We start from the raw sequence: 115343 nt of genomic DNA, 5'->3' as shown, positions 1-115343 counted from the left end.
CCGATCAGACTGCTTAACTCCTGTAAATTTCCTGTTAACGTTCCTGTTACCCGGATGAATAGTAAGTAACCTAAAGCAATAAATGCACCTGCTTCGAAACCTAATATCATCGTTTGTACAACCGAATATTTTGTTTTTTTAACCCCATTTTCTACGGTGATCTCGATAATTTTGTCTGGTTTACTGTAGCCCATAAAGTGAACTCCTTAAAAAATAATTTCTCTTATATTATTTGTGAAATATGTAACATACTCTTATTTTATAATAATTTCACCCTTAAACCTGTGAATTTTTCTTTAACAATTTAATAGTGTTGTGGCGATGTATTAGTTAAATTACAAAAACAGCAGTGCATTTGCCAAACGAATGCACTGCTGTTTACTTAATTCTTATTCGTTTCAGGGCAGAGGTTAAACCCCTTTGTATGCTTGGAGATAAATTTCGGCCAATTCTGATACTAATGGCAGCTTAGGATTAGCGGTTGTACATTGGTCTTCAAACGCCTTTTCAGCGAGATAGTCGACCTTGCTTTCGAAAAGAGATTTCTCCACATGATTGGCTTCAAGGCTCATCGGGATTTCAAGCTCTTCTGCTAGCTTAATAATGGCTTGAACAAGACTTTCGACTCCTTCTTCCGTAGTATCAGCTTGAAGGCCAAGTATTCTTGCAATTTCCGCATAACGCTTGTCAGCAATGAAATGGTCATATTTCGGAAACGCTGTAAACTTCCTAGGCTTTGCTGCATTATAGCGAATCACATGTGGCAGCAATATTGTATTGGCCCGTCCGTGCGCAATATGGAATTCTGCCCCAAGTTTATGTGCAAGACTATGGTTGATGCCAAGGAATGCGTTGGCAAAGGCCATACCGGCAATTGTTGATGCATTATGCACTTTTTCTCGGGCTAATTCGTCACTTCCATTTTTATAGGCTCTTGGCAAATACTCAAATATAAGCTGGATTGCTTTCATGGCGAGGCCATCTGTATAATCATTGGCCATACAGGACACATAGGCCTCTATGGCGTGTGTCAAAACGTCCATTCCTGTATCTGCAGTAATATGTTTTGGCACCGTCATCACAAACTGTGGATCAATAATCGCTACGTCTGGTGTTAATTCATAATCAGCGAGCGGATATTTCATATTTGCTTCCTTATCAGTGATAACAGAGAATGATGTTACTTCAGATCCTGTACCAGAGGTCGTCGGAATCGCCACGAACTGTGCTCTCTCTCCTAAACGAGGATATTTCACAATTCGTTTTCTAATATCTAGGAATTTTTGTCTCAGTCCAAAGAATTCGGCATCTGGATGTTCATAGAACAGCCACATTCCTTTGGCTGCATCCATTGCTGAACCCCCGCCAAGGGCAATGATGACATCCGGCTGGAATCTTGCCATCATTTCTGCACCTTTCATAACCGTCTCGATGGATGGATCTGGTTCCACCTCTGAAAAAATTTCGCAATGGACGTAATCCGGACGCTTTCTTAAATAATAAAGCACCCGATCAACATAGCCTAATTTCACCATTCCTGGGTCGGTTACAATGAATGCTTTAGAGATTTTCGGCATTTTAGCTAAATACTGAGTGGAATTTTTCTCAAAATATATTTTGGATGGCACTTTAAACCATTGCATATTGACATTCCTTTTGGCCACTTTTTTAATATTGATTAAATGAATGGCGCCAACGTTGGTAGAAACAGAGTTTCCTCCATACGTACCGCAGCCTAGTGTCAAGGAAGGCATAAAGGCATTATAAATATCGCCGATTGCTCCTTGTGAGGAAGGTGCATTCACAATAATCCGCCCTGCTTTCATTCGTAAACCAAACTGCTTGATAGCGGATTGATCCGTGGAGTGAATAACGGCTGAATGCCCTAGACCGCCAAATTCCAACATTTCTTCCGCTCTTGTTAATCCCTCTTCTAAACTGCTAACCGTATAGCACGCTAATACCGGGCTCAATTTTTCTCTTGATAGCGGGTATCCTGGTCCGACTCCCTCTAGTTCAGCGACAAGAATTTTTGTCTCTTCAGGGATCGTTACGCCGGCCAATGCCGCAATTTTAGCGGCAGCCATCCCGACAATATCAGGATTAACCGCACATGAATGTTCATTAATGACTAATTTTTCTACTTTCTCCTTTTCTTCATCATTTAAAAAATAACAACTATTGGCAATGAGCTCCTTTTTGACAGTGGCGTAAATTTCTTTATCAATAATAACTGCTTGCTCGGATGCACAAATCATGCCATTATCAAATGTTTTTGATAAAATCAAGTCATTGACAGCTTGATAGAGATTGGCCGTTTTTTCAATATAACAAGGAACGTTACCAGGTCCTACACCGAGGGCCGGTTTTCCAGAGCTGTAGGCCGATTTAACCATCCCAGCACCGCCTGTTGCAAGAATCATCGATACTTTCGAATGGTTCATCAGGGCTTGAGTTGCTTCAAGGGATGGCGTTTCAATCCACTGAATACAGTTCATCGGCGCTCCAGCTTTGATTGCTGCGTCCCTCAAGACTCGCGCTGCTTCACTGCTGCATTTCTGTGCAGATGGATGGAATGCGAAAACGATGGGATTTCTCGTTTTTATTGAAATTAAGGCTTTAAACATGGTGGTCGAAGTCGGATTGGTTACAGGTGTTACCCCTGCGACCACACCAACTGGTTCAGCAATTTCGATGATCCCCTCATGTTCATTTTCGTTAATGATGCCAACTGTTTTATTATATTTGATATTATGATAGACATATTCAGTTGCAAACATGTTTTTGATGATTTTATCTTCATAGACGCCTCTTTTCGTTTCCTCAACTGCCAGTTTTGCAAGGGGCATATGCTGATCAAGACCAGCCAGGGCCATTTCTTTGACTATCTCGTCAATCATTTCTTGGTCAAAGGTGCGGAACTCTTCCAAAGCATGTAGCGCATTCTCTACAATAAGGTCAATCATTTTAGTTACACTTTGCTCTTCCTTAACTGCTTTCTCTGCCATTGCCATTGCAATCACTCCATTTGGTTAAAAATTAGCGAAACTTTTTGTACAGTTATACCTTGATAGTTCAATATTCTTTAAATATTTGTGAATGTTTTCACAAATATGTTTAAAAAAATAATAACCTGCTACTAACTGTTATTCTGAGTCTTGCTATTCGCAAACTGGATTTCGTGGAATCTTTTCAAAAGAAATATCTGTTAGTATTTTTGAAGACCGTTTAACAATGATCACATAGTTTATTGTCCAAATGTATGCGGGAATGTCTTCGTTTTCTTTAAACATCATTGCCTCAAATTCATCGCCCACTGCAGCTTCAAAAGCTTCCAAGGTATACGTTTCAGAATCTGTTGAAAAAGTCTTCCAGTCACAAACCATCATGTCATATCACTCCTTGTTATCTTATGAATCCATCATAACACCAAAAATCGATAAAAGTTTGTGAAATATTGAACAAACTTTGAAATCTTAAAAAAAGTGCCTGTCCCCCGCTGCTTTACAACAGGATGTTACTGGGGACAGGCACCTCTTTATATTTAAGTTTACTTAAAAATAGTTGTAATCATTTGATCGGTGGACATTTCACTATCAACTACATAGATACCGGGGCGCAAATTTTTATCTAGCCCTTTTTTCTCTACATCCATTGAGAAGTTAAATCCATTCGGAATCAAATTGGCTTTTTCAAGCATTTTTCCGACATCGATACTGGTCATACCATCGGATATGCCAACGACCACTCGTGTAACCTCTTTAGCAGGCTTTTTGTCATCAGCCGGGGCTTGTTTTTGGACGGTTGCCTTTGCAGCTTTCATATTCTTGTCATATTCAGCTTTCGATTGAACGACATAACTTTTCGTTTCAAGCTTTTGTTTCATCTCATTTTCAGATAATTGAACCTTAACTGTTTTTTGGTTAGTGGCTATTTTGGCAGCTGTTTTTGGCGCATCACCTGTACTAGAGAAATAAACAATTCCACTAATTGTTGTTGCGATAAGAATTCCCGCTGCAAAGCTGCTTAATAAGTTAATTCTCATTGGCAACTTTTCTCCCTTCATCCTTTATTTTCTGAAAAGGAGCCAGCCTCTGTTCAATTTCACTTTCAGGTACTTGTTTTTGTTTTGCGATACTTTCGATCGAGTAATTGCGTTTATATAAGTCTAGTACTTCACGCATGAAAAGCTTTTCCTCTGAAGAAAGTTGAATCCCTGCTTCCTTTATTACCACTTCTATATCAAGCTCAAGATTCCGAATTGATTCTTGAAGGGCATTGATTTCTTTCATCGTGGATATATGTATCACATCAATTTGATTATGTTCCATTTTTGCCACATGATTAGATTTTACTATAGAAATGATCAGTAATAAAACGGATAACACAAACAATCCGCCTATAGTCCATACCATCAAAATAAATTCCTCCTTCAATTAAATAACAAGTACTTATTATACATCCAAAACGAATTTTTTTCGCTTTTAATTATAAAAATGCGTAATAAGTCGGAGGAACTTTACAAATTTTGTGGATTGAGGAAATCATCTCATACATTAGTATTAGAGACTATTCTACTTTTTCCAATAATCCGAAATGAATGCTTGGAACATTTCGTTTAATGCTCCCTTTTTTTGACTTTTTAACCATTCAACCTGGTCGATTGGCAGTTTTAATTTTAAACTAATATCTTCAATTGGCATTTCCACTTTTCTTATTTCTTCTAATGTAATCCCGTTTTCTATATCCGGAAACCCTGAATCATTTTCGTTCACCATTTCGAAATCCTCATACTCTTGAATGTCATTAAGTTCACAAAATAAATTAAGCTGCGGCAATCCCCCTGACAGGATTTTTACATGCATAATCGAATTTATGATTCGGCCATCTGCTAATTCAATCTCAATAATCAGGTTTTCTATCTTTTTATATTTTTTCACTGCAAGCTCACTTACAATGATATCTAATTCCAAGGTATACCCCGAGCTTGATTCAAAAATATAGATGGCACTTTTAAAGACATGAATACTTTCACCATCAATTTTAATTGTTTTTATTTCAACCATAAACCGTTCCCCCATACAGCTGTGTGCTCCATATATAAACAAACACATTTTGGATTAATTATATCCCATTATAAGTTTTTTGCTACATCTTTCTAGGGTTTATACGAAATAGACCGAATATTATATCTGTTTGTTACTGTTATACAACATTTTCATTCTGTACTACATCACGTTGTAAATATTAAATATTCTAATAGATAAATTTTTGTAAAAAGAGTATGAAAAAAGGGTTTTAAGGCTATTGTTCGTTTTCCGTTTAATAATCTGTTGTAATTGATTTTCTATCCTGTTACAATAAAAATGGAGAGTTTATAGAAAATTTATAAAATTCCAATTGTTAGGTCGACTTAAACAGATAGGAGGAATACGTTTGTCAAAACTGCCGAAAACCAATGAATTAGGTTTTTTTGAAATTCGCCTTGAATCAATCGGCGGATTGGGAGCTAATTTGGCTGGAAAAATGCTTTCCGAAGATGGAGTTGTAGGAAACGGACTGAACGGAATCGGTTTTTCATCTTACGGATCAGAGAAAAAAGGCTCCCCTGTAAAAGCACATATTCGTTTTTGCGAACCTGAAACAACCATCAGAGACACGACACCCATTGAACGTCCACATGTAGTAGGGATCTTCCATGATGCCCTATTTAAAACCATCGATTGTACAAGCGGGGTTTACCCCGACAGCAACATCTTAGTGAATTCACAAAAATCCCCAGATGAACTTAAGACGTTAATGAAAATTACTGGCGGAACCATCGCCATTGTTGATGCAACCGGAATTGCTTTAGAAGAGCAAACAAAAGCCAACACGGCAATGTTGGGAGCGCTTTATCGAATCCTTGGCTTCTTAGACCCTGATTCAATGAAACAGACGATTCGCCGTACATTCGAGAAAAAGTATCCGCACATGGTTGAACCAAATATTCGGACGTTTGACCGAGGGTACAATGAAGTCGCATTCAAAACCTATTTGGTTGATGATGGGTACGAACCAGAACCTTTTAGGAGAGCTGAACCGCTCCTAGGCTACCAAACCCAAGCGATTGGCGGGACCATTACAAATCCAGGGAACAGCATGTTAAAGGATTTAAGCATTTCCCGTGCCGGGATGCTGCCCCATTTTCACGAAGAAAAATGTATTAATTGTGCAGCCTGTGATACGGCTTGCCCTGACTTTTGCTTTGTTTGGGAAGAAAAAGCAGACAAACGCGGCCGGCCGCAAATGTTCCTCCAAGGGATTGACTACCAATATTGCAAAGGCTGCTTGAAATGCGTCACAGCATGTCCTGTTGAAGCATTATCAGGCGAAAGAGAATATAATGACGGCTATGCAGACAAGAACCGTGTGCCGCATTTATATGATTTGGCTACCTCAAATTAAGGAAAGGGCGGGATCTTCATGTCCATTAATTTAGAACAAGAAAAGGGATCGATTAAACAAGGGTCCGTTGAGCAAACTGTTGTTTTTGAATCAGGCAATGAAATGGCTGCCTATGCTGCACACCAAATTAATTATCATGTAATGGGCTATTTTCCGATTTCCCCTTCTACAGAAGTTGCCCAGTTTCTCGATGGGATGAAAGCCAAAGGAGAGCATGATATCGTCTTGATTCCTGCCGATGGCGAACACGGATCCGCGGGTATTTGTTACGGAGCATCAACTGGCGGCGGGCGAGTTTTTAATGCAACAAGTGCCAATGGCTTTCTCTATATGTTAGAGCAGCTGCCTGTTCAATCCGGAACTAGATTTCCGATGGTATTGAATTTGGTCAACCGCTCCGTATCGGGACCGTTAAATATTCATGGAGATCATTCCGATTTATATTTCGCGTTAAATACGGGATGGCCCATCTTGATGGCCCGTGACCCGCAAATCGTCTATGATATGAACTTGATTGCTATTAAACTAGCAGAAGATCCTGAAGTCCGACTCCCAGTGATTGTATCATTCGACGGTTACTTCACCTCCCATCAAAAGCGACGGGTCCAGGTGTTGAAAAATAAACAAGATGTTCACACGTTTATCGGCGATCCTCCGAGGAACTTCCCTCATGCGTTAGATCGCGAGAACCCGGTCACGATTGGCCCTTATATGAATGAACCCGATTATATTAATAACTGCTATCAACAATCGGAAGCGATGTATCAAGCAGAGCATGTCTTCGAAAGAATTTCGAAGGAGTATACGGAATTAACGGGCCGGGAATATCCTGTTCTCGATTTATATCGGATGGATGACGCAGAAGTTGCCGTATTTATGTTAAACTCGGCCGCCGAAGTATGTAAAGACGTAGCCGACAGGCTCCGCCTACAAGGGATAAAAGCCGGGGTCATTTCACCGAATATGATTCGCCCTTTCCCGCAGGCAAAATTAGCGGAAGCGTTGAAAAATGTGAAAGCGGTTACGGTTGGTGACAGGGCCGACTCGTACGGAGCACATGGCGGAAACATGGCACTTGAATTAAGAGCGGCGCTGCAAACGGTTGGAAATGTCAGCACAAAGGTGATTAACCGCATCTACGGATTGGGCGGAAAGGATTTTTATGCCGACGACGCGGAACACTTTTTCCGGTTAGCAATTGATGCGGCTGAAACTAGCATTGTTGAAAAGGGATTTGACTACTTTGGACATAATCCCGGCAGGCCGGAATTCGCACCAAAGCGCATCTTAAATCCAATGAAAAAAGAGGATTTGAACACGGGATTAATCACCGTCACTCCTGATGAAAATACCGGTGAACTTAAGGTGAAAATACCGCCTTTAAGAAGTTTAACGAATAAACCGAAACGGCTAGCTTCTGGACACGGAGCCTGCCCAGGATGCGGTATTTTCTCAGGGCTCGAATTGTTTTTTAAAGGAATTGAAGGTGATATTGTCGCCTTATTCCATACCGGCTGTGCCATGGTCGTGACAACTGGCTATCCATACAGCGCCCATAAAGCGACTTACATTCACAATCTCTTCCAAAATGGCTCGGCAACGTTATCGGGTCTTGTGGAAATGTTCCATGAACGAAAACGGCGCGGTGAATTAGCTGAACTGGGCTTAAGTGATGATTTTACCTTTGTCATGGTTACGGGTGACGGCGGCATGGATATTGGCATGGGCCCTGCCATCGGAACCGCACTGCGCAACCATAAAATGATTATCCTTGAATACGATAACGAAGGTTACATGAATACAGGCAGTCAGCTTTCCTATTCGACACCGATGGGACATATGACAAGCACTTCAAATGTTGGCTCCTTCCAGAACGGGAAGCCGTTCCATCATAAGGATACAGCCCAAATCATGGCTGCGACTCATATTCCCTATGTATTTACGGGATCAGAAGCGTTTGACCGCGACCTTTTAAAGAAAGCGGCTAAGGCTCAGTGGTATGCCAATAATGAAGGGTTGGTTTACGGCAAAATATTAATTGCCTGTCCTTTAAACTGGAAATCGAAGGATGAATTAGGCCAAACGATTGTAGGGGCGGCTGTTAACTCCTGTTTCTTCCCGCTTTATGAGGTGGAACGCGGAATCACGTCGATTACCTATGACCCTGAGGCTAAAAATAAACGGGTAGCCGTAACTGAGTGGCTGAAGCTGATGGGTAAAACAAAACATATGCTGAAAGAAGACAGCCAAGACATGCTGCAAATGTTTGATGATGAGGTCGAGCGCCGTTGGAAGCGTCTCAAAGCGAAAGATGAGAGCCCTTACCTATAAATGAAACTTTAATCAGTATAAAAATGAGGTCAGTCCCCAACGTATGTACGTAACCATACATTAGAGGACTGACCTCTTAAGCTTCGGAAAAAATTTATGGAAGAGGCACTCCAAAATGAGTGCCAAAACAAAATACTAATTATCAGAAAAAGTTTTCTTAACGCCGGCAAAGAATAACACCCTTGCTGCTTTCTTACTCAGCCCCATCCAAATCCAACTATAAAATAGCGAGAATAGCAAAATGATAATGGCCACTTTTATATTAAATGTTTGGGAAATAGAAGGCCCTAAAACAGGAAAACGAAAAATATATAATAAGGACATAATTCCTGCTGTTAGGGCAATGCCGCCAAATAATGTGATTGACAGCCAATTCCTCCATAGCTTAAAGGCTGTGCCTATACTTATCCCTAATAGTCCGGTTGTAAAAGGAAAAACAATCAGCTCACTTGGCTGAACAACCATTAATAACAAAATGGTTATAAAATAGGACATAAACCCGATCCTTAAAGAGATGAAGCAAGATAGGACAATTGGAAGAGTAGCTAAGATACTTAATGCATAACCAATACCCGCAAAAATACCTGCTGACTGAAAAATGACTGCAAATGCAGAAAAAACAGCTCCTAACACTATTTTGGTTGTACGTGAATATTGTATGGTCAGATTAGACTGGGGTTTTGGGTGTTGCTGCCTGTGGCCCTCAAGCTCTTTCATCGAAAACACCCCCTGTTTAAGTTAATGCTTTCGTATCCTCTAATATGATGTTTAATTTTTATCAAGGGATTTACCAAGCCAGCTTTTATTAAACCGTTTGTTTATTTAGAATGGCATTCGACCTTAGCATTAATTATTGGCAGCGTTGGCAATACTATTGGTGGGCTTAGCGAAAGTGGACTTATATGAATAAATTTTTTAATAGACGAGGAGGTTCAAACAATATGGGGAAAGAATCTTCCATTAAACCCGACTATAAAATTTTGGCTTATTTGACGGCAAACGAGGAACGTAAGGTTTCAGGGGCACCGTTATTTATGACATTAAAGACTGAGGAAGAGCTCAAAGAAACAACTGTAGATATTGCAAAGGCATTAAAAGCGGATGTAGTGAAGTTAAAAAATAGCGATTATATGATTGTTCGAGTGTAAACGGTATCCTCCCTGAAATAAAAATCCAACATATTCTTATTCCCTCCCTCATAAAATGGGACAAGGAAGGGCTGTCCTAGGGAGGGATAAATTTGAATTTTTCTATAATCGACTTTAGGATCCATTTCCATTAAGATGAAGAAAAAGCTAATCATCTATGTTTGTTTACTCTTTGGGGCTAGCTTGCAGGGAATCGCCATGTCTTTGTTTTTATTTCCCCACTCCATCCCTTCAGGAGGGGCAGCAGGGATAGCCATCTTGATCAATCATTGGTTCCATTTATCCCTAGGTTTTTCATTATGGCTGGCCAATATCGTTTTTTTACTGTTTGCGTTAAAATATTTTGGTTTTACTTGGACCATTCGAACCATCATTTCGGTTGCAACTACCTCGACTATTGTAAGCATCCTCACCTCTCAAATAGTTCACCCGCATGTACATATATTAGTGGACCTTGCTGCCGGATCCCTTCTCTTTGGTATTGGAGTGGGCTTACTGATTCGCGCGGGGGCTTCGAGTGGTGGAATGGTCATACCGGCATTAATGATTGCTTCCTATAAGAAATGGAGCCCCGGAAAGGTTATGATGGGGATTAACATGTTTATTTTTTTGTTAACTGCATTTGTGATTGATTATAAAATTGTTGTCTTTGCCATCATTTGCCAATTTTTCTCAACCAATATTATTGACTTTATCTATACTTTAAAGTTTCAAAATATTAGTTTTTTAAGCGCGAATTGGCGAAAAAGATAAGAAGATCCCCTTTTAAAGGATTTCCTTATCTTTTAAATACCCTACTATTTTGCTAATCGATTGTTCTACCGATAGGTTATTGGTTTCAATAATAATTTCAGGATAAAATGGCCTTTCATATGGTGAAGAAATTCCTGTAAAATGAAGAATTTCTCCTTTTCGCGCTTTTTTATATAAACCTTTTGGGTCTCGGTCTTCACAAACTTGGATTGGACAATTTAAAAAGATTTCAATAAACTCTTCGTTTGCAAACATGTTGCGAACAAGGTCCCGGTCTTCGCGAAACGGAGAAATAAATGCCGAGGAAACGATTTGTCCGCTATCAACAAATAACTTCGCCACTTCCCCAATTCTCCGAATATTTTCTTTCCGATCCTCGTCCCGGAAGCTTAAATCGCTGTTTAAACCATGCCGTACATTATCCCCGTCTAAAACATAACTCTGGCTGCCTTGTTGAAATAACATGTGATCAACGGCATTAGCCAAGGTAGATTTACCAGACCCCGATAATCCAGTAAACCAAAGAACACAACTTTTGTGACCGTTCAATTGGTGGCGATCATGTTTGGTTACTGTTGATTCATGCCATGTGATGTGATTACTTTTCCCCATTACTTACACCCTTTAGTTTTTTGTAAGAACCGTTTTCATTCCTTGAATAAGAATTTCCACTACCTCAGGACGACTAAATTCCTTTGGCGGCTGTTCTCCATTTTTCAACATCCCTCTTACCTTTGTTCCCGATAAAATCACATGAAATTGCTGGTCATGAGGGCATGTTTTCTCAGACGCCATGTTTTCGCATTTTTTACAATAAAAGCTATGCTCAAAAAAGAGCGGTTTAATCCCTAGTTCTTCCTCATTAAAATGGCTAAATATTTTTTGTGCATCATAGGTTCCATAATAATTTCCAACCCCTGCATGGTCTCTTCCAACGATAAAATGGGTGCAGCCAAAATTCTTCCGGACTAGTGAATGAAAGATGGCCTCTCTTGGTCCGGCATAGCGCATGGCTGCCGGGAACACCGATAAGAAAACTCTATTCTTTGGATAATAATTTTCTAGCAGGACTTGATAGCTTTCCATTCGGATTTCACTGGGGATGTCATCAGACTTGGTCTCCCCTACAAGCGGATTTAAGAAAAGACCATCTACTATTTCTAATGCTGATTTTTGAATATATTCATGGGCTCGATGGACAGGATTTCTCGTTTGAAAACCAACCACCGTATTCCAGCCTAATGTTTGAAATCTTTCTCTTGTTTGAATGGGATCTAAATAATAGGAATGAAACTTATTTGGTTCCGCCCTTTTAATTAACGTGATTGGTCCAGCAAGATAAATTTCTGGCCGTTCAAATAACTTCTTTACACCAGGATGAGCCATGTCAGTTGTTTGATAAACATTCGCGGCTTCCCACGTTTTATCAGGTGAAAAAGTTTCCGTTACCTCCATTACCCCGTAAACCATGCCGTTATGAACAAGATTAATAGTTTCACCCCTTCTTAGTCCCTCGGCTTTATTCCTATCAATGGCTAAGGTAATCGGTAATGACCACGGCAGTCCGTTTGCGAGTCTCATATTGTTTACAACAGACTCATAATCAGCCTTTCCCATAAATCCTTCCAGTGGACTATACGCACCATTTGCGATTAACTCTAAATCACTTAATTCTACATTATCTAAGTCCACATAATTTAAGGAAAAATCACTAGCAACATTAAGGTTCATTCGATTAATTAATTTACCGCCATGCGGTACACTTTTACTCACTTTTTTCCCCTCCCATACTCCTAGATTTATCTAAAAAATCTATGTTTGATGAAGTCCGCACTCTGTTTTTGATGAATCGGCCCATCTGCCTGAACGAAGGTCCCCTGCTTCAGAGACAGGCTGCGTACAAGGGGCACAGCCAATACTAGGATACCGCTGATCATGCAACGGATTGTACGGGAGCTTATTTAAATGGATATAAGTCATAACCTCTTCCCATGTCCAATGGATGAGCGGGCAAATTTTAATTTTCTGAAATTTTCCATCTTTATTAATGTACTCAATTTTGCTCCTTGAGAGGGATTGTTCGCGTCTTAGACCGGAAATCCATGCCTTGACATCAACAAGAGCTTCCTTTAAGGGGACAATCTTCCTCATGTGGCAGCAAAGGTTCGGATTAACCTTCCATAGCTCTTCCCCATACCATTTTTCCTGTTCCACTAATGATATTTTAGGTTTAATTATTTTGATATCTAACGTAGGGTAGCGACTCTTTACTTCTTCAATCAATCCATATGTTTCCGGAAAATGAAGTCCTGTATCAAGGAAAATAATTTTTGCCGATTTGTTTACTTTATGAATCAAATCGATTAACACAATCCCCTCGGCTCCAAAGCTGCATGAATAAACAATTTCATCCCCGTATTCACTAAAAGCCCATTTTAGAATATCTACAAAGTCCTGGTGTTGTTCCATAAGGGCAGCGACCTTTTTTTCATCCCAATCGTCAAATGTTAATTGCTCAGACAACCTTCAGCCCTCCATTCTCTCCCTTAAGTTCCCTATTTCGTTGATAAGGTAATACACGCATTGTTTTCAACGACTATTTTATTCATCTGATTGATATGACCGTACTTATGGTACGAAATCATGGCTCTAATCCATGATCCATGGCCAAATACTAAAATATTGCGAAACCCCTGATATTTTTCTAAAAACAAAGCAATCCTGGCCTCTAAGTTACAAATGCTTTCTCCTAAAACCAATTCTTTTGGATGATTCATCCACTTTTCACCAAAATCCAGCATAAGTTTTTCCTTTGGCAGCCCTTCAAAATGGCCAAAATCTAATTCATCCAATAAGTATTCAGGTTCGCATTTGTAACCATAAAGACAGGCCGTTTGCTGGGTTCGTTTTAATGTACTAGCTAAAACAACGTCAAATGGTGACAATCCTTGTAAGACTTGTTGATTCGCATCCATTCCTTTTTGAAACTCTTCTGTTAAAAAGGAAATTTCAATATCCCTCCTCCCTTGGAGCTTCTGCTGTTTGTTCCATTCAGTCGGAAGATGCCTAATTAAAGTAAGTTGCATTCACTTGCCTCTAAAAAAAACGTTTCACTCCTAAGGCCACAGCGCTGTGCCTCTAAAACTAAAACGTCTTGAAGTTTCACATTTCCTAAATTAACATTTGGTCCTATTTCTTTAATAAAATACATTTGATGTTTGGGCGAAGGCGCTTCAAAAATGATCTTTTCAGCATCAGCCACTTCGAGTAATTCATGAATTAGGTTGGATTTAATCGTGCCATTTTTTTCATAAATCCCTGCTGTGCCTGAATCTCTGCCCTCAGTAATCACATATTCGCAGCCAGCTTCTAGTAAAAGCCTTACTTCTTCCTTCCATTCAGATACAGGCATATGATTATCTGCATCTTTTGAGCCAACCTCAGCAATCACGCGAAAATCCTTTTTTAACCAAGAGATGATTTGGAGGCGTTCTTGTAAAGGAATTTCTAAAGTGCCATTAGAAATCTCAATCCATTCAATGCCTAGATTGTGTAAATAGCTGACATATTCAGGGGTTTTATTTTGGTAATAACACTTTTCAAATAAGGTTCCGCCGCAATATGGCTTAATCTTAAATTCCTTATATAAGTCCACCTTTTTCTTTACATTTGGGGTCACATAGGCAGAGCCGATTCCAATTTTGGCAATGTCGATTATGTGGCCGTAATCGACTAAAATATTGTTTAATTCTCCCAGTGGTGTTCCGAAATCGACAACTGATGTCAAGCCGGAAGTCCTGTTTCCGGATGTCCTTTTCGGTATAGTTAAAAAATCCATAGGGAAAGCCTCCTCCATTTTTCTAGGATAGAGTATTCAAAATATGGGTGAGAGTGTAAATAATAGGCTCATTCCTCAGAAAATAGGCATTTGCCTTGTATAAACTGCTGAATCACCTCAAACAATAAAAAGGCGTGATTCTAATAGTGAGAGGTGTACATAATTGCCAAAGCAAAAACCTAAAGGCATGACTATTTTTGCAATCAGTTCAATTCCGCTAATACTTGTCTTGGGTAACTCGATGCTGATTCCGATTCTCCCAAAAATGAAAACAGAATTAGACGTTAGCCAATTTAAGATTAGCTTAATAATTTCGGTGTTTTCAATTGCTGCAGCGATTTCTATTCCGGTTTTAGGCTATCTGTCAGACCGCTTTTCACGAAAGGCGGTTATTATTCCTGCTCTTTTTCTATATGGGTGTGGAGGGCTTTTAGCAGGTGCTGCCGCGGCGTGGTTTTCCAATTCCTATACATGGATTATTGCGGGAAGGATTATGCAAGGGATTGGGGCTGCCGGAACTGCCCCAATTGCCATGGCCTTAACAGGAGATTTATTTACCGGTGGAGAACAAAGCAAGGTTTTAGGCTTGGTAGAAGCTTCAAATGGTTTTGGAAAAGTTATTAGTCCGATTATTGGTTCTCTTTTGGCCCTGCTTTTCTGGTACGCAGCCTTTTTTGCTTTTCCGATTTTTTGTCTTATTTCTATCCTATTAGCGATCTTTTTTATCAAAGAAAAGAAAGCAGAAAAAGAGCCGCCGCCTGTCGGGAAATATGTAAAAAGTCTTGTTTCCGTTTTTAAAACAGAAGGACGCTGGTTATTTGCTGCCTACTTAACAGGTGCTGTCTGTTTATTTACCCTATTTGGGATTTTATTCTATATTTCCGATATTCTCGAAAAGGATCATCATATTGATGGACTGATTAAAGGATGTATTTTAGCGATACCGCTTTTATTTATGACCATCACTTCCTACATCACGGGAAGTAAAATTGGGAAAAAAATGAAATTAATGAAAGCGTTAATTATTATAGGATTACTGTTAATGACCAGTTCATTTGCATCTCTGATTTTCTTTAAAAAGTTAATTCCTTTTTTTTCCGTACTCGTTATTAGCAGTATTGGAACAGGTCTTGCCCTGCCCTGTATCAATAGCTTTATTACTGGATCTGTTCCTTCAGACCGTAGGGGTTTCGTCACATCGTTATATGGATCCGTTCGTTTCTTAGGTGTTGCAATCGGTCCGCCTATTTTTAGTAAATTAATGGAATGGTCGCGTCCTGGGATGTTTTTAACAACCGCAGGATTAACTCTTGTTTCTGCTCTGCTTTGCTTAGTTCTTATCCAGGTAGCGAAAAAAGAACCTTCAAAAGAAAGTGACACCTTATTTGAAAAATTACAGTTCTCGTAGGCAGATGGGAATAGATAATGCTCATTCAGAAACTCATGCAAAGTTTGCATCAAAAGCTTACGCTACCTTAGCTTAACCTTGAAAGGAGTAAATTCAATTGCAAATATATTTTTCCCCTGAGGTTATTACACCGCAATTCCAAGTATTAAATGTGGTAGATTCCACCAGCAAAGCAGTTGGCAATGTAGCCTTTTTATTTGATGAAAAAAAGCTGTTCGTATATGGAATTTTGGAAGAGGAAGGGGTCGGTGCAGATTTCAAAGATTTAGTTACACCTTATCTAAAAGGCTTAACAAAAGCAAAACCTGGACTGGATATTTTCACCTGTTTGTATGTCGGATGTAAAAAAATTAAGCTGAACGATGAACAACAAAAATAGCAATAACATTAAATACGTAATCATTGGAGTGAAACCATGAAGGACAGCTTGATTTCCCATGAGCACCTCGTCATGATTGTAACCTCGGTAATCGTTGGTACGCTGGCAAGGCTGCTCACTATTAAAGAAGACTATCGGCAATATCCAAGTTATCCAAATGGTTACTTAATCCATTTACTAACAGGGTTTGTATCTGCTGCAATTGGAGCGGTTGCGATTCCTGCGTTAATGACCAAAAACTTTATCGCCGTTACATTCTTAACAGCCGCTGCCCAACAATTTCGAGATGTAAGAAAATCAGAAAGAGAAAGTCTAAAGGATTTAGAGCATACAGAATATGCTTATCGCGGGGATGCCTATATCGACGGCATTGCGAAAACCTTTGAATCACGAAATTATTTTGCCCTGATCGTTGCTTTAATAACTGCAATAACCATGCAGCTCATTGACTCTAAAACGACTTGGATCAATGTTTTGGCTGGAACGCTCGTAGGCTTGATTGTTTTTTATTTGTTAAAAAGATTTTCAAAAGGAAAAACGATTGGCGATATTGCGGAAGTTGAACAGGGAACTGTTGAAGTGAGAGAATCTGAGCTGTATGTAGACGGTATGTATGTATCGAATCTATTAGGATCTGATCATGCTTCCAAGCTGTTTGAAACCGAAGGCTTAGCTGTTATCATTAAACCCCATGAAAATCATTTACGAATAACCTTGGATAATTTCGGGCAAAGGCAAGCTGCCCTTTTTGAAGCAACAAGAGCATTAGGTTTAAAACGCTATCATTTTACAAGAAGAGATTTTGAAAATGGCAGAATTGTCATTACACTCGTGCCCATCATTAACGATATTGACCGGCTGATTGAAGCAGTGAAGAAAACGCCATTGCTAGAAAGTACCAAAAAAAGTAAGGCGGTTATGAACACAAATTTAGTGGGCAAAAAATAAGAGCAGCCGCAGCCTCGTTAGACCTTGCTGAATTGCTCTTTTTTTTCATATGAATTCCAGGTGCCCAACATGCAAAACGGGCGCTTCAACCAGTAACAAGGCATTTACCTACATCATAAATTATTTTGTAATGTAGTTTAGAGAAATTTGGAGTGTGTGCCTTGTGAGTATTGGAATCATCGTAATGGGGCTTTTAATTGGCTTTATGGTCGGATTAACTGGAGTGGGAGGTGCTGCCCTTTTAACACCAGTATTAATTTTATTAGGAATAAGTCCATCCATCGCTGTAGGAACGGATCTTGTTTACAATTCGATCACGAAGTTTTTTGGTTCTTTCCAGCATTGGCGGCAAAAGACGATTAATCTCAAGTTGGTTAAGTACCTGGCGATCGGAAGTATTCCAAGTGCTATTTGTGCAGTTGGGATTCTCCATTTATTTGATTCCTTTTTTCATAATGAGGAACAAGTGATTAAACATGCATTAGGATACGTATTAATATTAGTGGCATTGACTACATTAATTAAAACGTTTATGAAAAATAAATTGGAATGGAATCGTCTACAGTTAAAGTCAATCTATGAAAAACGGTCCCTTACGATTGCAATTGGCGCAATATTGGGCTTTATTGTTGGTTTAACCTCCATTGGATCTGGGTCATTGTTCGCCTTAGCAATGCTTTATTTATTTAGGATGAGTCCCTCAGAGTTAGTCGGAACGGATATTACTCATGCTTTCTTATTGGTTTCTGCCGCTGGGATGATGCATGCCGGGATTGGTAATGTAGATTACCTTTTAATGTTAAACCTTTTAGTAGGATCCATCCCGGGTGTCATATTAGGAAGTACCTTATCATCTAAATTACCAGCAAAACCATTAAGAACGATCATGGCTTTAATGATATTAGTGAGTGGATTTAAGCTAATTTAACCAAGACTCTAGACAATCGGGAGAGTCCCCTGGGCGCTTGAAAATTAGAAATTGATGGATTAGCCGTTACGGCCGCCAATAGCCCTATTGGCGACCGTTTTCTTTCTATTTGAAGGCTTTCGGTCGGTTAGAACCCCTCTACATATAAATCAATTTTTATGGTAAATACTTGAGTTTATTTTCAATCGGTGTTCGTGGTTTAGGATCTGGGATCATCTCCGGGTAACCAACAGCAAGAACACCAAGCAAATCATAATTATCAGGTACGTTTAGAAGCGCACGTTTTTGTTCTGTTATCCCTATGGAAGACCAAAATGTCCCCACTCCTTCGGACCATGCAGCTAAATTAAAATTTTGGATAAAACAGGCAGTTGCAGCGGCATTTTCTTCGGCTTCAACCTTGGTTGCCCCGTGTCTTGATAACACTGCCATTAAAGTAGGTGCGTTTCCAAAATTTGTTTTATGATTTAATTTCCCTCTTGTTTCTGGACCGATAAAATAAATTTCCCACGGCTCAGTCATACGGTGATTGGGTGCCATCGCAGCGGCCTCTAACCAGATTTTTATCAGGGTCTCATCGACCTGATCTGTCTTAAAATTTTTTATATTCCGGCGTGATTTAATTAAATCTATCATATTCATTCTTGTTTCCTCCCAATTGTTTAGAAAGGTTTGTTTCACACAGAACCCCTTTCTGATTTAATAATGTACAAATTTGTTCAAGTTGTGCAGAATTTCCTATCACAAGGAAATTCGAATGAAACAGATTCCTTTTCAGACGAATTGTTAATTTATAGGCGTTGTTTACCTTCTGATCGAGACCATATAAGTCATGCCATCGGACGATTTGCTCAGTCTCATAATTTTTAATTTGACTGTAGGTAAAATATTTTCCATTAAGAACGATTCCTTTTGGTAAAATAAATAAATTCCCGCGATGCCGAATTGAGCTAATGATCGCGAAAAACAAATAGGCCAAACTAAAATAGGAAGAGTCTATCCAATTGGTAGTAAGGACAATCACCAAAAGGGCAGTTAATAATACAAGGGCAGCAACCGTTCCCCATACTACATATCGATAGGACTTCGTGTTTTTTGTAAGGGGCTCCATCTGTTTCCATTCATGTGGGATAATGATGCCTGCAAACTCACTCTCAGTCAATGGATAAAGCGCATCTTTTGAGAGCTCAGCTGCTTTTTTCAAATTGAAAAGATTTCGGATTAAATAATAAATTCCACTTAAAAAAATGGCAGTAAATAAGATTGTAGTTAGTATCAATGTTATTCCTTCCTAATAAGTAATTTTTCGGAAATTATTTTTAAACGCAGTTATCTCAAATTTGCAGAAATAACTCCTTGCTTATCCAACTTTTCCTTTCCCTCCTACTTCTGAATGGCGGATTGATTAAACTTTTTTAATAGTTTTCCGAATACTTTGCTTTCTTCCTCAGACCAACTTTCCAAAACTTCCACAATTCTTGTCAATCGTGCATGTTTGTTTTCAGTGTATTCCTTTTTTCCCAATTCCGTAATTTGGAGAGAGTACGCTCTTCCATCTAGTGGATCAGGTATTCTGTATACATATCCTTTTTGCTCAAGAGCTGCAGTTTGCCTGCTTACTGTGGAAATATCCAATTGGAATTCACCAGCCAATGCCTTTACCCCCGCTGCCCCATTGGAGATGATTTGGTGTAGTAATAGATAGGCAGATCGGTCCAGATTGCCGAATTTTTTATGGGATGAAATTGACGTGGTCCGGCGAATCAAGATGGCCAGTTCCAGTTCAATTATTTCCAACACATGTTCATTCATGTTATAACTTCCTCACTGTTAACCGTATTTGCTAGCCCTATAATATCATAATTACTAATATCTTTGTAATCTCTAGGAAATGCTGAGGGTTGGAATTGAATCATTGCTTGCGAAAAAATTTCCTTGTTCATTAATAATAATTCAATTTCAAAATGGAAATGCTATTATACAAAAACGCTATTGACATAGTGAAAAATGGTTGTATAATACAAACATATAGTTTCATCATACAACCTTTTGAAAAAGAAGGAAATTCATTATTGGGGGATTTAATATGCTCGCGCATGAAATCATGATTAGCCAAGTTCATAAGGTGAAGGAAACCGACACAGTCCGTTCCGTCATCGAAAAATTTATTGAGTATCGTATCAGTGGACTTCCCGTGGTTAACGACAGAAACGAAATTATTGCCTTCGTAACTGATGGGGATATAATGCGTTACATCGGCAAACATGATGATCGGATTGTGGACGCAATCTACTACACCTTCGTGATAAAGGGAGATATCGAAGATTTCCAGGAACGAGAACAAAGAATACTAAATTTAAATGTGCTTGAAATTGCCAATAAAAAGGTTATTAAAGTCGCCTGGGATGAGAAATTGGAGAACATTGCTGCGATTCTAGGAAAAAGACAAATTAAAAAACTTCCTGTCGAACGGAATGGAGTATTGGTCGGAATTATTAGCCGTGGCGATGTCATCAGGCATTCCTTTAAAGCCCTGCTGTAAAAGTGGCTTTGCTCACATCTTTAATCGTTTTTTGGAAATTTTTTTTTTACCGAAGAGGGGAAATACTATGTCAGTTAGAACACAATCTGCTCCGGCAGCTCAGGCAAAAGCACTTTCTGCAGCCCAAGTAAATCCGAGTCTTCTAAAACAGCCTAAAGCAGTATGGGCCGTCTTTTTTGCCTGTATTATCGCTTTCATGGGGCTTGGACTTGTTGATCCGATTTTGCCGGCCATCGCCAAACAATTAGACGCCTCACAGAGTGAGGTAACCTTGCTTTTCACTAGCTACAACGCTGTAATGGCAGTAGCAATGCTTATCACCGGTGCCATTTCATCTAGGATTGGAGTCAAATGGACACTCCTAACTGGTATTATCATTATTGCGTTATTTTCAGCCCTTGGGGGAGCATCGAATAATATCTGGACACTCGTCGGTCTACGCGGAGGCTGGGGTCTGGGCAATGCCCTGTTTGTCGCCACCTCTCTTGCCGCAATTGTGTCACTCTCAAATAGCGGAACAGCAAAAGCCATCATTTTATATGAAGCCGCAATTGGACTTGGCATTTCCGTTGGACCACTGCTTGGCGGCTGGTTAGGCGGCATGTCATGGAGAGGCCCGTTTCTTGGTGTGGCAACATTGATGGTCATTGCCTTTATTGGCCTTTCCATATTAATGCCAAAATCGAATTCCAAATCGACAGTAAAAACCAAAACATCCTTACTGGATCCGTTCCGTGCTTTAAAACACCGTTCGCTTTTAACATTCGGAATAGCAGCAGCCCTTTACAACTTTGGCTTCTTCACCCTGCTTGCTTACGCACCGTTCGTATTGGGATTAGATGAACATGGTTTAGGCTTTGTCTTCCTAGGTTGGGGGTTATTGCTCGCCGTCACCTCTGTTTTCATGGCGCCAAAACTTCAACAATCGTTCGGAACGATTAAATCCATGTGCCTTATGTTGGTCTTATTTGCTCTCCTACTTTTAGTAATGGGTATCTGGACGTCAACTCAATGGGTCGTTATCACCGCGGTTATTTTAGCTGGGGCATTATTAGGAAATAACAATACGTTAATTACAACGGCCGTTATGAACTCAGCCCCTGTTGAACGCTCAACAGCATCTGCAGCCTATAGCTTCCTGCGTTTCCTTGGCGGAGCGATTGCACCCTTTCTTGCAGGTAAATTGGCTGAATGGTACAACCCGCATGTTCCCTTTATTGTTGGTGCAGCATTTGTACTGATTTCCGTGCTATTTATTGGCATGAATCATCAACATGTGAAACATGTCGATCAGGCTAGTGCTGGCCATTGATATCAATTAAGGATCTGCCTTAATGCAGATCCTTTTTCATTTTTTTTTAAGTAGATCTTCCAAAGCGTTATGGAGTGAAGGGAACAAGAACTCAAACCGTTCTTCTAATAACACTCTTGGAACAACATGCTGCCCTTCAAGAACAAGTGCGCTTTTTTGACCGAGAACTATTTTCATAGCAAATGAAGGAACGGGCAACCAATGGGGACGATGTAATACTGAGCCAATGGTTTTACCAAAATCCTTCATCTGGATCGGAGACGGCGAAGTGACATTTATAGGTCCACTTAATTTGTCATGCTCAATGGCAAAGTAAATAGCACGGACAACATCCATCACATGCACCCATGATACCCACTGTTCCCCCGAACCAACTGTCCCGCCTACGAACAATTTATAGGGTAGTGCCATTAGAGGAAGTGCGCCGCCTTCCTTGCCAAGCACAACTCCGAATCTCATAAAGACGACACGAATTCCATCTGCTTCTGCCTGTTTCGCTTTGTTTTCCCAGTCAAGTACCGTCTTGCCGAGAAAATCATTGGCCGGTTCTGGTGAATTTTCCGTATATATAGTATGTATCGATGCCGGGTAAATGCCGATTGCACTGGCATTGATTAGTACAGAAGGCTTGTCAGGCAAAGCTGCGATTATTCTTAATAACTCGTCTGTTGCTTTCATCCTGCTGTCGTAAATTTGTTTCTGATGGTTTGTAGTCCATCTGCCATCATTTATGGAAACACCCGCTAAATTAATAAATACATCAGCATTTTTTATTTCTTTTTCCGGATAAGTACCTTCCTCAAGCCACTTAACGTACGTCGCATTCCCAGCAGGCTGCATATCCTTCCTTGTTAAAATAACAATTTGATGCCCCGCGCTTAGGAGCATGTCTGTCAATTTCTGTCCGATAAATCCTGAACCGCCAGCAATAACAACCCTCACCTTTCCCCCTCCTATCAATGGTTAAGTGCACCTGAGCATATTCCCTGGCATTATATAGGTTAATTTTACCATAAGAAAAAGGTTTAGTCCGCATTTGACTAAACCTTTTTACGTTCTATTTCAAGTTTAAAAGCAATCATGTCCCGCAAAAGGTCCGGTAAGGCTGGCCTGATGGCGCAGGAAGTGTGGAGTAAACAGCCTGTTCGCTCGTGTGCGCAAAGGGGTTTGAAAGAACATCAAGAAGCTTCTCCATCACACTATAGTCTCCATGTTGCACTGCGGCTTCAATTGCCTCTTCTACCCGGTGGTTCCGTGGGATAAGCGCCGGATTGCTGTTTTGCATCAACTGAATCGAGAAGGCTTTCGATTCCTCCTGCCTTTCTTTCCTTGCCTGCCACTGTTCATTCCACTGAGCAAATTCCGTGGTTCCAAACAGAACCATATCCTCATATCTTTCAAAGGATAATGCGCTGAAGGTATTGGTATAGTCCGCACGATACTTCTGCATCATAGTGAGAAGGTTTTCAAATAGGGATTCGTCCTCTGCCTCTTCATTAAATATTCCTAGTTTCGCCCTCATGCCCGCAAGCCAATTACTCTTATACTGCTCCATATAATCTGAAATCGCAGCCTGGGCAAGGTTAACAGCCTGATCCTGATCATCATGCAGCAGCGGCAAGAGGGTTTCGGCAAAGCGGGCGAGATTCCACCCGCCTATATATGGCTGATTGCCATAAGCATAACGGCCATGTCTGTCAATAGAACTAAATACTGTTTCCGGGTCGTATTCATCCAAAAAGGCGCATGGACCATAGTCAATCGTTTCACCACTTATTGCCATGTTATCGGTATTCATCACCCCGTGGATAAAACCAACTAGCTGCCATTTGGCGATTAACATGGCCTGACGCTTAATCACTTCCTGAAGCAATGAAAGATATCGACTCTCATTAGCTTCAAGGTCGGGAAAATGACGCCTAAGCGTATAGTCAGCCAGGACCCGCAGTTCCTCCACTGTGCCCCATTTTGCAACGTATTGAAAGGTGGCGACACGCAAATGACTTGCAGCCACACGGGTCAGAATCGCACCAGGCAGTTCGGTTTCGCGGATTACTGACTCACCGGTTGTCACCACTGCTAGACCGCGGGTGGTAGGGATACCAAGCGCATGCATGGCTTCGCTGATGATATATTCGCGCAGCATCGGTCCCAGGGCCGCACGACCATCCCCCCCGCGGGAGTACGGTGTTCTGCCTGGACCCTTGAGCTGAATATCAACCCGATTACCTGTGGGAGTAATCTGCTCGCCAAGCAGTATAGCCCTGCCGTCCCCTAGCATCGTAAAGTGCCCAAATTGATGCCCCGCGTAAGCTTGAGCAAGTGGCGAAGCGCCTTCGGGAATTTGATTACCGGCAAGGACGGCTGCGCCCTCTTCACTTCGCAAAGGCCCATCGTTCAACCCCAAGGATTTTGCTAAGGGATGATTGAAAATAATCAATTTCGGCGAGCGGACTGCGGTTGGGTTGACGCTGGAAAAGAATGATTTCGGCAGACGGGCATAACTGTTATCGAAGTTCCAACCTGTATTTTTTGACATCGTATCTCCTTTACTTCTTTTGAACATTCGTTCTCGGATATCATTAGTTTCGTTCAAAAGCTTTGATGATCTTTTACAACCTTTATTTTATCGCTAATCCTGTAAAGAAATTCTTAGCGTTTTTATCGCTGCATTCTTTATAAATCTTAAAGCAGTTTCAGTTTTTTAAATATCACTACCGTTTAATGATCTCTGTTAACAATATAATTCAATAAATGCTTCAAAAAAGTTGTCTTTAACTGCACCTTTTGCAACGCGTCTATGGCAAGACAGTAATGTTCCCACATCGCCTTTCTGGCACCTTCCAGACCTAGGATTGACACAAAGGTTGAATTTTTGTTTTCAGCATCTTTGCCAATCGATTTGCCGAGTTTGGACAGCTCGCCTTCCACATCAAGCAAATCATCCTTTATCTGAAACGCGATGCCGGTATGGTAGGCATATTTTTTCAAGGCACGTATTTCCAATTCATTAGTCTGTGCGAGAATCGCAGGCATGATGAGCGAAGCTTCGAAACCTATCCCGGTTTTATTAAAGCACATCAGATTCAATTGTTCCAGTGTCAAGGGTTTCCCTTTGGAATCTAAGTCCATCGCCTGTCCCCTACACATATCTGCTGTCATTTGAGCCGAATATTGTATCAACTTCAGCACTGTTTTCGAATCAAACTGGTCAATTGATGCTTGTTCCTCAGTAGCCTTCTGGGTCAGAAAGAGTGCTGTTAATTCTGCGATGGCAATGTTGTACGTCTTATGGAGGGTTGGACGCCCCCTGCGGATGGACGCATTATCCTGGGATGGCAGATCATCGAAGATTAGTGAGGCGGTATGCATATATTCTAATGATTTCAGAAGCGGCTCGATTGTAGAAATTTTTAATCCGTATTCATGAATGCCCATGACCCAAGCCACGATTGGGCGGAGTCGCTTTCCATCGCCTTTTAAACTGTAATTAGCCGCATCAGTGATGGGCTCTACCAGCAAAGGATTATGGTCGATTTTAGGAATAGGCAAGATGTGGTTAATCTGATTTCGGACGATTTCGATCGTATCTAAAAAATCTTCCTGCTCTTTCCGTTCATTTTTCAGAATGGTCATCATATGGTCCCGAAGCAATTTATCTAAGAAATCCACATCATCCGCTTTCCGAACCATTTTTTCGATGATACCTTTGAATTTCAGATTTCCAGAAGCAAACAACTCCATCACTTCGTTGTATTGTTTGGTTCCGAATCGTTCCCTAAAACGTTTTAGTCCGTTAATTGCACGATCCAACATCACCTCACTCGTCGTGGTATCAGAGTGATAGACGTTATGGATTAAATTGTAAAGGACCGTCCAGTATAATTCAAAGGGGTTGATAAGATCGGGGCGCCTTAGATGATGTTTCAGATAATAGGTGTAGGGTGTCACTGCACCGTCCTTCAAGTCATCAAACATATCAGCAAAATCATCCGCCAGCTGGTTGTAAATGCCATAAAAGAATGTTCGGTTATCAAAGCCCTCATCCTCAGGAGCGCTGAGTACCGAACGGGCAATCAATCTTGAAGAAGAGGATTTTAAAATAATCGGGATGTAAAGCTCTTCATTCGTGTAATTTTCATTGGAAATATCCTTTACACGGTCGATTTCTTGGGAATGAAAAAACACATAGGCTTGCTCTAAAAATTTCCTCCTTGACCCCGCCCCCTGGCAGCCCTTAATATACTCAAAGGCCTCACGTAGTTCTTTATGAATATACCGGATCAGATTTGTGTTACTGCCAGTCCACTTGCCCAATTTCGGCACAGTTCCTGTGATAAGTGTAGCACGTATCAAATCTGAATATTGTTTTTTCTCATTAGCGGACAAAACGTCTGAATCAAGAAGATCGTCAATGAAGGGATAGGTCAGACCATAGGCAAACCCAAGCCTAATTGCCTTATCTAGTTTGTGAGTCCGTTCTTCGGCAGCTAGCTCCGAACCCATCTCTTCAAACTCGTGCAACAGTACTCCGGCAATGATTTTAATAAGTTTTCGCCGGGCTTGCTCCGCATCCATCCCCTTTGGAATATTGGAGGAAACAGTCTTCAGTTTGTCAAATACCCAGATAATCGTGGATTCAACACCTTCCTTCTGTGCCCATCGGTACAACCCGGCCATACTAAACGACTCAGTTTTATCTCCTCGGTCAATTGTCAAGTGGTTCTTTAAATTGTCAACTGTACGCCGAACCCTATTTTTAGTGTCAGATGAGTCAAGTCCTTTCCCAAGGTCGCGCATGAAAATATAGGAGATGCTTCGCTCCAGATAATTATCTAGTTTGCCTCTGTAATCCAGCCATTGAATATAATGGTGATACTCGCGAGAATCAGGTTTTCCCTTTCCTCGCGAAAAAAAGGATAATAAGGAAGGATGATGGATATGGTTCTGTTTCCAGGATTGAAAATCTTTTGTCAGGGTTGGGATATAGGTCTTTTGTATGACTAGCTCATAAAGTGATTGAAAATAATCAGCAGCCTTCTCCTCAGCCAGCCGGTAACATGCATCGGCATTTTTTACTAACTCCTCATTCATCCAGTTCATACAATACCTCTACTTCATGTTTTCTTAAAAACTATTAAAATATATTTAAATATAAGCAATAAATACCATCTTTATTACAAAAAAGAAAAAGGAGTCGGACCCCCGGTGCGTTAACACTTTAGTTCACCGGTGGTCTGACCCTTTTGTTTTAGCTCTTATCATATCCATCCCGAGATCGATATTGTTGTGGCGCCCGCGTTGGATAACGGGCTGGGAAGCTGAACATATGAACAAGCTGAGTAAATGGTATTGACGCAAATAAGAAAAAAGACAAAATAACATGAACCTTAAATAGGGTCGGGATCCCTATCATAAGTTCGGACAATGGCTGGAAGGTGAATAGGCTCCGAAACCAAGGACCAATGGTTAATCGATATTCATACGCTACAACTGTCGTACTATAGATTAGCGTCATATAGGTCCCCATTGCCGCAATTATGAGGAGCAAAACGATCGTAAAATAATCAGCCAACGTGGTATGTACCCGAACCCGTGGAAATGAGAACTTCCGAATGAGCATGACAACAAGCCCAAATACCACCATCAGTCCAGCCAGACCACCGCCAGCAATTGCACCAAAATGATACAGATGTTCATTAACGCCGATTGCTTCATAAAACCTAATAGGAATCAATACTCCCATTACATGGCCGATAAAGGCAAAGATAATCCCATAATGAAAAATGACAGATCCCATTCGTAACCACTTTTTTTCAAAAATTTCAGTTGATGGGGCATACCAGCTTTTTCCGCGAAAGATAAAGCGGTAAAACGTCCCGACGATCAGGATGGTACCGCAAATATAGGGGAAAATAGTCCACCAGAAAATTTGTTCCATCACTAACCTCCTTAAATAGCTTGTAGGTAACTTAGTAGTACGATTTCAAACCGAATATCATTATGCCCTATTTATCGGTACATCATCGGGTATGGAAGTTCCTCCAAATCTGCTTCCTCACGTTCATTTTCCAATAGTGCCAGTTCCTCAATTCCTGGTGCAGTAAAGACAAACATCATCAATAGTTCAATGGCTTTCGAATATGGATTCCCAGTGGGAAGATTGTTCAAGAGCCGATGGGTGGCAAAGGATAACCGACGTTCAAGTCTAATGAAATTCTCCTCCTGTGGTGCGACTGCCAAAAGCTCTAGCAGCATCGGGATATAGTCAGCCAATTCCTTGCCTTCATATTCATAGCCCCCTTCACAAATGAGCTTCTGTAATTTTACCAAGGCAGCACCACGTTTCCGGCTGTCACCAAGCTCATGAGCGGTTAAATAGAGGCTTGTTTTTTCCTTATAATCGAATGTTTCCACATATAGTTCTTGCAGGTCGTTGAGCCCCATTTCATATAAAGGCTGGAGCCGCTTTATGATTTCTTTCCGATTCGTTTCCGAGGGAATGTTATCATTCAAGAAATCTTCAATGACAGTTTTCTCCTCGAAAAAAGAGTGATCTGGGTACTCCAACATCCGGGACATGATGACTAGAAGTGCAGCAGATTCATTCGTCATTGACTTTCATTTCTTTCATATGGATAAGTTGTCATACCTTCCGGCGGTGCCAGGTCTTCAATACTGCACGAACCCTGTTTATAATGTAAGCCATCATCCATTTCGCGCCGTCCTGTCGGAATCACGAATCGTTCATTATATTTGGCAACCGCAAGTAAGCGCGCCATTTCTTCCAGCTCTTCTGGTGTCGTCCCTGCTTCTTCCAACAACTTGCTTACCTTCAGCTTATCGCCTCCACCGACTGTTTTTTCCCGCATATGAACCCGCATCGCTGCCATTTTTAGCAATACCCTGCGAATCACAGCGGTATCGTCAGCAGCTAATAAAGAAGCTAAGTATTCCATTGGAATTCTCATTTGATCCACTGCTGGAATATAGCCATCTGCCGATAACTCCTGCTCATTGGTAATATGATTCATGATTGGACTGAGCGGCGGCACATACCAGACCATCGGCAATGTCCGATATTCCGGATGGAGTGGCAGCGCTATTTTCCACTTCATCGCCATTTTATAAATGGGAGATTCCTGAGCGCTTTGAATCCAGCTATGATTAATCCCCTGTTCCTCAGCCTTCTCGATGACTTCAGGGTCAAATGGATCTAAAAAGACGGAAAGCTGTGCCTCATACAATTCCTTCGGATCTTCAACAGAAGCCGCTTCCTTCACCCTGTCAGCATCATATAAGACCACCCCAATATAGCGAATCCGCCCAACACAGGTTTCTGAACAAATCGTCGGAAGACCTGCTTCCGTCCGTGGATAACAGAAATTACATTTTTCCGCTTTATGGGTGTTCCAATTGTAATACACCTTGTGATAGGGACAGCCATTTTGACAGAAACGCCAGCCCCTGCAGGCATCCTGGTCAACAAGAACAATCCCATCTTCGTCCCTTTTATATAAAGCGCCGGTTGGACACGAAGCAACACAGGATGGATTCAGACAATGTTCACAAATTCTTGGCAAATACATCATGAATGTTTTTTCATATTCCATCGCAATATGTTCCTGAATCTTTTGGACATTGGGATCCATTGGAACCACTGCACTGCCGCCGGCCAGGTCATCATCCCAGTTCGGCCCCCATTCAGGCTTATCGATATACTTACCCGTTATCATGGACACCGGACGTGCTACCGGTAAATTTTCCTTCTTGGGACTCTCATGTAAATGTTTAAAATCATAGGTCCATGGCTCATAAAAATCGTCCAGTTCCGCCATATTGGGATTGTAAAAAATATTCGCGAGTTTCGAGATTGGTCCACCCGCGCGTAGATGCAGCCTGCCATTTCGCATGACCCAGCCACCCTTGTAACGGTCGGTATTTTCCCATTCCTTAGGATAACCCGGCCCCGGGCGTGTCTCCACATTGTTATACCAGACGTACTCCATCCCCGGACGGTTTGTCCAAACGTTTTTACATGTTACCGAACAAGTATGACAGCCAATACATTTATCAAGGTGCATAACCATTGCCACTTGTGCTTTAATTTTCAAGCCAATCGACCTCCTTTAATGGCCGGATAATCGCCAATGTATCCCGCTGGCTGCCTGTTGGTCCATAATAATTAAATCCGTAGCTAAGCTGTGAATAACCGCCAATCATATGGGTTGCCTTCGGATAAATTCTCGTAACACTGTTGTGGGTACCGCCGCGTGTTTTATTAATCGTATTACCCGGGACACCCATTGTTCGGTCCTGGGCATGGTGCATGTAAACAGCCCCGCGCGGCATCCGGTAGGTCAGTACAGCCCTAGCCACCACCACCCCGTTACGGTTGTATAGCTCAATCCAATCATTATCCTTAATCCCAATTTCGGCTCCATCCTCTTCATTCATCCAGACGACCTGCCAGCCGCGGAACAACTGAACCATATGGGTTGTATCGGTAAACATCGTATGAATGCCCCACTTTTGATGGGGAGTCATATAACGTAGTGTAATCGATTTGCCGCTGCCCTCAATTTCATTTTCTCCCTTAATAAACGGTCCCTTTGAAATTGGTGGAATATACAAGGGAAGACCCTCACCATAATCAAGCATAACCTCATGATCGAGGTAAAAGCTTTGCCGTCCTGTCAAGGTATGCCACGGAATATGAAATTCTTTATTCACCGTAAACGGCGAATAGCGGCGGTTATCATTCTCAAGTCCGCTCCAAACTGGTGTCGAAATCGCCTGACGCGGTTGAATCGTTAACGCATCGAGCGTATAATCCTCTTCTTCCCGTCCCTCGGAGATATGAGCTAATTTCTTACCTGTTTTTTCCTCCATTGACTTCCAGCCCTCAACCGCCCGTTTTCCGTTTGTGGCTCCAGACATTAACAGGATGGCATTAATCGCCTTTTTATCGGAATATAAATCGGGGTAGCCCTTCCCAATCCCCTCATGCTTGGAAGTTCCAAGCCGGCTGAGTAATTCCTTATAGACATTTTCCCCCGGAATCCACACACCCTTTGTACCGTAGCCGTTTTTAATATTAGGGCCGACCGTAATCCACATATCATAAACATGGGGATAATCTCGTTTCAAAATCGTGAAGTTAGGCATTGTTTTTCCAGGAATCGCTTCTACTTCCCCTTTACGCCAGTCCATCACTTTTCCAAACGGCTGGGCAATTTCATTAATCGTATCATGGGCAAGTGGTGACATGATCAGGTCTTCCTGCGCAGGAAGATGTTCCTTCGCAAGCTCTGAAAAGACTTTTGCAATTTCCCTGAACGCATCCCAATCACTCCTCGTATCCCATGGCGGATTAATCGCCGCATTAAATGGATGGACAAACGGATGGAGATCGGTGCTGCTGATATCATGTTTTTCATACCAGGTTGCCGCCGGCAGGATAATGTCAGAGAACAGTCCTGAGCTTGTCATCCGAAAATCCATACTGACAAACAAGTCGGTCTTCCCTTCAGGCGGCTTTTCAGAAATATTCACGTCGGTAGGCTGCCAGGAGTTTTCAACATCTGATAGCACTGAATCCTTCGATCCAATTAGATGTTTCACAAAGTACTCGTGTCCCTTCCCACTGTCACCAAGCAAATTCGAACGCCAGTTAAAAAACACTCTTGGAAAGTTTCGTGGGTCATTGGGATTTTCAATCGCAAAATCTAGCTTTCCATCCTTCAGCTGTTGAGCTACATCCTTAAACAGTGCCTGGTCGTCACTCGTACGCGCCCGCGCCTCTTTCATGACATCCAAGGAATTTTGTGAAAGCTGTGGAAAGCTTGGCAGCCAGCCAAGGCGTGCTGACATCGCATTAAAGTCCGCGGGGTGCATTTTTGCATATTGACTGCCCCAGTCCGTCTCTGAATCATTAAAATCATATTCATAGCGGAATTGTTCAGTTGCAAAATAAAAAAAGGACGTCCCGTTCATAAAGCGCGGTGATTTGACCCAATCATTGGCAAAGGCAATTTGTGAAAATCCTTCTATAGGACGGACCTTTTCTTGCCCAACATAATGTGCCCAGCCGCCGCCATTTACTCCTTGGGAACCCGTTAATAAAACGAGATTTAGTATCGACCGATAAATTTGATCACTGTGGAACCAGTGATTTGTGCCGCCGCCCATGGCAATCATTGATTTCCCTTGCGTCCGGGCAGCGTTGTCGGCAAACTCTCTCGCCACCTGAATTACATGTGCCTTATTCACACCCGTAATACTTTCCTGCCATGCAGGTGTATACGGCTTATTGGCATCGTTATAATCCGCCGGATAATCACCTTGAAGACCCCTGTTGATCCCCGTATGGGCAAGCATCAGATCATAGACAGTTGTTACGATTAGTTCATTGCCTAATTGGTCCTTAATCCGCTTAACCGGAACACCACGTTCGCTTTTTCCGCCCTCTTTTTCAGCAAAATAAGGAAATTCAACCATTGCCACAACATCATTTTCATTTAAAAAGCTAAGCAGCGGATTAATTTCTGAGCCATCTTCCGCTGTCAAATCCAAATTCCACTTGGTACTATCATCCCATCTAAACCCCTGACTGCCGTTTGGAATCGCAAAATTCTTGCGATTGTCATCCCAGACAACGGTTTTCCAATCACCTAGCTTATCTTCCTGGTCTGAAATATCAGATGCTCGTAAAAAACGATCGGAACGATAGCTTCCATTCTTCTTCGTTAACGTGACCAGATAGGGCAGGTCCGTGTATTGTTTAGCATAATCGCTAAAATAAGGTGTTTCTTTATCCACATAAAATTCCTTTAAAATGACATGCGTCATCGCCATCGCAAGCGCGCCATCTGTACCTGCTTTGGCCGGCAGCCACATATCTGCGAACTTATCATATTCCGCATAATCAGGGCTTACCCCTACGACCTTCGTGCCGTTATAGCGGGATTCCACCATAAAGTGGGCATCAGGTGTTCTCGTTTGCGGGATATTCGTTCCCCAAATGATGAAATACTTGGAGTTATACCAGTCACCACTTTCGGGAACATCTGTCTGATCACCCCAAACCTGTGGTGAAGCGGGAGGAAGATCGGCATACCAATCGTAAAAGCTTAAAATCGTGCCGCCGATAAGCGATAAAAATCTCGTTCCACCTGCATAACTGACCATTGACATGGCCGGAATCGGACTAAAACCGACAATCCGATCTGGTCCATATTTTTTTATTGTATAAATGGTCGAGGCGGCGATCATTTGACAAACGTCCTTCCACGTTCCCCTGACAAAACCACCTTTACCACGTGCCTTCACATATTGTTCGCGCTTTTTCGGATCAGTTACAATATTTTCCCACGCCTGAACAGGATTTTCTGCCTGTTTAAGCTCATCTTGCCATAACGCAAACAAGTCTCCGCGGACATACGGATACTTCACCCGGGTAGGACTGTATGTATACCATGAAAAGCTGGCACCACGAGGACATCCCCTTGGTTCGTATTCGGGGAAATCATCCCCTGTTGACGGATAATCTGTTTGCTGGGTTTCCCACGCAATAATTCCATCCTTCACATGTATTTTCCAGCTGCATGAGCCGGTACAGTTTACGCCATGCGTCGAACGGACGACCTTATCATGCTGCCAGCGCCTCCGGTAGACCTCCTCCCAATCTCGCGGACGGGGATTCTCTTCTGTCCAGCCATCATTAATCCGTTCACCACGGACTAAATGCTTGAGGGAATCGAACAGATTATTTTTTTTAGACCGCATCAACGTCACCTCTTCCTTTTAGAATTTCTCCTAATGGATTAAATTCTTCTCCCAAAAGGCGAAACGAGTCTTCCCCGCTCTGAAATTCCTCAAGGAAAACCTTCCAATTGGCCGCATTTGCTGCTGCAAGAATAAGTCTCTGAAGTGTATTCATATCCTCTATTTCATAGATTCTTTGGATCATTTCTCCAGATATCTCACCAAATCGCATTCTGAGTACGGCAATTAAGTCCTCTCGATCATCGACAAGTAATGGATCCGTTTCAAATGAAAACAATGGACAATTCACTCCTTCTACAGTTTAATCATTTTATAGTAATCCGAAATTAACTCCGATTTACATTTCTCTGCGGTTTCTTCAAAAAAACGAACTACCTCTTCATCAGGTTTTATTGCTTGTTCAAAGCTTACCTTTGTTGTCGCAGACTGTGAAAAAGAAGGCGAAAACCTTAATGTAACTTCATAGCCATCTTCCCTTTTTACAACTGTTCCATGGATATCGAAAGTATGGATATTCAAGGTTGAAAAGGTTTCGGCCATTTTCTGATAGAGTGCTGGTGCCGCAAAACGTAATAACTTTTCCTCTAAAACGGGTTTATTACTCATCTTCAACCCCATTTCCCTAAATTAGCTAATTTTCCCTAGGTTATTTTTTTCCATTCCTAGAAGATTATTCATTTCATCTTCATTATGAATCTCATCAATGAGGACAAGACTGTCTAACATGGAAATCATCCGTTTATCTGGTTCCTGTGTTTGCAACATCACTTTCATATTTTCTACGATCCGGCGCATAAGATCATGGTCACGTGTTAGTTGGATAACTGTAGATTTTAGTCCTGGATTTTCTTTGACGATGTCTTTATATAAACCTTCCTCTTCCGCTTCCGCATGTTTCAGGGTACGTGTCTCCCAATGTTCAATTGTTACTTCTATAACCTGTAAGGCCTTTTCTATTTCACCATCATCCAGACATTTTTGGAATAAATTTCGCAACTCTAATGCCTCATTCAGCGCTGCCTCATGGATGGATGAATGTGCATCCGGTTTTCTCAAGCTCGGTCCTGACAATTCACTACACTCCCTCTTATTAACTTTTAACTTGAAAACGTGGTAAATAATCCCTACTGCTTATTCTATGCTTACTTTACCCTTTTATTTTCCAACTAAACCCAAATCCTATAATCCTATCCAGATTTCCCATCGATAAACACAAACAGCGGGGAATAAAGTTTCTAAATTGTGAACAAAAAGGGTGTCAGGCACCATGTGAATTTTTCACATGGTGCCTGACACCCTTTTCCAAAAAAGACCATAAAAACTCTATTCAAAATTTCTTTTTCCATGTAAAATTGGAAATAAAAACAAGATTGAAGGAGAAAAAATGGATAATAAAGAATCGTTACGAAGATATGATATTGATTGGCTAAGAAATTTTGCAATCTTGCTATTATTCCCGTTTCATTCTGCTAGAGTTTTTGATCATTGGGATCCTTTTTATGTAAAAAATGAAACGTTGAGCTGGGGATTAAGCTGGTTTATTTCCGTTGCAAACTTATGGTTTATGCCGCTCCTATTCTGGTTAGCCGGATCGGCCAGTTGGTATGCCCTGCGCGTGAAATCCACATCATTTTTTCTAAAAGAAAGATCCAATCGATTATTGATCCCGCTATTATTTGGAGTTCTCTTCATTGTTCCGCCGCAAGGCTATTTTGCCATCCTTGATCACACTGGGAAAACTGCCGGCTCCTATTTTATGTTTTTTAAAAATTTTTTCACCGATTTTAGTGATTTGTCGGGATATTTTGGAACCTTTACACCGGCACATCTCTGGTTTATCCTTTATTTATTTGTACTTTCAGTTGCTGCATTACCGGTCTTTACGTTTTTGAATAACCAAAAAAGAAAAGATTTCGTGAATAAGTTTCATAAGATTTTCAGTCATCCATTCATTTTTATTTTCCTTTTTATTGTTTTAACCATTGCCCAAGCATTACCTGCACCTGGAGGTCAAAACCCCTTCTTCTATCTAGCCATCCTACTCATTGGATATATATCCTGCAGTGACCCAAGCTATCAAGAAATGTTTAATCGCTATCGTTTCAAGGCACTTATAATGGTGTTAATACTCGTTCCAATCTGGGCGGTACTTGTCGCACATAACCAGGGTGCGAAGGATTTTTCCGCAATCTCTATCTTTCTCACGTTTTTTCGATCCCTTAATACGCTACTTGGACTGATTGTCATCCTTGGATTTGGAAATAAAATTTTAAATTTCCGTCATAAAATATTATCCTACTTAAATGAAGCGGCGTTTCCGATTTATATTATTCATCAAAGTGTATTAGTGGTGATTGGCTATTATGTGATCCGATTAGACATGAGTGTTTCGGCAAAATTTATCTTGATCATGCTATCAACACTAGTCGCTTCGCTATTAATTTTTGAACTAATCATTAAGCGAACAGGAATGACACGATATTTGTTTGGAGTAAAAACTAAAAAAGCCTCACCATTACTCAAACAAAAGCAAAATAAGACAGTTTAAAATTTAAAAACCATTGTCATTCTAATCTAGCTATCCTTCTCATAGAAATAATAGTAGTAAGAGATTGATAGAAATGGTGATTTTTCTTCTTGCCATTTTACTATTTCACCGGAAAGAGTGATTAGAATGACTCCCATCCATTTTAAGGCATTTGCGATTACGAATGAAATTGATTTAAACCAAATTGCCATTCAATGTGGCATTCCCAAAAAGTTTACCTGGGAGCAGCCTTTGATTTTAAAAGGCGATATTCTCCAAACCATTCTGCAAAAAAAGCTGGCCGACTCACAGATGGTGATGGTCTTTTCCTTTGGCAGCGTTGTCTTTATCAATCACTCGCACACCGATGAGATAACCTGTTTTTTGAAATACCTCCATTCCTTTGAGCCGGATATTGAACTCAAGAATACTAATAGATATACGGACGATTACAGTCTTCATATTAAACAAACCGAGAATATTGAGTTGACGGACGAATATATTGTGGTTCCGGAATATGAGGTTTATTTTCCGGAGTTAATTTCCACAGTCCTTGCCAAATCAGTGGCACTTGAAAAAACAGAGGAACAGCTTGGGAAAATCCATGATAAACTCGAAACGATGATTGACCGGCTGGAAAAAGGCAGGCTGAGAATCGGCAATAAAGAACTGGCGAGGACGACCGCGAAAATCGTCCGCCACGAATACAACACGCTTGCGTATATCATGATATTAGATAAACCTGATATAACTTGGACAAGCAGTACAGCGAACGAATTTTACGACAAAATGGTCGAGTTTTTTGAATTAAACGACAGATATATCATTTTGAAAAATAAAACGGACATTTTATACAACATCATGAATGGTTTTTCCACCATTAGTCATTCCATCCGTGGACTCTTCGTGGAATGGATTATCGTCTTCCTCATTCTCTTTGAGATTATTCTGACGATTATAAAATACTAGTAAAAATGGGTTCATTCCCCCGGCGCTATAAAGCTTTATCGCGTCGGGGGAATGAACCCTTAAGTTAATTATTTACTAGAAAGAATTCGGTCTGCACCTGCTACTAACTTTCTTATTAGGTTCTCAGCAGTTATTTCGTTTAGTAATAGTCTTGTAGCCTGCCCAGCCCATAGCGACATATAGTCGGGATTATTTTGAAAGGCTGCTGCCCTGCGAATGTCACTGGTTAACGTGTTTTGGGTTGGGAAGTCAGCAGGGGGAATTTTTGCATCTTGGTAGGCTTGAATAAAAGCATTGTTAATTCCTCTTGCTGGACGGCCTGAAAAGACTTTTGTAATAACCGTACTTTCTTCTGTACTATTAATTAGTGCTTGTTTATATACTGGATGTGCACCAGACTCTATAGTAGTTAAGAAAGCCGTTCCCATTTGAACCGCTTGCGCCCCTAGTGCTAATGCGGCAACAATGCCGCGGCTATCCATGATTCCGCCTGCAGCCACCACTGGTACCGAAACAGCATCCACTACCTGGGGGACAAGGGAAAAGGTTCCGATTGCAGCTCCAAGAGTATCTTTTTCGATTTCAAATGTTCCTCTATGACCGCCGGCGTCACTACCCTGGGCAATGATGATATCTGCACCCTCATTTTCTGCCAGTTGAGCTTCTCGAACAGTTGTTATCATCGTGGTAACTGTTATTCCCTGTTTCTTGGCTGCAGCCATTTTATCCCGGGGAAGAACACCGAAAGCTGTAGACAGTACAGGTACTTTTTCTTCCAATAGGACTTCAAATTGTTTATCAAAAAAGTTGTTCGTCATCACCTGCTGATCCATATACTTCAAACCTAACTTTTCTCGAATCGGATTCAGTACCTTCTGAGACTCTTCTACTCCTTCATAGTGATCTTGCCAATTGGTACAAAATAAGTTAACGGCAAATGGCTTTGTTGTCCGCTCTTTTATTTTTCGAATCGCTGTTCTCATCTCTTCCGGTTTCATATAGGCCGCACCTAAGGTCCCTAACCCTCCTGCATTAGAAACATTGGTAACCAAGTCCACGGTTGTAGGACCTCCAGCCATACCAGCTTGAATAATCGGAAAATCAATACCCAGTTTTTCACATAGTTCTGTGTTTAGGCGCATAAACAACTTCCTTTCAATTTTAAATGGGAAAAAAGGACAGGTTTATTGTCCCACTAGAAATCTACCGATTTGGAGTTAATCACTTTTAATAGAAGTTGGGACGCCGTGCCTGTCCTTCTGTCCCTGCATTTTTTCATTATGAATCCGAACTAATCGGTTTATAACGCGACCATAACACAACTGGAATCAGCAGCAGGGAAAAGATGCCTCCTGCAAGTGAGAGTGTTGCGTAACTTGATTGGGCAACCACCATCCCCGAAACTGCTCCACCAGTCGCTCCAGCTAATGCGATTAAAACATCTACCGTTCCCTGTGTTTTTGCACGTGTTGAAGGATGTGTTGCATCTACAATAAGTGCTGTGCCGCAAATCAAACCGAAGTTCCAGCCAAGCCCAAGCAAAGCGAGTGCAATGATCAAAAACAGCATGGAATCGGCAGGTGCAAGAGCGGCAAAAACACCGGCTGCAAGCAGAGTGGCGCCAGCAGCAATAGCCATTGCCGTTCTGCCAACCTTATCAACGAGAATGCCAGTCACGAAGGACGGCAGGTACATGAAGGCTACATGAATGCTGATGACCATTCCAACTTCACTCAAATTATGTCCATGGTGCCTCATATGTACGGGTGTCATCGTCATAATGCCAACCATAACCATTTGGGTAAAAATCATGAGTGCTGTTCCAACAACGATACCTCGCCCCTCTAACCTTTGACTATCGCTGGAGTTCACAGTTGAAAGTTCTTCCTTTCCCCTTCTTTTCATTGCTGCAAGGCCGTTAGCTACCAGGAGTGGATCAGGGCTGAGGAAAACTAAGTGTACCAATCCGGCAAGGATAAAAGCTGTTGCAGCCAGTATGAAAGGACCCGCTAAAGTCGGAACACCGATTGACGCAGCAAATCCCCCCATGACATCAACCAGGTTTGGGCCTGCAACAGCTCCAAACGTGGTTGATACCATGGCAATACTAATGGCTGTTGCCCGCTGTTTCGTATTGGCCATATCGGTACCCGCATACCGAGCTTGGAGGTTGGTTGCTGAACCAGCTCCATAGATTAATAGAGAGGCAAAGAGCAATAGAAGGTTATTAGTCAATGCTGATATCACTACTCCGATTGCGCCAATACCGCCAGTCAAGAATCCGGCGGCAAGTCCATACCGGCGTCCATAACGTTGAGAAAGCCGCCCTACAAGATAGGCTGCTGCTGCTGAACCTAAAGTGAACAATGCGGTAGGAACGCCGGCAAATCGATCTGTACCTAGCATATCTTGAGCGATTAGTGCCCCGACCGTAATTCCTGCAGCAAGTCCGGCACCTCCAAAGATTTGTGAAATAACTACAACTATCAATGTCCGTCTATATAACTGTCTTTGGTTTTCAGGAGAATCAATGTAATTTTGTATCCTATTGTGTTCACTTTCTAAAGCTTTTGAATTATCTGCTGTATGGGACAAACAATCAGTCCGCCTTTCCTTTTTAAATGTAGGAGTAACATAAAAATAGGTGTTCTAATTTTTCTATAAAATTAGTATAATCAAAAAATAGTAATAAAGGAGGAGTAAAGAATATGACATTTTACTCATTTGTTTTACTCATTCACATTGTCGCAGCAGTAGTTGGACTTGGTTCTACATTTGGTATGCCTGTTTTGATGGGGAAGGTTAAAAATGTATCTCAGGCTAAGTTTGCTCTGTCAGTTTCACAAGGCACGGAGAAATTAGCCAAAATTGGAAGTATCACATTGCTGATAACAGGCATCATCATGGCCATTATGCATCCAGACTTATTTAAGGAAATTTGGTATATTGTCTCCATCGTCATTTACATAGCGGTGCAGCCAATCGCTGCAGGGATGCTTCCGAAGAAAGCTAATCTTCAAATGGAAATCCTTGAAAAACATGATGGTGAAAAGCTGCCAGCGGAATATATTATGGTAGCTAAACAAGCTATACCGCTTAATAATACCTTGCATGTTTCAGCTGTTATTTTAATTATTCTAATGACAATTAAACCATTTTAATACTTAAAATCAATGGTCTTACGGGATTTTATTCATTTATTCTCGAAAAATGCAACCATTTCGATTTGATAGGAAAAAGCCAACTACCTTAGGTAGTCAGCTTTCCATCAAACTTATTCAAATAAAGGACTTACGGCTTTTTCATTATGGATCCGATCAATCGCTTCTACAAGCAATGGCGCAACGGAAATCATTTTTATTTTTCCAATCAGTTTCTCTTCAGGTAACTCTATTGTATTTGTCACTACTAATTCTTTAATCGCTGACAGTTGAATTTTTTCAATCGCTTGCTCGGTGAAAACAGGATGAGTACATCCCGCATAGATGGATGTTGCTCCGTATTCTGCTAACGCCTTAGCTGCGGAAGTTATCGTTTCAGCTGTATCAATTAAATCATCAATAATAATAGCATTTTTCCCTTCAACATTCCCAATGACATTGAGGATTTCGTATTCATTTTCTTCCAGTTTTCGTTTATCGATAAGTGCAAGCGGAGCATGTAAAAGGTTCGCCATTTTTCTTGCTCTTCCGATGCTGCCATTATGCGGCGCAACGACAACAATATTGTCTAATCCTTTATTTTTAAAATACTGTGTAAGGATAGGAACGCCAAATAAGTGGTCAACGGGAATATCAAAAAAACCTTGTAGCTGTGGTGTATGGAGATCCATTGTAAGAACTCTAGTTGCTCCAGCAGCTTCTAACAGGTTAGACACTAGTTTCGCGGTAATCGGTTCCCGAGAACGAGCCTTTCGATCTTGGCGTCCATATCCAAAATAAGGAATGACCACATTAATTGTTCTCGCAGAAGCCCTTTTCAAGGAATCCAGCATAATGAGAAGCTCCATAATATTTTCATTAACCGGGTAGGAGGTCGATTGAACAATAAATACCTCACTGCCGCGAACGCTTTCTTCAATATGAATTTGAATTTCTCCATCACTGAATTTAGTTACAGAGCATTTCCCCAACTCACAACCCAAAAGCTCGGCCATCTCGGCTGCAAGCGTTTGATTTGAATTCAATGTAAACATTTTAAATCTGTTATTTAATTGATAAGGCACCTTATTTCCTCCACATTGTGTAAATTTCAAATTGTCTCTTACTTTATACATTCATCTTATTTTACTATACTAAACAATATAGTGGTAGGAAATACACAGCATATAATCGTCGATTTTCGAAAAAATACAATAAGACGTTTGGAAATACACATTACATTTGCCTAAAATTTCGATTCGCAAATAAAAGCACTAGCGACGCAATTACAATGATTGCAATCGTTGTTTTACTCACGAAATCGTGGATTTGCCTCCCATTCCTCACGCAACAGACCCATTCTAATAGAATCGTAATATTTTCCATTGTAGTACCGGCATTTTCGAAGCCGGGCCTCCATTGTCATCCCTAGCTTTTCTCCAACCTTTATCATCCGCTCATTTCCTGACCAGGTTGTATAGCCGACTCGAACTAAAGGCATCGTTTGGAATAAATGATTGCTCCAAAGTCGAAGAACCTTTGTACCATAACCGCCGCTCCAATAGGTGGGAGTGTAAATCACGATTCCCATCTCGAGCCAGTTTGAAGGTTCATGCTCCCAGTAATAGCCGACTGTACCCACAACCTCACCATTCACAACAATTGCCCAGCGATCCTCTCGGTTAATCCATTTTTCTTTTTGACCTATGTATTCATCAAAAGAAATTCGCTTATGTTCAAAATAGGGTGCGTCCCACTTTTTCCATTCTGGGGATTCCTCTTGATAAATCAGCTTCCAAAGTACTGGTAAATCTTCCTCTATTATTGGCCGTATCAATAATTCATTATCTTGATAAAACACGAAATCGCCTCCAACCATTTCAAAATTCGATATCAGTCTATTGTTATAATTGATTTTTTAACCAAATCATATTTTTCTTTATTTTAACATAGACTTATATGTTGCTTGGTAAAAAAGTCATACTCTTCACAGTAATTCCAAAGCGGTTTATGAATGGAAAGGAGAATTTCAAATCTTGTCATTGGTGAAATAAAAAATAAAGTGCCAGGCAACATCCGGAAAATCGGTGGTACCTGGCACTTTATTGTTGGTCAGGACTATGAATGGATCAGTCCCTTAAGATTCATTCCTTGATCGCTGATTATAATCCCTTTCAATTCCTTCCTTCCAGCTCCGATCAATCTTCTTGCCGCCTCGTAGGTTAGTCACAGCTTCATTAACCGCTTCATAATTTACTTGCGTTCCTACATGATCAGCATGGTATTCTACGGCGAAGTCCTCTTCGATTCCAAATCGTGCAGCGGTTGAAACGGCATCGATATTGGCACCAAGGAACAGGAACTCCCAGCCGAATTTCTCTTTTTGAAACTGAACCATTTTTTTGATTTTGTCCGGGGTGAATTCACGGCTGGCATTTTCCATCCCATCCGTAGTAATAACGAATAGGACTTTTTCTGCACGTTCCCCCTCACTTGTTCTCTTTTGTACATTCACCATTTTTTGAATGGTAAAACCAATCGCATCCAATAACGCAGTGGTGCCGCCTACCTCATATTCTTCATCGCTAATAGGAGATAAACCCTTTACATTGATTCGATCATGTAATAATTCATAATCGTGATCAAATAATACAGTCGTAACAATCGCTTCTCCTTCAGCATTCTGCTGTTTCTTCAGCATTGAATTATAGCCGCCGATTGTATCTGTTTCAAGCCCTGCCATTGAGCCGCTTTTATCTAATATAAACACTAATTCGGTTAAATTCTTTTTCATAATCGCCATCCCCCGTTCTTTGATAAACTCAGGATAACAATTATTCGGTTAGAAGTGGTCGCTTGGAAAGCGACATTTTAAGCACCGAGTAGTGACTGGTCAAAAGCAAATAAGGCTTCATTGATTTCATGAATATTATAGTTTGCTTGCCCGATAAAGAAATCAATAATGACATCAAATTTCCTACTGCGTGACATGGTATAGCCGGCTGCAGCTAGCAGCTCATTTGTTTCCTCTAAAGTTAACTTTAATGCAATCGCAAAAGCGACAGCGGTTTTTTTATGTGGAGTATAATCAGCTTCATTCCGGATTCTAGAGAACAAGCGCCGGTCAATATTTGCCCTTTTATACGTCTCAACATCTGTCATTCCTTTTTCATCAATGAAACGAAGCAGCCGCTCAGAAAAAGATTCGTCTAGCTGGTTCAATAGGTTTACTAAGGAATAATCGGCCTCTTCATGATGAAGAATTTCGACCTCCTGTATTTGTTCCATTATAAATCGTTCTTTTCTTTTGCGATTATAAGTGGTTGCTACTTCCTCTACATAATGCTCATCAATATATTGATGAATGGATGTAAATAGTTTCTTACTTATCCCGAAGGATTTCTTATCAAAAACTACCAGCTGAACGAGCATGTCATGATTTAATAAAAAGGAACTGATGATGGAAACTGCGATTTGTAAGGCTTCCTCTTTTGGATAACCAAATATGCCAGTCGAAATCAACGGAAAAGCGATAGATTCACATTGATGATTTTTTGCTAGTTCCAAAGAGTTATAATAAGATGCCTTTAACAGAGCTGCTTCTTGATATGAACCGCCTTGCCAAATAGGACCTGGTGTATGAATAATATATTTTGCATCCAAATTAAATCCATCAGTAATAACGGCTTCTCCAACCTTACACTCACCTATTTGATTGCATGCCCTTTCCAACTCACTGGCACCTGCTGCTTGAAATATTGCTCCACATACACCACCACCCATTTTCAGTGCTGTATTCGCAGCATTTACAATCGCATCTACATTCATCTTTGTAATATCATGGCGAACAATTTCTAATGGCATAATTTCTTCCCTTCCCTACAATACATTTACCTTTATTTTACTTTAATGTTTAAGCAAACACCAAATCCCAACTACTATTGATATAATACAATAAATGTGCCAGGCACCATCCTATTTTATGGATGGTGCCTGGCACACAATTTGCTAAGTATAGGGCGGCGCCAACTAAGGTGGGACAAGAAACCTGACCCTAGTCCCTAAGAAGCTTTTTCCTTTCTTTGCAAAAGTACGGCGCCAATCACGATAATCCCCTTAAAGGCTTCTCTTAAGAAGGGCGGCACTCCAAATAGATTCAATAGGTTGTTCATGACGGCGATAATCAACATCCCAAAAACAGTTCCCATGATGAAGCCTCGTCCGCCCATCATACTCGTTCCACCGACGACAGCAGCTGCAATCGCATCCATTTCCATTCCTCTTCCAGCATTCGAAAAGTCCATCGAACCAATCCGAGAAACCTGAATGAGCGCAGCAATCGAAACGAGGAGTCCCATCAAAGCGTAGACACGGAGCTTAACTTTTTCCACATTGACACCGGAAAGTTTCGCCGCTCTTTCATTGGATCCCACAGCAATAATCTGTCTTCCAAAGGTCGTTCTCTTGGACACGAAGTATAGAATATAGGTAATGATAGCCCAATAGATAATAGGCATGATCATATAATTTCCAATTTTAAAACTAGCAATCTGTAAAAATTCCATTGGCACCTTCGGATTATACCCTTGCATGAAATGCTGTGTGACACTTCTAAAAATCATCATCGCACCCAATGTCACAATGAAGGGAGGAACCTTCCCCTTCGTAATGGATAAACCTATAAGTGACCCCAACAAATAGCCGGCAAGCACTACTAAAATAATCGTAACAACAAAGGCGGGAAATCCGGTCATTCCCAAGATTCCTAGGATCCCTCTTGTGCCAGTGTCGAGAAGAATCATTGCGAAGGCACCTGTCATAACCAATGTAGAACCGACAGCTAAATCAATCCCTCCTGTCATAATGACCAGGGTCATCCCTAGAGCAATAATCCCGATACCCGCATTATTTCGCAGGATATTAATCCAGTTATTCAACCACGATTGAAACCAGCTGCCGACTGAATCATAATCAAATCCAAGGACCAATGTCTGCAAGATGACCATAATCAAGAAGGCGATGCCGATACTAAACAACGGAACGTCCGTCCATTTTGCTCGAAACCAGCTAAAAAAGTTTTTATTGGATTTTACAACTTCAGTTTCCATCCTTCTATGCCTCCTCTCCTACCTAGTCAGCTGTCCACCCGTTGCCAGACTCATGATATTTTGCAGGTTCATTTCCTCTCCCGCCACTTCCCCTTGAATAACACCGTGGTACATGACAAGTGCGCGGTCACAAATGCGAATGATTTCCTGCCCTTCACTTGAAAGCACGACGACAGCAATGTTTTCTTCCGCCAGTTGAAGAATAATATCATAGATATCTTCTTTCGCCCCCACATCTACCCCTTGGGTCGGGTTGTCTAATATAAGCAGTTTCGGGCCAGCTGAAAGCCACTTGGCTAACACCACTTTTTGTTGATTTCCTCCTGAGAGACTATTGATGCTGTCCGTTAACTTCCCCATCTTAATCCTTAAAGCTTGCCGTTGTTTTTCAAAATTAGCTTCGTGCTGTTGGGTCTGAATAACACCTCGTTTTGAAAATTTAGGCCACGTGACAATCGAGGCATTTTCAAAAATATTCATATCCTTGATGATTCCATTTTCTTTTCGATTTCTTGGCAGATAGGCAATCCCATGATTGATCGCCTGGGTTGTACTCTTGAGGATTACTTCTTTTCCGTTCAAGAAAATTTTTCCAGATGACATTTTTTCTGCTCCAAAAATCACTTGAAAAAGTTCACTTCGTCCGTCACCAAGGAGTCCAGTAACCCCAAGGATTTCACCTTCCCTGATTGAAAAATCGATATTGCGAAAAGTATGTTTATATGTAAGTCCTTCTACACGCAATACCTCACTTCCTACTCTTTTTTCTCGTAGAAGCGGTTCGGTTCTTACATCATAACCCACCATGAAGCGGGCAAGGTCATCAGTCGTGACTTCACTAACCATACCCTCTTCGACAAGTTGTCCATCGCGGAGAACGATGAATTTCTCGCAAACTTGCAGAACCTCATTCAATTTATGTGAAATGAAAATAATCCCCACATTGTTATCTTTCAAGGTTCTCATCATGGTAAAGACACGTTCGATTTCCTGATCCGTTAAGGAGGTCGTTGGTTCATCCATAATAATGATCGATGCCTTCATCATCATGGCCCGGCAGATTTCAACGATTTGTTTATAGGATGCATCAAGGTCATGAACCATCGTTTTGGGATTCAGGTTTACATTCATTTGTTGGAACACATCTTCGGTTTCGCGAATCATTCTTTCCAAGTCAAGGCTTCCTCTCTTGGTTATTAACTCTCTCCCAAGAAACATATTTTCATAGATTGGTAAATCATTAATGAGATTCAATTCCTGATGAATGAAGGCAATTCCCGCCTCCTGTGATTGTGCCGGCGTGCTGAACTGCACTTGATTCCCATCAAGGGCGATTGTTCCATCATCCATTTGATGAACGCCGCCAAGTATGTTCATCAAGGTTGATTTTCCTGCCCCATTTTCGCCAAGTAAAGCACATATCTCACCGCCACTTAGTGTGAATGACACATCTTTCAGTACGTTATTGCTTCCAAAAGACTTTCGAATATTTTTCATCTCGATTAACATGACAATCACATCCAGTCCTTTGTTAAAAGAGAGGCTATAGCAACTGCCATAACCCCTCCAATATTTCTATTTAGGTCCATTATAATAATCGATTAATACGGTGATTTATCGTCAAAGAAATCCTTATAGTTGGATTTATCTACAATCGTTGTCGGAATAATTGTCTCCTCCGCAACTTTTTCACCATTTAAAAGCTTAAGCGCAACATTCACAGCATCTTTTACCATCGCTGGACTATAAAGTGCCGACTCGATGAAGATATCATTATTTTCAGGCATCATCTTAAAATATTCCTGCATTCCGCCACCGCCAGTAACGACCTTAATATCGGTTCTCCCCGCTTCTTTAATTGCTTGCAGAACACCGATTGAGGTTTCATCATCCATGGAATACACGGCATCTATCTTTGGATTCTTTGTCAAAATATCAGCAAAATCCTTCAACCCATCTTCTCGTGTAAACTGTGTGGCATAGGTGAGAAGCTTCATATCTGGCGCAAGATCTTTCAGGGTATCAACAAATCCTTCTTTTCTCAGTACTGAAACGGATCCTGAAGAAGGCACCTCCAGAATGGCAACCGTTCCTTCTTTCCCGATTTTATCGACAATATATTTAGCTCCTTGTATCCCCATATCCTTGTTGTCGCCGGCAACTCGGTACACACCATCGACATCAATTTTGATATCAAAGTTTACAATCTTAATCCCTGCATCCATTGCCTGCTTAATCGGCACCTCCATGCCTTCCCATTGCGGGAAAGCAACAATGGCCTCAGCTCCCCATGTTTTTAAATCATCTAATTGGGAAGTCATTTCCTGGGCATTTGTACTCGTCTGAATCTTGTATTCTACCTCACCGGACAATTCTTTTGCACGAGCTTCGGCATTATAGGCAACTGCAGCCACCCAGCCATGTGTTACCGCTGGTGCCAAAATCCCAATCTTGTGCTTTTTGGTCCCTTTGTCGTCTTTTTTACCTGTGTCATTACTTGTTGTTTTTTCACCACAGGCGCTAAGAATTGGTACCATGATCAATGCAACCAGCAACAGTAAAGATAGAGCCTTTTTCATTTGACGAACCCCCTTAGTAGTCCTTATAATCTAGTAAAAATAGAACCTTTCAAAAATATTTCAAGATTGAAACACTAAACAGACAACTTCATTCCAATGATTTCACATCTTAACCCAAACTTTTTGCTTTGTTTCTAAGGAACATTCAACGGCCTTTAACAACTTAAGGGTATACAGTACGTCGTCTAATGGAATCACATGATTTTCTTGGTTCGTTTCTACGCAATTCACAAAATACGCCAGCTCATTTTGAAAGGCATCCTCTTTTTTTATTTCGATTGAAGACTTCTTCTGGTTAGTGTAGTAAATAAATTGATGATTGCTGGCATGAATGTTTTCGATATTTTCACCCGCAGCAACCTTAAATTCCACTGTACCTTGGCCAGCCTGGGCCCTAAAGTCAAAAGTAAAGGGATATCCTCGTGGCATTCGCTGTGATGCTTCTATGAAGGCTTTACACTTATTCCTAAAAGTTAGGGTGGTCATCACATGATCCCAAGCCCCATATTTGTTTTTCGTCCCAACTGCATAGACAGTGTCAACTGGGCCGAGTAAATAATAGACGAAATCAATATCATGAATATGGAGATCAAATAAGGCACCGCCGCTTTTTTGGGGATCTTGAAACCAGCTGCTCCAGGCCGGTGCCTGACCTAATCTTCTGGCATGAACAATTTCAATATCTATTAATATGTTTGTTTCGCTGTATGACTTAATCAACTTATACTCTGGCCAAAATCTTAGTACATGTGCGACAAATAACCTTACATTATTTTTAGTAACCGCATCGACAATCCGATTGGCTGACTCCAAAGTTAAGGTTAATGGTTTTTCACATATGATGTGCTTTCCGGCATTTACGGCTTTGATAAGAAATTCTTCATGTAAAAAGGTTGGCAAGCAAATATCGATGATATCGATTTCCTTATCATTTAGTAAATCCTCATAGTCTGTCACCATGGAACCATTGTAATGGTTTGGTATCGCCGCTTTATTTCTCGTACAAATTGCCGTTACCTGACAATTTTCTATATGCTGGTATGCCTCTAAATGCGTCTTACCGATAAATCCTAAACCTATTAGCCCTACATTCTTCATAGCTTCCTCTTCCAAGCACTGATTAGTTTGGAAAGATAGCTGTAAGATCTTTTTACACTTTGGTTTACTTCCTCAAGATTTGCGGGGCCTGATGGGGTAAATTCAATCTCAACACTAATTGGACCCTTATAGTTTGCTTTCTTCAGTATTCCAAATAGTTTAGGGAAATCTAGATCCCCATCCCCGATTGCTGGAAAATTCCACTCATTATAAATCCCAAGCTTATCCTTCAAGTGAATGAATTCCACATAATCAATGGAAGCCTCCAAATCTTGATAGGGTAAAGTATTCCCGTAAAAAATCACATTTGCCGTATCATAATTTATTTTGACGCGGTTATTGAGCGACTGTGTTAATTTTTTTAACGAAGCACCGGTTGGAAAGTTATTTCCGTGCGTTTCAAGGACAAGCAACTTACCCAGCTTCGCGCACTTTTCAATAATCGGTTCTAAATTCGCTGCTAAAACCTTTTCATCTTCAATCACAACTAGATCGTTATGTGCATCACCTGTAGCCGTGATGATATAGTTACAGTCAAATTCGACAGCCAAATCAATGCTTTTTAAGAGATTAGCGATTCCCTCTTCATTCATGACATTACTGTGTGCACCGATTCCGACGCATTTCATCCCGTAATCACGAAGCAATTCCTTGACACGATTTCGTTCATTCGTCGACATTTCCGGCAAAACATGGGCGGTATGGTCCTTCACTGCGGCTAATTCCATTTGAGTGAAACCTGCTTTCCTGGCTCCTTTAACCGCATCCTCTAAAGAATAACCGTGGTACGTATTCGAATTGATGGCCAGCTGGTCTAACATGACTACCCCCTTTGAATGTCATTGATCGTCATAAAGAATACTACTTTAGTAATACTTTTTCTTACCCTATAGTATGAAATCCGTTACATTTATAGTATTGAAAAAATAATATCCAATTCATTACTTTTAATATTCAATCTCCTCACTATGACCTTTGCCATCATAACCATTTTTTAATAACCAATGATTTTCTCAATCACTTTAAGGCTTGCAAGCGCCTGCTCGCCGGTAACTGCTGGTTCTTTATCCTGAAGAATCGAATCGATAAAGGAATCAATCACTCCGGTTGAGGTTTGGTTATCATTTGTTTGAATCGGCTCTAGTTCATAATTGACCACTCCGCCATCCTTCATTTCGATAATCAATTGATTTTTAGGATGATGATAGATTTTGATGATCCCTTTTTGACAATAGATGGTGGTTGAATTATCTTCCGAACCGTAATAAGTCCACGAGAATGCTGCGGTTCCTAAACGGCCTTTTTTCGTTTTTAGGGCACAGACCACATTGTCGCAAACCTCAATGTGCTTGCCATTTTCATCGACTTTATCAAGGACACCATGGAACGCATGAACCTCTTCAATTTCATCATCCAATAGATAATGGATTAAATCGATTTTATGAATGCCTAGATCACCTGCTACACCCGAATGTGATCGTTCTTTTTTAAAAAACCAAGTTGCATTTGATTTGTCTACGCCCCAGCTTTCAGGTCCTTGGTGGCCAAACGAAGTTTTGAAGGTCAGCACCTCACCTAATTCTTTTTTCTCGATGATATCTTTCGCCTTTTGATGGGCCTTTGTAAATCGCTGGTTATGGTCGACCATTAATTTCTTGCCGGATATGGTTTGCGCTTGAAGGATCTTCTCTGCGTATTCCACGTTGATTGCTAAAGGCTTTTCGCATAGAACGTGCTTGCCACTTAACAACGCATGAGAAGAACTGATATGATGGGCTTCATTGGAGGAACAATCACTAACCGCCACAATCGTCGGATCAGAAAATAGCTCTTCCACCGTTCCCACCGCCCGGCCGCCAAATTCCTTTGCCAGTTCTACTGCCCTTTCAAGATTATGGTCAAAGAAAACAATCTCATCTACATATGGATTTGCTTGATACTCCGGTGCATGGCGCAATTTCGCAATCGAACCACAGCCAATAATTCCTACGGTTATACCCAAGGTCATACCCCCTCTAATTAATTTTTCAAGAAGATAATTATCCCATTGTGGATTCACGAATGACCAATTCGTGATCCAAAACAATACTTTCAACTTGGTTTCCTTTAATCCGGTTAATCAGCATATTTGCTGCGGTACAACCCATTTTGTACATCGGCTGTGCAACGGTTGTGAGTGTGGGATTGGTCATATTTGAAAAGGTGATTTTATCAAATCCGACAACGGCGATATCATTTGGAACATGTAACCCATTTACATTAATCTCCTTTAAGGCGCCAATCGCTAAGGTATCTGATACAGCAAAAACGGCTGTTGGCCGCTCGTTTACTTGCAGCAGCCTTCTCATTGCATGAACACCATGTTCAAACTCTAGATGTTCGGTATGATAGATCCATTCCTTCCGGATAGGCAGGTTAAACTCTTGTAAGGCCCTTTCATAGCCTTCTCTCCGCTGACGGGCATAAAGATACGTTTCATCAGAATTAATCAAGGCTATTTTCTTGTTCCCTAGTTTAATCAAATGTTTCACGGCATGATAGGCAGCCAGTTTATGATCTATGGTGACATAAGGAATCGAACCACCTTCTTCGTACTCGCTACAAAGGATAATTGGATGTTTCTCAGCTAATTCATTGAGCTTTTGCCTATTGATGGTTGGATCCATCGAAATAATTCCATCAGCCAATTTATTTTTCACCATGTTAAAGTAAATGTTATCACGCTCTGCATTAGAGTCTGTGGCACAGAGAAGAATGTTGTAATGGTTGGCAATCGCAATCGTTTCAATCCCCTTGATTATTTCTGTATAAAAGGGATTGGAAATACTCGGAATTAACACTAATAACAGACGACTTTCGGAATTTCGAAGATTTCTCCCTAACATGCTCGGTTCATAGTTCAGTTCTTTAATCGCATGTTCCACTTTCAATCTCGTTTTCGAACTGACGGAGGATACGTTATTAAGCACCCTTGAAACCGTGGCAGCGGAAACACCTGCTTTTTCAGCTACCTGTTGGATATTGGCCATGATGCTTCCCACTTTCAGTTTAAAAATTGTAATCGATTCCACGGTTAAATAAAATTCCATACTATATATATGTCAATTGCTCCCCATTTATATCAATCTATATTGATAATAATTGCTCTTTCATCCTAATAGAATGGAAGTAACGGATTACATTTAAGGGGGATTTTTTATGAAATTAGGGGTTTTTACCGTTTTGTTTTCAGATAAAAAGCTGGAGGATATGTTAGATTTCGTTGCCGCAAAAGGAATTGAAGCGGTCGAACTGGGGACTGGAGGATATCCTGGAGATGCCCATTGCAAAGTGGATGAATTATTGGCGGATGAAACAAAGCAAAGAGAATTTTTGGATAAAATCGGCAGCAGAGGACTGACGATTAGTGCATTAAGCTGCCATTCGAATCCGCTTCATCCCCAAAAACAAATTTCCGAGGAAGCCGATGCCCTGTTCAATAAAACGGTTCTACTGGCAGGTAAACTTGGTGTTGCCGTCGTCAATACGTTTTCCGGTTGTCCCGGTGATCATGAGGAAGCAAAATACCCCAACTGGCCAATTGCACCATGGCCAAATGATTTTCAAGAAATTCTGAAATGGCAGTGGGAAGAAAAAATCATTCCGTATTGGAAAGAGAAAGCCGCCTTTGCTGACCAGCATCAGGTAAAAATTGGACTGGAATTGCACGGTGGCTTTTCCGTCCATACACCAGCGACACTACTGAGATTAAGGGAGGCATGCGGTCCAGCAATCGGCGCCAACCTTGATCCCAGTCATTTGTGGTGGCAAGGCATTGACCCGGTCGAGGCCATAAAAGTTTTAGGCCGTGAAAAGGCCATTCACCATTTCCACGCTAAGGATACCATCATCGACCAACCAAATATGAATCGAAATGGTTTAACTGATATGACGTCCTACACCGATATGAGAAATCGCGCCTGGTATTTCCGAACCGTTGGATTTGGCCACGAACCAAAGGTATGGGCGGACATCATCAGCACGCTGCGACTTTATGGCTATGATGATGTCATCAGCATCGAGCACGAGGACGGATTAATGTCTATTGAAGAAGGATTTACCAAAGCGATTCAAAATCTCCTGCCAGTTATTGTGAAGGATTCTGTTGGGGATATGTGGTGGACCTAGCTTCGTAAAAAATTCATGACAACCGATTGGTTAATACGTTAATACGTAGGCGGTTACCCTGCAATTCTAAGCAAAGATTCATATTCTTTTTCACTAGCTATAGACAGATCCCTCAAATGGGATTGGCTTCTTCGGTAAAATAATCCACTCAAGGGTGGATTATTTTTTTGTTTAAAGTACATTTATAGTTTTCGACCTAAAATGGCTAATTGTAAAAAATTCAGCAAATCGTTATTTTTATTTTACCATTATTTTCTTATGAAAAAAACAGCCACAGATTTGTCGAAATAACATCATAGATAATTCTTTTTTCTCAAATTATTACCTCTTATTTACTTTTTATAGACAATAAGGCTATTACGCTTCTGAGCCTTATCTATCAATGCGATAATTTTAGTAGGAATATACAAAAAGTTGTCGAAATATTTAATCTTTAACACAATTCTATTATATATGAAAGAAAGGAGAGATTGTATGAATCGATGGAAAGCTAAGTGGGGAGCGGTAATGTTAACATTCATGCTTATGATTTCTTTAGTTCTGCCAGTACAGGCACAAACCACTGAGGAGGAAAAACTGAGTCAGCTTTTACAGGCCTATGTTCAGCAGCTGAGCGCCAATCCAAATAGTGAAGGAATGTCTGTGGGGTATGAAGTCTATTCGCTTGATGATGATAAGACGCTCGCTTCTTATCATTCTGATAAAACATTTGTTCCCGCCTCTGTCTTTAAGCTACTGGTAACTGCAGCAGCCGTGAGCAAATGGCCAAAAGAGATGACAATCCCGACAAAAGTCTTTACCACTGGAAATTTGAGTAATTCCGGTGTACTCAATGGAGATATCATTCTTAAAGGCTTTGGGGATCCGACACTGACAGTTGAAAAATTAGACACCTTGGCAAAAAATTTGGCAGCTCTGGGGATTCATAAAGTGAATGGCAACGTTATCGTGGACGAAAGTTATTTTGATAATCAGCGTTTAGGAGAAGACTGGATGTGGGATGATGAGCCCTACAGCTATAGTACGCAAACGAGCGCCTTATCCGTAAGAGAAAATACAGTAAATGTTACCGTCCATCCAGGAAAGGAAATTGGCGAAAGTCCAACAGTTACCATTGACCCGGCACCTGACTATCTGACAGTTGTCAACAAGGCAAAAACGGTTGCGGGAAGCAACGCATCGTTAACAATTGACCGAACACTTGGAAAAAATGAAATCGCTGTGAGCGGAACAATTGGGAAAAACTATTCTGCTAACGGGTATACCCTTACACGCACGATACATGACCCGGCACCTTTTACAGGTACCGTATTTCGTGATTTCCTCATAGAACAAGGGATTACTTTTAAAAATAAATCTACTATTGAAAAAGGCTCTGTAGCTGATGATGCTCGTTTAGTGGCAGCCGTCGAATCACCAAAATTAGATGATATTTTAACAGAAATGGTGAAAGAAAGCGATAATTTTTACGCAGAGATGCTCACCAAGCTACTGGGTGCTAAAGAGTCCGTTGTTGGGTCTACAGCTGCAGGAATCGAAGTGATTCATCATTTTCTGGTAAACAATTTGGGGTTGGAGGATGGTTTTATCCAAAAAGACGGCTCTGGTCTTACACGTTTAGATCACATCTCTCCTCACGCCTATATTCAATTACTGAACAGCATGTATGACGGACCGGAACGAGACAGATTTATTTCATTTCTGCCGATTGCCGGTAAAGATGGTACGTTGAAAAACCGAATGAAGGGCACTGCAGCTGAAGGGAATGTGATGGCCAAGACAGGCAGCATGAGCGGAGTTAACTCGCTTGCCGGTTATGTATCCGCAAAAAACGGTCAAACCTTAGCGTTTTCTATTTTACTTAATGGGATTTATAAGAGTTCCTTCGCGACAAATTTACAAAACCAAATTGCCATTGCAGTGGCTCAATATCCGGAGCTGCCAAACCCGCCGGCCAGCACACCTGAATCGCCAAGCTTTCCTTTGGCTAAAGTCTTTGATCCATTATTAGATGATCCGGCCTTTAAAGGAATTATTAAAGGTGCAGTGATCTATTCCACAAAGAAACAGGAAGTGCTATACGCCCGCAGTCCGCAATCGCTTCTAACGCCTGGGGCAAGTGTAAAATTATTAACAACCGCAAGTGCCCTTGATAACCTTGGACAAAACTACCGGTTTAAAACAGAACTTTATACCACAGGCACCATCAGAAATGGGATATTAAACGGGGATATCATTGTCAAAGGCTATGGGGATCCTACATTAGCAACTGACAGTAACCGGCAAGAGTTAGGAGGTCCAACGATGGAAGGAATTGCACAAGACCTCAAGAATGCCGGTATTCATCTCCTGAAAGGAAACATTATCATGGATAGTCAATTCTTCACTGAGGATGTCTATGCACCAGGATGGACATGGGATCATGAAAGTGAGCAATTCCAGCCGCAAATTACGGCACTTTCCGTCAATCACGGTACGGTCCGGCTCCAATATGAGCCAGAAAAGACCGGCAAGAACATCAACGTAACGATGGAGCCAAGAGTGGATGAGATTAAAATTGTCAATACTGCCATTACCGGAGAGGCAAAAAGCAAAAATACGCTGGCAATCAAAAGAGTACGCGGAGATAATACGATTGAAATTTCGGGAACTCTCCCTGCCGGAACCGAAAAAGGCTTTAAAGATGTTTCTATCGATGCCCCTCATTTATATACGGGTTATGTATTTAAAAATATGTTAAAAGAAGCTGGGGTAAACGTAAGTCCCCATAGTCAAGTGGTAAGCGCGGCCAAACCAGCAGATGCCAACCTGGTGAATAGCTATGAATCACCTCCACTAGCTGAAATCGTTACTTATATGAATCACCATAACGACAATTTCACTGCAGAAATGATCATTCGGTCACTGGGCGCATTGATCAATGGCAAGGGAACCTTTGATGATGGAATCGATACGGTTTATACCATGATGAATAGAGTGATTTCTACTCCTTTTGACATGATGGATGGATCTGGACTGACAAAATACACGCAAATTTCGGCAGCACAAGTTGCCAGTTTATTAACAGCGGAAACACAAAAACCGACTTTCCCGATGTTCTATGACTCTCTTGCGAACGCAGGTGAAGACGGCAGCTTAAAAACCGGATTAGACAACATCTCTAGTCCGCAGCTAACGGGGATTTTGGAAAATCGCGAAGACATGCCCGGACTCTCTGGATATATTAAAACAAAAGACGGCGACTTATTAGCCTTCTCACTATTACTTAACGGCTACAGCCAAACCGAAAGCAAGCAGCTCGTCAAAAACTTTGCCCAGAAACTAGTGGACATAACACAATAAAACATGATTACAAGGAGAACTATATTGACTCCTTTTGGATGTAGCCATTGCGGATATAAATGTTGAAAAGATTATTAATGAAATGAGTAAATAAATAGATTGTAAAGGGACTCCAAAAATTGAAGTCCCTTCCTTTTTTATATTTCCTAAACTTCTAAGCCTGCTATTCCGAAGCCACCTGGTCCAGCGTGAAACTCCATCCATTTTCCCACGATATTTTGATTAGGCACCAAGCCTCAGCCTATTTTCCCCAAATAGTAATTTATAAGATCCGGATACTCCTTAACCTCTTGTTTCCCCTTCTCACTGATTACATAGGTGCCTCGCTTGATTCTTTCAAACCAGCCATAATAGTTTTTAGTCAGAATCGAGGAAGTTTTATCGCCGGTTCCCTTTTGAATTAAAGCCTTCGGGGATAAAGGACCTAATTTTTCAAGATAACAGGCAATTTGGATAGAATTTTCTTTATAGGCTGTCATGATTTTTGTTCGATTACTTCCACCAATATTGAAGTCCGCACTCCGCCCATTGATTTCTTTCATTATCGCTGCTCTCTTAAGCTTGCTTTGACCGATACTTTTACGGCGATTAAACGGAGTCGGAGGAAAAATTATTTCGGCTTTTGTACGCATCCCTGAAAATGAAACAACTATCAAACCTAACTCAAGCCTTCTAACTAAATGGCATTTATCCGTCCATTGCCTCGAATTCAATCGATATTTTGGTTTTGGAATCGCAATATAAACTTGATCCGTTAACCGTTGCCGTTTTGCAGCCTGGATTAGTAGATCCACACTTAAGGTGAGCTTTAGTTCAATGATAACCAATTCATCACCTTTAACTGCTGCCATATCACAATCTTTAACTTCCCCATAAACCTCATACTCCTCACGTAAAAAATATGTCTGAATTGGTTTATATAAATCTGCCTCTAGCAGCTTTTTCATTTCAGTCATTTGTATTCACCATCCAATTGTAACCTTATAAAATAAATGATTACTACTTCTGTCATAGCTTTAAACCTTCTAGCATCAGGAATGGATTTACCTGAGCCTTAGTCAATAGAACTAGCTTACCAAACACTTCAACACTCTTCTACCAAAATTAAAAAACCTTGCCTAAAATGTGAAAATTTCACAGAAAAATGGGTTCAGTCCCCTGGTGCGTTAAAGCTTTAGTTCACCGGGGGACTGAACCCAAAAATTAGTTTGTGAGATGTTGGAAAAGCTCAAAAGCCTCATTATCAGTAAACCCTTCATGAACAACCTTACCAACGGCTTGGATCATCTCTTCAGGGGAATGGGATTGGAAAATATTCCTTCCCATATCCACACCAGCTGCCCCACCTTGAATCGAGTTATAGGCCAAGGTAAGGGCATCTTTTTCTGAAATTTTCTTGCCGCCCGCAACAACTAATGGGACTGGGCAAGCAGAAGCAACTTTTTCAAAATCCTCACAGTAATAGGTTTTAACAATTTGAACGCCAAATTCAGCCAGCATTCTTGTAGCTAACAAGAAGAATTGATGGGTCCGCTCCATTTTTTTACCTACAGCTACTACACCCATTGTTGGAATGGAGTACCTTGAGCCAAAGTTAACAGCTCGGTTTAACTCTTCAATTGTTTCTTTTTGACCATCAGCCCCAATAAAGGTTTGAATCGCGATGGCACTCGCATTCATCTTTATAGCATCTTCAATGTCAACTACCATGGATTCATGGCTTAGGTCATCTTGGAGGATACTCGATCCAGATGAAGCTCTTAATGCAATCGCCTTATTATAAGTCGGCGGGACACTGCTTCGAATGGCCCCTCTAGTCCCCATTAGACAATCCGCATAATTTGCCAATCTAGGAATAAGCAAGTCTAATCTTTCTAATCCTGAAGTAGGACCCATGAAATAACCATGATCAAACGCTAACATGACTGTTTTACCAGATTCAGGGTTAAAGATTCTCGATAAACGATCCTTCATCCCCCAATCATAATTGTTCGCACCTTTAACATGGTAATTCCCATTGTTTGCGAAAGGAACACTCTCGGAAAAATCTTTTGCATTTTTGTTACCAATACTATCTGCCATCTCTTTCTCTCCTTTGTTTCTCTATAGGCAACCACAAAATTCTAAAAATTGTAGTCCTTCGTATTGTCTTTCGTAAATACAATCCGTTCTGGTAAAACGATAATTCCTGAATCATCTGCTGTATAATCGTAGCCTTGAATGGTGTTCGGTTCTACTTTAACGGAACCCATATCAGGAACTTCAATAGAGTCGCCAACTTTTAGATTATTGCCTTTAGCTAACCAATACGCGACGTATACGGCAAGGGCACCTTGATCTTTTACATCCCATAAACCATGGTTGTTTATGGTTCCGTTTTCAATAAATTGTCTCATTGAATTTGGCGAAGCAAATCCTGTAATAATAACATCACCTGCTTTTAACCCCTTATTTTCGGCTGCTTGTGCCATTGCCGGAAGAGCGGTTGAGTCCGGGCAAATTACAGCATCAATATCAGGATAAGAATCTAAAATACTTCCACCAACTTGTAATGATTTTTGTTCATTGGCATCACCAAATTGAGTCGTGACCACTTCCCATTTTGGATATTTTTCTTTAATGTATTTGTTTGCATAATTAACCCATGAGTTTTGGTCTGGAACGGTTGGGCTTGAGTAGAACCAGGCAATTTTTTTAGCATCATCTGGTTTATCCATTTGTCCTGCGGCCATATCAACAAGCATTTTTCCTAGGATTTCAGGTGTTCCTTGGTTGACATAAACAGAACGATATTTAGGATCTACATCCGAATCCCATGTGACAACTTTAACTCCGGCTGCTAAAGCCTTTTTTAATGCCTGATTCAAACCATCAGAAGAGACAGAAGAGATGGCAATCGCATCAGCACCGCTATTTACTGCACTATTAATAATTTGTACTTGATTAGCTACCGTACCTTCTGGAGCACCATCGTATTTTACTTTAAAGCCAACTTTCTTTGCCATTTCCTGTGCACCATTATTACCAGATTCAAAGAAGGCATTCCCAGTCATTTTTGGAATGAAAACAACCTGAATATCTTTATCATCTTTCTTTTTGCCGTCTACAGAAGCGCCTTTATCAGCCCCGCATGCAGCGATAAATAAGGTTGCTATTGCCACAAGAATCAATAGTTTAATAGATTTTAATCTTCCCATTGTACGTTAACCTCCTATATTTTGTTTTTGTGGTAAGATTCTTTTCATGTTAAATCTGAACTCTGAATTTATTCCCAAGAATGCGACAGACACGATAAGAAGGACCCCCGTAGCTAATCCGATATACTGGGTCGAAACTCCAGCCATTTGCAAACCAACCTGCATAAATCCCAAAATAATGCTGGCTAACGCTGTGCCTACAACACCCCCTTTCCCACCTGTAATGAAAGTCCCCCCCAATACAACGACAGTCAGAATCGGCATCAGATACTCTGAACCATAATCAGATCTTGCACTGCCTAAATAGGACGTTAATACAACCCCAGCAATACCAGCACTTAACCCTGACAAGACATATGTACTAGCAATAATTTTTTTCGTATTGATGCCAGAGTACTCCGCTGTGTTTTGATTAATTCCTGTCAAGTATATATATCTGCCGTACCTTGTGCGGTGCAGAAGGATATAGGCGATTAAAAACATAATAATAAAAAGAAGCACAGCATGAGGGATTCCCATGACCTCCCCATTGGCAATTTGGCCAAATCCTTCAGAAAATCCAGAAATCCCTTCATAGGTACTTACACCAGACAATCCCACCAGCACAATGGCAATCCCACGATATAAAAGCATGCCGCCAAGGGTCATAACCATCGCTTGAACTCTTCCATAAGCAATAAGGACTCCATTGAGAAGGCCGCATAATCCACCAATTAAAATGGCACAAAAGATGGAAATCCAGATATTTATACCAGCCACTTGAGATAAGAGACCCGTAACAACAGAGGTTAACCCGATTATCGAAACTCCAGAAATATCGATTCCTCCTGTAATAACGACCAATGTGACAAAAAAGCCAATAATCGCAAGCGCAATAAAATCATTAAAACTATTTAACAAAATCGTGACATTCCAGAATCTCGGATTCATCATCCCAAACACGATAATTTCAGCAACGATTAAGACGAATAAAGTTAGGTTCCATCTCGGGATTTTATTGAACATGGACATGTCAACCTTGAGCCCCCTTTTGTAGAACTCTTGCATTTAATCTTACTTTCTTTGCCTTTTTATTAGCATGAAACACAAGCAGGGCATCGATAACTACAATGATGATTAAGAGAGACCCTGAAATCGTATCATTCCAAAAGGCTGGTACTTTCATAAAAACAAGGGCAGAGTTGATCGAAGTTAAAATGATGGCACCTAATGCCGCCCCAATAACCGTTCCAATCCCGCCTATCAATGACACCCCCCCAAGAACGCATGCTGCGATGACCGTTAACTCAATTCCTGCTCCTGCATTTGTGGATACAAAGCCAATTTGACTAACAAAGATTAAGCCTGCTAAAGAAGCACTGATACCAGAAATGACAAATGAATAGGCAATATATCTATTCACTGGAATCCCTAATGAAATGGCTCCGTCTACATTGTCGCCAATTGCGGTGTAATATCTTCCCTTGCGGCTTTTAGATAGGTACACCTGAACGAATATGACCCCCACAATGACGAAGAAAGATAATAAATTCATTCCGAAGATGTCTATTTTTGAAAGTTCCTTAACGTTTGCGGGAATATTTTCTACCCATTTTCCGTCCGTATAAAGAACCTGAACCACTCTCGTTATCGAGAGTAAGGCTAAAGTCATAATAAACGAAGAAATTTTTAATTTTATCACGCCAAAACCATTAATAAGTCCAATAAATGCTCCTATTAAAAGAGCAGCGATTACAGCTAGAAAAATATTTCCTCCATCTCTTAGAATGGTTCCGCAAACGGCGGCACTTAAGCCCAGCGTTCCGCCTACTGAAATATCTAAATTCCCGGTCAACAAGACAAAGGTCATCCCAACGGCTAAAACAATATAAAGCAAGCTGCTTTTCAGGGATTTATCGATATTTTGTAAAGATAAATAGTCAGTGTTTATGAAACCCACTACCACAAATAGAAGGATTAAAAATAGTAAGGTTCTAGTTTCCCTTTGTTTGATTATTGTTGAAATCCTAGCCATGGCCCTTATCACTTCCTTCAAATGTTCCGAAAGCTGCTTTCATCACATTGACTGCATTAATTTCATCTAAATTTAAACAAACATTGCAGGTTCCCTGATAGACAGCATAAATGCGGTCGCTGATTCTTTCAATTTCCTCCAGGTCAGAGGAAATGAGCAGAATAGAAAATCCTTGGCTTTTTAGTTCCGTGATGATGGAATAGATATCTCCCCTGGCTGCGGCATCAATTCCCCTTGTTGGTTCATCCATGATGATCAATTTAGGGTTCATGGATAGGGCCCTTGCAATAACAGCCTTCTGCTGATTCCCGCCTGATAGTGATTTAATTTCATCCTCCTGGGAACTCACCTTAATCCTTAATCGATCAATATACTGATTGGCCACCTGTTCTTCTAGCTTTTTCTTTGTAAAAATACCGTGCCGTTTAATCAGTTGTGATGTGATATTATTTCTTACAGAACTTATTGAAAAAATGCCATTCAAAAATCGATCTTCAGGTATATAAGCAAGCCCGCTGTCCACTGTTTCATTGATGGACAACTTTGTAATATCTTTTCCATCCAGATAGACTTTTCCGCTCAAGATGGGATTGATTCCGTAAATTGCTTCAGCTATCTCTGTTCTGCCAGCACCGACAAGCCCAGCAAGACCGACAACTTCCCCCTTATAAACTTCAAAACTAATATTCTTAAATCCATCGCCAACTAGGTTTTCCACTTTAAGGATTGGTTCTTCTCCCTCGTGATTGGACCTTCGTCTTTCAAACTTATCTTCGTAATGATGTTCGTTGCCTGCTGGAAGCAGGCCTTTAATCAGTATTTCTTTCGTAAACTCTTCTATTCTGCCTTTAAGCGTTATTTTTCCGTCCCTTAGTATGACTGCATGCGTGGAAATCTGAAAGACTTCATCAAGACGGTGGGTAATATAGAAGATACCAACACCGGAATTCTTTAACTGCTCAATCACTTTGAATAAAGACTCTGTTTCTGAAAATGTTAATGTAGAGGTTGGTTCATCCAGAATTAACACTTTTGATTTTCTTAACAGTCCTTTAATAATCTCAAGCTGTTGTTGTTCAGCGATACTTAGGGTAGCAGCGAACCGATTCAAATCAATATTCCAGCCTAATTCTTTAATGAGCTTTACAGACTCTTCTCTCACTTCATTTTTATCCTTACTAAATCCAATCGTTAGGTTTTGTTCAACCGTCATATTAGGAAATAACAGCGGCTCCTGCGGCACTAAATAAACGCCTCTTTCATGTGCAGCAAAAGGGTTCAAATGATCTGCCTTTTCACCCTTAATCTCAATAAAACCCGCATCTGCTTTGTAGATCCCTGTGAGGATTTTCATTAAGGTGCTCTTCCCTGAGCCATTACCGCCGATAATCGATATAACTTCTGACTCATTAAGGTCTAATGAAATCCCTTCCAAAACTGTGTTTCGGTTAAAGGACTTTCGGATATTTTCCAATTTCACTAAGTTCTTTGGCGCTCCCATAATACCCCCCCTCCCTAAGCACAATGCATGCAACCGCTTACTTTTTTATCAGTTTATTACTGTTTCATACTTTTTAGTAACAAACAAACATTTTATTAGCTAGTAAACTATATATATTTTTAAGGGCAACAAATGTAAAAATAACCCAAAACACCTTGCTATCTATTCCCTCGTAGATTATATGAACTAGGCATAATTTTCATTACAGGCTTATTACAATGTATAAGGGTGACTTTCTGTTGCTTTTGATTTTCAGCTAGACTAACGTAGCACAATTGTTTTAACATAAAATTTTTGTTTTAAAAATAAACTGTAGAGAGTGAAGAGCATGACATATGAAAGTAGCCTAATCATAAAAATCGCATGGAAATATTACATTGAAGGAATGACTCAAAATGAGATTGCAGGGTCTTTAAATCTATCTCGAATGAAAGTGATTAAATACCTAGATATCGCAAAATCCAATAACATTATCCAATTTAAAATTAACCTGGATCCATTTGTTGACATCGATTTGCAAAATAAAATCAAGCGGCACTATCATTTACAAGATATTTATATTGTTCCTGCCTCTAACGAAAAACCGTTAGATAGTCTGACAAAAGCCGCCGCCCACTATATTGAAGACAGAATTACCAGCGACACCATGATAAATGTTGGTTATGGGCAAGCCGTTTCAAGAACCTTGGGACATTTAACTATCTCTACTAAGTATAAAGTCACGTTCGTCTCTTTATCCGGCGGGGTAAAATTCTACATTCCAACGGCTATCGATTCGGCATCCGATTATTACACAAATCCCAATTACAACCATTACATTATGCCGGCCCCCTTATTAGCATCCACAGAGCATCTCGCTAAACAGCTGATTCATGAAAAACCAATCAAGAAAATCTTTGAAATGATCCCTTACTCCACTATTACGATCATTGGCATTGGAGCAGTAAATGAACGGGCCACTATTGTGAAGGAAGGTTATTTGAACACGAATGAAATGGAAATCTTTAAATCAATGGGGGCAGTGGGAGATTTATTAAGCCAATTTTATGATAGAAATGGCAATGTCTTAGATCTTCCATTGCATAAACAACTGGTTAGTACCGATATCCATTTATTAAAATCACTTAACCATGTTGTTGCCGTGGCTGGAGGACTAGAAAAAAGAGAGGCCATTATCGGCGCATTAAAAGGGGGATATATCGATGTATTAATTACGGATGAAGTCGTTGCCAAAAGTCTAATTGAATGAAATGCTCCTGGATCATTAATCCCTAATCATGATAGAAAGGAAGATTGATAGCATGGAAAAGTACTTAATGGCGATTGATGCTGGAACTGGCAGTGTCAGAGTCATTTTGTTTGACACATTAGGCAATGAACACTTTGTTACCCATTCAGAATGGACCCATAATGAAGATAAAAGGTATCCAGGTTCCATGGACTTTGATATCAATAAAAATATTGGAATTATCAGCAATCTCATTAAAGAAATCCTGTCGAAAAGCAAGGTTAATCCAGAAAACATTTTATCTATTTCAACCACCAGTATGCGTGAAGCCATTGTCCTATACGATGAAAACGGTAAGGAGCTATGGGCCTGTGCCAATGTGGATTCAAGATCAAACGATGAAGTCGCAAATCTTTATAAAATAAGCGATACGATCGAAGCAGATATTCATCATGTTTCAGGACAGACCTTTTCATTAGGAGCTATTCCTAGAATCCTTTGGGTGAAAAATAATATCCCTGAAACATACCACAAAGTCAAATATGTGACGATGCTGAACGACTGGATTACATATCGCCTTACAGATGTGATTTCGGTGGAACCTTCTAATGGTTGTACGACTGGTCTTTTCGATATTAAAAAAAGAGTTTGGGATTCAACTATTCCAGAGAAGGTAGATCTGAGGAATGATATTTTTCCGATTGTAAATGAAAGCGGATCCATTATTGGCCATGTTACCGAAGAGTTCGCTGCACTTACTGGATTAAGCACACAAACTTTAGTTGTTGCAGGGGGCGGTGATGCACAACTTGGCTGCATTGGTATGGGGGTTATCAATGAAGGTGATGCGGCGGTTTTAGGCGGGAGTTTTTGGCAATATGAATATACAACGAACCAGGTTGAAATCAATGATGATTGTAAAGTAAGAGTAAATTGCCATGCACTCCCAGATACTTGGCAATATGAAGCTATCGCCTTCTTTCCTGGATTAATCATGAGATGGTTCAGAGATACCTTTTGTGAGCTAGAAGCCTTCCTTCAAAAAGAAAGTGGAGAAAGCATTTATGCCCAAATGGAGAAAAGAGCCCAAAGTGTACCTGCCGGCAGCAATGGGATGATCTGCACTTTTTCCGATAAAATGAATTACTTTTCATGGAAACATGCGGCACCAAGTTTCGTAGATTTTAAATTTGATCGTTCATTTAATAAAGCAACCTTTTATCGTGCCATTATGGAAAATGCAGCTTTTGTCACAAAGGGGAATATTGAAGCTGTTTCCAACATTACTAACATGTCGCCGGAATCGATTGTGTTTGGAGGAGGGGCATCAAAAAGTGACTTATGGTGCCAAATTGTCGCTGACGTTCTGAATATAAAGGTAAAAGTTCCAGTTGTTAAGGAATCGACAGCTCTTGGTGCAGCTATTTGTGCAGGTGTAGGAGCAGGTGTTTATCGAAGTTTTAATGAAGCCATCGATCAAGTGGTGAAATTTGAAAAAAGCTTTGAACCAAACGAATCGAATCGCTTCATTTATGAAGAATTATATAAAAAGTGGGAAGCCATATACAAAGTCCAATTAGATCTAGCCGATCAAGGAGTTACAGACCATATGTGGATCGCCCCAGGCATATAAAATATACAGAGGAGGCAGACAAAATGACGGTTATGAACGAGAATGAGCGAGATTACCGATTTGGTGATAGTGGTCCTAAGTATCTTTTGAAAGGACCTAGAATGAACTTTGGTGTCGTTATGTTACAGCCAGGACAGGATTTTACAGCCCATTATCATAACATGATGGAAGAAAACTTCTTTATTTTAGAAGGCGACCTAGAAATTCATATTGACAATGAGATTTTCCAATGTAAACAAGGGGATTTTGTTCACGTTGAACCAAAAAAAGTCCACTATTTAATCAATAAGGGCGATACAGTCTTTAAAGCAGCTTTTATGCTAGCCCCTTATCAGGAAAAAGATAAGGTTGAAGTCGATTACAAGCCGTATGGTAATTAACTTACTAATTTCGTAAATAAAATATCGACTGTCTAGATTGGCTCAAGGAATTCAAAAAAAGTGCCTGACCCCGATTGAAGTAACGCTTTACTCCACTGGGGGTCAGGCACACTGATTATAAATCTGATATCATCCCGCCATCAACCACGAATTGGGCTCCAGTTGAATAACTAGAATCATCAGAAGCAAGGTAAATAACTAAATTGGACACTTCGTATACCTCTGCTCTTCTTCTTAACGGAATGTCCTGTTCTAGTTGTTTCAAGTATTCAGCAACATCGCCTTGTTCGGCCATTGGAGTTTTTATAATTCCTGGGTGAACAGAATTAACACGAATATTGAATTGACCAAGTTCAGTAGCAGCACCTTTTGTCATACCCGTTACGGCATGTTTGGATGCACTATAAGCAATGGCTGTTGGTGCACTCACTAACCCATCAACTGATGAAATATTTACGATCGATCCTACTCCAGCCTTTTTCATAGATGGAACGACTGTCTTCATTCCTAAAAATACACCTAATTCATCCACTTCAAATGTTAATCTGAAGTCTTTTTCTGTTAGTTCTTCTAGAGGTTTGAAAATACCCACCCCAGCGTTATTGACTAAAACTGTAACTGGTCCAAATTTTTCTTCCGTTTTTTCTACAACTTCCTTCCAATTATCAGCGTTTGAAACATCCAATTTTAATGCAATAGCATTTTCACCAATTTCATCTGCTAATTGTTGAGCTGCTTCCATATTGACATCAGTAATCGCTACTTTTGCCCCTTCTTCCACAAATTTACGTGCATGCATAGCTCCCATACCTTGTGCTGCGCCAGTTATAATAGCTACTTTGCCATCCAATTTACCCATTTTGACTTTCTCCCTTCGACATTCTAATCATTAAATTTTTCATCAGAAGAACAACATGGGAAATGTGTACTGTCCCATGTTGTTTACTTATTATGACTTTTTAAGGCTCTTAAAGCTTTTTGCTCAAGTCCATTCTCACCCGCAAATTCAATATCAGCTTTTGGCAGCGCATTATTATTCTTCATATAGTGGGTATTTTTCTTTCTTGCCATTTTTTCACCACCCATGTAGTTTCATTTAGTTATTCCTTCAGGGATGTCAACTTACACTATAATGAAATCAGTAAAGTTGTTATTGGCAACCCCGATTTTAGTTTGCTTTCATTTTTGGATTCTATGCTTTTTTGAATTTCTTCTTAAACTTAGGTGCTTCGCTAGTCGAAAAAAAAAGCGCCAGGCTCCATCCAATTTTTTGGATAGTGCTTGACACTTTTTTTGTGTGTTATTTTTTATTAATTTCATTTTTATCAAAGGATAATAAACGCAAATACGATAGCAAGAAGAATCCGGTAATAAGCAAATGTTGAAAGACTTACTTTATCCAACAATTTTAAGAAGCCGATACATGCAAACAATGCCACGACAAAGGCGGTAACAAATCCGATCACAAATGTTGTAATGTCTCCTGATGTGATAGCATCCATATTTTTCAATACATCTAAACCTGTTGCTCCCACCATGATGGGCAATGCCAGAATAAAGGAAAATTCCGCCGCCGTTTTTTTGCTTGCCCCCACCAATAATCCTCCGGAAATAGTGGAACCAGCTCTTGAAAATCCTGGCCAGACAGCTAAGCATTGAAACAGACCAATATATAAGGCTTGCTTATAAGACAATTGGTCTAATGTATTGGCCGTAACCGTTGTGTGTTTTTTGTCTGCATAAATCAATAAAAAGGCGCCGACTACTAAAGCAACCAAAACGACTGTGGTAGAGAACAGAACATTTTTTATAAAATCATGCAATACGAACCCTACAATACTTGCTGGTAGAATTCCTAAAAATACATGAAGGAGATTAAGTCTCTGTCTATTGTTTTTCTTTATATTTAGACTCTTAAAATCTAAAAGTGAAAAAAACCTTTTCCAATATAACACGACAATGGCTAGTATGGAACCTAATTGAATGACCACTTCAAATGTTTTCGCCCGATCCCCTTCAAATCCTAATAAATGACCAGTTAAAATAAGATGGCCTGTTGATGAAATTGGGAGATATTCTGTTAACCCTTCTACGATTCCCATTATAAATGCAATAATATGCTCGCTCATCAAATCTTTCCTCCTAATTAAATACCTACCTATTAATAATACCTATTAATAATCATAAAACAATATTAATTTTTAGTAAATTTTTCTCTGGCATTAAAAAAGACCCCAACTACGGCTGGAGCCTTACCAATAAAATATAAAATCAACCTCATTCCTGGTAACTTTGAATCATATTCGCCAAATGTGCATAAGCACCACCTGCACGAAGCGCAGCAGTGACCATGATGGCTTCAGCAAGTTCCTCACTCGTTGCCCCAAGTCGCTCTGCATTTTTCGAATGTACATCAATGCAGTAGGGACATTGTGTAGCATTGGCAACAGCTACGGCAATGATTTCTTTAAACTTAGCACTCAATTTTCCCTCTTTTGTTGCAGCGGCACTGAATGCTTGATAACCTTTAAAACCATCCGGGGCAAATTTCCCTAATAGCCCTAGATTTTTCAAATTTGAACGTGCATAAAGCACATCCGATGCTCCTTGGCTTTTTGCATTATGTACATGTGTACTATGTGTAACTGCTCCGCCAGCTTCAACCGCAGCCGTAACAAATACAGCTTCGACTAACTCTTCTAATGTTGCCCCTGCTCTTTTCGCACCTTTGGTATGCGCATCAATACAATACGGACATTCCGTTACATGTGCTATCGCAACCGCAATGATTTCCTTTTCTTTTTTTGATAAGGCTCCCTCTTTAAAAACAGACGCGTCAAAGTCATTAAAGGCTTTTAATTGTTCTGGCGCCAGATCCTTTATTCGGGCAAAATGTTGTACATTTTCTTTTGGATAAAAGCTTGTTGACATGTTCAAACCACCTTTCCCATTTTATTTAGTTTACCCTTTTGATTGCTATTATTTTTGATTTAGTAAATTATTTTTGATTTTTTCCAAACCTGATAATATCTGTTGACGATACGGCTGTATTTTTATAGAATTTTCTTACAATAGTTCAGTTAGAAGAATTACTGAGAGAAGCGGAAGTGATAATTTGAGATGAGGCTGCAAAAATGTTAGAAAAATTCCCTGTTTATATGACAGCTTTTAAGCAAGAAAGAATGATTAGAGTATACCTTCCGGAAAGCTACAATAATGAAAATAAACGATATCCCGTCCTCTATATGCATGACGGGCAAAATGTATTTGAAAATGAAGGTGCGATTAAAGGTATATCCCTAGGGATGAAAGACTACCTAGATGAGAACGGTCTAGAAATCATCGTAGTGGGGATTGACCAAAATCCCGAGGGAGAGGAAAGAGTCAACGAATACTGCCCATGGGTGAATGGTGAAATCAGCAAGCAAATATTAGGTTATGTCAGTCCATCAGGCGGAAGGGGTGAAGAGTATCTAGATTTTTTGGTAAATGAACTGAAACCCTTTATAGACCAGAAGTATCGGACGCTTAAGAACCACACTTCGATGGCTGGAATCTCATTAGGCAGTCTCATTTCGACTTATGCTGCCTGCCGTTATCCGTCTATTTTTAAAAGAATTGCAGCTATTTCACCTGGTTTTTATCGAAACCAAGAGGAAATCGAGAATCTATTAAGAGCCTCCGACCTGTCCGCAATCGAGAAATTCTACATGGACTTTGGAACAAAAGAAGTCGGCGAAGATGATGAAATGAATAAGGTATTCCTCGATCTAACGAATCGAGTCGTTGACATTTTAAACTGCGAAAAGGCAAATCTTCATTTTCAACTGATTGAAGATGCCGAACATGCCTATCTATTTTTTAGAAAAAGAGTCCCTGCAATATTATCCTACTTATTTTCAGATATTGATATGAAAAGTGAAGTTGCACTTTAATTTATCTAAAAAGGTATGGCTGATTAAACGCCATACCTTTCTCTTTTCGATTACTTACTTATCAAGAAACATGTCATGAAATCCCTTAAAGGGTTTTAGATTCCAGTCGAAATCCTTCGACAACGACTTCTTCATCTACCTCCAGCAATAGGCACCGTTTTCCTTCGTATGTGATATATTTTACATTTTTCAGGTCCTTCGGGTTGATGGTTACATCTGCCAATTTGGTACTAATTTTTATCGTTTTCGGAATTAAACTGCTTGCTTTAAATTCATGTTTTTCATCAGCTACGACACTTTTGAAAGCATGTTCCACTTTGGCAGTATCCACGTTTTCGACGCCACTGACCGTTAAAATCCGTTCGATATCACGCTGATCCAAAGTTGGGGTTTCACTTTCTTCCTTTTCCTGATTCTCCTGTATTACTCGATCAATTTCCTCATATACATTCGAAATGACCTTAGTGTCCACTTCGTCACCGATTACTTCTTTTAAAATAAAGTCAAAGCAGTCTTTATCGTCTTGGGCAGTCATGATGTCTTCACAATCAAGGACCTTTTCAATAAAAGTGAAATCCGGTTGATTCACTTTCCCGGCACAATAAAGAATATGGTTTACATCGGCTGCATTGTCATTGAATGCAGGGAACAGAAAACCTGACATAGGAGAGTCTAAATTAATAATCGGGTCAACGACGTTATAGGACTTGAATTCTTTTTCGATATAATCAAACAGCAAAGCTTTTTTCGGTAGATCGGTTTTATTAAGACTGCAAAGGATAAACTGATTAGAATATACCTCATCGTCCCCGCCTATTTCAGATTCCTGATTCCTTTTCCTGGTCGGCTTCCGATATTCTCCCCGAATAAATGTCACCACCGTATCAAATTCGTAAACAGCATGGGCAAACATTTTCCCGACGATTTCCAGCATGTTATCCTGCCAATCTGCCGAGTCTGCTTGTATTCCTTCAAAGAGAATCGTTTGTGTACTGTAGTCAACATCCCGACTAAATTTCAGTTCAAACAATTTGGCATCAAGATGGCCAGTCAAAACCTTTTTAAAGTTTATTAAAAATAATTCTTGTGTTTCCTGCTCTAACATTTGAAATGGCCGACTGACTTGATGATAAATTTCGCCGGATTCTTTCTTCACATAAACATTGAAAATCTCTCGAATATCCATAAGATGATTGTCCAACTTAAATTGCTTGCGGATATTAGCGATGTCTTTTTTATTCATTTGTCTCAACTCCCATTCCTGATTATACCGTTTCGACAACAGAAACTCTAATTCAATTATTCAGTTCTTTAGGTTTGGCAGCCTTAGAATTGGTACTTGGATTAGGAGAAGCTAAAGCAAATTGTTCATTTTGTTTTTGTAATATATTTTCAATATCTTGAGTTAAATTACTCGAACTTCCTTTCCAACTTCTATCTTATAATTTACAGCCTTCTTCAAGTAAAGAATCATGATTTTCAACAAACGGCGGAAAGATAGAAGGGTGAAGGATACATGCTATCTTATTTAAACCAAGTAATAATCTAGGTGATGGTCTGCAAAATAAGGATTCCTCTAATATATATAACTGATTATTTTTAATAGCGTCCATTTGCCTCGAATCTGGACGTTTTAGAATTACTTTTGGATTAACCTTTTCCGTTTGTACACCAACCCATATAATGCAGATAATATCAGGATTTCTTCTTTTAACTTCCTCCCAATCTGTTTGGACACTGGCTTGAGTCTTATCTTGGAAAACATTCTTCCCTCCTGCAAGCTCACTTATTTCTGTTAACCAATTGGTAGCTCCCGGTGTAAAAATAGGTTTCGCCCACCATTCCCAATAAATCGTTTTCGGCTTTTCCACTTTCTTGGACAATGAATGGTAGGTATCGAGCAGTTGATTGTATTTCTCGAATAAAAGCTTTGCTCTCTCAATGGTATTCGTCGCTTCTCCTACAACTAATAGGCTCTCTCCAACCTCTGATAAGGTCTTAGGATTTGGCACGATGACAAAGGGTATATTTCTCTTCTTTAGCTCTTCGATATTTCGCTCCATTCCAGGTACAGAAAGAGAGGCTAGCACTAAGTCAGGCTGCAGCTCTTCAACTTTGTCCATATCAATTTTCAAATCAGGACCGAGCCTTGGTAATCCCTGAATATCCTCCGGCCAATCAGAGAAGTCATCCACACCAATTAGCGTAGAGGTTAAACCTAAGTAAGCGACTAATTCCGTATTACTTGGACAAATGGAAATTAATTTCATCAATAACCCTCCCTATTTTTTCATCTAAATGAAAAAATTATTTCAGTCTACGTGCTAATCCATTCCAGACGTAGTCTACTTGATCTGAAAGCTGTGCTGCATCCTGGGCAATCCAGCCTGCAATATCTCTTAGCCTTCTATCCTTCTTTTGAAGCGGGACAATTCCTTTCCCCATTTCTAACATAATTAGAACAATTTTATTTTTTCTTCTTTGCTCCTCCTCGAAGAGTGTTTGAAAAAGAGCCTTATATAGGCTTCGAATGTCATCATTTGATTCACTAGTGGTAAGCTCATCCGCAATCCATTTTTCCCAGCCCTCAATCACTAATGTTGTTCCATGAAGCCAGCGGGTTTCCCAATCTGCTATCCGATCTTCTTGATAGGCAGACACCCAGCTGCATGTTCCAATCGTATCCTTAACTATTTTTCTTTTTCCTGAAAAGGCACCGCCGATAACGAGCTGCATACCCATTCCTCCTTTTGCCTTTGTAAGGTTAGTCGAATCCCCTGACCATGGGATACGGATAGATCCCAAAAAGACATCGACGGTACAAACCGCGAGACAAGATAGCGGATAACGCCTCCATGGGTTATTAGTAGAAATTGCCTTTTCCCATGGGGGGCGGTTTCCAAACTCTGTTTAAATAAGCCCTGAAAAAAGGAATCTATTCTGTTTTTGAATACATCAGATGACTCTCCATTTGGTATCGAGCCTTGCTCCCAATTATCAAGCCAATTCTGATACGCTTTATCGTCTTTTAACTCGTTGTACGTTTTTCCCTCCCAGTCGCCAAAGTTCACTTCTCGTAATCTAGCATCGACAGAAATGGGTACGGGAATGTTTAAAAATGCTAAGGTTTCCTGACAACGGCGTAAATCACTTGTAAAGGCATGGTCAAAACGTTGTTCCATCAACTCTTTTTGAAGCATTTCAAGCTGAGTGAGTTCGCTTTTTATTATGCTTCGATCAGTATGTCCTAAATACCTTTTCTCCTGATTCCAATCGGTTATCCCGTGACGAACGAGAAATAAATCCATGTCATCGCAAGTCCCCATAACTCGCCTCCCTCTATTGCTGTACCTAATAAATCTCCATTTGATCCTTTAAATAGATTTTTTACCCACGCTCCAAATAATCCAATAAACACAATGTATCCTGGCAGTAAATAAAGGAGGTCAGGTATGAAACATAATGGGAAAATTACTGAAATGATGGCAAACAAACAATCCTTTTGATTAATATTCTTCCGCCACTCCCATGCCAAGCCCTGTTGCTTTGCGGTAGGTAGATTGATCATTAAAACAACCGCTCCTAACCGGGAAAAAGCGAGAATGAAAATAAACGAATACAGAGGAATATCTGATTGTAACAAAAAATAAATCAACAGCGTCTTCCATGCTAGTAAAAACAGGAGGGCAATAATTCCAAAGCTTCCTACATGAGAATCCTTCATAATCTCCCACTTTCTTTCAAGGGGAGCATTCGAGCCTACTGCATCCGCGACATCCATCCACCCATCTAAGTGCAGCCCCCCTGTTAACCATACCCATAAGGAAAGAATAAGGAAGGTCATAACAGCTAAAGGAAGATAGGATTCAAGCGACCATGCAATAGCAGTGAGGATGGAGCCAAGTACCGCCCCGACAAGCGGATAACTTCTGATTGCCCATCTACTTGTCGTTTTATTCCAAGGGATTTGAAGGGGAATGGGGATCCGTGTCAGAAATTGAACAGCGAGTAATAAGCCAAAGCTCATTTGCTTCATCACCTTTCCCCCTTCCAATAAGTTGGAATCCCTGCCTGAACCTCTACTACTAGCTCTGATTGCTCGACAATGGTTTGGTGTAGTCGCTGTAAAGAGTATATATATGTAAGCACTGCTTTATCCGGAAAGGGAATCCCTGCATTCACATCGTTGGAAACAATCAGCAAGTGAAATTGTCCTTCACGTGCCAGGCTTAACCAGCAGTTGACGGCCATTTCTGCCTTTTTCAAACTGTAATCCCGCTCAAACATGACATTACTTAACCATATGGTTAAACAATCTATGAGAATAACATCCTCTTTTTTGCAGGTTGAAAGAATCCGTTCAAGATCAAAGGACTCTTCAACTGTTTTCCATTCCTTTCCTCTGTCTTGCTGATGTATTTGAATGCGTTCGACCATCTCTTCATCACTTGTTTTTGCAGTAGCAATGTAATAAAGACAGCCTCTTTGATTTTCCTCGTTGCCTTGGTTATATAATGAAAGAGCCGTTTGCTCGGAAAAATGGCTTTTACCCGACCGCGCACCACCAGATATAAAGATAATCACGATTCCACTCTCCAATTTTGGAGAATAGCTACCAATCGTTGATTCTCTTCCTTTGACCTGATTGCAAACCGTAGGAACTCCCCCTTTAGACCTTTAAAATTTTGCGTATGTCGTGGTAAGATTCCGTGTTTTACTAAAAAATAAAAAAGCTCCTCTGTTCGGTTTGGCTGCTTCTTATCTTGTAAAAGGTAAAAGTTTACCTGGGTTGGGGAAAGATAAAAATCCATTGGTGGTAACGCCTCAGATAAGTACTCGGATTGTTCACGAAGCCACGCTTTTGTATCCTCGACAAAGCTCTTATCTTCTAGTAGTTTTGGAACAACAGCATCCACTAACGAGTTAATACTCCATGGAAGTTGTTCATTTTTCAAAATGCGAATGATGCTTGGATGTGCCATCAGATAGCCAATTCTTAGCCCAGGGATTGTATACATTTTTGTTAACGAACGTAATAATATTAAATTTGGGTAAGAAGCTAACCATTTCGATAGACTAGGAGTGGAGGCTGGCAGAAAATCGACAAAGGCTTCATCCACCACTACATATGTACCTGTTTTTTTACCTTCCGTTAGCAACAGCTGCAAATCCTTTTCTGCGATAACCGTTCCTGTCGGGTTATTAGGTCGACAAAGGAAAATAACATCCTTTTCCTTTAGCTTTTCTCGAATAACGGACATCGGCAAGGCAAATCCGTTTGTTTGCTCATAAAAAACATCTTCCACTTCGATATGGTAGTGCTTGCAGGCGCGTTCATATTCCACGAAGGTTGGCTGCACAATCAAGGCTTTTCCTTTTTCGAAAAATTTTGCAACCAAGAAAATAGCCTCTGCTCCTCCATTTGTTAAAAGGATGCTGTCTTGTTCAATCTCTTCATGATTAGCAACGGCTGCACTGCTTTTGGAATATGACGGGTCTGGATAACAGGTAACGGTCTCATAATGATTTGTTAAGGTCTCCTTTAACCAGGAAGGTGGACCTAATGGGTTTAAATTCGCACTAAAATCGAGTAATTCCTCATTTATATTAATATCTAAAAGTTGCTTTATGGATTCTGACTTGCCACCATGGTTGGGCCACTTCATTACTTCACCTCATTTTTAACTATCTAACCAATAAGAGGGAACATACACCGATAACGAGAAATACAATCCATCCTCCATGCATATATACGATGGCTTTTCTGATATCAGAAAGCAAAAACCCCCTTAATGGATCGCCCATTGTTGCCCTTACCGACTTTTTCCCGCGATAATAATTTATTCCACCTAACTGGATTCCGATTAAGCCGGCGACCATCGCCTCTGACCATCCACTATTTGGACTTGGGTGTTTCCTAGCATCCCTACTCGTGATTTTCCAGCCATTTCTCGTTTTTGATCCTTTTATAACAAAGGCCGCAAGCCATATCGAAAAGGCAGTGATTCTAGCAGGTAGCCAATTAACTAGATCGTCAAGTTTTGCTGAAGCCCACCCAAATTCCATATATCTGTCATTCTTATATCCCACCATGGAATCCAATGTATTAATAGCTTTGTAGGCCATCGCAAGCGGTGCTCCACCAATGATTGCCCAGAATAATGGTGCGGTTATGCCATCGACTGTATTTTCGGCCACCGTCTCCACTGTTCCTCGAATCATTTCACTCTCTGATAGGCTCTCCGTATCACGCCCGACAATCATACTAAGCTTGCTCCTGGCTTCGACTAAATTCCCCTTTTCCAAAGGATGCAGTACACTTTTAGCAGCAGACGAAAGACCTTTTGCCGCTATTGTGGTTGAAATTAGATAAATCTCAATCAAAAGACCAACACCCCAATGCAAGTGGTAGGCGAGAAAGAGAAGACCTCGGGTGATAACAAATACTATCAATACGACGATAATCGTAAGAGCGGTTCCTTTTCTTTTTCTATTTTCACCGTTATTCCAGCTTTCCTCTAAATATGTGATTAGTTTCCCCATTAGGATGACAGGGTGTGGAAGCAGTCGGGGATCTCCAATCCACAAGTCTACTAGAATAGCAGCAACTAAGATAAATACTGGATCTTGTAAAAAACTCATTAGTTCTGACCTTGCTGAAAATCTGTCATTAATTGATAGATTCGAGCCAACTTGATATTTTCTCGAACCACTTTGGCTAATAAATCAAAGCCGTCTTCCCTTTTCTGGGCAAACGACACGCGCTGATAAATTGGTTCTAACCCTTTTTTTAACCTGATTTCATTAAGAACAACCTCTCGGAATTGATCATTATGGAATATTCCATGAAAATAAGTGCCAATCAGTTGCCTGTCCACTGTAATCGTTCCTTCGCTTCGATCCGAAAGATGAATAAAAGGGCTGCACTCCTCTTGGAAAAATGACTCACCCATATGAATCTCATACCCCGTTACGGGAATCTGTTCCTCTCCAAACCGTGCCAACCCTTCTGAGTGAATCGTTGTCTTAGTTGGAGTCATCGTGGTTTTCATCGGAATCAGTCCTAATCCCTCTGCCATCATGCAGGAGGATTCAATTTCTTTCTGATCCTCAATGCTTGTCCCTAACATTTGGTATCCACCACAAATACCAACAATCATCGTATCCTTCTGAACTAAATCCATGATCCGATTGGCTAAACCTGAACTATGTAAAAACATCATATCCTCAATTGTATTTTTACTCCCAGGTAAAATAAGTAAATCAGGATTTCCTACCTCTTCAACTTTTCGAACAAAACGAACATGACAATCCTTTTCCTCAAACAAAGGATCGATATCGGTAAAATTAGAAATCCTTGGATGACGGATGACAGCTATATCTATGTCCTTTGAGGGATCCATTTTTGATGTATAACTGTCTAAAACAACCGAATCCTCTGCTTCAATAAATAAATCATCGATATAGGGGACAACCCCTAGAATCGGAACCCCGGTATATTCCTCAAACCAAGTTAATCCTGGCTGTAATAAGGATACATCCCCTCTGAATTTATTGATGATGACACCGATGACTCTTTGTCGATCCTTCGGTTCTAGAAGCTGTAAGGTTCCTACTAAACTAGCAAAAACGCCTCCCTTTTCAATATCCCCAACGAGAATCACCGGTGCGTTCGCCAATTGTGCTACCCGCATATTAACAAGCTCGCGATCATTTAAATTAACCTCAGCAGGACTTCCTGCTCCTTCAATTACAATCCGCTCATAGCTTGTAGATAAATTATCGTAGGATTCACTAATTAACCTTAAGCCTTGTTGAAAAAAATCCTCTCGATATTCCCCAGCCTTCATGTTTTTAAAGGGCTTCCCGTGAACAACGATTTGTGAGTTGTAGTTTCCACTTGGCTTTATTAATATGGGATTCATATCGGTTGTCGCAATAATACCTGCAGCTTCCGCTTGAACTCCTTGCGCCCGACCGATTTCCTTCCCATCTGCCGTAATATAGGAATTTAAAGCCATATTTTGTGATTTAAATGGTGCGGTTTTAAAACCATCCTGAACAAATATCCGGCATAAAGCGGTCACTATGGCACTCTTTCCAGCATCTGAATGGGTACCTTGAATCATTAGCGGCAAAGCCTTTTCCATACACAGTAACTCCTCACTTTCTCTTAGGTGCTAGCAGACCAATATTGCTACCATCCTTAAAATTCGATACCTTTTACAGCAGGTATCCCCTCATCGTAATAATGCTTTTCCGCTTCAATCACAGAAACGAGATCAGCGATTTCTTTTATTTCCTGCTTCGCATCCCTTCCTGTAATGCAGAGATGGACATGCGCAGGTTTATTTTTAATTAATTCTATGACTTCATTTAAAGGTAATACATCGTCAATGGGAAAGGTGTCTATCGATAAGGCATTGTTAAGTTCATCTAAAATGACTAAATCGTATTCTCCGCTCATGACAGCTTCCTTTGCCTTTGGCCAGCCAATCCTCAGGGCTTCTCGATGCTCCTCTGGGGTTTTCGTCCATGTAAAGCCAATGCCAAGCTGAACCATCTCAACACCCAGTTTTTTTAAGGCAATTTGTTCTCCATAGGAGCGCTGCGGTGATTTAATAAACTGAAAAATCCTCACGTTAAACCCTCTGCCTACACCTCTTAACGCTAACCCTAAAGCAGATGTTGTTTTCCCTTTTCCATGACCTGTATACACAAGTGTTAAACCTTTTTTCTTCTTATTTTCTTGTTCCATATTTTTGACCTCCTCTGTTTTGTGAAGGCTCTGTTAGACCTGTATATTGATTTTTCGCACCAATCAACATAGTTATTAAATCAACATTGTCCTAAAACAGAGCCAATGTAAAAGTAGTTTACCTTTTCGTTGATACCCCGGCAGAATCAAATGTGGCCATTTCTTTTAGCATCAATGTAGCCGATTGAATAAGCGGATAGGCAATCGCGGCACCCGTACCCTCACCTAGTCTGAGTCCTAAATCAAGAATGGGTTTCTTGCCTAATAAGGAAATCGCCAATTGATGTCCTGGTTCAACGGATTGGTGCGTCACAATCATATAATCAGCGCTATTCGGAGAAATCTCTTTTGCTAGCAATCCTGCGATTGTACAAATAAATCCATCCAAAAGGACCGGTACTCGATTGCTTGCCGCAGCAAGCATGGCCCCTGTCATCCCGGCAATCTCCAGTCCCCCAACCTTGCTAATAATATCGATTGGATCCTCTGGATTGGGGTTTCTTTTTTGAAGTGACTCATGAATCACCGCAACTTTATGTAACAAGGTTTCTTGTGAAATACCCGTTCCAGTACCAACCAATGAAGCAATGTCGCTATTACTAAGAACAGCCAAGATCGCACTACTTGCTGACGTGTTTCCAATCCCCATCTCTCCAAGGATCAAGCATTTGGCGCCATTGTTTATCATGTCTTGGCCTTGTTCATAGCCTACTGAGATGGCGTTTTCAGCCTCTTCACGGGTCATCGCATCCTCCCGATAAAAATTGCCAGTACCATAACGAACCTTTTGATTGATTAAACTAGAATGTTCAATATCTTGGGCAACCCCAATGTCTATGATGTTAAGGCTGGCACCTATCTGTCTACTAAAAACATTTATCGCTGCCCCGCCACTTAAAAAGTTAAGAACCATTTGCGCTGTAACGGCTTGCGGATAGGAAGAGACACCCTCTTCTGTGATGCCATGATCTGCCGCAAAAACAAGGACACCTGGAGGCGTTACGCTTGGGAATGCTTCATTTTTCATTTTAGCCAATTCAATTGCTATTTCTTCTAATCTTCCTAAACTTCCTACTGGTTTTGTTAATGTATTGATATAGTCAGAGACTTGATTCCCGATTTCCTTATTTACCTTTGGAACGTAATAGACCTGTTGGTTCATCTTGTTAACCCCCTGATTAATTTAAACTCTACGCATTTTTCAATCCAATTCTCCACCATCTTAGGACAAGAGCCAAAGTGAAAATGAGTATACCCGGCAACGACTTGGTGAATGATATAGCCTTCTTTACTTACTCCTCGCATCCCTTTCGTTTCATAGGCATACGGGACATCCTTTACAGCCGATTGAAAAGAGGAGTAATGAAATTCATGCCCTCTCGCGGTTAGGCTGTTGAGAAGAAAATTGTCATTTTGACCAGTAATCTCTCTGTACCCTAATGCTGCCAAATTTGCTTGCATTTGTACGCTTCCAGGGATAACACCGACCATTTTGTACTTTTTCTTTTCCGTCGTTTCAATCGATTCTGTTAAGTACATGAACCCTCCACATTCTGCAAGTGTAGGAATTCCCCTTTCAATCAACCTCCTCACGGAACGCTTTGCTAGTGAATTCCCTTCGAGAACCTGGGCAAACTCTTCCGGAAAGCCTCCGCCTAGATAAAGTCCATCCACATCTTCAGGTACTTCTTCATCCTCGAGTGGCGAAAAATAAACGATTTCAGCACCATTTGCTTCTAGAATCTCTAGATTCTCAGGATAGTAGAAATTAAAGGCCTGATCCTTTGCGACAGCAATTTTCACGACAGTTTCCTTCTTCGTATTAAAAAATGAAGATTCATTTTTCACCATTAATGGTTCAGCTGTCGCTAACTCAAGGAGTTTATCTATATTTATTGTTTCAAGTACCAATTCACCTAATTGATCAAAAAACGGATCCAGTTCTCCTCTTTCAATCGAAGGAATGAGACCAAGATGTCTTTCAGGAATTTCAATTTCAAGCTCCCTCTTCAAATAACCGATAACAGGAATATGGCACTCCTGTTCAATCGCTTTTTTTACAAGCTGAAAGTGACCTTCGCTCCCCACTTTATTTGCGATAACACCAACAATATTGGGTCCTTCGTCAAACAATTGAAATCCCTTCACAATTGCTGCAGCACTTCGAGCCATACTTTCACAATTGACAACTAGCAAAACAGGACTTTTGGTTATCATACTGATCTCAGCCGTACTTCCCTCATTGGTTTCTGGACTCTTTCCATCGAAAAAGCCCATCACTCCTTCGATAATTGAAATGTCTGCACATTGACTTCCATGAGCGAAAATATCCAAAACACTGTCATGCGTGAGCATCCAGCTATCTAAATTACGGGAAGCTCGATTGGTTACCGCCGAATGATAGGAAGGATCGATATAGTCAGGCCCGCATTTAAATCCTTGGACGGTTAGACTCGACTTTTTTAAGGCAGACATTAATCCGATGGTTAGGGTTGTTTTACCGACACCGCTTCCCGTACCGGCGATTACAATTCGTCGTTCTGTCACATTCATCTCCACCTTTTTCATAAAAATAATAGCTTACCTCATAACACCTACCCTTTCAGAAGTAGTACGATACCCTTCTTCATGAACCCTTTTTAAGTATTTTTTGAGAGCTTCATGTGTTGCTTGATAGACCATTTGTCCAATTCCTCTTCCTACAATGGTTCCAGATCCAGCGTATGGTGTTTTTTCTCCTTGCTGTGTTAGGCCTAGTACGAGGGAATCTGTGGATGTTCCGGTAGCCAATGTATGGGATTCTGGATCTTCTATCTTAAGATCGTTCAAGGCTTTTACTTTTCCTTCAGTTGCAGACATATACCCGTTTACAAGGGCACCATCGGTAAAATGAGCATCGATGAATACCATCGTGTTAATCGTGCCAACTGTTTGGACGGCACCTAAAAATGACCTCTTTGTTATATCAACGGCATTTCCTACCCCAGCTGTTACGATTGCTAGCATGTGGATTCCTTCTATTTCCTTTTTAACAATGACGACATCCTCAAGCATGACAGCCGTCATCATACCAACTGCTTGCACATAAGGAATGGAGTAATCAGTCATCCAGGATTGCAAATCCTTTTTTGGCTCTGATCCATTGTAATTTCTATCCACATGGAAATTACAAACATGCTTTACCCACTGGATTCCGTCACCAATTACCCCATTAGATATGGTTCGTAACGGGTGCTCAAATTGAATATGGAAATAGTTCTTTGTCTGTTTAATCCGATAAGAATTTTTGAAATAAAAAGGACGACTAGAATCGGTATAGCTTGGTGTCATCAGAAGCTGTGGCTTTGGAAGGGTGGGATGGGAACCAGGCGTCACCTCCACCTCATAGACCTTTTTTAATTGATCTGCTTTTCGTAACGTGTCTACATCACCTACGTCCAAAATGCGTCCATGATGAAGCAGGGCAATCCGATCGGCATAGAGCGATGCAACATTTAAGTCATGTAAGATAGCAAAGATTGTTAAACCCCTACGCTGCTGTCGATCCTTAAGTAAATCGAGCATTTGGAAGGTATGTTTGATATCTAAATGATTGGTAGGTTCATCTAATAATAAAATTTCAGGCTCTTGCGCTAATGCTTTCGCCAATAACACCCGTTGCTTTTCGCCGCCGCTAAGCATCCGGAAGGGAGTGGTCTTAAAGTGATGGATATTTGTAAGTTCCATTACCTCTTCCATTACGTCTAAATCTTTTTTCGAAAGCTGCTTTAGCAACCCCTTTTGATGGGGATAGCGACCGAGACTAACGATTTCTTCCACGGTGTAATCAAATGAAACGTGGGCTTCCTGTGTAAGCACAGCGATTTTTTTTGCCTTCTCAAGCTTTGATAGAGAGGCTATTTCTTTACTAGAAATAGAAATCCTCCCTTCAGTGATTGGTAACTGCCCGGTAATAAGCTTGAAAAGGGTTGTTTTTCCACTTCCATTTGGTCCAAGAAGGGCAAAAAATTCACCTTGTTCAATCTCAACATCGACACCATTAATAATTGGAGGATAAGTGTATCCGCCCACCAAACGTTGAACTTTGATCATCTACTATCCCCTCCGTCCAATTCTTTCTTTAATCAATAATAGTGCAAAGACTGGAGCACCGATTAATGCGGTTATAACACCAATCGGTAATTCCTTTGGAGCAATAATTGTTCTCGAAACTAAATCAGCTAAAATGAGAAAACCTCCACCAACAAACATCGATAACGGAAGGACATATCGATGATTCGGGCCAGTTACCAGGCGGACAAGATGTGGAATAACAAGCCCAACAAAGCCAATCGAGCCTGATACAGCTACTGCTGCTCCAGTTAATAAAGAAGCACCAATTAAGATATAGGTTTTCCCTTTTTTTACATCCACACCGATATGATCAGCTGCATCTTCCCCCAGTGCTAGCGCATTTAATTCCCGATAGTGAAAGAACAGAATAATCGAACCAAGAAGCATAAATGGTACAATCAGCTGAACATGGCTCCATCCCCTCATGCCAACACTGCCATATAACCAATAGATAATTTGTGACATTGAATCTTTATCACTTAAAGAAATAATCAACGACACGATCGCTCCAATAAAGGCACTGACAATAATTCCAGCCAAAATGATGGTTTCAATGGCTAAGATTCTACTGCTTAAGCGAACAAGGCCGAATACAATAAGAAGCGTAATAAAGCCACTTACAATTGCGACAATAGGAAGGGTAAAGTTCCCTAAACCAACAATCGTCACTTGAAAAAACAAAACGAAAACGGCACCAAGAGAAGCACCCGATGACACCCCAATGGTATATGGGTCTGCTAACGGGTTGCGAAGAAGTCCTTGAAAAGCAGAACCGGCCAAAGCAAGGGATGCACCGACACAAAAAGCAAGCAGCACTCTTGGCAGACGGATATTCCAAATAATCATTTCTTCATTTTTCGCTATATCTTCAAGCCAGCCAAGGCTCAAGGATTTGTCGATGATGATATGTAATATAGTAGAAACTGGGACTTGGACACTACTTATGAATAAGCCAAGGAGGGCTGTACTAAGTACAAACCCGCCACTTAGAAGATACAACCAACCTATTTTATTGTTTAAAAACTTCAGGGTAGATAAGTTCCGCAAGTGTCTCGACTCCTTCAATTAAACGAGGACCTGGTCTAGTAACGGTATCGTTATCCACATCAAACACCTGTTTATTCTTTAGAGCGGGCACATCTGCCCATCCTTTACGAGCTAATACTTGATCTTTTGGATTTTCAACGTAGTATCCATAAGTGGTAATGATGACATCAGGATTTAATTTGACAATCTCTTCCTCCGTTAGCTTTACCCAGCCCTCATGTTCCTCTGCAGCGTTAGTAGCTTGAATCGATTCGAGCATTTCATGCATAAATGTATTTGTTCCTGTCGTAAAAATATCCGGTGCTGGTGCAACCTCTACCCATACTTTCTTTTTATCCGTAATCGCTGCTGCTTTTTCTTTGATTGCACTAAAACGCTTCTTCATATCAGAAATGATTTCGTTTGCTTCTGTCTCACTTCCAGTAGCTGTCCCAATCATTTCAATATTGTGATAAACGTCATTGAAAGATGCAGCACTTCCGACCACAATCACCTTAATGCCAGCTTCTTCAAACTGCTGCAATGTTTCTGGATGTGTTTTGTAATGAAAATCAGTTACAAGGGCTATATCTGGAAGTAGTGTAAGAACTAGCTCAACATTGATATCCTGTGCCCCTACCTTTTCTTTTTCCAACGCTTCCGGTGGATAATTATCGTAATCTGAAACACCAACAATCTTGTCACCTAATCCAAGCGCAAAGGCAATCTCTGTACTACTCGCCTGAATGGAAACAATGGTTTCTGGTTTTTCCTCTATTGTCACCTCTCGGCCTGCATCATCTGTGAGGGTAATTGGGAATGACTGTCCGCTCTCCTTACCTGTTTCTTGTTGAGAAACCTCTATCCCTTCATTCGTTTCACTTTGAGCCATCTTCTTCTGTGTACCACAACCAACAATTATCACCATGCTTACTAGAAAAACTGCACTCATTAACCCCCATTTTTTTAAAAACGCCTTCATTACTATTTCCTCCTTCTTTTTTTGAACACAAAAAAACGCTATTCCTGTGGAAAGCGTCGAGTAAAGCATTGTTATACTACTTGTCTAGTAAATAATAAGATAGTATATTTTGCATTACCTTCCTACTCGTTTACAGTGGCGGGGCCGTGTTGGAATTTACACCAACAGTAAGAAACTATTTGTTCACAATACCTTTTTTTGTTTTCTACTAGCGATTATTGCACACTCTTTTTGTTTGTAAATGAAATAGAATATCCATTGTTATTAAAACTATTCATCACCCATTTATTGCCAGTAAGTTCTAGTTCAGATATACTTGCATTTTTCACGGTTTGGTTAAATTCATTACTGTCAAAAAGAGAAGTTAGAATAACCTGAATCACATCACCATGTGTAACAAGTATGATTTTTTTATTGAAATAATTTTCTTTTAATTGTCTAAATCCTGCCAGCACTCGTTTTTTAAAAAGAATCGATTGTTCCCCGGCTTCAGCATAGGAAGTCTGATTTATTAAGGGAGAGCCAACCGCATCACCATAATGTTTCTCAACAAATTCCTCCATCACTTTAACGTTTTGGCCCATCTTATTTGCTAGAATGCTAGCGGTGTTCTTAGCACGTCGCAGGGGACTTGTTAGGATAAGATCCCAGTTCTGTTTTGAAAGAAAGTTCGCACATGCCTCAGCCTGGTTTCTTCCAATATCATTTAAATCAGTATCTGTAAGCCCCTGAATGATACCGTTGGCGTTCCAAGCTGTCTCACCATGCCTGATTAAACAAATTTTCATCATGTAACAATAACTCCTTTGAAATGTTTCTAAAATATCTTAATCATTTTTTTTAAAAATGGTCAAGAGTTACTGTTTTCACGCTACTGTTAATATTTGAGTTGGGTAAGCGGTACTTGCCAGCATCCCTTGACCAAATTTCCCCCATTTTAATCCAATACTTGCTTAGCCGAAACCATGAAACGTGTTAAAATGGCTCCTATGAGTGCAAGTGTCGCACCTAAAAATAATACGTATTGCCAGGATCCGAAGCTAACGATTAAAAGTCCTGTTAATGCAGGTGCAATAATCCCTGCTATTGTCCCAGAAGTATTCATAATCCCAGATAATGTACCTGCTGTTTTTGGAGCAATATCAATAGGCAATGTCCAAAATATTGTAAAGTTAATACCCAAGCAGGTTACAGATAGTGTAATGTAAGCAAGTGCTGCCCACTCATTTGGAGTGTATGCACCTAGAGCCATAAAAATCGCAGTACCTAAAAAGGAAATATACATCGGTATCCTTCTTGCTTGGCTAAGAGAATATTTTTTCCCCAAATAATCAGACAGGATTCCTGCTAAGTTCATAGCAATAAAGGCTCCTAACCATGGCAGAGCTCCGTATATTCCTACTTTTAACATGGTAAATCCTCTTGCCTTTATAAAATACGCTGGGAGCCACGTTAAATAAAGGTACCAATTATAGTTTTGGAAAAAGTAGATTAAAGTTAAGCCCCAAACTTCTTTAACACGAAATATTTTTGACCATGCAATTTTTACTGTTTCACTTTCTTTGCCAGTACTATCATCCCCCATCTCCGCTAGTTCTTCATCTGTAATATAAGGATGATCCTTTGGATTATCGGTTGCAACCTTTAGCCAGATGATTGCCCAAATTATACCCAAGGCACCAAAAACGTAAAATGAAGCATGCCAATTAAATTTTCCTGTTAACCATGTCGTGATAGGAGCAGTAATCATTACCCCCAAAGCCATACCAGACATATTAAGTCCTTGCCAGCGTCCCCTAGTATGTAAAGGTGACCATCTAGAGACAACCGATGTGTGAGAAGGGAAGTTCACAGCCTCACCTACACCTAATAAAAACCTAATGACCAATATTGAAGCAAAGCTCCAGGCTAAAGGGGTTAGAATTGTAAAAACAGACCATAGGGCTACCCCAATCGCAAGAAATTTAACTCCTCCCCACTTGTCTGACATCCACCCTGCAGGAATTCCCAGTAAGAGATAACCAACAAAAAAAGCTGAAGCGAGAAGTCCAAATTGTTGTTCGTTCCAGCCGAATTCCTCCATCATTGTAACGGCAACTATTGAAATGTTGGATCGATCTGTATAAGCTAGCACTGTACTTAAAAAGATAAAAAACATAACCCACCAACGAGCTTTTATCTTTCTCGGCTTTTGAACTTTGACCTCAGCATTTTCTAAAATCGGTTTCGTCATTAAGATACCCTCTCCTTTATTAATAAATGGTCTAAGCTATCCCTATTCTTGTGTTTGTCTACCTAACTAGAATTTATTTAAACCGCCTTTGATAGATGTAACTTTAATTGAAAGCGTTAACAATAAATTCGTCAGTTTTGGACAATAGCAAAAAGGTATAAAGGTGCTAGTATGGTTACTAAGAAATGAAGTAGATTCTCGATGGGAAAATAAGGAGTTGAGAAAAGTTAGACTGTTTGTATGACAAACAAATTTTAATTGATTACAAAATTTAGTGCTTCAAATTTACATGTAAACTGAGTCTTCCGAATTTTAAAAAGCTAAAAACTCACCGTTGCGAAAAATGGTAAAATGGAAGTGACCAAACAACCTAAAATGCCATTATGCGAAGTGCGTTTTCATTGAATAACAGTTAGAACTGCATCCTTACCATTGTTAAAACATGCTCGGTTTTGATGTGGAACTAAGGACACCACTATCTTACACAAAATACAACTCCAAAAGGTACAATAAACCTGTAATCGAAAAAAAGCTAAGTATAGTTGTTACTAGTGTTACATTGGCTACCATTTCCGCATTTGCCTTATATTCTGCGGCAATGAGAGTCATAATCACAGCAGTTGGCATTGCATTTTGAATAATTAATACCTTTGCAAGCGTCCCCTCGATTCCTGATACAACGACAATCAAAAAAATAACCAATGGTGCGATGATGATTTTTATCCCACTGGAGACAAAGGTTACTCCCAAACTCCCTTTTAATTCAGTTCTAGATAATTGAATCCCGAGCATTAGCATAGCGATTGGAATCATAGAATCACCTATCATTTTTATAGGTTGATAGAAAGATTCAGGGATCGGGATATGAAATAGTTGAACCAAAATAGCTAGAACAGTTGCATAAGTGGTTGGTAAAAATAATAGTTGCCGAAGTGCCTTTCTCCAATTGTTACCTTGCATTGAGGCAAAATAGACTCCTAATGTGTACATCAAAATAAAATTGATGACAACAATAACAACCGCTAACGTAAAAGCTTCATTTCCATAAGCTAATAAAATGACAGGTAAACCAAAATTACCCGTGTTAGGAAATACCGTTGCAAGTAAGGAAGGGCTTAATATTCTTTCATTCCCTGTCCATTTGATAATTACATAGGTAATAACGATCATTAGCAAAGTGAAGACCACTACAGAAATAATAATCATAAACATTTCCGAAGATGATATTGAACTTCTTGCTAAAAAACTAAAGATAAGTGCTGGACTTAAGATGGTTATGGCAAATTTGGAAATGGGACTGGGATTCACTTTGCTGTACTTTCCAAATAGGAAACCAATAACCATAACTAGAATGACTGGGAAGATAACATTGATTAACAATTTAATTCACATCCAGTATTGCGTTTCATTGGTTATTGCTTTTTAAACGACTCTTAAATTACAAGTCCTCCATCAACACTGAGTATCGTTCCGTTTATGAAGCTAGCATCATCGGAAGCTAGGAAAAGGTATGCAGCTGCAATATCCTCAGGCCTCCCAAGCTTCCGGAGTGGAGTTTGTGCCTCCATTTTATCTAAAACTTTTTGTGGTACTTTAGCAGTCATATCTGTCACAACAAACCCTGGTGCTACTGCATTTACCCGGATACCTTTAGGACCAAATTCTTTTGCCCAGCTTTTTGTAAGTCCAATTACACCTGCTTTTGTAGCAGCATAATTAGTTTGGCCAATATTCCCATGTATTCCTACTACTGATGAAGCATTAAGAATAACACCATACCCATTTTCGACCATTGCCGCCGCAACCACTTTCGTACATTTGAATACACCAGATAAATTGACGGCAACGACTTTATCCCAGGCTTCTTCCTCCATTTTTGTTAAGAACCCATCAATTGTTATACCTGCATTATTAATCAAAATGTCTATCTTTCCGTGAGATTCTAGTATACTTTGAACCATCGCATTTACTTGTTCAGTATTCGTAACATCAGAACGAATAAAGGTGACATTTTCATGGTGATTAAACTCACTTAATGCCTTTTCACCTGCTTCAGCGTTATAATCACTGATTACTACTGTTGCTCCCTCTTGTAGGAACATGTTAGCTGTTACTTTACCAATTCCATTTGCACCACCAGTAATTAGTGCCACTTTTCCTTTTAATTTCAAAAAAATACATCCCCTTCCTGTAGTGAAGCGAGCGATTGATTGATATACCTACCTTCAATTCTCTTTCCTATTCCTTAAAATTACGCTTATCAATTACACGTTTAGCCTTAAATTGTGTTCGTTCTAGTGTCCCTAGAGGAAGTAATTCAACAACAAATGTAACGCCTGTTTCTCTTTTAAGTTCCTTTGAAATTTGTTGTCTTAATTCGTTTTCATCTCTAGAGCCTACAGTTTCACATTGTACTGTCACTTCATCCATAATTTTTTCTCTAGTGACGACCATAACAAACTCTTCACCGAGTCCTTCGATCCTTCGAACAACATTCTCAATTAAACTAGCATAAACGTTAACCCCTCGAACCGTAACCATATCATCGATTCTACCGTAAATACCTTTTGGCAAACGAGGATAAACACGCCCACACTGACAAGGTTCATCGGTCCAAGTCGTTAAATCTCCTGACCAGTAGCGAATAACTGGTTGTGATGTTCGTTCCAAAGGCGTATAGACTGGAACCCCTTCTTGACCATAAGGAACACGAGCTTTACTATGTTGATCAACGACCTCTGTATAAACAACATCCTGCCATAAATGGACACCGGTACGATGCTCACATTCAGTGTTACTCATCCAAGGTGTTGCTTCAGCCATTGTACCTGAGTCAATACAAATACCTCCAAAGAGATCTTCAATTTTCTTCTTTGTAGAAGGAACACCAGCTCCTGGCTCGCCTGAGAAAAATAGAATCCGGAACCCAAACTCCTTCGGGTCTACGCCCAATTCGACAGCTTTTTCTGCAAGGTATAACGCGTAGGAGGGAGTTCCATAAAAAACAGTTGGTTTTACTTCCTTCAACCAAGAAACTGCTTTTTCTGTTTGACCAGCTTGCCCAGCACCAAATGGGAAGGTTTTTGCACCAAGTCTTTCAGCCCCAATTAAAGCTCCCCAGCTACCGATATAAAGACTAAGCGGGGATGCAATAAACATCAAATCACTTGGTCTCATCCCAAAGCTCCACATTATTCTCGCGTGTTGATGGGCAATTCTTTCCCAATCTTCTTTTCCAAACGAAAAGACGGTTGGTTTACCGGTTGTCCCAGACGTTCCATGAATTCGATGAACGTCTGAATAGGGAATACACACATTCGATCCAAAAGGGGCATACTCTTCTAAATCCTCCCTAACTTCTGCCTTTGTCGTAATTGGAACCTGTTCAAAATCTTTTAAACTATTAATATCATTGGGATGAAGGCCAACTTTGCTCCATTTCCGTTGATAGAATCCCGAGTGCTCATAGGCATATTTCATAACATTTTTAACTTTAAAAAGAATGAGCTCATCTAAATCCTCTTTTGAGGCTGTTTCAATATCTTTATACCAATATTTCTCGTTAACGTCTGGTTGGTATTGAAGATCATATTTGGGTGGCCACTGCTGCTTGAGTGAAGTTTTCAACATCATTCTATCCTCCGTTTCTTAATTTCTATCTGAAAGCAAATTTTTCTTGATGAAAAGGAAGGCAATGAGGAGATTTTCCTACATCACCCCTACCTTTTTTAAGCTATCTCTGTTTTTACTCTTGCTCTGATAAAGTTTGCCATCTCTTCAATTCTTGTTTCTGGGCCAAATATTTCAGCAATCCCTGCTTCTTTCAGTAATGGGAAATCATCCTCAGGAATGACGCCGCCCATAATAACTAAAGAATCCATTCCTTTTGCCTTCATAATTTCAACAACCTTTGGCCCCAATGTTAAATGGTTTCCACCTAAAGTGCTTAAACCAATCACATCTGCGCCTTCCTGAATAGCTGCATCGACAATTTGCTCAGGAAATTGATTCCCTAAATAGACCACTTCCATCCCTTCATCCCGTAACATCCTTGACACAACCAACGCTCCACGCCAATGAATATCCAACCCCAACTTTGCCATAACAACCTTAATCTGCATATAAACACATCCTCCTTTATTAATTACAAACCAAAAGACAAAACTGTCTAAGGGAAATTACCTGAATTCGCCCAGGCGCCTTCCAAATTAAGCTAGTGGGAATTGCCATAGTCCAAATTCTTCACGGAATACTTCCTCAATTTCACCTAATGTTGCATATTCTAATACACAATCTTTAATGTATGGCAGTAAATTTTCATCCTCATGGCATTTTTGGCGGAGGATATTTAAAGTTTCTTCTACCTTTGCTGAATCCCGCTTAGCATATAATTTCTGTAATTTTTCCTTTTGGATTGTCTCCGCGGCCTCTGGGTATCTGAACACCGGAATTTTTGTTGAATTATTTTCCGTTGGGAAGTAGTTCAAACCAACAATTTTTTGCTTGCCGCTTTCAATATCCTTTTGCATACTGTAAGCAAAGTCCGAAATTTCACGATGTAACCATCCGCTTTCAACGCAATTAACGAGTCCACCCTTATCCTCAATAAGAGCAATATACTCGCGAATCCGTTTTGCCATTTCCTGCGTTAAATTTTCGACGAAATATGAACCTGCAAGTGGGTCAACCGTATTAACAACATTGGTTTCTGCCTGAATAATTTGCTGAGTTCGAATGGAAATCAATGCAGATTCTTCAGTTGGAGCAGAATATGCCTCATCATAAGAATCGACATGCAACGACTGAGCTCCACCAAGTACGGCTGCAAGACCTTGAATAGCAGAACGTGCAATATTGTTTAATGGTTCAACTTTGGTTAATGTAATTCCAGCAGTTTGTACATGGAAACGCATTAAATGGGACTTCGGATGCTGTGCGTCAAAGCGATCCTTCATTACCTCATGCCAGACAAGTCTAGAAGCTCTACATTTTGCAATCTCTTCAAAAAAGTCATTGAATAAGTTCCAGAAGAAGGAGAGTCGTTTCGCGAAATCATCAATTTTATTTCCTCTTCGAATCAACTCTTCGGAAGTAGCAATCGCATTGGCAATCGCACAAGCTACTTCTTGCACAGCAGTTGTTCCTGCTTCGCGTAAGTTATATCCGTTATAGCTGACCGGGTTCCATCTAGGTAAGTTTTTACTTGCATACTCAATGGCATCACATTGTAATCTAAAGGAAGCTTTCGGTGGTAGTACCTCTAATGAACTACCAATTGCTGTTTCCATTAAGAAATCATTTTGGTTTGTCCCTGATAATTTTTCTAATGGAATTCCTTTCTTTTCGGCCATCGCCGCAAACATCGCCATCAACACTACCGTTGTACTAGGTAAGTGAGTAACGATATTACTAGAAATTTCATCGATTGGAATACCATCATATAAGGCTTCGATATCTTCAATTGAGTCAATCGCTACCCCCGCTGCTCCCACATGACCTTCTGCTTCTGGATCATCAGAGCTATAGCCGCGAATCGTTGGGAGATCCAGTACAACACTGGTTCCAGTTGCACCATTTTTTAATAGAAATTTGAAGCGCTCGTTCGTATCTTCTGGTGTCCCATAACCAGCAATTTGACGAACGGTAAATAAACGGCCGCGGTACATATTTGGATAGACTCCACGAACATAAGGAGCTTCACCAGATAAACCAATATCCTTTAAATAATCAAGATCCTTCACATCATCTGGAGTATATAATAGATTAATAGGAATCCCAGAATCCGAAAAGTATTGTTCCTCGCCTTCCTTTCCTTTAACTGTATTTTCCTTCCAACGATTTTTTTGCTCCTCAATCTCTTGAATCACTTCTTGATCAAATAACTTCTTATCTTGCTCTACCTTTGTGTTTGTCATTTTTATCCTCCTATAGGGTTAATTGTTTTTGAAAAAGGTGCCTAATAATTTCATTGGATACAGTAAATGGATCAATTTCTCCCCTTTTTACTTCTTCAATCCTTTTTTGAATCAAAGGATCATTCCTCATAGTATTTTCCACTATCTCAGTAATGTAACTGTTCGTTACACCCCTTAATCGTTTCATGTGACGATTTTGTCTTATTTTCGCCCATTGACCTGAATTTCTTAAAAAGCTTTTATGTCTATGAATCTGATCAATTAATTCCTCTACCCCCTCTTGCTGGGTGGCAATTGTCTTTAGAATCGGTGGCTTCCAATCCTCCTTTTTAGATTCATTCACCATCATCCTCAAGTCCTTTACACTTTCATCAGCTCCTGGGCGGTCAGATTGGTTGATGACATACAAGTCAGCAATTTCCATAATTCCTGCCTTTAAGGTTTGAAGCGAATCACCAAGCCCAGGGACATTCACCAGTACCACCGTGTCTGATATATCCAATACATCAAATTCCGCCTGACCTACACCAACCGTTTCCAGTAAAATAATATCTTTGTCAAATGCATCAAGAACTTGAACCACATCTGCCGTCGATCCCGCTAATCCACCTAAGTTTCCTCTGGTAGCTAAGCTTTTAATAAAAATATTGGGGTACTTAGCTAGCTCTTGCATCCGAACCCTGTCTCCAAGTAAGGCACCTTTAGTAAATGGGCTTGTCGGATCGATGCAAACAACTCCAATCTTCAGTCCCTTTTGAGCTAACGACTTACAAATTTTCCCTACCAGAGTACTTTTACCAGAACCAGGTGGGCCTGTGATTCCTACGATATGTGCTTTTCCTTTTTGGAAGGCTTTATGCTTTAAAAGCTCAAAGCCTAGTTCCGTTTGATTTTCGACTTCCTTAAGTAATTTACCAAGAACAACTTCATCTTTTTGGTCAAATTTCTCAATCAATTCATCAGACAAACTCACCATGTGAATCACCTCCTAAAATATTGACCGTTTTTTAAAATTGGTTTTGTTTTAATTGTTTCTGTGCATAATCAAAATGGTCTTCAATTCGTTGTCTTACCTTTTCCGAATTGCCTTCTTCCATTGCATCGTAAATTCCCCAATGCTGTTCCTGAAAGCATTCCAAAACTTCCCTTGAAGTAGCCAGTTCTCTTCTTGTTGTTTTAATCTGCTCACCTAATAAATCGGCGATGACTTCCATAAACATAACTAACATCCCATTCTTCGAGGCTCTCACGATTGACTGATGGAATAAAAAGTCACCATACGCCTCAGCTTCAGGATTGCCATTACTGTATTGCTGATCAATTTCTGTTAAAATATTCTTAATCTCCTTTAAATCAGCATCCGACCTTCTGCTTGCAGCTAGTCCCGCGGCTGCAGATTCGATAATTGTGCGGACTTCAAACAATTCAAGCGTATCCAGACCATTTGAAACAGCAATGAGCGACATAATACTTTTTAAATTATCTGGTTTTGCTTTTTTAATAATCGTTCCTTCACCTGCTCGACCTTCAATAATGCCTAATACACTTAATACTTTATAGGCTTCACGAAGGGAGGAACGGCTTATCCCCATCGATTCTGATAATTCAATTTCGTTCGGAAGCTTTTGTCCAAACTTTAGCTTTTTAGTAATGAGCAGGTGCTTAATTTGATCCAATACTTCTTCAAACTTTTTTTTACTCTTTATGGTTTTAAACATAAAATTCTCCCCATTTTGTTAGCACCAATATGTACTAGACTTGGTACTACAACCCGTGATATTGAATAAACCTACAATAATGAATGAAATGGAATCTTCCTATTTTTTAATAATATTAGGAAATTTCAAATAATTCATGACCGACTGAGCCAATGATTTCATATCCATTTGGCGTTATTAAAAGATCATCCTCGACCATGACTGACCCTAATTCAGGAATCATAAATTTGGGCTCAAGGGTAATAATTGAATTCACTTCTAAAGGTTCATTAGCTTTCGGACCAATCACAGGCCATTCATCTATTTCCAAACCAATGGAGTGTCCAATATATGCGCCTCGGTCATTCTCAACACCCATAAAGTAATCCTCTAAACCGATTTTTCTAACAATCTCTAAGGCATGAAAATACAACTGGGCACCTGTGACACCAGGCTTGACCTGATCAATTACTTGTAGGTGAACCTCAACCAGTCTTTTCCAAAGATCCATTTGCTTTGGATTCGCTTTACCAATTGAATAGGTTCTGGCCATATCGCAATGATACGCCTCCTTACAAATACCATAATCAAAGACAACCATTTCTCCTGTTTGTAAGGTTCGATTGGAAGCACCCCATGGTAAGGCAGGACTTAAACCGACTCCTGTTACCGTCATTGCATGACCGGAGACAATCCAAGAATTTTCCTGAGAAGCAACAATCCCGCCCCCTGGTAAACAGCCGTCCCATCGATGAAACGAAACGAAGCCATCACCGCCATTTCTCCTTGCTTCATACTCCATTAATGCCGCTAATTCATACTCCTTTTTCCCAACAGGTTCTGACTTTAAAATGGCTTCATGACCCTTCGTCCAAAGTACGGCTGCATTGCGAATTTGTTGTATTTCATACTCAGACTTTATCAACCTCTGGTTCATGATGATATTCGTGATATTTTTGATATTACTTGTCAAAAAAGATTCTTTTATTTTTTTTATCACGTTATAGGGAACAATATCGGTTTCCACGCCAATGTAATGAGTAGGAGCTGGGAAACCATTCACCTCTTTTAAATACTGAACCATTTCTCTAAAACTATTGGCCATTTGAATATTAGGGATGGAGGAATCCTCTTTCGTTAAGGTAAAAGCTCTTCTCGAAAAAAGAATCGGATCCCCTTCAGCAGGAACCCATAAATTAGCCGGCTGTCCAGAACCACTGTAGTAATATAAATTTTTTGGCTTTTGAATAAGGACTGCAAAGATATGATTTTGTCTTAATAGCTCTTGAAGACCACGGATACGAGAATGGATCTCGAAATCTTGTACTACTGCCATTATTATCCTCCTAGCTTATTCAAACTTTTCAGAGTTAAAAATTGTTTTATTCGAAAATCCTTATTTACAATGTCTATTTGTCTGACAATGTGACTATGTAGAAATGTTAACGTTTACATTTAATAAATAAAATAAAGCCTGTGGAATACCTAAGAATATCCAAAGTCCTCTTCGCTATAGGTTAGATTTTGTCATATTATATGGCTAGTTTAGTTAGATTTCGATGGAGTGAAATACTTCTTGTTTGTTTGTCACATTGTCAGACAAAGTATCAATTAAAAAATTGTACCGTCTGACAATGTCTACGTTTACAATTAGCATGTGAAGATTTATAAGTACTGTGTTTAAAAAATTATGAGGGATCTATTGAAGTAGTTAATAAATGGTACCTATTAGAATCTTGAATATAAATGAATTATACAAGTATTCAGTTAATTATGTCAATAATAAGTTTTTCATAGTGTTAACCTATGATATTTTTTGGGACTCCTCATGCTGTCGAATCTTCTTAAAAGCAGCTGCGATATGTTTGTTTATCATAGAGTTACCACAGCCTATTACTTTGGCAATCTCTGATTTATTAAGCCCTATATAATAATGCATATACAAGATGGCTTGTTGGGTGTTATTTATTTCAGCCATATATGATTCGATAAGGACATGATTAATGGCCCTTCTTTCAACATTTTGGTAAGGATCTCGAAGTGATTCCGCAAAGGTTAATTCTCCAGATTTACTATTCCTCTTTTTAGCCATACTGATAATCGGCTGCATTCCATATACTAAATCAAAAGTATCATCTCGCGATATCCCAAAGTATTCCATGGTTTGCTTAATCGTAGGATCTTGATTGTATTTTTCCCAATAATCTCGGTAAAACAGAAGATATTTCGGATACATCGCTCGAATCCTTTGACTGATTGTAATTGAATTAGAATTATTAGATCGAGAAAAATTTCTAATTTCTCCTTGAATTGTTAAGTAGACAAATCGAACCCACTCATTAGTTGAAAGCTCCAAGTTTAGTCTCTTTATCCCATTAAATAGTCCGATTAAACAAGCTTGATACAAATCTTCCCATTCTACCCTATGTTGTTGCATGAATCGAGCCGGGTTTTTGGTAAAGGTTTTAATCACATATTTAATAAACTTCTCGGCTTCCTTCGTCCTGATCAATTCATCCATAAAGTCATCATCATTTTTTGCTTTTATTAGTATTTTTTTATCTCTTAAGAACATTGGATTCTCCCTTACATAACTTTAAAATTTTTACTATCAAAATTGTATTAAATCAAATCATACCACAACATTCAAAAGAGTCAATTAATTTAATCAATTCTAATTGTCTTAAAGCCGTTTACCTTGTTTAATCCATGCTCGTTGTTCTTCTCTTATTCTACTCATTTCAGTTGTAGTTATTATTGTATTTATAGTAATAATCTTAACTTTAAGTATTTCACTAGGAATCAAACTTGTCATCAATAAATGTTTAACTTCATTTTTTGCATAAAAAAGGAGATCGTCAGCCATAAATGAAGTGTTGACGATACGACTTTATTTTAATAGAATTTTCTTACAATGGTTAAGAGACGGAGGCAGTACCATGGAAGAATCGGTATCAAGATTATTTACGGAAGAGCTTTTACAAAAAGCATTAACATTATTTGCAGCAACAGAAAAAGAACCAAAAAAGCTTGGCGATTTCGAAAATTACGCATTTGAAGTCTATCGGAATGGCATCCCTTTCGTCTTACGCATAACTCACAGCTCCCACCGAACAAAGGATCAAATTGAATCGGAGTTAGATTGGTTGAATTTTTTATCTAATCAAAAGATAGATGTGTGCCGTGCACTACCATCCATTAATGAAAATTATGTGGAAGCATTAGTTTCAGAAGACACATTCTTTTACGCCTGCCTGTTTAAAAAGGCAAATGGAAAAAATGTTCACATTGACGATTTTAATGATGCTTTGTTTTACAAATGGGGAAAGGTAATTGGGAAAATGAATCATGCCACCAAAAACTATCAAAAATCCGCTCATATCGCAAAAAGACCTGAATGGGATGAGGATGATTTAATTTTAATCGAACATTATTTACCTGCCGATGGTAAAGAGGTGATCGAAAAAGGAAAAGCCTTACTTCAGCAAATTCAACAACTTGAAAAAAATCCTGAATCTTATGGATTAATCCATTCTGATGTTCATTCAGGGAATTTCTTTGTAGAAAACGGAAAAATTGAGGTATTCGATTTCGATGATTGCTGCTATCATTGGTTTGCCAGCGATATTGCCATCCCGATTTATTATGCTGTTTGGTTTAACACGGCTCTTGAAAGTAAGGAAGAACGAGCTAAATTTGCCCAAAACTTTGCTAGACAATTTTTAAAAGGATATTACGAGGAGAACTATCTTGATCCCTATTGGATCAAACATTTACCATTATTCTTCAAACTCCGTGATCTGACTTTATATTCTGTCTTCCATAAAAAAGAAGATTTATCTAAGGCTAGTGAGAGATTACTAAAATTAGTAAATGATATTAAAAACCGAATTCTTTTGGATGAAGCGATTGTAGATATAGATTTTGAATTGATTGTGAAAGAAATTAAAAAGTAAATTAATTGATTGATATTTCGAGTAGTAATACCGCACCGTTGGTCAGGCACCTGCATTCCATCGAGGAGTTTTATTTTCTGGGCTAACTTCTTTTCTTTGTGATGGAATGCAGGATGACAATAGCTGGTTTATTTTTTTAGACAGGTATTTCGATTCGAGTTTACATAATATATTTATGTTCAATAACCCTGTGCCTCACCTCTGCAATAATTGACTAATGTTCTTTAAGGTATATAGTCTGGCCGTAAAGAGGAATAATTCGTTGTAGTTATTAGTTACATATTCATCAATAATGGTAATACCCTGTCGAAATTGGTCAACTAGATAATAGGTGTACTTTTCATCCCAAGAAAACTGATTTATTCTAAGGAGCTCGTCGGCAATTATTTGAAACTTAAACTCCTCCATCCAGAGTTTAAGTTGGTATATTTTATCTTTGTTTGTGTAAAGTCTGTTTTCCGTTTGATAACCCCTTTGGACATATTGAATAAAATCATTTATATATTCAGCAAGCATATTTGCTTTTTGCATCTCAAAGTTCATAAGCCGCTCTCCTTAATGAATAAAATTGATTGTGTACCTAAGAAGAGTTTATGTTTTGGGACTATGTTGTAATACCATCTTATTACCGGTATTAATTTACACCTCTGTATGTTCGTTGATAATTATTTAACTAATTCACACCCCAAATTGTAGAATAAATCACAGATATGGAAATAATTATTGTAGGGTATGTTTTTCATGGCCCGAAAAGTGGAAAAACAATCTCTATCGGTTCATGAGAGGGAGTTTCATGGACCGAAAAGTGGAAAAACAAGTACTCTCGGTCCATGAGAGAGGGTTTCATGGCCTAAAAAGCGGAAAAACAAGCAATTTTGGTCCATGAGGGAAGGTTTCATGGCCTGAAAAGTGGAAAAACAATCACTATTGTCCATAAGCTACCGAACTTAGACGACTTTCTCGATTTCGGTCGCCATAGCCTTGATTGGCTGCTCAAAATGCTCTTCCATTCGATTTCGATAGTCAAGACCAAATGTGATTTGTCCTTAGAAGTGTGTAGTAAAAAACTTGCGAATTAACCAGTGACTCTACCGGTTTTTACTGTTTTGCACCTTACAAGTAAACCCGCCAATATTAAACCGGCGGGATTACTATATATAAACTACACCATATGGCAAGCTACTTTCCTACCTTCGACTTCGCGTAATTCTGGTTTGATTGCTTTACAAATATCCTGTGTGAAGGCACACCGAGGGTGAAATTTGCATCCTGTCGGAGGATTAGACGGTGATGGAATCTCCCCTTTTAGGATGATTCGTTCCTTTACCTCGTCTGGATCCGTTTTTGGAGTGGCCGAAATCAAAGCTCTTGTATAGGGATGAAGCGGTTTTTCAAATAATCGCTCTTTTTCAGCCACTTCAACCATTTCGCCTAAATACATGACACCTACTCTATGGGCAATGTGCTCTACAACACCTAAGTCATGAGATATAAAAATATAGGAAAGTCCGAGTTCCTCTTGTAAGTCTTGTAATAAATTTATTATCTGAGATTGTACAGATACATCCAGAGCTGACACCGGCTCATCCAAAATAACAATTTTGGGTCTCAAAATAATAGCCCTGGCAATCCCAATTCGTTGTCGCTGCCCACCCGACATTTCATGTGGGAATCGAGATAAATGCTCTTCCGGTAATCCGACTAACCGCATTGTCTCACTCAACAGCTGTTCATGTTCACTCCTCAAAATCTTATGTGCAAGTAACGGTTCCGATAAGATCTCTCTAATACTCAACTTTGGATTCATGGATGCCATCGGATCCTGGAAGACCATTTGCATATCTTTACGAATATTTTTTATCTCTCTTTTACTTAGAGTTGTGATATCCTTCCCTTGAAAGATAACTTCACCACTCGACGGCTCAATTAATCGTAGTAGACAGCGACCGGTTGTTGACTTCCCACAGCCAGATTCACCAACAATCCCAATTGTTTCTCTTTCTGCCAACTGCAGGTTCACACCATTTACTGCATGGACATATTGCTTTGGTTTGAACCATGCTGATTTTGCTGCGAACTTTTTCTCTAAATTTCTGACTTCAAGCAAAGTAGTTGTCATATGACCTCCTCCTTTTTATCATCATATAACCAACATCGACAGGATGTTTGACCATCTAATTCAAAGAGAGGAGGAATGGTACTATGACAAATATCCATTGCTTTTGGGCAGCGATCCGCAAAACGACAGCCCTGTAAGAACTGGTCAGGAGTTGGCACCTGGCCGATTATCGATTTTAAACGTCTTTCCCCTTTTGATTGATGGGGGGTTGATTGAATTAATCCAACCGTATAAGGATGCCTTGGTTTCCGAAGCAGCGTCCGCGTATCTGTTGTTTCGACAACCTGGCCTGCATACATGACTACAACCCGGTCACACATTTCTGCAACGACACCAAGATCATGTGTTATCAACAAAATGGACATATCCAGTTCATCCTTTAATGATCGCAGCAAATCTAAAATTTGTGCCTGGATCGTTACGTCCAAGGCTGTGGTTGGTTCATCAGCAATAAGCATAGCAGGATTACAAGCAATTGCCATCGCGATCATCACACGTTGCTTCATTCCACCTGATAAGCGGTGGGGATACTCATAATATATTTCTTCTGCACGTGGAATTCCAACTAGTTTAAGAAGCTCAACCACCTTTTGCTTTACCACTGTGCCACTTACCTTTTCATGTTCTTCAATCACTTCACCAATTTGTTTGCCGATTATTAACACAGGATTAAGTGAAGTCATTGGATCTTGGAAAATCATTGAAATTTCTTTTCCTCTGATCCCCCTCATTTCTTTTTCAGATTTACTTACTAGATTGACATTATTATAAAATACTTCCCCACCTGAAATTTTGCCGTTTTTATCGAGTAACTGAAGAATGGATAATGAAGTGACACTTTTCCCACATCCTGACTCCCCTACCAGTCCGAGAACCTCCCCTTTTTTTACTTTAAAATCAATTTGATCAACAACAGTTATCGGGCCCTTTTCCCCTTCAAATTGAGTCGTTAAGCCTTTTACTACTAGTATATTTGGCATGCGTTATTTCCACCTCCCTGCTCTTACCGTGATGATTTAGGATCAAAGATATCTCGCAATGCATCGCCTAAAAAGTTAACCGCAAACACAACTATTGTAATGGCCAGACCCGGAAAAGTAGCCAACCACCAAGCATCAAGCATATAGTTTTTCCCTTCACTAAGCATTGTTCCCCATTCCGGAGTCGGAGGTTGAGCGCCTAAGCCAATAAAGCTCAGTGCTGCCGTATCCAAAATTGCAACACCGATAAAAAGTGTTGTATAGACGAGCAATATCCCCGTTACATTAGGTAGAAATTGTCTGCGCAAAATCCAACTGTGTGAACTGCCAATTGACCGGCTGGCTTCCACAAATCCAGATGACTTAATAGTTATTGCTGCACCCCTTATTATTCTGGCAAAGCCCGGTATCGATGCGATACCTACCGCTATCATCGCATTTGTTAAGCTGGGGCCTAATACTGCCACAATTGCAAGAGCCAGGATAATGCTTGGTAGAGCTAACAAAATATCCATAATTCGCATCAGTACATTGTCTACCCAGCCTCCAACATAGGCACATATTAACCCTATTAAAGTACCAATAAAAAAGGTAATTGTTACAGCCATCAGAGAAACAGTTAATGTAACTCTTACCCCGTAAATAAGTCTTGAAAGGACATCCCGCCCAATCGCATCTGTTCCTAATAAATGCTCCTTGCTTGGTGCTTCTAAAATCGACTCATAAAACAGTTCCTCCGGGTTGTGGGGTGCAAGCAATGGTGAGAATATACCAATTATAAAAACTATAAAAAGAAAAAAAATACAAACAATGGCACGCTTGTCCCGAGATAACTTTTGTAGTGAATCTGACTTGATTTTCAATGGTGACTTATATGTGACGCGTGCCTGGATTGGTTTATAGGTTTCTAATTTTCTCATTTATTACGCCCCCTTTGTGCCCATATCCACCCGAGGATCAATAATGCTGTATAATACATCTACTAAAATATTTATCGTTATATAGACGACACCCATAAATAATATAGTCCCTTGAATCAGTGGAAAATCTCTCGAAAAGATTGCCCCAACCGCCAAGGTGCCGAGGCCCGGCCAATTAAATACTTGTTCAATAATGACTGTTCCACCAAGTAAACCCGCCAATTGCAAACCTATAACCGTCACAACAGGGATCAATACATTACGAAGCGCATGACGGAATAAAATGAGATGATTCCTAAGTCCCTTGGCTCTGGCGGTTCGAATATAATCATTTGATAGAACCTCAATCATTCCATTCCTGGTTAAACGCATAATCATGGTGGATGCGACTACACCAAGTGTAATTGCTGGGAGAATGAGATCCCGTAAACCGGTGCCGTTTGCAATCGGAAACCAGCTAAGTTGCACCGAAAAAATCATCACTAAGAGAATTGCTAACCAAAAGCTCGGGATAGATACCCCTAATGTTGCAAAAGCGGTACATAGTTTATCAATGATTGAATCTTTGAATCTGGCAGCTAAAATTCCTAATGAAATCCCAATGACAACCGAAATAAGAAGACCAAATACTGCCAGCTTCACTGTTTCAGGAAAACGTTCCAAGATTTCAACTAAAACCGGTCTGCCGGTTTTTAAGGATGTTCCAAAATCACCTTGAATAACATTTGTAATATACTGCCCGTATTGAACCAAAAGGGGCTTATCAAGCCCCAAATGGCGTGTTAATTTTACCACCTGCTCTGGTGAAGCATTTATTCCAAGCATGATTTTGACTGGATCACCCGGAATTAAGTGAATTAACAAAAATGAGAAGATTGAAATTCCGAAAATTACGACAATTCCCGATAAGACTCGATTAACAATGAACTGCTTCATTTTTGTTGCACCCAGCTATCCTGGTATTCTATAGTTACTTTTGATAATTTAACGTTTTGAACTCGATTATTCACAACATAAAAGTTCTTCTCAGCATAGATTGGAGCCCAATAAGCATTTTCAACCACAATCTTTTGAATACTGGCATACACTTTTTTCCGTTCCTCGGGATCTATTGTTGTTCTACCTTCTTCTAATAATTTGTCAAGTTCTGTATTTTGTGCACGAACATGATTTAATCCGCCAATCTGACTTGAGTGGAATAACAAGAAAAGAATGTCAGGATCTGAGTATGAGTATGATAGGAAGGATAAATCATATTCTCCCTTTGTTGCTTTTTCGATTAATGTTCCTGCCTCCATTGATTGAATATTTACATTGATTCCAATATCCTTCAGCATCGCCTGGACCATTTGTGCCGCTTGGCTTTGTGGAGCCATGATTGAAAGTTCAAGTGCAAGTTCCTTTCCGTCTTTCTCCATTATTCCCTTCCCATTTTTCTTGAAGCCAGATTGTTCTAATAGACTAATAGCTTTATCTTTGTTTAATTTATGTCCGTAATTCTCAACATTTGGATCATAACCAAAGATGGTTCCTGGAATCGGACCATAGGCAGGTGTCCCCTCACCGTTAATAACTGCCTTAATGATTGCATCCTTATTAATGGCCATATTGATAGCTGTTCTGACATTAAGGTCCGAAAGCACTTTGTTTTCAAGATTCATTTCCAAAAATAAACCTAATCCCTGCCGTTCATTTTCTAACACATAGTATTTAGGGTTATTCCGATATCTTTGAACATCCTTAGGGGCTACACCCATTGCTATATCAATCGAACCACTATCAAGTGCAGCAAGCATTGTTTGATCATCCTTGATAAATTTATAAACAATATGATCGGGATATGCTTTACCCTGGTTTTTGGATGATACTTGCGGCCAGTTAAACGCATCATTTCTATCTAATGTGATTGACTGTCCCGTTACCCATTCCTTAAAGATGAACGGACCAGCCCCGACCGGGTTGCGCCCATAATCATTACCATGCTTTTCAATCGCAGCCTTGGATAATGGTTGTAAATATCCTGGGCTTGCTAAATTGCGTAAAAACGGTGCTGATGGAGCTTTAAGCTCTATAATTAAGGTTTGATCATCCGGAGCAGATATGTATTCGATACCTGCTATAAGACTGGCAGCCACCGTTGCACCGGTTTCCGGATTTAAAATCCGGTCAAATGTATCTTTATAAACCTGAGCAGTTAGTGGGGTTCCATCCGTGAATACAACGCCTTGACGAATTTTAAACGTGATCGTTTTTCCATCATCTGATACTTGATAATCTTCAGCAAGATAGGGCTCTAATTCGTTTGTATCCGGGTTGATTGCGAGTAATGTCCCGCCGATATGACTTGTGACATTGCTAGCAGCACTCATCGCCGTTTTATGGACATCTAACGTATCAGGCTCTTCCTTTAATCCGATGGTTATCGTCCCACCTGATTGAGGACTACTGGTCACTTTAGATGGATTTTTATCAGGATTTGAAGTGGAAGCAGAATCAGAACTGCATGCAATGATTAAAATCATGGAAAGAGCTAGTATTGTTAATAACAAAAATGATTTACTAACATGCTTCAACCCCATTATAATGTCCTCCCTATTCTACTTTTGGTATTTGTCTAAAACCAAATGCTGCACGGATCACCTTATTGTCATCATCTTTGACAAAACGCAATCCAAGTTCTGATTCTCTAAAAGCTACGATAAATGTATCATTTCCAATTGGTTTCACATCAGTGATAGGATCCAATCCCTCTGCTTTTAACTGAAGCTGGCCTGCTTCTACAGCCACCGTGTATTTGGCTCCTTCACCTGAAACAAACTCTCCCTCATATTGCCTTAATTCATCCTCAGAAATCTCAACTTCCTCATAAGATGGATAGGATTCTTTGACAGGTTTTCCTAGTTGATCATTAAAAGCACTAAATAGCAGTTTCGCAGATGGTACGCCTGCCAAGTTAGCAAAGGCTACTCCAGTCAGTCCTAGTTCAGGAAGAATGTTCATTTGAGCAGCCACTCCTTTAACAGAGCCGCCATGGTCAATAAGTTTAAACCCATAATAGTCGGGAGTAATCATGACACCATATCCATAGTAACGGCCTTTATCACACTCAATGTGTGGTGTTGTTATTAATTCAACACTTTCGGCTGTCAGGATTTGAGCATCTCCTACTTTACCTTCATTGCGATAGATTTCGGCAAATTTAAGCATATCGTTTACAGTTGATTTTAAAAATCCCGCTGCACGCATGGATGGTGCATCCCAAGGATTGTTCGATTCAAAAATAATTGTTTTTTCATCTTTTTTACGAGAATTATAGAGAGAAGAAACATCCTCATGTCCGTCTAATTCTTCAAGATGGAAAACAGAATTTTTCATCCCGCATGGTTCTAAAATGTAATCCTTTATATACTGTTCATATGAAACTCCGCTGACTCTTTCAATGATGCTCCCTAAAAGTGCATAACCATCATTAGAGTAACTAAACTCAGTCCCAGGAAAACCAAGTAATTCAAATTCTTGTTTTGCGATGTCTGCCATTAGCTCCTCATACGTATCAACACTTGCTCCCGGTTCTTTCGATGCTTCCTGCTCCACTTTACCAATATCACCTTCTGTTTTGCCTTCGTCCTCAAACTTTGGATCGTTTGCAACACTCTTACTTAAAGATTTAAATAGCGTTGGTAATGGCGGCAAGCCGGCAGAATGCGTCATGAAATGATGAATCGTCATTTGCTTTGTATATTCTTCATTCGGAGTTTTGAATTCTGGTAAATATTTAATAACGGGATCATTTACATGAAGTTTCCCGGCTTCTTGTAATTGCATAATAGCTACACTAGTAAATGATTTCGTTACTGACCCAATTCCAAAAACAGTATCAGAAGACAGCGGTAGTTTGTTTTCAACGTCGCGGTAACCAATTCCATTTTCATAGAATAATTTTCCCTCTTTTGCTAAACCAATTGAAAAGCCAGGAATATTATGTTTTTCTGCTAATTCTTGACAATACTGTTCGAATTCACTTGTTACTGTTTTCTGTGTCATTTAAAATCTCTCCCTTTTCCATTCGTTTTTTTATTATAAATTATACATTGCGTACAATTCACAACCGGAAGTTTAAAAAGTCGTTGTATTTGAGCCTTGGATGGCTAATAGCATAATGGCCATTAACACCTTTGAGCCTTCGATTAAATCATTGGTTTGGCAGCAGCCATTTTTTTAAAATGTCATAATCAGGCCAATATATTCTTTTTAGAAAACACGGTTTTATCGACCCGAAATGACTCAAGTACTTGACGGTTTACGTCATAGCCAATACCCGGTTTATTCGGCACATGGATGACACCCTTTTCTACGAAGACTTCCGGCTCAATAATATCCTTTTCCCAATATCTTGAAGAACTTGCTGTATCACCAGGCAAAATAAACTGCGGAAGAGTCGTTAAGGCAATATTATGTGCGCGTCCAATCCCAGATTCCAGCATTCCACCACACCAGACTGCAATTCCTTGTTGGGAACAATAATCATGGATCTTTTTTGATTCCGTAATTCCTCCTACGCGGCCAATTTTAATATTAATGATTTTACAACTACCTAACTCGATTGCTTTCCTTGCATCTTCAATGGAATGAATACTTTCATCCAAACAAATTGGGGTTGCAAGCACGGATTGTAATTTAGCGTGATCGATAATATCATCATGTGCCAGTGGTTGCTCAATCATCATAAGGTTTAACTCATCGAGTTTTTTTAATGTATCAAGATCGTCCAAGGTATAGGCGGAATTAGCATCAGCCATCAATAAGATATCTGGAAAATGTCTTCTTACTTCCTTTAACATCTCATAGTCGGCACCCGGCTTTATTTTTACCTTCATTCGTTTGTAGCCTTCATTTACAAATTCTTCGATTACATGAACTAGATCTTTAGCAGTTGGTTGGATCCCAATACTTATTCCAACATCTATTTGCTGTTTGACACCACCCAATTCTTTATATAAGGGGTTATTATTTCTTTTGGCATATAAATCCCAAACTGCATTCTCCAATGCTGACTTCGCCATATTGTTTCGACGAATGGGTTTAAATCGTATCGATACCTCATCAGGATGCTCAATCGGCGATTCTAGTAATAAAGGAATTAAAAATTGACCCATTATATGCTTGTTCGTTTCAACTGTTTCTTCGCTATACCATGGACTTGAAAATGCAACAGATTCTCCAAATCCACTGGCGCCGGTTTCATCCTCCATTTCAATCACGAAGAATTCTTTATCCAGGAAAGTTCCAAAGCTTGTTGTAAATGGATTTTTTAATGTCATAACCATATGGTGAAGGATTACTTTTCGAACAGAAATTGGTTTATTGGTCAAGTTACGTCCTCCTTAACAAGGATAATCCCTGCTACCTTAAGAAAATCCTTTGAATGTTTGTTCCAAGCAATGCTTCAAGCTCGTTTTTTGAATAACCTCTTTTCACAAGACCCTCAACTAGTTGCGGGATGGAACGATGACCAGATACCACATCAAATGGTTTTCTAGGGAAACTTGCCAAAACATCAGGAGAGACATATTTCATAAAATCCTCACAAAGGTCAAGTCCGAGTCCTACATGTTGGATACCAGCCACCGATACAAGATGGTCAATATGACTCATCAGCTGTTCCAATGTAGAACTTTCATCGTCATTCCCTACGAGCATGCTGGCAGCATTCACTCCAATCACGCCATTGGTTGTTGCAATCGCCTTTATTTGTTCATCCGTTAAATTACGCATGGTCGAGCAAATGGATCGAGCATTCGAATGAGAGGCAATTACCGGCCTGGTTGCAATATCAATAACATCCCAAAAACCTTCATCATTTAAGTGAGAGACATCAATCGTGATTCCAAGTTTTTCTGCTTCCTCAATGACCTTCACGCCAAAGCTGCTAATCCCGCCCTTCTTCCCTTCTTTTGTCGGGTAAAAGAAGCTTCCATCACCTACTGCATTTCTGCGACTCCAAACTAGCCCAAGATTACGAACCCCCAGCTCGAAAAAAACTCGCAGTAGGCTAAGATCTGTTCCGATTGGTTCTGCACCTTCGATTGATAGAAGGAAGCCAATCTTATTTGATTGCTTTGCTCTATTCATGTCTTCTCCATTTAAACAAATCATTAATTTATCAGGAGATTCATTAACCTCTTCATATAGAGCGCTAATTTGACCTAATGCTTTACGAAGTCCCATTTCTGGTAAAAAACTACTATCCACAAATAGGGAAGCAACAATGACATTCACACCACCTTCAACGAAACGTGGAAAATAGTCCGTCTCAATAACCTTTGTTCTCCCTTGTTCTCGTTGGATCTGAACATCCATTAATAAATCAAAATGGCCGTCTATCACCAATGTGTTATGTAGGAAATTAGCAGAAAGCTTATTCATGACATCACCTCTATCTAATAAAGTTTGACTTAAACTTCCATTATTTCTGTTTTAGCAAAGGGATAAAATTCGTTACTATTTTGTTCATATCCCTTCATATGCTCTTGCACCTTAGGATTACTAGTTGCCGCAATACTTGTCACTAGCAAATTTAAGAGAGAAAACGTGGGTGTAATACCTTTTAACGGGATTGGCGATGGTGCAATCACCCTAAATAAGATATCAGCATACTTACCAATCGGAGATAACCGGTCATCGGTGATGGCAATAATACACGCCCCTTTTTTCTTTACTGCCTTAACAAATGAAAAAGTCTCCTGAGTGTATCTTGGGAAAGAAATCGCAATCACTACCGTGTTCTCATCTATCTTTGATAATAAGTAATTGGCATCTTCAATTTCTCCACGGTAAAGTGTTGTATTGCCAATCACGATATTCAAGGCAAACGTGAACCAGCTTGCTGGACCAAAGGAGGAGCGGAATCCCAGGACAATTCGGTTGTCAGACTCAATCAGTTTTTCAACTGCTTTTTGGTATTGTTTGAAATCAATGTCCTTTAGTGTAGCTTTCACATAGGCACTATCTTGTTCAATCATATATTGAATTAGGTTTGTATCCCTTAACGAATTGGATGACTCTCGAAAATTTTCAATTGGGTTAGTCCTGCTGGTCGTTTCTTCTAGTAAGGTGGTTTGAATCTCTTTTTGCATTTCACTGAATCCCGAATAACCGAGTATGTAGCATAACCGAATAACTGTTGTCTCGCTCACTCCACATACTTTCCCTATTTGTCTTGCCGTTTGAAAAGCAACATCCTTTGGAAAATCCATTATATATTTGGCGATTATTTTTTGCCGCTTTGTCATTTTGTCATAATCTTTTCTAATTTTATCTGTATATTGTTCCATTTAAATGAACCCTTCCTTTTGATTAGACAACACCTTAATGAGTGCGAGGCTTAAGATTTTAACCCCGTTTATAAGAGCATCAATATTAAAGCTCATATCGGGATGATGTAAGCCTGGTGATAATCCAGTGCCGAGTCCTACCATTGTTGACTGAAGTTTCGGATAATTCATTTTGTAAAAATGAAAATCCTCTCCACCTGGTGTATTTGGTGCTGGAACAAGGGCGTCCTCCCCAAGCGCTTCGACAATTGCCTCTTTGACAATCTCCTCTATCTTTGGACTCGCTTTGGCCGCCACCATGGAGGCAACTGTTTCAACCTTCACATCAGCAAAATTAAATGAACCCGCAGTAATAGCCGCATGACGGACTTTTTCAATTAATTCAACCATATCCTCATTCCTATCTGTTCTAACATCAATGCCAAATTCTCCAAAATCAGGAATTATATTAAGATTATCTCTACCAGCCTTAATCATCGTTACCTTTGCAGATGCTGAAACCGTGGGATCCATTTTGATGGAATTGACAGCTTGAATGATAGCAGCAAGTGAGTCGGCAACATTAATGCCAAGATTAGGCCTTGACCCATGGGCCTGTACACCTTTTACTTCACCCCTTAGCAATGTTGTTGCTCCATGATAGATAGCCGGTGACGCTACCCCAAAGGACATTTCCTGAATAGGACGAACATGAAGGCCAAGTAAATAATCGAGGTCAGATATGACACCTGTTTCAATGATAGCTTTTGCTCCATTTCCAGACTCCTCAGCTGGTTGAAAAATAATTTTAATCAAGCCCTTCGGTTCATAGCCAATCTCCTTTAGACAAGTAAGAGCATGAAGAACCATTGTCATATGTCCATCATGCCCACAGGAGTGATTTGCCTGCCATTTCCCATTAACAAGCTGCCACAACGCATCCATGTCTGCTCTGATCCCTATAATGGGTCCAACTTCTTTATTTCCCCAATAACCAACAACACCTGTATGCTTTTCAAACGTTTCATATGGAATCCCCAAGTTTTCTAACTGGGAACACAGAAACTTTGTTGTTTCAACTTCCATCCAACTTACTTCTGCATTTGAATGTAGATGATGATAGGTTGATTTAATTGTTTCCTCATGTTTGGCAACCCAATTGTTTATTCGGTTAATCATGTGATCCCTCAACCAATTTATTTTTTAGTATGTAATAATGAATCTTTGAATTATGTTCTTTTTGAACACCTGTGATTATATAATCTTTTGAAAATGCTTCAGTTATCGCTGCTCTAACGGCATATCTCCATTCATGAGCTACTTCTGGTTTTTGTTGCTTAATAAATTGAATATTTGAAGGAACTGGCACACGGAATCCAGCTTGACTGTATTTGTCCTTTATCTTGAGAGGTATCGGGGATGAAAATTCACTCGCTTGTTCACAGTTGATCAGAGTTTCATATAGGTTCTCGATTTGATTCTTAGACATACCAAGAATGGCATTTTCAACACGTTTTGTACAAATGTCCCATTCGATCAGTAAACGGTCGGTTGGAAGTCCTTTATTCAATTTATCGTTTAACTCGCCATAATAGGAGGGAATATAGCGTTTCGAATACGCCCCTAGCTTGCAGACATTAAAATAACCATTCCTTACTTCTAATGGATCATAGGTCCAAACAATTTTTTTGTACCCGTAATCAATTGCCCATTCTCTTTGCTTTAACTTAAGGTGGTAGCCAATTCCAGCATTTTGGTATTCAGGCAATATACCTGTCATATGGGAAACTAAATAGGGGCCTTCATTATTAAAGCCAGCAAAACCATAGGAAAAGCCTACTAGCTTTTCTTCAGCAAATGCACCAACCAAAATCCCGCCATGATGAATGGAGGCTACTAGTTGTGGCTGAGGAGATACAATTTCTGAGCTCCAAATTTCTGCTTGGAGCTCGACAACTTTCATAATGTCCTTTAACTCTTCAATCCTTTTAAATGTAATCGTATTTAGTAAGCCCATAGTTTATTACCCCTCATTCCATGTCTGGAATTTTAAATTATGCAAATCATCAATAGGTATGTTGTAAAAAGATACAAAATTTTTTGTACTGAAGTTTATACTTTAATTTTTATTTTCTTTTGAAGTTGTTACTTTTTTTATTATATACAACAAAAGATAGAAAAACAACAGAATTATGGAAAAATTTTAAATATTTGAATTTTTATAAATTCCACAATAACATTAAAACGCCTTCCTCATTTAAAGGAAGACGTTTATGTTTTGTATTATTAAAAGGTGCAGTAAGAGTCGAACCCACATTGAAGGTTTTGGAAGACACCATTTGAAAAGACAAAAAGCGCCAGTCACCTTACAGAGAATTGAATGGTACCTGGCACTCATCTTTTCGTGCTTTTTATAATAGATTTGACTTAGAGAATAAAAATAAGAAAAAACTAGAAACAGCGTACCCATTCTATTAAATACGGGCTTGTAGACCTAGTTATTTATCCAGAACGGGAAGCTATATAAATGTTTGTATATTAGTATAGTTAAATTTGAAAAGTTTTTTTCAGTCAATAACTCTGACTACCTCATTTCCGCATTTGTGACATTTACCTTGAAGCAGAATTCCATTCGATGATTCTTTGACAACATAATTTTCAATTTTTACAACATCCCGACAAGAACCACACCAAACATTTCGTTCAAGTTTTATGCGAATCTCTTCAGGTAGAGAAAGCCATTTTTTATTTGCGGAAAATGAAATTACTTCTTGATTCCGTGTTAGACTTGGGGTATCTTCTATTTTCTCCAAACCATCAATGACTTCTTGGATTCTTGTTCTGACCTTTTTATATTCAGTCCCTTGCCATGCTTTCAAGATTGTAATCAACTCTTTATTACTTGAGTCCGCTATCTTGTCCAGTAATAAAAGGATCATGCCACGGTTACGATCTTTTAGTGATTCGACAAATTCATACTGACCATTCTTAGCCGCAAAGATTAGCTTATCCAATAATTCATTAGCATAGGTCTCCCGTTCAATCTCCCAGCCTTTATCGGTGTAGACTAAAAGCGGAAGTCTGTACTCATATTCAATCGCTAAATAATGATGAAGAATTATCCAGTCTATTTTTGCGAGGATTTCTTTTTGCGTAATATCTTTTAATGCCCCATATACAGGACTGTAATTCAATTCTAGTTCCAATAGCTTTTTTTCTTTTGATCCGGCAAGAATCTTGGCAAGCATGGCGCGGCCGCCACTCATGATCAAATCCTCAGCGCCTCGCAAAATCATTTTGATTTCATCCATCGGCAAAGACTTAATCCCGTTTGCATTAAGCTCATATGGAACTCGATTTACCTTTTTCCCCATTGTAATCCCTCATTTATAAAGACAATTCATGCTACCCTACTCATTACAAGTATAGCCAACAATATTTTTTTAAATAGGTAAAAGTGCCTGACGTCCGGAGAATTAACCCATCGGTTATTAGGTACGAAAATCTTGTCTACATTATGTTCAACAGCCTCTGCTTTCTAAGAACTGCTGAGGATATACATCTCTTTCCTTGCATTAGCCCAGCAATGATACATTGCTCCATCGCACTCGAATTCAGGAACATATGTTTACAAATTTTATTACCAATAGTTAGGCATACTCTTAGATTCACTCATTCACTTTAATCTACTAATACGCCCCAACCGTCAGAATAACCACCGTGTGGTTTACTTAAGTTATCTAATTTAGTCTGTATTTTAATTAATTCATTATAATTTAATTGCATTCTTTTAGAGCAGCAGCATGCCCATTCTTCTGTTTCGTCGTCTTCCTCTACGAAACAATTGAAGCCTTCTTCTTTTAATACTTGCGATAATTTTTTACCTGTTACTTGATCAGGCACGGCAACAAAAAAGTCCACTGATTGTGGTTTTTTAAAATCTACTCCATCTTTATATAGACTGCGTAAAGCATCTCCATCAGCATCATTTGGAAATTTCATTCTTTTCCCTCCATTTTCTAGTACATTCATTGTTGTTATTATAATTCATTTCGTTCCTTTAGACCAACAATGTTGCAGCCATACAATGTTAGATACATTTAACAATTGGTGGCAGACTTTGCCATGTAATACGAACATTAACCATTCAACATCATTTTTTTACTTTTATTTCCTCAGGTATGACTGTCCAGTAAATTGGATCTTCTAAGCCGAGTCGCCAAATCCCGATTCCTTGTAAATTATATTTTTCCACCAGGTTTAGCTTAAACCGTAGACTGTTGCTATTTTCAAACCATACCTGGTGGCTTTGTTTTTTTTCGTCTACATAATTGAAATGAGGGGTTTTCGAACGGGAATCCCACATAATTTCCGCTTTATATTTTGTTTTATGTCCCATTAACAGCGAATAGGAGCTATAAACGGCTTTGTTCGCTGTTGTGTCCCAGTCCCATCCATAACCAGCGATACCGAGTAAAATTTTTGAAGGTGGTACTCCTTTATTCAAAGCATAACGAATCGTTGTTTCTGTCCAATCCACCGATGCCGTTGACCCGGGTGTTGTATTTGCGTTGTGTTCATCGTAGGTCATAATCATTAACCCATCTGCAAAAGAACCAAGCTTTGCGTAATCAAACCACGGTGACCACGGATTAGCACGCGAATCGCCTGTGTTTGCCGGGACTGAAACCC

Annotated in this window: 109 protein-coding genes (1 of these 109 running past the window's edge); 20 read left to right on the top strand and 89 right to left on the bottom strand. The window is 39.9% G+C overall.

The genetic code is table 11. The annotated features are described in order from the left end of the window. From BANVL01_RS13960 to BANVL01_RS13935, 6 genes are all read right to left on the bottom strand, one after another. On the bottom strand, window positions 1-194 hold the 5' portion of the coding sequence (locus tag BANVL01_RS13960; RefSeq protein ID WP_066087584.1) for a formate/nitrite transporter family protein. Its footprint begins 634 nt before the window's first position; only the first 194 of its 828 coding nucleotides appear in the window; its start codon is at window positions 192-194; its stop codon lies off the left edge, out of view. Between the two features lie 216 nt (window positions 195-410). After that, complete coding sequence (adhE, locus tag BANVL01_RS13955) at window positions 411-3014, bottom strand: bifunctional acetaldehyde-CoA/alcohol dehydrogenase (RefSeq protein WP_066087587.1); 2604 nt, start codon at window positions 3012-3014, stop codon at window positions 411-413. Between the two features lie 147 nt (window positions 3015-3161). Next, a complete protein-coding gene (locus tag BANVL01_RS13950; protein ID WP_066087590.1) occupies window positions 3162-3389 on the bottom strand; it encodes a hypothetical protein in 228 nt (75 codons plus the stop codon). Between the two features lie 161 nt (window positions 3390-3550). Continuing rightward, a complete protein-coding gene (locus BANVL01_RS13945) occupies window positions 3551-4045 on the bottom strand; it encodes an MltG/YceG/YrrL family protein (RefSeq protein WP_066087593.1) in 495 nt (164 codons plus the stop codon). Continuing rightward, the gene (locus BANVL01_RS13940; RefSeq protein WP_066087596.1) at window positions 4035-4415 is read right to left on the bottom strand and encodes a hypothetical protein; all 381 of its coding nucleotides are present in this window, start codon (window positions 4413-4415) and stop codon (window positions 4035-4037) included. Before BANVL01_RS13940 ends, BANVL01_RS13945 begins: the two co-directional genes overlap by 11 nt. A gap of 159 nt (window positions 4416-4574) precedes the next feature. After that, the gene (locus tag BANVL01_RS13935) at window positions 4575-5066 is read right to left on the bottom strand and encodes a hypothetical protein (RefSeq protein ID WP_066087597.1); all 492 of its coding nucleotides are present in this window, start codon (window positions 5064-5066) and stop codon (window positions 4575-4577) included. A 370-nt stretch (window positions 5067-5436) separates the two neighbouring features. Here BANVL01_RS13935 and BANVL01_RS13930 point away from each other — a divergent pair, with 370 nt between their 5' ends. Together BANVL01_RS13930 and BANVL01_RS13925 are read left to right on the top strand one after the other, a co-directional pair. Further along, on the top strand, window positions 5437-6447 hold the full coding sequence (locus BANVL01_RS13930) for a 2-oxoacid:acceptor oxidoreductase family protein (RefSeq protein WP_066087600.1): 1011 nt from the start codon (window positions 5437-5439) through the stop codon (window positions 6445-6447). 18 nt (window positions 6448-6465) lie between these two features. Beyond that, window positions 6466-8778: a thiamine pyrophosphate-dependent enzyme gene (locus tag BANVL01_RS13925; protein ID WP_066087603.1), complete on the top strand. Its 2313-nt coding sequence runs from the start codon at window positions 6466-6468 to the stop codon at window positions 8776-8778. A gap of 135 nt (window positions 8779-8913) precedes the next feature. On the opposite strand, the gene BANVL01_RS13920 is transcribed toward BANVL01_RS13925, so the two are convergent. After that, a complete protein-coding gene (locus BANVL01_RS13920) occupies window positions 8914-9495 on the bottom strand; it encodes a hypothetical protein (RefSeq protein WP_066087605.1) in 582 nt (193 codons plus the stop codon). Between the two features lie 224 nt (window positions 9496-9719). Here BANVL01_RS13920 and BANVL01_RS13915 point away from each other — a divergent pair, with 224 nt between their 5' ends. Together BANVL01_RS13915 and BANVL01_RS13910 are read left to right on the top strand one after the other, a co-directional pair. Further along, the gene (locus BANVL01_RS13915; RefSeq protein WP_066087608.1) at window positions 9720-9926 is read left to right on the top strand and encodes a capping complex subunit for YIEGIA; all 207 of its coding nucleotides are present in this window, start codon (window positions 9720-9722) and stop codon (window positions 9924-9926) included. Between the two features lie 135 nt (window positions 9927-10061). Further along, complete coding sequence (locus BANVL01_RS13910) at window positions 10062-10679, top strand: YitT family protein (protein WP_066087611.1); 618 nt, start codon at window positions 10062-10064, stop codon at window positions 10677-10679. Window positions 10680-10691: 12 nt separating this feature from the next. Here the strand turns inward: BANVL01_RS13910 and cysC are convergent, their stop codons facing one another. From cysC to BANVL01_RS13885, 5 genes are read right to left on the bottom strand one after another with little or no spacing between them, the layout of a single operon-like run. Then, window positions 10692-11291 carry an adenylyl-sulfate kinase gene (gene cysC / locus BANVL01_RS13905; RefSeq protein ID WP_066087614.1) on the bottom strand — a complete coding sequence of 200 codons (600 nt, stop codon included), beginning with the start codon at window positions 11289-11291 and terminating at the stop codon, window positions 10692-10694. 12 nt (window positions 11292-11303) lie between these two features. After that, the gene (gene sat / locus BANVL01_RS13900; protein WP_066087618.1) at window positions 11304-12452 is read right to left on the bottom strand and encodes a sulfate adenylyltransferase; all 1149 of its coding nucleotides are present in this window, start codon (window positions 12450-12452) and stop codon (window positions 11304-11306) included. A gap of 39 nt (window positions 12453-12491) precedes the next feature. Then, window positions 12492-13202: a phosphoadenylyl-sulfate reductase gene (locus BANVL01_RS13895; protein ID WP_066087621.1), complete on the bottom strand. Its 711-nt coding sequence runs from the start codon at window positions 13200-13202 to the stop codon at window positions 12492-12494. A gap of 32 nt (window positions 13203-13234) precedes the next feature. Further along, the gene (locus tag BANVL01_RS13890) at window positions 13235-13765 is read right to left on the bottom strand and encodes a histidine phosphatase family protein (RefSeq protein ID WP_066087624.1); all 531 of its coding nucleotides are present in this window, start codon (window positions 13763-13765) and stop codon (window positions 13235-13237) included. Next, the gene (locus tag BANVL01_RS13885) at window positions 13750-14517 is read right to left on the bottom strand and encodes a phosphosulfolactate synthase (RefSeq protein WP_066087627.1); all 768 of its coding nucleotides are present in this window, start codon (window positions 14515-14517) and stop codon (window positions 13750-13752) included. Before BANVL01_RS13885 ends, BANVL01_RS13890 begins: the two co-directional genes overlap by 16 nt. A 187-nt stretch (window positions 14518-14704) precedes the next feature. On the opposite strand from BANVL01_RS13885, the gene BANVL01_RS13880 reads away from it, so the two are divergent. The 4 genes from BANVL01_RS13880 to BANVL01_RS13865 all read left to right on the top strand — a co-directional run bounded on the left by BANVL01_RS13880 (window position 14705) and on the right by BANVL01_RS13865 (window position 18180). Further along, a complete protein-coding gene (locus tag BANVL01_RS13880) occupies window positions 14705-15925 on the top strand; it encodes an MFS transporter (protein ID WP_066096565.1) in 1221 nt (406 codons plus the stop codon). A 97-nt stretch (window positions 15926-16022) separates the two neighbouring features. Then, on the top strand, window positions 16023-16304 hold the full coding sequence (locus tag BANVL01_RS13875; protein ID WP_066087630.1) for a hypothetical protein: 282 nt from the start codon (window positions 16023-16025) through the stop codon (window positions 16302-16304). A 36-nt stretch (window positions 16305-16340) separates the two neighbouring features. Further along, entirely contained in the window at window positions 16341-17252 is a 912-nt protein-coding gene (locus BANVL01_RS13870; RefSeq protein WP_066087633.1) for a YIEGIA family protein, read from the top strand. A 163-nt stretch (window positions 17253-17415) separates the two neighbouring features. After that, entirely contained in the window at window positions 17416-18180 is a 765-nt protein-coding gene (locus BANVL01_RS13865) for a sulfite exporter TauE/SafE family protein (protein WP_066087636.1), read from the top strand. A 156-nt stretch (window positions 18181-18336) separates the two neighbouring features. Here BANVL01_RS13865 and BANVL01_RS13860 read toward each other — a convergent pair whose 3' ends face one another. The 3 genes from BANVL01_RS13860 to BANVL01_RS13850 form a co-directional block, all read right to left on the bottom strand. Next, complete coding sequence (locus BANVL01_RS13860; RefSeq protein WP_066087639.1) at window positions 18337-18822, bottom strand: nitroreductase family protein; 486 nt, start codon at window positions 18820-18822, stop codon at window positions 18337-18339. Beyond that, window positions 18800-19459: a hypothetical protein gene (locus BANVL01_RS13855; protein WP_235845572.1), complete on the bottom strand. Its 660-nt coding sequence runs from the start codon at window positions 19457-19459 to the stop codon at window positions 18800-18802. The genes BANVL01_RS13860 and BANVL01_RS13855 overlap by 23 nt, the downstream gene beginning before the upstream one ends. A 104-nt stretch (window positions 19460-19563) precedes the next feature. After that, window positions 19564-19992, bottom strand: a complete 429-nt coding sequence (locus BANVL01_RS13850) for a MarR family winged helix-turn-helix transcriptional regulator (protein ID WP_066087645.1) — start codon at window positions 19990-19992, stop codon at window positions 19564-19566. Between the two features lie 274 nt (window positions 19993-20266). On the opposite strand from BANVL01_RS13850, the gene BANVL01_RS13845 reads away from it, so the two are divergent. Beyond that, window positions 20267-20722 (top strand): CBS domain-containing protein, encoded by a 456-nt coding sequence (locus BANVL01_RS13845; RefSeq protein WP_066087648.1) that lies wholly within the window; start codon window positions 20267-20269, stop codon window positions 20720-20722. A 67-nt stretch (window positions 20723-20789) separates the two neighbouring features. Then, window positions 20790-22034 carry an MFS transporter gene (locus BANVL01_RS13840; RefSeq protein ID WP_066087650.1) on the top strand — a complete coding sequence of 415 codons (1245 nt, stop codon included), beginning with the start codon at window positions 20790-20792 and terminating at the stop codon, window positions 22032-22034. Between the two features lie 36 nt (window positions 22035-22070). Here BANVL01_RS13840 and BANVL01_RS13835 read toward each other — a convergent pair whose 3' ends face one another. The 10 genes from BANVL01_RS13835 to BANVL01_RS13790 all read right to left on the bottom strand — a co-directional run bounded on the left by BANVL01_RS13835 (window position 22071) and on the right by BANVL01_RS13790 (window position 34892). Next, window positions 22071-22976 carry a TIGR01777 family oxidoreductase gene (locus tag BANVL01_RS13835; RefSeq protein ID WP_066087653.1) on the bottom strand — a complete coding sequence of 302 codons (906 nt, stop codon included), beginning with the start codon at window positions 22974-22976 and terminating at the stop codon, window positions 22071-22073. 136 nt (window positions 22977-23112) lie between these two features. Beyond that, window positions 23113-24573 (bottom strand): protein adenylyltransferase SelO, encoded by a 1461-nt coding sequence (locus BANVL01_RS13830; RefSeq protein WP_066087656.1) that lies wholly within the window; start codon window positions 24571-24573, stop codon window positions 23113-23115. Between the two features lie 182 nt (window positions 24574-24755). Further along, window positions 24756-27137, bottom strand: coding sequence for a polyprenyl synthetase family protein (locus BANVL01_RS13825; RefSeq protein ID WP_172800866.1), 2382 nt, complete (start codon window positions 27135-27137; stop codon window positions 24756-24758). A 148-nt stretch (window positions 27138-27285) separates the two neighbouring features. Then, window positions 27286-27975, bottom strand: a complete 690-nt coding sequence (gene narI / locus BANVL01_RS13820) for a respiratory nitrate reductase subunit gamma (protein ID WP_066087659.1) — start codon at window positions 27973-27975, stop codon at window positions 27286-27288. Between the two features lie 71 nt (window positions 27976-28046). After that, window positions 28047-28649, bottom strand: coding sequence for a nitrate reductase molybdenum cofactor assembly chaperone (gene narJ / locus BANVL01_RS13815; protein ID WP_066087662.1), 603 nt, complete (start codon window positions 28647-28649; stop codon window positions 28047-28049). Next, complete coding sequence (gene narH / locus BANVL01_RS13810) at window positions 28646-30148, bottom strand: nitrate reductase subunit beta (protein WP_066087663.1); 1503 nt, start codon at window positions 30146-30148, stop codon at window positions 28646-28648. The genes narJ and narH overlap by 4 nt, the downstream gene beginning before the upstream one ends. Continuing rightward, entirely contained in the window at window positions 30138-33821 is a 3684-nt protein-coding gene (locus tag BANVL01_RS13805) for a nitrate reductase subunit alpha (RefSeq protein ID WP_066087666.1), read from the bottom strand. The genes narH and BANVL01_RS13805 overlap by 11 nt, the downstream gene beginning before the upstream one ends. Then, on the bottom strand, window positions 33811-34098 hold the full coding sequence (locus BANVL01_RS13800; protein ID WP_066087669.1) for a hypothetical protein: 288 nt from the start codon (window positions 34096-34098) through the stop codon (window positions 33811-33813). The genes BANVL01_RS13805 and BANVL01_RS13800 overlap by 11 nt, the downstream gene beginning before the upstream one ends. 17 nt (window positions 34099-34115) lie before the next feature. Continuing rightward, the gene (locus BANVL01_RS13795) at window positions 34116-34427 is read right to left on the bottom strand and encodes a hypothetical protein (protein ID WP_066087672.1); all 312 of its coding nucleotides are present in this window, start codon (window positions 34425-34427) and stop codon (window positions 34116-34118) included. Window positions 34428-34448: 21 nt separating this feature from the next. Further along, complete coding sequence (locus BANVL01_RS13790) at window positions 34449-34892, bottom strand: hemerythrin domain-containing protein (protein WP_066087675.1); 444 nt, start codon at window positions 34890-34892, stop codon at window positions 34449-34451. A gap of 313 nt (window positions 34893-35205) precedes the next feature. Here BANVL01_RS13790 and BANVL01_RS13785 point away from each other — a divergent pair, with 313 nt between their 5' ends. Continuing rightward, entirely contained in the window at window positions 35206-36369 is a 1164-nt protein-coding gene (locus tag BANVL01_RS13785) for an acyltransferase family protein (protein ID WP_066087677.1), read from the top strand. 126 nt (window positions 36370-36495) lie between these two features. Continuing rightward, the gene (locus BANVL01_RS13780; RefSeq protein WP_066087678.1) at window positions 36496-37317 is read left to right on the top strand and encodes an RMD1 family protein; all 822 of its coding nucleotides are present in this window, start codon (window positions 36496-36498) and stop codon (window positions 37315-37317) included. Between the two features lie 68 nt (window positions 37318-37385). Here the strand turns inward: BANVL01_RS13780 and BANVL01_RS13775 are convergent, their stop codons facing one another. Together BANVL01_RS13775 and BANVL01_RS13770 are read right to left on the bottom strand one after the other, a co-directional pair. After that, window positions 37386-38459 carry an NAD(P)H-dependent flavin oxidoreductase gene (locus BANVL01_RS13775; protein WP_066087681.1) on the bottom strand — a complete coding sequence of 358 codons (1074 nt, stop codon included), beginning with the start codon at window positions 38457-38459 and terminating at the stop codon, window positions 37386-37388. Between the two features lie 136 nt (window positions 38460-38595). After that, the gene (locus BANVL01_RS13770; protein ID WP_066087683.1) at window positions 38596-39912 is read right to left on the bottom strand and encodes an MFS transporter; all 1317 of its coding nucleotides are present in this window, start codon (window positions 39910-39912) and stop codon (window positions 38596-38598) included. A 113-nt stretch (window positions 39913-40025) separates the two neighbouring features. On the opposite strand from BANVL01_RS13770, the gene BANVL01_RS13765 reads away from it, so the two are divergent. Next, the gene (locus BANVL01_RS13765) at window positions 40026-40478 is read left to right on the top strand and encodes a DUF2269 family protein (RefSeq protein ID WP_066087684.1); all 453 of its coding nucleotides are present in this window, start codon (window positions 40026-40028) and stop codon (window positions 40476-40478) included. 113 nt (window positions 40479-40591) lie between these two features. Here BANVL01_RS13765 and BANVL01_RS13760 read toward each other — a convergent pair whose 3' ends face one another. The 11 genes from BANVL01_RS13760 to BANVL01_RS13710 all read right to left on the bottom strand — a co-directional run bounded on the left by BANVL01_RS13760 (window position 40592) and on the right by BANVL01_RS13710 (window position 52271). Continuing rightward, window positions 40592-41542: a ribose-phosphate diphosphokinase gene (locus BANVL01_RS13760; protein WP_268874939.1), complete on the bottom strand. Its 951-nt coding sequence runs from the start codon at window positions 41540-41542 to the stop codon at window positions 40592-40594. Window positions 41543-41766: 224 nt separating this feature from the next. After that, window positions 41767-42318: a GNAT family N-acetyltransferase gene (locus tag BANVL01_RS13755; RefSeq protein ID WP_235845571.1), complete on the bottom strand. Its 552-nt coding sequence runs from the start codon at window positions 42316-42318 to the stop codon at window positions 41767-41769. Window positions 42319-42594: 276 nt separating this feature from the next. Continuing rightward, complete coding sequence (locus BANVL01_RS13750; protein WP_066087690.1) at window positions 42595-43251, bottom strand: vWA domain-containing protein; 657 nt, start codon at window positions 43249-43251, stop codon at window positions 42595-42597. A 77-nt stretch (window positions 43252-43328) separates the two neighbouring features. Beyond that, the gene (locus tag BANVL01_RS13745; RefSeq protein WP_066087693.1) at window positions 43329-44321 is read right to left on the bottom strand and encodes a macro domain-containing protein; all 993 of its coding nucleotides are present in this window, start codon (window positions 44319-44321) and stop codon (window positions 43329-43331) included. Window positions 44322-44518: 197 nt separating this feature from the next. After that, window positions 44519-45565: an ABC transporter permease gene (locus BANVL01_RS13740; protein ID WP_066087697.1), complete on the bottom strand. Its 1047-nt coding sequence runs from the start codon at window positions 45563-45565 to the stop codon at window positions 44519-44521. An 18-nt stretch (window positions 45566-45583) separates the two neighbouring features. Then, entirely contained in the window at window positions 45584-47074 is a 1491-nt protein-coding gene (locus tag BANVL01_RS13735) for a sugar ABC transporter ATP-binding protein (protein WP_066087700.1), read from the bottom strand. Between the two features lie 92 nt (window positions 47075-47166). Continuing rightward, the gene (locus BANVL01_RS13730; RefSeq protein ID WP_066087703.1) at window positions 47167-48144 is read right to left on the bottom strand and encodes an ABC transporter substrate-binding protein; all 978 of its coding nucleotides are present in this window, start codon (window positions 48142-48144) and stop codon (window positions 47167-47169) included. Between the two features lie 102 nt (window positions 48145-48246). After that, on the bottom strand, window positions 48247-49242 hold the full coding sequence (locus BANVL01_RS13725) for a Gfo/Idh/MocA family protein (RefSeq protein WP_066087706.1): 996 nt from the start codon (window positions 49240-49242) through the stop codon (window positions 48247-48249). Next, window positions 49239-50063 carry a sugar phosphate isomerase/epimerase family protein gene (locus BANVL01_RS13720; RefSeq protein ID WP_066087709.1) on the bottom strand — a complete coding sequence of 275 codons (825 nt, stop codon included), beginning with the start codon at window positions 50061-50063 and terminating at the stop codon, window positions 49239-49241. Before BANVL01_RS13720 ends, BANVL01_RS13725 begins: the two co-directional genes overlap by 4 nt. Before the next feature lie 173 nt (window positions 50064-50236). After that, the gene (locus tag BANVL01_RS13715; RefSeq protein ID WP_066087712.1) at window positions 50237-51244 is read right to left on the bottom strand and encodes a Gfo/Idh/MocA family protein; all 1008 of its coding nucleotides are present in this window, start codon (window positions 51242-51244) and stop codon (window positions 50237-50239) included. Between the two features lie 37 nt (window positions 51245-51281). Beyond that, window positions 51282-52271, bottom strand: a complete 990-nt coding sequence (locus BANVL01_RS13710) for a LacI family DNA-binding transcriptional regulator (protein ID WP_066096575.1) — start codon at window positions 52269-52271, stop codon at window positions 51282-51284. 169 nt (window positions 52272-52440) lie between these two features. Here BANVL01_RS13710 and BANVL01_RS13705 point away from each other — a divergent pair, with 169 nt between their 5' ends. Both BANVL01_RS13705 and dacB read left to right on the top strand, forming a co-directional pair. Continuing rightward, window positions 52441-53409, top strand: coding sequence for a sugar phosphate isomerase/epimerase family protein (locus tag BANVL01_RS13705; RefSeq protein WP_066087715.1), 969 nt, complete (start codon window positions 52441-52443; stop codon window positions 53407-53409). 474 nt (window positions 53410-53883) lie between these two features. Continuing rightward, window positions 53884-56751, top strand: coding sequence for a D-alanyl-D-alanine carboxypeptidase/D-alanyl-D-alanine endopeptidase (gene dacB / locus BANVL01_RS13700; RefSeq protein WP_066087718.1), 2868 nt, complete (start codon window positions 53884-53886; stop codon window positions 56749-56751). A 236-nt stretch (window positions 56752-56987) separates the two neighbouring features. Here the strand turns inward: dacB and BANVL01_RS13695 are convergent, their stop codons facing one another. The 6 genes from BANVL01_RS13695 to BANVL01_RS13670 form a co-directional block, all read right to left on the bottom strand. Beyond that, entirely contained in the window at window positions 56988-57707 is a 720-nt protein-coding gene (locus BANVL01_RS13695; protein WP_066087722.1) for a DUF2161 domain-containing phosphodiesterase, read from the bottom strand. A 247-nt stretch (window positions 57708-57954) separates the two neighbouring features. Further along, window positions 57955-58833: a 3-hydroxy-5-phosphonooxypentane-2,4-dione thiolase gene (gene lsrF / locus BANVL01_RS13690; RefSeq protein WP_066087725.1), complete on the bottom strand. Its 879-nt coding sequence runs from the start codon at window positions 58831-58833 to the stop codon at window positions 57955-57957. 41 nt (window positions 58834-58874) lie between these two features. Beyond that, window positions 58875-59948 (bottom strand): autoinducer 2 ABC transporter substrate-binding protein LsrB, encoded by a 1074-nt coding sequence (gene lsrB, locus BANVL01_RS13685; protein ID WP_066087728.1) that lies wholly within the window; start codon window positions 59946-59948, stop codon window positions 58875-58877. 6 nt (window positions 59949-59954) lie between these two features. Further along, window positions 59955-60953 (bottom strand): ABC transporter permease, encoded by a 999-nt coding sequence (locus BANVL01_RS13680; protein WP_218010664.1) that lies wholly within the window; start codon window positions 60951-60953, stop codon window positions 59955-59957. A 7-nt stretch (window positions 60954-60960) separates the two neighbouring features. Beyond that, window positions 60961-61962, bottom strand: a complete 1002-nt coding sequence (locus BANVL01_RS13675; protein ID WP_066087737.1) for an ABC transporter permease — start codon at window positions 61960-61962, stop codon at window positions 60961-60963. Beyond that, entirely contained in the window at window positions 61955-63463 is a 1509-nt protein-coding gene (locus BANVL01_RS13670; protein ID WP_066087742.1) for a sugar ABC transporter ATP-binding protein, read from the bottom strand. The genes BANVL01_RS13675 and BANVL01_RS13670 overlap by 8 nt, the downstream gene beginning before the upstream one ends. A 427-nt stretch (window positions 63464-63890) precedes the next feature. Between BANVL01_RS13670 and BANVL01_RS13665 the strand changes: the two genes are divergently transcribed. Genes BANVL01_RS13665 through BANVL01_RS13655 form a run of 3 tightly spaced genes read left to right on the top strand, consistent with a single transcriptional unit; the run spans window position 63891 to window position 66704 of the window. After that, window positions 63891-64712, top strand: coding sequence for a sugar-binding transcriptional regulator (locus BANVL01_RS13665; RefSeq protein ID WP_169803178.1), 822 nt, complete (start codon window positions 63891-63893; stop codon window positions 64710-64712). A gap of 52 nt (window positions 64713-64764) precedes the next feature. Further along, window positions 64765-66324, top strand: a complete 1560-nt coding sequence (gene lsrK / locus BANVL01_RS13660; protein ID WP_066087747.1) for an autoinducer-2 kinase — start codon at window positions 64765-64767, stop codon at window positions 66322-66324. 23 nt (window positions 66325-66347) lie between these two features. Beyond that, window positions 66348-66704 (top strand): cupin domain-containing protein, encoded by a 357-nt coding sequence (locus BANVL01_RS13655; RefSeq protein ID WP_066087751.1) that lies wholly within the window; start codon window positions 66348-66350, stop codon window positions 66702-66704. Window positions 66705-66819: 115 nt separating this feature from the next. On the opposite strand, the gene BANVL01_RS13650 is transcribed toward BANVL01_RS13655, so the two are convergent. From BANVL01_RS13650 to BANVL01_RS13640, 4 genes are all read right to left on the bottom strand, one after another. After that, the gene (locus BANVL01_RS13650) at window positions 66820-67563 is read right to left on the bottom strand and encodes an SDR family NAD(P)-dependent oxidoreductase (protein WP_066087754.1); all 744 of its coding nucleotides are present in this window, start codon (window positions 67561-67563) and stop codon (window positions 66820-66822) included. Between the two features lie 83 nt (window positions 67564-67646). Next, window positions 67647-67790 (bottom strand): hypothetical protein, encoded by a 144-nt coding sequence (locus BANVL01_RS28045; protein WP_156487441.1) that lies wholly within the window; start codon window positions 67788-67790, stop codon window positions 67647-67649. A gap of 239 nt (window positions 67791-68029) precedes the next feature. Further along, the gene (bacA, locus tag BANVL01_RS13645) at window positions 68030-68833 is read right to left on the bottom strand and encodes an undecaprenyl-diphosphate phosphatase (protein ID WP_066087757.1); all 804 of its coding nucleotides are present in this window, start codon (window positions 68831-68833) and stop codon (window positions 68030-68032) included. Between the two features lie 148 nt (window positions 68834-68981). Next, the gene (locus tag BANVL01_RS13640; RefSeq protein ID WP_066087762.1) at window positions 68982-69635 is read right to left on the bottom strand and encodes a carboxymuconolactone decarboxylase family protein; all 654 of its coding nucleotides are present in this window, start codon (window positions 69633-69635) and stop codon (window positions 68982-68984) included. 203 nt (window positions 69636-69838) lie between these two features. Here BANVL01_RS13640 and BANVL01_RS13635 point away from each other — a divergent pair, with 203 nt between their 5' ends. Then, complete coding sequence (locus BANVL01_RS13635; protein WP_066087763.1) at window positions 69839-70639, top strand: alpha/beta hydrolase; 801 nt, start codon at window positions 69839-69841, stop codon at window positions 70637-70639. An 85-nt stretch (window positions 70640-70724) separates the two neighbouring features. Here BANVL01_RS13635 and BANVL01_RS13630 read toward each other — a convergent pair whose 3' ends face one another. The 26 genes from BANVL01_RS13630 to BANVL01_RS13505 form a co-directional block, all read right to left on the bottom strand. Continuing rightward, complete coding sequence (locus BANVL01_RS13630) at window positions 70725-71882, bottom strand: DUF4317 domain-containing protein (RefSeq protein ID WP_066087765.1); 1158 nt, start codon at window positions 71880-71882, stop codon at window positions 70725-70727. 196 nt (window positions 71883-72078) lie between these two features. Continuing rightward, window positions 72079-72909 (bottom strand): cobalamin-binding protein, encoded by an 831-nt coding sequence (locus tag BANVL01_RS13625; RefSeq protein ID WP_066087769.1) that lies wholly within the window; start codon window positions 72907-72909, stop codon window positions 72079-72081. Window positions 72910-72946: 37 nt separating this feature from the next. Next, window positions 72947-73375, bottom strand: coding sequence for a bifunctional adenosylcobinamide kinase/adenosylcobinamide-phosphate guanylyltransferase (locus BANVL01_RS13620; RefSeq protein ID WP_066087772.1), 429 nt, complete (start codon window positions 73373-73375; stop codon window positions 72947-72949). Further along, the gene (locus BANVL01_RS13615; RefSeq protein WP_066087778.1) at window positions 73330-73965 is read right to left on the bottom strand and encodes a histidine phosphatase family protein; all 636 of its coding nucleotides are present in this window, start codon (window positions 73963-73965) and stop codon (window positions 73330-73332) included. Before BANVL01_RS13615 ends, BANVL01_RS13620 begins: the two co-directional genes overlap by 46 nt. Then, the gene (gene cobS, locus BANVL01_RS13610; protein WP_066087782.1) at window positions 73917-74675 is read right to left on the bottom strand and encodes an adenosylcobinamide-GDP ribazoletransferase; all 759 of its coding nucleotides are present in this window, start codon (window positions 74673-74675) and stop codon (window positions 73917-73919) included. The genes BANVL01_RS13615 and cobS overlap by 49 nt, the downstream gene beginning before the upstream one ends. Beyond that, the gene (locus tag BANVL01_RS13605) at window positions 74675-75223 is read right to left on the bottom strand and encodes a bifunctional adenosylcobinamide kinase/adenosylcobinamide-phosphate guanylyltransferase (RefSeq protein ID WP_066087786.1); all 549 of its coding nucleotides are present in this window, start codon (window positions 75221-75223) and stop codon (window positions 74675-74677) included. Before BANVL01_RS13605 ends, cobS begins: the two co-directional genes overlap by 1 nt. Continuing rightward, complete coding sequence (cobD, locus tag BANVL01_RS13600; protein ID WP_066087789.1) at window positions 75220-76305, bottom strand: threonine-phosphate decarboxylase CobD; 1086 nt, start codon at window positions 76303-76305, stop codon at window positions 75220-75222. The genes BANVL01_RS13605 and cobD overlap by 4 nt, the downstream gene beginning before the upstream one ends. A gap of 19 nt (window positions 76306-76324) precedes the next feature. Beyond that, window positions 76325-77281, bottom strand: a complete 957-nt coding sequence (gene cbiB / locus BANVL01_RS13595) for an adenosylcobinamide-phosphate synthase CbiB (protein ID WP_066087793.1) — start codon at window positions 77279-77281, stop codon at window positions 76325-76327. After that, the gene (locus BANVL01_RS13590) at window positions 77281-78789 is read right to left on the bottom strand and encodes a cobyric acid synthase (RefSeq protein ID WP_066087796.1); all 1509 of its coding nucleotides are present in this window, start codon (window positions 78787-78789) and stop codon (window positions 77281-77283) included. Before BANVL01_RS13590 ends, cbiB begins: the two co-directional genes overlap by 1 nt. 56 nt (window positions 78790-78845) lie before the next feature. Beyond that, the gene (locus BANVL01_RS13585) at window positions 78846-79397 is read right to left on the bottom strand and encodes a cob(I)yrinic acid a,c-diamide adenosyltransferase (protein WP_066087799.1); all 552 of its coding nucleotides are present in this window, start codon (window positions 79395-79397) and stop codon (window positions 78846-78848) included. Between the two features lie 118 nt (window positions 79398-79515). After that, the gene (cobT, locus tag BANVL01_RS13580) at window positions 79516-80559 is read right to left on the bottom strand and encodes a nicotinate-nucleotide--dimethylbenzimidazole phosphoribosyltransferase (RefSeq protein ID WP_066087805.1); all 1044 of its coding nucleotides are present in this window, start codon (window positions 80557-80559) and stop codon (window positions 79516-79518) included. Beyond that, window positions 80556-81944: a cobyrinic acid a,c-diamide synthase CobB gene (locus tag BANVL01_RS13575; RefSeq protein ID WP_082804981.1), complete on the bottom strand. Its 1389-nt coding sequence runs from the start codon at window positions 81942-81944 to the stop codon at window positions 80556-80558. The genes cobT and BANVL01_RS13575 overlap by 4 nt, the downstream gene beginning before the upstream one ends. Before the next feature lie 33 nt (window positions 81945-81977). Next, window positions 81978-83489: an adenosylcobinamide amidohydrolase gene (locus BANVL01_RS13570; protein WP_066087810.1), complete on the bottom strand. Its 1512-nt coding sequence runs from the start codon at window positions 83487-83489 to the stop codon at window positions 81978-81980. 3 nt (window positions 83490-83492) lie between these two features. Beyond that, window positions 83493-84557, bottom strand: a complete 1065-nt coding sequence (locus BANVL01_RS13565) for a FecCD family ABC transporter permease (protein WP_082804980.1) — start codon at window positions 84555-84557, stop codon at window positions 83493-83495. Continuing rightward, entirely contained in the window at window positions 84520-85518 is a 999-nt protein-coding gene (locus BANVL01_RS13560; RefSeq protein WP_066087812.1) for an ABC transporter substrate-binding protein, read from the bottom strand. Before BANVL01_RS13560 ends, BANVL01_RS13565 begins: the two co-directional genes overlap by 38 nt. 215 nt (window positions 85519-85733) lie before the next feature. After that, window positions 85734-86309 (bottom strand): histidine phosphatase family protein, encoded by a 576-nt coding sequence (locus BANVL01_RS13555; RefSeq protein WP_066087815.1) that lies wholly within the window; start codon window positions 86307-86309, stop codon window positions 85734-85736. 146 nt (window positions 86310-86455) lie between these two features. After that, window positions 86456-87751, bottom strand: coding sequence for an MFS transporter (locus BANVL01_RS13550; protein ID WP_066087818.1), 1296 nt, complete (start codon window positions 87749-87751; stop codon window positions 86456-86458). A gap of 480 nt (window positions 87752-88231) precedes the next feature. Next, window positions 88232-89131 carry an AEC family transporter gene (locus BANVL01_RS13545; RefSeq protein ID WP_066087821.1) on the bottom strand — a complete coding sequence of 300 codons (900 nt, stop codon included), beginning with the start codon at window positions 89129-89131 and terminating at the stop codon, window positions 88232-88234. Between the two features lie 53 nt (window positions 89132-89184). Then, complete coding sequence (gene fabG / locus BANVL01_RS13540) at window positions 89185-89922, bottom strand: 3-oxoacyl-ACP reductase FabG (RefSeq protein ID WP_066087824.1); 738 nt, start codon at window positions 89920-89922, stop codon at window positions 89185-89187. A 67-nt stretch (window positions 89923-89989) separates the two neighbouring features. Further along, on the bottom strand, window positions 89990-91381 hold the full coding sequence (locus tag BANVL01_RS13535; RefSeq protein WP_066087827.1) for a phenylacetate--CoA ligase family protein: 1392 nt from the start codon (window positions 91379-91381) through the stop codon (window positions 89990-89992). Window positions 91382-91479: 98 nt separating this feature from the next. Next, window positions 91480-91872 (bottom strand): cobalamin B12-binding domain-containing protein, encoded by a 393-nt coding sequence (locus BANVL01_RS13530; RefSeq protein ID WP_066087830.1) that lies wholly within the window; start codon window positions 91870-91872, stop codon window positions 91480-91482. Window positions 91873-91959: 87 nt separating this feature from the next. After that, window positions 91960-93666 carry an acyl-CoA mutase large subunit family protein gene (locus BANVL01_RS13525; RefSeq protein ID WP_066087833.1) on the bottom strand — a complete coding sequence of 569 codons (1707 nt, stop codon included), beginning with the start codon at window positions 93664-93666 and terminating at the stop codon, window positions 91960-91962. A 10-nt stretch (window positions 93667-93676) separates the two neighbouring features. Then, a complete protein-coding gene (meaB, locus tag BANVL01_RS13520; protein WP_066147896.1) occupies window positions 93677-94642 on the bottom strand; it encodes a methylmalonyl Co-A mutase-associated GTPase MeaB in 966 nt (321 codons plus the stop codon). A gap of 31 nt (window positions 94643-94673) precedes the next feature. Then, window positions 94674-95384 (bottom strand): FadR/GntR family transcriptional regulator, encoded by a 711-nt coding sequence (locus tag BANVL01_RS13515; protein WP_066087836.1) that lies wholly within the window; start codon window positions 95382-95384, stop codon window positions 94674-94676. Window positions 95385-95499: 115 nt separating this feature from the next. After that, window positions 95500-96699 carry a M24 family metallopeptidase gene (locus BANVL01_RS13510; RefSeq protein ID WP_066087839.1) on the bottom strand — a complete coding sequence of 400 codons (1200 nt, stop codon included), beginning with the start codon at window positions 96697-96699 and terminating at the stop codon, window positions 95500-95502. Window positions 96700-97167: 468 nt separating this feature from the next. Further along, window positions 97168-97938: a sigma-70 family RNA polymerase sigma factor gene (locus tag BANVL01_RS13505; RefSeq protein ID WP_066087842.1), complete on the bottom strand. Its 771-nt coding sequence runs from the start codon at window positions 97936-97938 to the stop codon at window positions 97168-97170. 364 nt (window positions 97939-98302) lie between these two features. On the opposite strand from BANVL01_RS13505, the gene BANVL01_RS13500 reads away from it, so the two are divergent. Beyond that, window positions 98303-99319: a phosphotransferase enzyme family protein gene (locus tag BANVL01_RS13500; RefSeq protein WP_066087845.1), complete on the top strand. Its 1017-nt coding sequence runs from the start codon at window positions 98303-98305 to the stop codon at window positions 99317-99319. Between the two features lie 195 nt (window positions 99320-99514). Here the strand turns inward: BANVL01_RS13500 and BANVL01_RS13495 are convergent, their stop codons facing one another. The 15 genes from BANVL01_RS13495 to BANVL01_RS13425 all read right to left on the bottom strand — a co-directional run. Next, window positions 99515-99862, bottom strand: a complete 348-nt coding sequence (locus tag BANVL01_RS13495) for a hypothetical protein (protein WP_066087848.1) — start codon at window positions 99860-99862, stop codon at window positions 99515-99517. A 619-nt stretch (window positions 99863-100481) separates the two neighbouring features. Next, window positions 100482-101438, bottom strand: a complete 957-nt coding sequence (locus BANVL01_RS13490; RefSeq protein ID WP_066087849.1) for an ABC transporter ATP-binding protein — start codon at window positions 101436-101438, stop codon at window positions 100482-100484. Then, entirely contained in the window at window positions 101435-102418 is a 984-nt protein-coding gene (locus BANVL01_RS13485; RefSeq protein WP_066087853.1) for an ABC transporter ATP-binding protein, read from the bottom strand. The genes BANVL01_RS13490 and BANVL01_RS13485 overlap by 4 nt, the downstream gene beginning before the upstream one ends. A 23-nt stretch (window positions 102419-102441) precedes the next feature. Beyond that, the gene (locus tag BANVL01_RS13480; RefSeq protein ID WP_066147893.1) at window positions 102442-103338 is read right to left on the bottom strand and encodes an ABC transporter permease; all 897 of its coding nucleotides are present in this window, start codon (window positions 103336-103338) and stop codon (window positions 102442-102444) included. A 3-nt stretch (window positions 103339-103341) separates the two neighbouring features. Then, on the bottom strand, window positions 103342-104274 hold the full coding sequence (nikB, locus tag BANVL01_RS13475) for a nickel ABC transporter permease (RefSeq protein ID WP_066087854.1): 933 nt from the start codon (window positions 104272-104274) through the stop codon (window positions 103342-103344). Beyond that, a complete protein-coding gene (locus tag BANVL01_RS13470) occupies window positions 104271-105917 on the bottom strand; it encodes an ABC transporter substrate-binding protein (protein WP_066087855.1) in 1647 nt (548 codons plus the stop codon). The genes nikB and BANVL01_RS13470 overlap by 4 nt, the downstream gene beginning before the upstream one ends. Window positions 105918-105930: 13 nt before the next feature. Further along, window positions 105931-107382: a serine hydrolase domain-containing protein gene (locus tag BANVL01_RS13465; protein ID WP_066087856.1), complete on the bottom strand. Its 1452-nt coding sequence runs from the start codon at window positions 107380-107382 to the stop codon at window positions 105931-105933. Window positions 107383-107570: 188 nt separating this feature from the next. After that, window positions 107571-108695, bottom strand: coding sequence for an o-succinylbenzoate synthase (gene menC / locus BANVL01_RS13460; RefSeq protein ID WP_066096590.1), 1125 nt, complete (start codon window positions 108693-108695; stop codon window positions 107571-107573). Between the two features lie 46 nt (window positions 108696-108741). After that, window positions 108742-109764, bottom strand: coding sequence for a dipeptidase (locus tag BANVL01_RS13455; protein ID WP_066087859.1), 1023 nt, complete (start codon window positions 109762-109764; stop codon window positions 108742-108744). 29 nt (window positions 109765-109793) lie between these two features. Then, the gene (locus BANVL01_RS13450; RefSeq protein WP_066087862.1) at window positions 109794-110672 is read right to left on the bottom strand and encodes a MurR/RpiR family transcriptional regulator; all 879 of its coding nucleotides are present in this window, start codon (window positions 110670-110672) and stop codon (window positions 109794-109796) included. Further along, the gene (locus BANVL01_RS13445) at window positions 110673-111830 is read right to left on the bottom strand and encodes a M20 peptidase aminoacylase family protein (RefSeq protein ID WP_066087866.1); all 1158 of its coding nucleotides are present in this window, start codon (window positions 111828-111830) and stop codon (window positions 110673-110675) included. Next, window positions 111823-112668, bottom strand: coding sequence for a GNAT family N-acetyltransferase (locus tag BANVL01_RS13440; protein ID WP_066087869.1), 846 nt, complete (start codon window positions 112666-112668; stop codon window positions 111823-111825). Before BANVL01_RS13440 ends, BANVL01_RS13445 begins: the two co-directional genes overlap by 8 nt. Before the next feature lie 550 nt (window positions 112669-113218). Then, window positions 113219-114025 (bottom strand): RQC-minor-1 family DNA-binding protein, encoded by an 807-nt coding sequence (locus BANVL01_RS13435; RefSeq protein WP_066087870.1) that lies wholly within the window; start codon window positions 114023-114025, stop codon window positions 113219-113221. Window positions 114026-114332: 307 nt separating this feature from the next. Continuing rightward, window positions 114333-114653 carry a ribonuclease E inhibitor RraB gene (locus BANVL01_RS13430; protein ID WP_156482295.1) on the bottom strand — a complete coding sequence of 107 codons (321 nt, stop codon included), beginning with the start codon at window positions 114651-114653 and terminating at the stop codon, window positions 114333-114335. Window positions 114654-114804: 151 nt separating this feature from the next. After that, window positions 114805-115343 (bottom strand): glycosyl hydrolase family 18 protein (locus BANVL01_RS13425; RefSeq protein ID WP_235845569.1); only part of this gene is annotated, 539 nt, incomplete at its 5' end.

The organism is Neobacillus novalis NBRC 102450 (assembly GCF_001591805.1).
Classification (GTDB): domain Bacteria; phylum Bacillota; class Bacilli; order Bacillales; family Cytobacillaceae; genus Neobacillus; species Neobacillus novalis.
This window is presented reverse-complemented; position numbering and strand designations above follow the sequence as displayed.

Coding starts and splice junctions, on each gene's coding strand:
- adhE (WP_066087587.1), bottom strand. CDS start 3,014: ATGGCAATGGCAGAGAAAGCAGTTAAGGAAGAGCAAAGTGTAACTAAA.
- BANVL01_RS13950 (WP_066087590.1), bottom strand. CDS start 3,389: ATGATGGTTTGTGACTGGAAGACTTTTTCAACAGATTCTGAAACGTAT.
- BANVL01_RS13945 (WP_066087593.1), bottom strand. CDS start 4,045: ATGAGAATTAACTTATTAAGCAGCTTTGCAGCGGGAATTCTTATCGCA.
- BANVL01_RS13940 (WP_066087596.1), bottom strand. CDS start 4,415: ATGGTATGGACTATAGGCGGATTGTTTGTGTTATCCGTTTTATTACTG.
- BANVL01_RS13935 (WP_066087597.1), bottom strand. CDS start 5,066: ATGGTTGAAATAAAAACAATTAAAATTGATGGTGAAAGTATTCATGTC.
- BANVL01_RS13925 (WP_066087603.1), top strand. CDS start 6,466: ATGTCCATTAATTTAGAACAAGAAAAGGGATCGATTAAACAAGGGTCC.
- BANVL01_RS13920 (WP_066087605.1), bottom strand. CDS start 9,495: ATGAAAGAGCTTGAGGGCCACAGGCAGCAACACCCAAAACCCCAGTCT.
- BANVL01_RS13915 (WP_066087608.1), top strand. CDS start 9,720: ATGGGGAAAGAATCTTCCATTAAACCCGACTATAAAATTTTGGCTTAT.
- BANVL01_RS13910 (WP_066087611.1), top strand. CDS start 10,062: ATGAAGAAAAAGCTAATCATCTATGTTTGTTTACTCTTTGGGGCTAGC.
- cysC (WP_066087614.1), bottom strand. CDS start 11,291: ATGGGGAAAAGTAATCACATCACATGGCATGAATCAACAGTAACCAAA.
- BANVL01_RS13890 (WP_066087624.1), bottom strand. CDS start 13,765: ATGCAACTTACTTTAATTAGGCATCTTCCGACTGAATGGAACAAACAG.
- BANVL01_RS13885 (WP_066087627.1), bottom strand. CDS start 14,517: ATGGATTTTTTAACTATACCGAAAAGGACATCCGGAAACAGGACTTCC.
- BANVL01_RS13880 (WP_066096565.1), top strand. CDS start 14,705: ATGACTATTTTTGCAATCAGTTCAATTCCGCTAATACTTGTCTTGGGT.
- BANVL01_RS13870 (WP_066087633.1), top strand. CDS start 16,341: ATGAAGGACAGCTTGATTTCCCATGAGCACCTCGTCATGATTGTAACC.
- BANVL01_RS13860 (WP_066087639.1), bottom strand. CDS start 18,822: ATGAATATGATAGATTTAATTAAATCACGCCGGAATATAAAAAATTTT.
- BANVL01_RS13850 (WP_066087645.1), bottom strand. CDS start 19,992: ATGAATGAACATGTGTTGGAAATAATTGAACTGGAACTGGCCATCTTG.
- BANVL01_RS13845 (WP_066087648.1), top strand. CDS start 20,267: ATGCTCGCGCATGAAATCATGATTAGCCAAGTTCATAAGGTGAAGGAA.
- BANVL01_RS13840 (WP_066087650.1), top strand. CDS start 20,790: ATGTCAGTTAGAACACAATCTGCTCCGGCAGCTCAGGCAAAAGCACTT.
- BANVL01_RS13830 (WP_066087656.1), bottom strand. CDS start 24,573: ATGTCAAAAAATACAGGTTGGAACTTCGATAACAGTTATGCCCGTCTG.
- BANVL01_RS13825 (WP_172800866.1), bottom strand. CDS start 27,137: ATGAACTGGATGAATGAGGAGTTAGTAAAAAATGCCGATGCATGTTAC.
- narI (WP_066087659.1), bottom strand. CDS start 27,975: ATGGAACAAATTTTCTGGTGGACTATTTTCCCCTATATTTGCGGTACC.
- narJ (WP_066087662.1), bottom strand. CDS start 28,649: ATGACGAATGAATCTGCTGCACTTCTAGTCATCATGTCCCGGATGTTG.
- BANVL01_RS13805 (WP_066087666.1), bottom strand. CDS start 33,821: ATGCGGTCTAAAAAAAATAATCTGTTCGATTCCCTCAAGCATTTAGTC.
- BANVL01_RS13795 (WP_066087672.1), bottom strand. CDS start 34,427: ATGAGTAATAAACCCGTTTTAGAGGAAAAGTTATTACGTTTTGCGGCA.
- BANVL01_RS13785 (WP_066087677.1), top strand. CDS start 35,206: ATGGATAATAAAGAATCGTTACGAAGATATGATATTGATTGGCTAAGA.
- BANVL01_RS13780 (WP_066087678.1), top strand. CDS start 36,496: ATGACTCCCATCCATTTTAAGGCATTTGCGATTACGAATGAAATTGAT.
- BANVL01_RS13775 (WP_066087681.1), bottom strand. CDS start 38,459: ATGCGCCTAAACACAGAACTATGTGAAAAACTGGGTATTGATTTTCCG.
- BANVL01_RS13765 (WP_066087684.1), top strand. CDS start 40,026: ATGACATTTTACTCATTTGTTTTACTCATTCACATTGTCGCAGCAGTA.
- BANVL01_RS13750 (WP_066087690.1), bottom strand. CDS start 43,251: ATGAAAAAGAATTTAACCGAATTAGTGTTTATATTAGATAAAAGCGGC.
- BANVL01_RS13745 (WP_066087693.1), bottom strand. CDS start 44,321: ATGCCATTAGAAATTGTTCGCCATGATATTACAAAGATGAATGTAGAT.
- BANVL01_RS13740 (WP_066087697.1), bottom strand. CDS start 45,565: ATGGAAACTGAAGTTGTAAAATCCAATAAAAACTTTTTTAGCTGGTTT.
- BANVL01_RS13735 (WP_066087700.1), bottom strand. CDS start 47,074: ATGTTAATCGAGATGAAAAATATTCGAAAGTCTTTTGGAAGCAATAAC.
- BANVL01_RS13730 (WP_066087703.1), bottom strand. CDS start 48,144: ATGAAAAAGGCTCTATCTTTACTGTTGCTGGTTGCATTGATCATGGTA.
- BANVL01_RS13725 (WP_066087706.1), bottom strand. CDS start 49,242: ATGAAGAATGTAGGGCTAATAGGTTTAGGATTTATCGGTAAGACGCAT.
- BANVL01_RS13720 (WP_066087709.1), bottom strand. CDS start 50,063: ATGTTAGACCAGCTGGCCATCAATTCGAATACGTACCACGGTTATTCT.
- BANVL01_RS13710 (WP_066096575.1), bottom strand. CDS start 52,271: ATGGCCAATATCCAACAGGTAGCTGAAAAAGCAGGTGTTTCCGCTGCC.
- BANVL01_RS13705 (WP_066087715.1), top strand. CDS start 52,441: ATGAAATTAGGGGTTTTTACCGTTTTGTTTTCAGATAAAAAGCTGGAG.
- dacB (WP_066087718.1), top strand. CDS start 53,884: ATGAATCGATGGAAAGCTAAGTGGGGAGCGGTAATGTTAACATTCATG.
- BANVL01_RS13695 (WP_066087722.1), bottom strand. CDS start 57,707: ATGACTGAAATGAAAAAGCTGCTAGAGGCAGATTTATATAAACCAATT.
- lsrF (WP_066087725.1), bottom strand. CDS start 58,833: ATGGCAGATAGTATTGGTAACAAAAATGCAAAAGATTTTTCCGAGAGT.
- lsrB (WP_066087728.1), bottom strand. CDS start 59,948: ATGGGAAGATTAAAATCTATTAAACTATTGATTCTTGTGGCAATAGCA.
- BANVL01_RS13680 (WP_218010664.1), bottom strand. CDS start 60,953: ATGTTCAATAAAATCCCGAGATGGAACCTAACTTTATTCGTCTTAATC.
- BANVL01_RS13675 (WP_066087737.1), bottom strand. CDS start 61,962: ATGGCTAGGATTTCAACAATAATCAAACAAAGGGAAACTAGAACCTTA.
- BANVL01_RS13670 (WP_066087742.1), bottom strand. CDS start 63,463: ATGGGAGCGCCAAAGAACTTAGTGAAATTGGAAAATATCCGAAAGTCC.
- BANVL01_RS13665 (WP_169803178.1), top strand. CDS start 63,891: ATGAAAGTGATTAAATACCTAGATATCGCAAAATCCAATAACATTATC.
- lsrK (WP_066087747.1), top strand. CDS start 64,765: ATGGAAAAGTACTTAATGGCGATTGATGCTGGAACTGGCAGTGTCAGA.
- BANVL01_RS13655 (WP_066087751.1), top strand. CDS start 66,348: ATGACGGTTATGAACGAGAATGAGCGAGATTACCGATTTGGTGATAGT.
- BANVL01_RS13650 (WP_066087754.1), bottom strand. CDS start 67,563: ATGGGTAAATTGGATGGCAAAGTAGCTATTATAACTGGCGCAGCACAA.
- BANVL01_RS28045 (WP_156487441.1), bottom strand. CDS start 67,790: ATGGGTGGTGAAAAAATGGCAAGAAAGAAAAATACCCACTATATGAAG.
- bacA (WP_066087757.1), bottom strand. CDS start 68,833: ATGAGCGAGCATATTATTGCATTTATAATGGGAATCGTAGAAGGGTTA.
- BANVL01_RS13640 (WP_066087762.1), bottom strand. CDS start 69,635: ATGTCAACAAGCTTTTATCCAAAAGAAAATGTACAACATTTTGCCCGA.
- BANVL01_RS13635 (WP_066087763.1), top strand. CDS start 69,839: ATGTTAGAAAAATTCCCTGTTTATATGACAGCTTTTAAGCAAGAAAGA.
- BANVL01_RS13630 (WP_066087765.1), bottom strand. CDS start 71,882: ATGAATAAAAAAGACATCGCTAATATCCGCAAGCAATTTAAGTTGGAC.
- BANVL01_RS13625 (WP_066087769.1), bottom strand. CDS start 72,909: ATGAAATTAATTTCCATTTGTCCAAGTAATACGGAATTAGTCGCTTAC.
- BANVL01_RS13620 (WP_066087772.1), bottom strand. CDS start 73,375: ATGCAGCTCGTTATCGGCGGTGCCTTTTCAGGAAAAAGAAAAATAGTT.
- BANVL01_RS13615 (WP_066087778.1), bottom strand. CDS start 73,965: ATGGGGACTTGCGATGACATGGATTTATTTCTCGTTCGTCACGGGATA.
- cobS (WP_066087782.1), bottom strand. CDS start 74,675: ATGAAGCAAATGAGCTTTGGCTTATTACTCGCTGTTCAATTTCTGACA.
- cobD (WP_066087789.1), bottom strand. CDS start 76,305: ATGAAGTGGCCCAACCATGGTGGCAAGTCAGAATCCATAAAGCAACTT.
- cbiB (WP_066087793.1), bottom strand. CDS start 77,281: ATGAGTTTTTTACAAGATCCAGTATTTATCTTAGTTGCTGCTATTCTA.
- BANVL01_RS13590 (WP_066087796.1), bottom strand. CDS start 78,789: ATGGAAAAGGCTTTGCCGCTAATGATTCAAGGTACCCATTCAGATGCT.
- BANVL01_RS13585 (WP_066087799.1), bottom strand. CDS start 79,397: ATGGAACAAGAAAATAAGAAGAAAAAAGGTTTAACACTTGTGTATACA.
- cobT (WP_066087805.1), bottom strand. CDS start 80,559: ATGAACCAACAGGTCTATTACGTTCCAAAGGTAAATAAGGAAATCGGG.
- BANVL01_RS13570 (WP_066087810.1), bottom strand. CDS start 83,489: ATGATCAAAGTTCAACGTTTGGTGGGCGGATACACTTATCCTCCAATT.
- BANVL01_RS13560 (WP_066087812.1), bottom strand. CDS start 85,518: ATGAAGGCGTTTTTAAAAAAATGGGGGTTAATGAGTGCAGTTTTTCTA.
- BANVL01_RS13555 (WP_066087815.1), bottom strand. CDS start 86,309: ATGATGAAAATTTGTTTAATCAGGCATGGTGAGACAGCTTGGAACGCC.
- BANVL01_RS13550 (WP_066087818.1), bottom strand. CDS start 87,751: ATGACGAAACCGATTTTAGAAAATGCTGAGGTCAAAGTTCAAAAGCCG.
- BANVL01_RS13535 (WP_066087827.1), bottom strand. CDS start 91,381: ATGTTGAAAACTTCACTCAAGCAGCAGTGGCCACCCAAATATGATCTT.
- BANVL01_RS13530 (WP_066087830.1), bottom strand. CDS start 91,872: ATGCAGATTAAGGTTGTTATGGCAAAGTTGGGGTTGGATATTCATTGG.
- BANVL01_RS13525 (WP_066087833.1), bottom strand. CDS start 93,666: ATGACAAACACAAAGGTAGAGCAAGATAAGAAGTTATTTGATCAAGAA.
- meaB (WP_066147896.1), bottom strand. CDS start 94,642: ATGGTGAGTTTGTCTGATGAATTGATTGAGAAATTTGACCAAAAAGAT.
- BANVL01_RS13515 (WP_066087836.1), bottom strand. CDS start 95,384: ATGTTTAAAACCATAAAGAGTAAAAAAAAGTTTGAAGAAGTATTGGAT.
- BANVL01_RS13510 (WP_066087839.1), bottom strand. CDS start 96,699: ATGGCAGTAGTACAAGATTTCGAGATCCATTCTCGTATCCGTGGTCTT.
- BANVL01_RS13505 (WP_066087842.1), bottom strand. CDS start 97,938: ATGTTCTTAAGAGATAAAAAAATACTAATAAAAGCAAAAAATGATGAT.
- BANVL01_RS13500 (WP_066087845.1), top strand. CDS start 98,303: ATGGAAGAATCGGTATCAAGATTATTTACGGAAGAGCTTTTACAAAAA.
- BANVL01_RS13495 (WP_066087848.1), bottom strand. CDS start 99,862: ATGAACTTTGAGATGCAAAAAGCAAATATGCTTGCTGAATATATAAAT.
- BANVL01_RS13490 (WP_066087849.1), bottom strand. CDS start 101,438: ATGACAACTACTTTGCTTGAAGTCAGAAATTTAGAGAAAAAGTTCGCA.
- BANVL01_RS13485 (WP_066087853.1), bottom strand. CDS start 102,418: ATGCCAAATATACTAGTAGTAAAAGGCTTAACGACTCAATTTGAAGGG.
- BANVL01_RS13480 (WP_066147893.1), bottom strand. CDS start 103,338: ATGAGAAAATTAGAAACCTATAAACCAATCCAGGCACGCGTCACATAT.
- nikB (WP_066087854.1), bottom strand. CDS start 104,274: ATGAAGCAGTTCATTGTTAATCGAGTCTTATCGGGAATTGTCGTAATT.
- BANVL01_RS13470 (WP_066087855.1), bottom strand. CDS start 105,917: ATGGGGTTGAAGCATGTTAGTAAATCATTTTTGTTATTAACAATACTA.
- BANVL01_RS13465 (WP_066087856.1), bottom strand. CDS start 107,382: ATGACACAGAAAACAGTAACAAGTGAATTCGAACAGTATTGTCAAGAA.
- BANVL01_RS13455 (WP_066087859.1), bottom strand. CDS start 109,764: ATGAATAAGCTTTCTGCTAATTTCCTACATAACACATTGGTGATAGAC.
- BANVL01_RS13450 (WP_066087862.1), bottom strand. CDS start 110,672: ATGGAACAATATACAGATAAAATTAGAAAAGATTATGACAAAATGACA.
- BANVL01_RS13445 (WP_066087866.1), bottom strand. CDS start 111,830: ATGATTAACCGAATAAACAATTGGGTTGCCAAACATGAGGAAACAATT.
- BANVL01_RS13440 (WP_066087869.1), bottom strand. CDS start 112,668: ATGGGCTTACTAAATACGATTACATTTAAAAGGATTGAAGAGTTAAAG.
- BANVL01_RS13435 (WP_066087870.1), bottom strand. CDS start 114,025: ATGGGGAAAAAGGTAAATCGAGTTCCATATGAGCTTAATGCAAACGGG.
- BANVL01_RS13430 (WP_156482295.1), bottom strand. CDS start 114,653: ATGAAATTTCCAAATGATGCTGATGGAGATGCTTTACGCAGTCTATAT.